Here is a 92,758-nt window from a genome sequence, read left to right as displayed (position 1 = left end):
CGACGGCCTCACGGGTGTCCCCTGATAGGCTCGGGCGCACCCGAATGCGAGTGGAGAACATGGAAAACCCGCGGTCTGAAGAGCCGGTCACGGCTCTGCCGGGAGTCTCCTACGTCATGCCCGTCCTGAACGACGTCACCCATGTCGGTGCCGCCGTCCAGAGCCTTCTGGATCAGGACTACGCCGGTGCCTTCGACGTGGTCATCGCCGTGGGCCCGTCCATCGACGGCACGAACGAGCTCGTCGAGGAGATGGGGCGAGCGGACCGTCGGATCACGGTCGTAGACAACGTCGCGGGCACGACGCCGTCGGGACTCAACATCGCGATCCGCGCCTCGCGCCACCCCATCGTCATCCGTGTCGATGCCCACTCGGTCCTGCCGACATCGTATGCGCGCCTCGCCGTCGAGACGCTCGAGCGCACCGGTGCGGACAACGTCGGGGGCATCATGGACGCGCGCGGCACCTCGGCATTCGAGAGGGCCGTCGCACGCGCGTACGGGTCGCGCATCGGCCTCGGGGGCACCCCGCACCACGTCGGTGGCGCAGAGGGTCCGGCCGACACGGTGTACCTCGGCGTCTTCCGTCGCTCCGCCCTCGAACGCGTCGGCCTCTTCGACGAGAGGATCAAGCGGGGGCAGGACTGGGAGCTGAACGAGCGCATCCGCTCCTCCGGCGGCATCGTCTGGTTCACTCCGGAGCTTCGTGTCACCTACCGACCGCGGTCGACGCTCTCGCGGCTCGGTCGCCAGTTCTTCTCCACCGGGCTGTGGCGCGGCGAGCTCTCGCGACTCATCGCCGGGTCACGCAACCTGCGTTATTTCGCCCCGCCCGTCCTCGTTCTCGGTGTGACCCTGGGCGTCCTCCTGGGTGTCATCGGCCTCGTGCTCTGGTCGGCGGGCAGCAGGATCGCCCCTCTCTTCCTCCTCGGTTGGATCCCGCCCGTCGCGTACGCCGCTCTCGTCGCCGTGTCGGCCGTGCTCGTCGCCCGACGGGACGGCGCCCACGCCGTCGCGTGGTTTCTCGTAGTGTTGCCCTGTATCCACTTCTGCTGGGGAATCGGATTCGTGCTCGGCTATCTGTCGCTCGCGAGTAACATCGCCGCACAGACGTACAGGAAAGGCTCGGGCTCGAGTGACAGACGAACGGGGTGAGCCCCTGGCGAAGCCGAGGAGCTTCGCCGAGCTGCGCGCCGTGACGCAACCGCCGGAGGTGCGTAGCCGACGGAACGCCGAGCACTGGACGGCGGCGCTCTACCTCCGTGACCTCTCGCCCTACCTCACGTGGATCCTCCTGCGGACGTCCATCAGCGCGAACGGCGTCACGGGTCTCATGATCCTCACGGGGTGGTCGGTCGCCGCCGCTCTCCTTATCCCGGGCATCGCCGGTCCGGCCCTCGCCCTCGTCCTCGGTCAGCTGCAGATGCTCGTCGACTGCTGCGACGGGGAGGTCGCGCGCTGGCGGAAGACATCCTCTCCCGCCGGGATGTTCCTCGACGCCGTCGGTCACTACTCCACCGAGGCCCTCATCCCGCTCGCCCTGGCGATCCGGGCGGCCGGTTATCCCGTCGACGCTCCGGAGGACTTCTTCTGGACGACGCTCGGCGCGCTGCTCGCCCTCGTCATCGTGCTCAACAAGGCGCTCAACGACATGGTGAGGGTGTCCCGGGCCGCTTTCGGGGCGCCGAAGCTCACCTACTCGGAGAGCGAGACGGCCCCGCGCGGCGGTGTCCTCGCGGTCGCACGTCGGATCGCGAAGTTCGTCCCGTTCCACCGACTGTTCCACTCGGTCGAGCTGTCGATGGTCATCTTCGCCGCCGCGATCGTCGGCCTGTTCGTCGGCGACGTCGTCGCGATGCGGTGGACGCTCATCGGGCTGCTCGCGCTCGGCGTCGTGACGCTGTTCGGCCACTTCGTCGCGATCATGGCGTCCAAGAGGGTCAGTGCCTGACGTGCCTGACGTGCCTGACGTGCCTGACGGGCCGGGGTCGGTGCCCCGGGTCGGAGTCGTGGTCCTCACGCAGGGCGATCGACCGGTGGAGCTCGCAGAGGGCATCGCGAGCGTGCTCGCGCAGGAGGACGTCGTCACCGACATCGTCGTCGTCGGCAACGGCTGGGAGCCGTCGGGGCTCCCCGACGGGGTGCGGGGGATCGGTCTCTCCACCAACGTCGGGATTCCGGCGGGTCGCAACCGCGGTGCGGCGGCCGTCTCGGGACCGTTCGTGTTCTTCCTGGACGACGACGCCCGTATCCCGAGCCCCCGCTTCCTCGCCGATGCCATCGGCGTCATCGAGAACGACCCGCGCATCGGGCTCATCCAGCCCCGGCTCGAGGGCCGTGGGGGAGCGGAGCCGCCAGAACGTTGGATCCCCCGGATGCGGAAGGGTGATCGTCACGATTCGAGCGTCGTGTTCTCATGCCTCGAGGCGGCCGTCCTGCTCCCGCGCGACGTCTTCGACCGTGCAGGGGGCTGGGGGGACGAGTTCTTCTACGCCCACGAGGGTATCGAGCTCGCGTGGCGCGTGTGGGATCAGGGCCGACGCGCCTGGTACGACGGCGGCCTCGTCGCCGAACATCCTGTCGTGCACCCCACGCGACACGCCGACTACTACCGGTTGAACGCGCGCAATCGCGTCTGGCTCGCCAGACGCAACCTGCCGTACCCGCTGGTCCCGCTCTACGTCGGGTCGTGGACGGCGGTGACGCTCCTGCGATGGTGGCGGAAGCCCGCCGCGCTGTCGGCCTGGCTCGGGGGCTGGATGGAGGGATGGAGGTCGTCGCCCGGGCGACGACGACCGATGTCGTGGCGCACCGTGCGGCGCATGGCGCGGTCGGGACGGCCACCCGTTATCTGATCCGTTATCTTGCGCGGTTAGGGTGGAGGTCATGCCTTCCCTTTCCGATGCCCGCAAGGCCATGCGGCTCCTGCGGAGGGCCGTCGCCACGCGGTCGGCGTCGCGAGAGCTGTCGAGGACCCTCGCGACGCGGCCGACCGTCGAGCCGGGCCGGTTCAAGATCGCCGTGTACTTCGCCGACGGAGCCGTCAACCTCTACCAGATGCGCCAGTGGTACAAGCCGCTCGCGCGGCTCTCCGAGCGGTGGCCCGTCCTCATCCTCAGTCGCGGGGCCACCGCCGCGGCTGCTCTCCTCGAGGAGTCGCCCGTCCCGGTCGCCTACGTGCGCACCGTCGTCGCTCTCGAGGAGACGCTGGCGGAGCAGGACATCCGCATCGTGTTCTACGTCAATCAGAACGCCCGCAACTTCCAGATGTTCCGCTACGGCCGCCGCTGGCACGTGTTCATCAATCATGGCGAGAGCGACAAGATGTACATGACGACGAACCAGTTCAAGGCGTACGACTACAGCCTCGTCGCCGGCGATGCCGCCCTCGCACGACTCGATCGTGCGCTCTGGGATTTCGATCTCGACAAGCGCGCGATCCCCATCGGTCGTCCTCAAGCAGATCACTTCTCTGGAACACTCCCGTACACCCCCGACGAGCGCACCGTCGTCCTCTACGCCCCCACGTGGGAGGGGGACAGGTCCTCGGCCGCATACGGGTCGATCGCGAGTCACGGAGTCGCCCTCGTCCGCGAGCTGCTCGTGACGGGGCGTCACCGGGTGATCTTCCGGCCGCACCCGCGGTCGGGAGTCGTCGACGCGGCCTACGGCGCCGCGAAGAAGAGCATCGTCGCGATGCTCGCGGACGCCAACCGGGCGGACCCGTCGGCGCATCACGTCTTCGACGACGGACCGGAACTCGGCTGGCAGCTGACGGCCGCAGATGTCGCCATCGTCGACATCTCGGCGATGGTCTACGACCGGCTGGCCACCGGTAAGCCACTCATGGTCACCCGTCCGGTCGACCCGGCGGCCGAGGTTGACTCCGAGGGCTACCTCACGGCGTGCGAATGGCTCACAGCCGACGGGGCGGCAGCGGTCGTGACGGAGGTGGACCGGCTCCTGCACGACGAGGAGACGGTTTCGCGCATCGATTACTGGTCGCGGCACTACTTCGGCGATCCCACACCGGGCGAGGCGACGCGACGTTTCCACGCCGCGGTCGATCACCTCATGGCCGAGTGGGAGCGCTCCGCCTCTCTCCACGCGGACGATGGGCACGCCGAGCTCTCCGGCCGACGGACCGATTCGGATGCATCCGACCACCAGGATCCGGACGAGGACGGCGACTGACGGATCGGTTCCCGGCCAACGGGCGTACCCGCCTGTGGCCGTGGTCGATCGTGCTCAGCGTGTCGAGGGCGCCTCGGTGTCGGACTCGCCGCCGCGCGTCGAGTCCTCCGATTCCGCGTCCATCGGCTGGTCCGTGTCGCTCCCCGTCGTCAGCTCCCGCTTGCGCGGGAAAGGAAGCCGGAGGGCCCGACCGCCGCGCTCGCGGGGGACGCGCTCGACGGGTTCCAGTTCGCGGGGAAGCACGAGCGGTGTCGGCCCGAACGCAGTGCGGGCGGCGCTCACGACCTGTCGACCGGCGATGTTGTTGCCGACACCACCGATCGCCGCTCCGATCCCGAACGGTGCCGCCTTGCCGATGAGCGAGGCGCCGTGGCTCACGGCGAACTTCCGGAGGAATCGCTTCTTGAGCTCGTCGGCGACCGGCCCCATCATGACCTGGGGAATGCTCGCGGAGACCATCTCACCCCAGAACGCCTTGCGCTCCGGAACGGGGTGGCCCATGGCCTGTCCGGTGAACTGCTTCACGAGGTCCGAGCCCGTGCGACCGAGCATGAGGGACATCACGAGGGCGCGAGCGCGCGTCGGGTCCTCGATGGACAGCCCGTGGACCTCCGCGACCGACTGCGCGAACAGGGCCGTGGTCTCGAGGAATCCGGCGGTCTCGACACCGGAGAGCGCGAGGGTGACCCCGGTGCCGACCGCCGGGACCATCGCGGTGGCACCCACGGCGGCTCCTCCAGCGGTGATCGCAGCGAGGTAACGGCGCTCGAGGACCTTCACGAGCTGCTCGGGGGTCGCGCCCGGATAGCGGCGGCGGATGCCTCGCACATACGCGACGACCGCTGGTCGCTGCACGGCGAGCACCCGATCGACGCCCTTCGCCCATGCGGGTTGGTCGGTCGAGGCCATCGTCTGGAAGTCCGCTTGCCGATTCACTCGAGAAGTCTATGCGGGCTGCCCAACCGATCGCTGAGCATTGCCGGAGCCGTCCCACTGTGCAGGGGAGCGGTTTCAGTCGCGGGGGGCCGGCCGGTTGTAGTCGTCGTTGTAGCGATCGAGCACGTCGCCGATCGGTGCGTCCAGTACGAGCGCACCCCGATCGAGATAGAGACCTCGCGTGCAGAAGCGCCGCAGATCCGACTCGTTGTGGGAGACGAAGAAGAGCGTGCGCCCGCCGGCGAGCATCTCGTCGATGCGCTTGTAGCACTTGGCCTTGAACGCGCGGTCACCGACGGCGAGTACCTCGTCGACGAGCAGGATCGGCTCGTCGAGCTGCGAGATCACGCTGAACGCGATGCGCACCTTCATGCCGCTCGAGAGGTGCTTGTACGGGGTGTCCACGAAATCCTCGATCTCGGCGAACCCGATGATCTCGTCGAAGCGCGCGTCGATCTGGGCGCGTGTCATCCCATGGAGTCCGGCGGTGAGGTAGACGTTGTCCCGCACCGAGAGGTCGTTGACGAATCCACCGGTGATCTCGATGAGCGGGGCCACTCCGCCACGGACCTGGACCGAGCCCTCGTCGGGGAGGACGACCCCCGCGACGAGCTTGAGCAGTGTCGACTTGCCCTGACCGTTGCGCCCCACCACACCGATGGACTCGCCGCGAGCGACCGAGAAGTCCACGTCGCGCAGTGCCCAGAACTCGTTCGGCCGGGCGCGACGCTCGCGACCGGCGAAGAGGTCCTTGAAGGTGCGGCGCCCCCGCTTGTTGCGACGGAAACGGATCCCCACTCCCGCGACCTCGATCGCCGTGCTCTGCTCCGCCATCACAGCTCCTTCAAGACGGCGCGCTCACACCGACGGAAGACGACGAGGCCGATCGCGAGGAACAGCAGGGACATGGCGGCCGATACGGCCACGGTGAAGAGATCGAGCTGATCGGGGAAGAACGCGGCGCGGTAGAGCGCGAAGATCCCGCTCAGGGGGTTGAACGCCGCCCAGAAGTGGAGCTGCTCGGGGAGGTCGGTCGTGCCGTACACGATGGGCGACGCGTAGAAGAGGAAACGGAGGGCCAGTTTGGTCGCGCGCTCCAGATCGCGGAAGAACACGACGAGCGGCGCCACGATCATGCCGACGCCGATCGTGAGGGCGGCCTGTAGCACCATCGCGAGAGGGAAGTACAACACCTCGACGTGCAGAGACGCTCCATTGATGATGGCGAAGACGGCGAGCACGGGTAGAGCCGCGACGAACTCGATCCCCTTCGACGCGACGATCCGGTTCACCCAGATCGTGCGGGGGATCGAGGTCGAGCGGACGAGCTTCGCATCCTTCAGGAACGCCCTCGTGCTATCCGAGACGGCCCCGTTGAACCACATCCAGGGCAGCAGGGCGACGAGGAGGAAGACGATGTACGGATGCTCGCCGATCCGTCCCTCGCGGTTGAAGACGACCGTGAACACGAACCAGTAGATACCGGCCATCACGAGCGGATCGAGGATCGACCACAGGTAGCCGAGCGCACTCGTGGAGTAGCGGACTCGCAGGTCGCGCACGGTGAGCAGGACGAGCGCGTGCCGGTACCGGGAGGACGGCGAACGCGTCGCCGGGCTCACCGAGTCGGGTTCACTCACAGCACCAACTTATCCGTAAAAAAGGACCGGCACGTTCGCGACGCGTGCCGGTCCTTCGGGGACGGAGGTTCTAGACGAACAGGTTCGCCCGGTCCAGGTCCTCGGCGAAGTCGACCTCGACTGCGTAGAGGTCCGAGATGTCGACCGGCTCGACGAGGATGCGGTTGTGCTCGATCGCGAGTTCGAGGCCACGCTCGAAGTAGTCCTGAGCGTCGACCTTCTGGAGGTGACGGACGAGGACGGCCTTGTCCGAGGTGGAGATGTAGTTGATCCCCACGGCTTCGCCGAGTCCGTTCTTGACGGTCTTCGAGAGCTCCTTGATGTAGCCCTCGGCGCTCGTCGTGTACTTGACCTCTTCGTCCGACACCTTGGAGGTGTTGACGGTGACGAAGGACTGGTCGCGTGCGATCATCTCGGCGGCGCGGTCGAGCACCTGGGGGTCGAAGACGACATCGCCGTTCATCCAGAGGACACCACCGGGCTGCGATGCCTGGAGTGCGCGAAGGAGGCTCTTCGAGGTGTTCGTCTGGTCGTACTGCTCGTTGTAGACGAAGGAGGCCTCAGGGAAGGCCTCGACGATGTGTTCGAGCTTGTAGCCGACGACGATCGTCACCTTGGCCTTCTTGCCGAACGCGTGGGCGATGTTGTCGAACTGCTGCTGCATGATGGTGCGGCCGTCGCTGAGCTCGGTGAGCGGCTTCGGCAGGGAGCGCCCGAGGCGGCTTCCCATACCGGCGGCCAGAATCACAACCTGTGTCGTCACGAATGACTCCTTTGTTGGATGTCGGAGAGCGTCGCGCGAAGCCCGTCGAGGGCGTTCACTCGTCGTTCACCCGAAAGTCGATGAAATGACACCCCGTTATGTCCTCTTACACGATAGCGGGCCATCCGCTCGCAGCACACGAGCGGCTCGTGGGTCGTTGTGTTTTCGTGACATGCCGCTCGGGTGGTTCCCAGGTTGTGATCGCGCATACATGACGAGCGCTTCGGCGGGTCGCCGCGGTGCTTGCTAGGTTTGACGAGTGACTTCCGAACCCTCTCAGAACGACGACGGCACGGCTCCGTCGGTCCCTTCCGAGCAGACCGCGGCAGCCGCGCCGCGGGAGGGCGAGGAGTCGGCGGCAGCCGTACAGGACCCGCCCCAGGGTGGGATGACATCCACGGGCGAGGTGGACGTACCCGCGACGGATGTTGCCGTGAATGCTGCACGGACCTCATCGTCCTCCTCGGCACCCGGCGCGTCCACCCCTTCCACCAATCGTTCACAGAGCGCGGCGGCGTCCGCCGATTCGACCGACTCGATCGCGGAGCCGGTGTCCTCCTCGGGGAGCCGATCGGCCGGCGCGACGCGTCCCCCTGCACCCCGGAAGCCCGCCGCGAAGAAGCCGGCTGCCAAGAAGTCGACGGCGGCCAGGCCGAAGCGCACCCCGGACCCCGTGAGGTCGGCCGCCGCGAAGGCCGCCGCCGCGCGACGGAAGGCCGCCAAGGAGGCAGCGGCAGCTGCGGCAGCCGAGGCCGTAGCGGCCGAGGCTGCAGCGGCGGACGAGGCAGCCCGGAACGAGGTGGCCGTCGAGCCGGAGATCGTCGGCCCCCCGGCGTCGGGCGCATCGTCTGTTCCTCCGCTGCCTCCTGTTCCTCCGCTGCCCCCACTTCCTCCGCTCTCCGCGGCCGAGGCCGCCGCCGCATTCGCACGCGCCCATGAGCAGAACGCTCCCGTCGAGCAGACCGATGTCGAGCAGAACGGTCCCGTCGAGAGGGTCGTGGCGTCCGAGCAGGTCTCGGTGCTCGATGGCGACCAGGCGGCCGATGAGGACCGCACGATCGAGATCGCAACTCCCCGCGAGACCGCGGCTGCAGCGACGGACGACCCTCCGGTCGAGGCGGACGCGGACGAGTCGCTCACGGTCGGAGCCCCGGAGCCGGAGAACGAGGTGGAACCCAAGGCTCAGTCGGAGACGGGTCGCCCGTCGTCGACCATCGGTTCCGCGACGCCACCGCGCACCGGCGGTTTCGTCGAACGGCTGCGCCGCGCCGTCGCCGCCCGATCCGAGCGGGACCAGGCAGTGGAGCCCGACGAATCCTCGACGACCGCATCCTCCGCTCTGCTCGAGCCCGATGCCGATGCCGATACTGAGCGTGTTCCCGAGGCGAAGCGCATCGTCGAGCCCGAGAGTGAGACCGCTGCGGGTCCGGCGAGCGATGACGCCATCTCGGCTGCGAACGACGGCGAGGAGGACGCCGACGCCGTCGAGCACGGCACCGTCCTGAGCGTGCGTGGGCTCACGAAGACCTTCGGCGACACGCGGGCGGTGGACGCGCTCGACCTCGAGGTGCGGGCGGGATCCTTCTACGGGATCGTCGGCCCGAACGGGGCGGGGAAGACCACGACTCTCTCGATGATCACGGGACTGCTCCGACCCGATGCCGGATCGGTCACCGTCAACGGCATCGACGTGTGGGCGGACCCGGCGGCGGCGAAGCGCACGATCGGTGTGCTTCCCGATCGCCTGCGTGTCTTCGACCGGCTCACGGGTGCGCAACTCCTCTACTACGCCGGCACCCTCCGCGGGCTGAGCGGCGACGTCGTCAGGGGACGGGTCGAGGACCTCGCGCGCGTCTTCGGCCTCGAGGACGCGATGGGGCGGCTCGTGTCCGACTACTCGGCCGGCATGGTCAAGAAGGTGTCGCTCGCGGCGGCGATGATCCACTCGCCCCGCGTCCTCGTCCTCGACGAACCGTTCGAGTCGGTCGACCCGGTCTCCGCGGCCAAGGTCGTCGAGATCCTGCGCGTCTACGTGGGCAACGGCGGCACCGTCGTGCTCTCGAGTCACAGCATGGACTTCATCCAGCGTGTCTGCGACCACGTCGCGATCATCGTCGAGGGCCAGGTCCTCGCCGCCGGACCCGTCGCCGACGTGCGCGGACCGGTGTCGCTCGAGGAACGCTTCCTCGAGCTCGCTGGCGGACGACGGGCTGCGGAGGGGATGGAATGGTTGCACAGCTTCTCCGGCTGAGGCTCCAGTCGATCCTCGGCGCCCTGAAGCGGACGCCGAGGCAGATGATCGGACTCCTGCTCGGCATCGGTCTCGGGATCGCCGTCGTGTGGATCCTCGGTCTCGGCCTGTTCGGCCTGCGTTTCGCCGAGGCCGGGAACGTGCGCGACCTGCTCGTCGTCGCCGGTTCGTTCGTCGTGCTCGGCTTCGCGACGGTGCCGCTCCTGTTCCGGTTGGAGGATCCGATGGATCCTCGCTCCTTCGCACTGTTCGGCCTCGAACCCGGTCGACTGGCCGTGGGGCTCGCCCTCTCGGCGCTCCTCAGCGTGCCGGCGATCGTCGTGGCCGTCCTGAGCCTCGCGACGGTCGTGACCTGGTCGCGCGGTGGGCTGCCGGTGTTCTTCGCGGTCGTCTGCGCATTCGTCGCCGTGGCGACGTGCGTCCTCGCGAGTCGCGTCGTCATCGCCGTGGGCTCGGTCTTCCTGTCCCACCGACGCACCCGTGAGTTCACGGGCATGCTGTGGCTGCTCGTCCTCGTCCTGGTGCTGCCAGCGATCGCGCTCCTCGCGAGCATGGACTGGGGCAACGCGGGACTCAGCGTCTTCGGTCGCGCGGCCTCGATCGTGAGCTGGACGCCGTTCGGCGCCGTCTGGTCGGCACCCGGTGATGCGGCGACTGGCGACGTGGGTGGGGCGGTGCTCAAGACCGCTATCGCGCTGATCACCGTCGCCCTGCTCTGGCTGGCGTGGCGTCGCCTCGTCGCGAAGCTCGTCGTCTCGCCCGTGCGAGAGGCTCCGACGAAGAGCTTCGGTGGCCTCGGATGGTTCGACGCGCTCCCGGCCGGACCGGTCGGAGTCATCGCCGCGCGCAGCCTTACCTACTGGTCGAGGGACTCGCGCTACCTCGCCCCACTGCTCATCATCCCCGTCGTCCCCTTCCTCATGATCGCGCCGCTGCTCGTCGCCGGTGTTCCGGCCCAGCCACTGGCCCTCCTCCCGTTGCCGGTCATGTGCCTCTTCCTCGGCTGGTCCCTGCACAACGACCTCGCCCTGGACTCGAGCGCGGTCTGGCTGCACGTCTCCTCGGGCGTGCGGGGATGGGCCGATCGGCTCGGACGCACCGTCCCGATCCTCCTCATCGGTTCCGTGCTCATCGTCGGAGGATCGGCGTTGACGGCCATGGTGTTTGGCGACTGGCGCGTGTTCCCTTCCGTGGTCGGGATCGGCTCGTGCCTCCTTCTCGTGGGGGTCGGGCTGTCGGCCATCGTCTCCGCGCGGCTGCCCTACGCCGCCGTGCTCCCGGGCGACAGTCCGTTCCAGCAGCCGCAGTCGAGCGGTGGCTCCGCCGTCGTCTCGCAGTCCGTGAGCCTCGTCGGCACGCTCGTGCTCTCGGCTCCGACCATCTGGTTCGCCGTGCGCGCGCTCGTCGAGTCGCCGATGTGGCACCTCACGGCCCTGCTGTGCGGTCTCGGCACCGGCATCGTCGTCCTCATCGCGGGCGTGCTCATCGGAGGGCGCGTGTTCGATCGGCGGGGCCCGGAGATCGTCGGGTTCGCCACGAGCGTCTGACCTCGCCCACTCCAGCGTCGTGCATCGTCCGCTCCGGGCCGATCGCCTCCGGTCGGTCGTAGAATGGGCGCATGCAGACGGTCATTTTCAGCACCATGGATCCCTCGGGCACGCCGGACGGCGGCTCCACGTCCGTCCTCGATCGCGAACTCGAGAAGCTCCTCTCCGACGAGGTCGTCGAGCCGGGCGATCACGAGCGCTTCTCGCACTACGTGCGCAAGGAGAAGATCATGGAGTCGGCGCTCTCGGGCAAGCCCGTGCGCGCGCTGTGCGGCAAGAAGTGGACTCCGGGTCGCGACCCGGAGAAGTTCCCCGTGTGCCCGCAGTGCAAAGATGTCTACGAGAAGCTCAAGAAGGACTGAGCTCGGACGACGCCATCGGTCGTCCGCACACGGTCCGCCGGCGGATCATCCGCCGGCGGTTCATTCGTAGATGGTGGGCAGCGCCGGTTCGCCGCGCGTGAGCCGGAACGCCTCCGCCGGCAGTTCCGCGACCGCCTTCTCGCGATGCGAACGGGCGGCCGTGACCCCGGCGGCACCCATGACGCCCTCGACGGGTTCGCCGCCGTCGAGGAGCGGGGTCAGGAGTTCGCGCTCGTCCGCTTGGACCGATCCGGCCGGCGACGTGCGGACGATCTCGGAGACGGCGAGCCCGTTCGGTCCGAAGCGACGGTAGGCGCGCTTGCGGCCGCCGAGGGAGACCTTGTCGACGGAGGCCTTCGCGACCGAGACCCACTCGCCGTCGTCGTTCCGATGAGCGACGAGCTTGTAGACCATTCCGGCCGCGGGTGAGCCCGACCCTGTCACGAGGGAGGTTCCGACGCCGTACGAGTCGACGGGGGAGCCGGACAATCCCGCGATGGAGTACTCGTCGAGATCGTTCGTCACGGTGATCCGGGTGTCGTGGGCACCGAGCCGGTCGAGCTGCTCCCGCACCTCGACCACGAGCGTCGGGAGGTCTCCCGAGTCGAGGCGGACGGCCCCGAGTCCCGGTCCCGCCACGCGCACCGCGGTGTCGATGGCGGTGGGGATGTCGTAGGTGTCGACGAGAAGGGTCGTGCCGGCACCGAGGGCGTCGACCTGGGCGCGGAAAGCGTCCTCCTCGGAGTCGTGCAGGAGCGTGAACGCGTGCGCGGCCGTTCCCATCGTGGGAATGCCCCATGTCCGTCCGGCCTCGAGATTGCTCGTGGCGCCGAAGCCCGCGATGAACGCGGCCCGGGCGGCAGCGACCGCGGCTCCCTCGTGGGCGCGGCGGGAGCCCATCTCGGCGAGGGGCCGGCCGCCGGCCGCCGTGACCATGCGGGTGGCGGCGTTCGCGACGGCCGAGTCGTAGTTGAGCACGCTGAGCGCGAGGGTCTCGAGCACGACACCCTCAGCGAAGCTCGATTCGACGACGAGCACGGGGGACCCGGGGAAGTAGACCTCTCCCTCCCGATACCCCCACACGGACCCCGAGAACCGGTAGTCGGCGAGCCAGTCGATGGTCGCGGGCCGGACGACTCCGGCCTCGGCGAGCCAGGTGAGCTCCTCATCGTGGAAGCGGAAGCGCATGATCGCCTCGACGAGTCGGCCCGTGCCGGCGACGACGCCGTAGCGGCGGGCGCCCGGGAGTCGGCGGGCGAAGGTCTCGAAGACCGCGTCCCGGTAGGCCGTTCCGTTCGCGATGGCCGCGTCGACCATCGTCAGTTCGTACCGGTCGGTGTGCAGGGCTGTGGAGTCGCTCACCCCGTCAGCCTACGACGCGAGGACCCCGGGACGCGGCTAGGCTTGTCGATCGTGACGGATGCACCGATCGGGATCTTCGACTCTGGGGTCGGTGGGCTCACCGTCGCGCGCGCGATCCACGATCAGCTGCCGCGCGAATCGATCCTCTACATCGGAGACACCGCCCGCTCGCCCTACGGGCCGAAGCCGATCGCCGACGTGCGTCGCTATGCGCTCGAGGTGCTCGACGATCTGGTCGCCCAGGGCGTGAAGATGCTCGTGATCGCCTGCAACACCGCCTCCGCCGCGATGCTGCGCGATGCGCGGGAGCGCTACGACGTGCCGGTCGTGGAGGTCATCCAGCCCGCCGTGCGGACGGCCGTCGCGGCGACCCGGAACCGGCGCGTGGGGGTCATCGGCACCGTCGGCACGATCAACTCGCGGGCCTACGAGGACGCGTTCGCGGCGGCTCCCCACCTCGAGCTGTTCACGCAGGCGTGCCCGCGGTTCGTCGAGTTCGTGGAGAACGGTGTGACGACCGGGTCCGAGGTCCTGGACGTCGCGGAGGAGTACCTCGCACCCCTCCGGCACGCGGGCGTCGACACCCTCGTGCTCGGCTGCACCCATTACCCGTTCCTGAAGGGCGCCATCTCCTACGTCATGGGCCCCGACGTCACCCTCGTGTCGAGCGACTCGGAGACCGCCAACAACGTCTACCGCGAGCTCGTCTCCCGCCGGCTTGAGCGCGAATCGCTCGAGCCTCCGACGCGACGCTACGAGGCGACCGGAAACAGCGCCGACGATTTCCGCGATCTCGCGAACCGCCTGCTCGGGCGTGAGATCGACCGCGTCGACCTCGTCCAGACGGGCGCGATCGACCTCTCCACCCTTCCATCAGCATCGAGGAGCACTCCGTGACCGACATCATCCGCGCCGACGGGCGCACGCCCGATCAGCTCCGCCCCGTGACGATCGAGCGAGGCTGGAGCGAGCAGGCCGAGGGGTCCGCCCTCATCTCGTTCGGGCGCACGAAGGTGCTCTGCACCGCCTCCTTCACGAACGGCGTGCCGCGGTGGCTGCAGGGCAAAGGCAAGGGCTGGGTGACCGCGGAGTACGCGATGCTGCCGCGCTCCACGAACAGCCGGATGGACCGCGAGTCCGTCAAGGGACGCGTCGGGGGGCGGACGCACGAGATCTCCCGCCTCATCGGCCGGAGCCTGCGGGCCGTCATCGACACGAAGGCGCTCGGCGAGAACACCGTCGTGATCGACTGCGACGTGCTCCAAGCCGACGGCGGCACCCGCACGGCCGCGATCACGGGGGCCTACGTCGCCCTCGCCGACGCCATCACCTGGGCCCGCGAGCAGAAGTTCATCGGGAAGAACGCCGTGCCCCTCACCGACAGTGTGGCCGCCGTGTCCGTCGGCATCATCGACCGGGTTCCCATGCTCGACCTGCCGTACGTCGAGGACGTGCGCGCGGAGACCGACATGAACGTCGTCGTCACGGGCCGCGGCCAGTTCGTCGAGGTGCAGGGAACCGCCGAGGCCGCCCCGTTCGATCGCGCCGAGCTCGACTCGCTCCTGGACCTGGCCCTCGCGGGGACCTCCGAGCTCGCGGCCATCCAGCGCTCGATCCTGCAGGCGCAGGCGTCCGCGTGACGGAGATCGTCCTCGCGACGCACAACGCGCACAAGGTCGCCGAATTCCAGCGCATCATCGAAGCGACCCTGCCCGGGGTGACGGTGATCGCCTACGACGGCCCCGAGCCCGTCGAGGACGGCCTGAGCTTCACGGAGAACGCACTCATCAAAGCCCGGACCGCCGCCCAGGTGACCGGTCGGGTGTCCCTCGCCGACGACAGCGGCATCTGTGTGGACGTGCTCGGCGGAGCCCCCGGGATCTTCTCGGCGCGGTGGGCCGGACCGGGCAGGGGAGACGTCGCGAACCGCGATCTCCTCCTCGCCCAGGTGCAGGATATCGCGGTGTCCGCGCGCGCGGCCCGCTTCGAGTGCCACATCGCGATCGTCGTCCCGGGCCCCGATGGCGCGCCGGAGCACGAGGCGGTGGCCGTCGGCGTCTGGCCCGGAGCGCTCGCGACCGAGCCGGGCGGCGAGGGGGGCTTCGGCTACGACCCCGTCTTCCTGCCGGAGGGCGAGACCCGCACGGCGGCCGAGCTCTCGGCGGACGAGAAGAACGCCGTCTCGCACCGGGCGCGGGCGTTCGCCGACGCGATCCCCGCCCTCAGCGCGATCCTCGACTCCCGCGCGTACTGAGCGGGGTCTCGCGCGGTCGACCACGGGCTGCCGATAATGGGAACGACGATCATTTCTTATAGCTGATCGGGCGTTCCTCCCTCCCGCGGAGCGTCTAGGCTGGTCGCATGGCGCATGATCATTCCCACCGGGCCGCGAGTCGCACGCGGCTGCTCATCGTCATCCCCATCGTCGCCGTCGTGCTCGTCGCGCAGCTCGTCGGGGGACTACTCACCGGCTCGCTCGCGCTCCTCGCGGACTCCGGCCATCTGTTCTCCGATCTGACGGGACTCGTGATCGCCGTCGTCGCGATCGGGATCGCCTCCCGGCCGGCCACGGACCGGCACACCTTCGGGTACCAGCGCACCGAGATCCTCGCGGCGCTCGCGAACGGACTCATCCTCACGGTCGTGGCCGTGAGCGTGGGGATCGAGGGTGTCCGCCGGCTCCTCGACCCGGGGACGACCGAGATCGCCGCCGTGCCCATGCTCATCGTCGCCGTCGTGGGTCTGATCGCGAACGTCGCGTCGCTGCTGATCCTCCGGGGGTCGGCGAAGGACTCGCTCAACATGCGCGGCGCCTACCTCGAGGTGCTCGGCGACACGTTCGGTTCGCTCGGTGTCATCGTCGCCGCCGTCGTCATCGCTCTCACCGGTTTCGTGCAGGCCGACGCGATCGCGTCGCTCCTCATCGCCGTGGCGATCCTGCCCCGCGCTGCTCTCCTCATCCGCGACGTGTGGCGCGTGCTCAACGAGTCCGTGCCGCTCGGGACCGACGTGGAGGTCATCCGCCGGCACATCCGCGAGACGGACGGGGTCGTCGACGTGCACGACGTGCACGTCTGGGCGATCACCTCCGGCGCCCACGTCTTCTCCGCCCACGTCGTGGTCGATGCGACGGTGTTCTCGAACGGTGCGACGGGGCGGCTGCTCGACGACCTGGGCGAGTGCCTCACAGAGCATTTCGACGTCGAGCACTCGACGTTCCAGCTCGAGCCCGCCGCTCACGCGGCTCACGAGGAGCGGCACCACCGCTGACGAGGATGCTCCTCGTCAGGCGCCGCGCGTGCGACAGGGGCGGTCGTTGCGCGGTTCCGGTCCACGCCGGTGGACCTGGCGGTCCGAGACGATATTCGGCCTGTCAGGCGCCGCGCGTGCGACCGCGGCGGTCCTTGCGTGGTTCGGGTCCATGCCGGTGGACCTCGCGGTCCGAGACGATATTCAGCCTGTCAGGCGCCGCGCGTGCGACCGGGCCGGTCGTTGTCCTTGTCCTGGTCGAAGAGCGTGCCATCGAGCACGAGCTCCTCGGCCTCGGTCGGGTCCGTCTCGACGTCTTCGCCGGCGGCCGCCTTGCGCTTGGCCTTCCGGCTCGACTGGACGTAGTGGTAGATCGTCGGCGCGAGGGTGAGGACGACGGCGGCGAGCAGGATGATGTCGATGTAGTTGCGGACGAAGTCGGCGACCGGCGGGATGTACCCGAGCAGGTAGCCGGCGAACGTGAGCCCGGCGCCCCAGACGACGGCACCGATGAGGTTGTAGAACGTGTACTTCCGGTAGTCCATGTGACCGACGCCGGCCGCGACGGGGGCGAAGGTGCGCACGATCGGGACGAAGCGGGCCACGATGACGGCGAGGCCACCGAAGCGAGTGAAGAACGCGTTCGTGCGCTCGACGTTCTCGATGCTGAAGAGGCCCGATTCCTTGCGTTCGAAGATCTTCGGGCCCGCCTTGTGGCCGATCAGATACCCGACCTCGCCTCCGAGGAACGCGGCGAGACCGATCGCGAGGGCTACGACCCACGGCGGGAAGCCGAGACCGGGGTGGAAGGCGAAGAGCCCCGTGATGATCAGCAGGGTGTCGCCGGGGAGCAGGAAACCCACGAGCAGGCCCGTCTCGGCGAACACGATGAGGCACACCACGAGCAGAGCCCAGGGACCGGCCTGCAAAATGATGTGCTCCGGGTCGAGCCAGGGGATGAGGGCGGAATGCACGGGGTGTCTCCAGTCGTCGGCTGCTTCCGAGCCAGTCGGCGCATGTCGTTACCTGAAACGCAGTCTAGCTCTGAGGCGCCGATGAGCTCAGGGCTCACGGCGAATATCCACCCCGAGGATGAGACCCCGTTCGGGGCGCGATGACGATGGTGCGGAAGGGGGGAATCGAACCCCCACGCCCGAAGGCACAGGAACCTAAATCCTGCGCGTCTGCCGATTTCGCCACTTCCGCAAGTGGTGCGCTGTCGATTCTAGGGCGCGGGCGGTGGGGCCTGTGGAGAGGGCGAACGGATGCCGCCGAATGTGAGCGATCATGCTGGTTATGGGGCAGTCGGGGGACAGCATCGCGGAGCGCGTGCGCACGCGGGTGCGACGGGAGGGCGTGGATCTCCACGGGGATCACGTTGCGGCGGAGCGGTTGGTGCGCGACGAATTGCGCGCGCACGCCGAGCGGGCCGTGCGGCACGGGCAGCCGCAGGTGGCGGACGAGGACCAGACAGCGCGGGAGGCGGTCGCGGCGCTCACGGGCTTCGGTGCGATCCAGCCGTACCTCGACGACCCGGACGTCGAGGAGATCTGGCTCAACGGGCCGTCCCGTGTCTTCATCGCCAAGAACGGCGTGAGCGAGCTCACGAACACCGTGCTCACGGAGGACGGTGTCCGCGACCTCATCGAGCGTCTGCTCGGAAGCACCGGGCGTCGTGTCGATCACAGTTCGCCGTTCGTCGATGCGTCCCTGCCCGACGGTTCCCGCCTGCACGTTGCGATCCCCGACGTGACGCGGCGGCACCCGGCCATCAACATCCGTAAGTTCTCCCGGCGGATCCGCACCCTCGCGCACCTCGTGACGACGGGGTCGCTGACCCCGCAGGCCGCCGACTTCCTCCGCACCGCAGTGCGCTCGGGCAGCAGCGTCGTGGTCTCCGGCGGCACCCAGTCGGGAAAGACGACGATGCTGTCGGCACTCCTCGGAGCCGCTCGACCCGACGAGCGCATCGTGACGGTGGAGGAGACGTTCGAACTCGACCTCCCCGGGCAGGACGTCGTCGGTCTCCAGGGCCGGCAACCGAGCCTCGAGGGCACGGGCGAGATCACGTTGCGGCGCCTCGTGAAGGAGGCCCTGCGGATGAGGCCGGATCGCCTGGTGGTCGGAGAGGTCAGGGAGGCCGAGGCACTCGACCTCCTCATCGCCATGAACTCAGGACTCCCCGGGGCATCGTCCGTGCACGCGAACTCCGCGCGGGACGCCCTCGTGAAGCTCAGCACGCTCCCACTGCTCGCCGGCCGCAACATCGACTCCGCCTTCGTTCGGCCGGCGGTGGCCTCGAGTATCGACCTCGTCGTGCCCTGCGTGCTCGACCCGGACGGGCGGCGTCGCGTGCAGGAGATCCTCGCCCCCACGGGGAGCGGGATCGACGGCGGGATCGAGGCGAGTTGTGTCTTCGAGACGCGGGACGGCGCTCTCGTGCCCACGGGGTGGCACCCGGTGAGGGGCGGGGGGACGATCCGATGATGTGGGTGCTCGGGGCGGGCCTCGGAGGAGGTCTCCTCCTCCTGGTGTCACCGCGACTATGGCCCGCCGGTGAGCGGAAGCGGGACCGTCGCGACCGGTGGGCACCCGTCCGTGCGCGACTCGGTCTCGCCGGCCTCGGTCGCGTGCCCGTTCCGGTCTTCCTCCTCGTGAGCGTCATCGTGGGACTCGTTCTCGCCGGGGTCGCCCTCCTCGTCACGTCCGTCCCTCTCGTGGGGCTCCTCACGGCGGTGGCTGGGACGGCCCTTCCCTGGATCCTCGTCAGCCTGCGTGCCGGGGGTCGCCGCCGGGAGCGCTCGGCGCTCTGGCCCGATGTGGTCGACCACCTGGTCGCGGCAGCCCGTTCGGGTCTCGCCGTCCCCGACGCGGTCGGGAGCCTCGGACGTCAGGGACCGGAGGACCTGCGGCCCGAGTTCCGTGCCTTCGCTCGCGACTACGCGGCATCCGCTTCGTGGGGAGGGGCCCTCGACCGGCTCAAGGCGACACTCGACGATCCCGTCGCCGATCGTGTCCTCGAGACTCTGCGCATGGCCCGCGAGGTGGGGGGCTCCGATCTCACCGCGATCCTGCGCCAACTCTCGGCGTCGCTGCGGGACGAGGCGGCGACCCGGGCAGAGCTCGACGCCCGGCAGTCGTGGGTCCGTAACGCCGCGAAACTCGGTGTCGCCGCGCCGTGGCTCATCCTCGTACTCCTGTCGACCCGGCCCGAGGCGGCGGCCGCGTACGCCGCGCCCGAGGGGACGGCCCTCATCCTGGTCGGAGCGGTGGTCTCGGTCCTCGCCTACCGGCTCATGCTCGTCGTCGGGCGACTGCCGTCCGAGCGGAGGTGGTTCCGGTGATCGCCTCGGCACCGTGGGCGGTGATCCTCGGCGCCGCTCTCGGCCTCGGGTTGTGGACGCTCGTCAGTATCACGCCGCGTATCGGCGCTCCCCGCCTGTCCGATCGGGTCGCGCCGTACGTCGTCGACGTGTCGGAGGAGGCACGCGTGCTCGTCGACCGACCGAGCGGCGACCCGCTCCTCGTCATCTGGCGACTGCTCAACCCGATCGTCGGACGCTTCGTCGGTGCCTTCTCCCTGGTCCTCTCCACGAACGAGACCGTCGCCCTGCGTCTCGCGCAGCGAGGGTCGTCCCTCGATGTCTCCTCCTTCCGCCGTCGGGAGTTGCTGTGCGCGCTCGCGGGGTTCGCTGTCGGGGGACTGCCAGCGGTCGCCACCCTCCTCGCCGGTGCATTCCCTCCCGTCGTCCTCGGCGCCCTCCCTCTGATCGGGGCGCTCGCCGGAGCGTTCGGGTGCGAGTGGGAGCTCTCCCGGGCCGCCAAGGCACGGGTGGCGCGCCTCGAGCAAGAGCTCCCGACGGTGCTCGGCTTCCTCAGCCTGAGCCTGTCGGCCGGGGAAGGCATCCTCGACTCGATGCGCCGTGTCGCCGCCGTGAGCTCGGGAGAGTTCTCCGTCGAGTTCCGGCGGGTCGTCTCGGACGTGGGCTCGGGCACTCCGCTGTCGCGCGCGCTGATCGAACTGTCCGAACGGATCCGCGTCCCTGCGCTCACCCGCACGGTCGAGCAGCTCACGGGAGCGCTCGAGCGGGGGAGCCCCCTCGCCGAGACGCTCCGCGCGCAAGCCTCCGACGCCCGCGTCGAGGGAAAGCGGCGGCTGTTGGAATCCGCCGGGAAGAAGGAGGTGGCGATGCTCGTTCCGCTCGTCTTCCTGATCCTCCCGCTCTCGGTCGCCTTCGCCGTGCTGCCGGGGCTGCTCGTGCTCCGCACCGGCTTCTGACGTCTGTCGGCCGCACACGCCGAGCCTCTTGTTCAACCCACCGAAAGGAATCCTCCATGACCACCACACTCTCCGTCCTCGGCTGTCTGTCCCGCCGCGCTCGCGATGAGCGAGGCGACGTGCCCGGTTGGGTGCTCGTCACGCTCATGACGGCGGGTCTCGTCATCCTGATCTGGGGGCTCGCCGGACCCGCCCTCGCCGGGCTCTTCGAGCAGGCCATGTCACGCGTCTCCGGTCTGTGATCGGGCGACGGTTCCGCCGCCACTCTGCGCTTCCGGCGGCTGTCTCCACCGAACGGGGGTCGGCCGTCGTCGAGAACCTCCTCGTGACGATCCTCCTGACCACTCTTGCGCTCGCCGTGGTGCAGTTGGCCCTCGCGCTCCACGTGCGGACCACCGTGTCCGACGCGGCCTCGGAGGGTGCGCGGTTCGGGGCCCTCGCCGGTCGAGGTCCCGACGACGCCGTGTCGCGGACGCGGGCCCTCATCGACGCGGCTATCGGTGACGGTTATGCGACGAGCATCGAGGCGGAGTACACCGACTACCGCGGCCACGCCGCGATGACCGTCACGGTAGACGGTGTGCTGCCCGTGATCGGACTGCTCGGGGTGGGGGAGGGACTGCATGCCGACGGGCGCGCCGCGGTCGAGACCGTCGACGACTGACGCGACGAAAGATGCGATGACGGACGAGGGGAGCGCGTCGCTCGAGTTCATCATCGCCGGTCTCGTGCTCCTCGTGCCCATCGTCTATCTCGTCGTCGTGCTCTTCCAGATCCAGGCGGCGGTGCTCGCCGCGGAAGGGGGAGCCCGTCAAGCGGCCCGGTTGTTCGTCGAGGCCCCCGACGCCCGGACCGGGACGGAACGGGTGTCCACAGCCGTGGAGTTCGCACTCGCCGATCAGGGCATCGACGACTCCCGCGTCGACGTGACCATCACGTGCGCCGACGGAGGCCCGGCGGACTGCCTCGACCCCGGGGACCTCGTGACGATCATCGTGCGGCTCGACGCCGCACTGCCGCTCGCCCCGCCCGTGCTCGGCCTCGACGAACGCACCGCCGTTCCGATCGAAGCCAGCGCCGTGAACGCCGTCTCCGAGTTCCACGTGGGGGAGCCGTGATGCGGCCCCAGCGGTCCGACGATGCGGGGTCGACGCTCGTCCTCACGATCGGATTCGCCGCCTTCGCCCTGGTCGTGACGCTCGTGGTCGCGGCGGCGACCTCCCTCTACATCGAGCGCAAGCGCCTCCTGAGCCTCGCGGACTCCGCGGCGCTCGTCGGCGCGGAGGCGTTCGACCTCGAGGACGTCCGGGTCGTCGAGGATGCCTCGGGCGTCACGGTGGAGCTCGAGTCTGCATCCGTCGAGGCGGCGGTCATCGAGCACGTCGACCGCGTCCGATCGACGCGATTCGAGGATCTCCGCATCGAGGAGGCGGCCTCGCGCGACGGACGCAGCGCGGTCGTGTCGCTCTCCTCCTCGTGGAAGCCGCCCGTGCTCACCCTGTTCCTGCCGGATGGCCTACGGCTCGACGCGACGTCGTCCGCGCGGTCGGTCTTGCGGTGACGAGGAGGGGAGATCGGACAGTCGGCGGTCAGTCGGCGTGCTCGGGCGGCCAGACCACACTGAAGCGTTCGAAGACGATCTCCTGGTGCTCGGTCCACTCGCGGCCCTGAGCCTCGGAGACGCGCGTCCAGTAGCGCCGGTGTTCGCGCTGCCAACTCTCGAGGGTGAGGTCGTCCTCGCCCTCGTCATGGGCGAAGGCGGCGTCGGCGCTCCTAAACGGGCCGAGGCGCAGCTCGGTGGTGCGGATGACGATGCGGGGCACGCCGCGGCCGTCGCACGCGATCCAGTGCGAACCGATGCGCGGGACCTGGTCGCCGCGGGTGAGGAAGTCGGCGACGAGCTCTGCCGTGGCGCGCTTGCGTCCCGTGAGGACGTGGGCGAGGAGCTCGTCGGCCAGGCGCTCCGAGTCACCGAAGTGCTCGATCGTGTACTCGGGAGAGGCCGCGACGGCCTCGGGGTGCGCGGCGGTGTAGTCCTGCCACATGCGGATCCCCGCGGCCGTGTCGACGGGAGGGAGGGCACGGGGGGAGTCCGGTTCTGAGCTGCTCACCGGTCCATCGTGTCAGAGGCGAAGGGGCGACGAATGTCGCGTTCAGTCGGCCTCGAGCCGCTCCCGCTGAGCGTCGAGGACGGTTTCGAGTGCGGCCTCGAGCTCCCCGAGATCGGCCTCGGTGGTGCCCCTGAGGTTCGTCGACTGAACGAATGCCCAGCGGTCCTCGACCGCCGTCCACCACGTCCATGTCGCGAAGTCGCCGTCACCTGAAGCGCTCGGCCCGTGCACTCCGTCCCACTCGCCGTAAGTGAGTCGGGACTGGCCGCCCCCGTCGATGCACGCCTCGACCTCGTCGTCGATCGTGGCGACGATGGATCGCGCGTCGGCCGCCTCGAGGACAGCGACTCCGACGGAGCCGATACCGTCCGGTCCGCCCTCCTCGCCTCCGCCCAGGTCGAATGTGACGATCGCGGGCTGGGTGTCCTGCCACGCCGTCCACCACGCGTTCTGTCGCGCCTCGTCGCACTCCTCCGACCGCGACTCCCACTCCGGAGGGTCCATGACGAGTGTGAAGGCGGATTCCGACCACGAACGGCCGTCGAGCGCGCACAGCGCGGCCGCTGTCAGCGCCTCGGCCTCGGGGTCACCACCAGCCTCGGGTTCAGTACCGGCCGATGCGCAGGTCTCCGCGGTCGGTGACAGCGACGGGGTCGTGACCGGTTCGTTCGTGCAGCCCGACAGTGCGAGGGTGACGGCCGTGGACACGAGCGTCGTCGAGAGCAGGAGCGAGTGGACGGGCGGACGCTGAGTCATGCCAGAACGATGGCAGGTGGTCCGACTCGCAACAAGGGGAACATCTACCCGTCAGTGCACGACATCGGTCCGACGTCGCGGGAAAGACGGGCGGGGTGTCGGTGGTCTTCGTGCGCCCATGGTGCCAGGCGGAGCGCCTCGATCAGCGTCCCGATGCCGGGGCGTGCGGCTCCAGCGATTGGCCCGCAGGCGCTCTCTCCCCTACCCTTGGTCGGTGACAACGAGCCCGAGCACCACCTCCAAACCCTCCGTCCACCGCCGCGTCTTCTGGCCGGCCGCCGTCATCGTGCTCGTCTTCGTGGCGTTCGCGATGATCCTGCCCGACGTGGCCGAGGCGCTCTTCGCCTCCGTCCAGGGTGCGATCGTGAACGCCTTCAGCTGGTACTACGTGCTCATCGCCGCCCTCTTCGTGGCCTTCTGCCTGTGGGTCGGCTTCAGCCGATACGGCGACATCAAGCTCGGCAAGGACGACGACGAACCCGAGTTCTCCGTCGGCTCCTGGCTGTCCCTGCTCTTCGCCGCGGGCATGGGCATCGGCCTCGTGTTCTACGGCGTGAGTGAACCGCTCAGCCACTACGCGTCTCCGAAACCCGGCGTCGAGGGCACCCCGTCACAGCTCGCCCAGCAGGCCATGTCGCAGACCTACCTCCACTGGGGTGTGCACGCCTGGTCGATCTACGTCGTCATCGGCCTCGCCCTCGCCTACGCGATCCACCGCCGGGGCCGGCCCGTGTCGATCCGGTGGACTCTCGAGCCGCTCCTCGGTCGACGCGTGCGTGGAATCTGGGGCGACGCGATCGACGTCGTCGCCCTCGTGGGCACGCTGTTCGGAGTCGCCACCTCCCTCGGTCTCGGTGTGCTCCAGATCGGCGCGGGGCTCTCGAGCGCCGGCCTCGTCGAGCCGTCCGACCTGCTCAGCGTCATCCTCATCATCGCCATCACCGGTTGCGTCCTGTTCTCCGTGCTCTCCGGAGTGACGAAGGGCATGAAGTGGCTCTCGAACATCAACCTGGTGCTCGCCGCGCTTCTCGTGGTGTTCATCCTCATCGTCGGACCGACGCAGTTCCTGCTCCGCGAATTCGTGCAGTCGATCGGCACTTACCTCCAGTCCTTCGTCGGTCTCTCCTTCTCGGTGAGCGCGTACGCCGGCGCCGAGGGCGAGGCGTGGCAGGGATCGTGGAGCACGTTCTACTGGGGCTGGTGGATCTCGTGGGCACCGTTCGTCGGCATCTTCATCGCCCGCATCTCCAAGGGACGCACCGTGCGCCAGTTCATCGTCGGCGTCATCCTCGTGCCGACGCTCATCACCTTCCTGTGGTTCAGCGTGCTCGGCGGCACCGCGCTCTACATCGAGGTCTTCGGGGGAGGGGGCCTCATCGGGGCCGACGGCAGCGTCGACCTCGAGGGTTCGCTCTTCGCGATGCTCGCTCAGCTGCCCGCTGGCGGTGTCCTCACGGCCGGGGTCATCCTCCTCATCGCCGTGTTCTTCATCACCTCGGCCGACTCCGGTTCGCTCGTGATGGGCATGATCGCCTCCGGCGGGGATGTGGAACCGAAGCGCTGGGTGCGCGTGTTCTTCGCGGTGACCACGTCGCTCCTCGCGATCGCCCTGCTCCTGAGCGGTGGGCTCGAGGCGCTCAAGACGGCCGCGATCATCATCGCGCTCCCGTTCAGCGTCGTGATGCTCGCGATGGCCTGGTCGACCGCCAAGGCCTTCGGCCGGGAGCATCGGGCCTACGAGCGGGCGAGACGCGCCGCCTTCGTCGACCGCATCGGCGAGTACTACGGCCTCGAGGTGGACGAACCGGCGGAGACGCGCTCGACCGCTGTCGCCGGACGATCGCCCGTGCGCAGTCTCATGGACCGGTTCCGGGGGCGGCACCCGCAGGTCGGCGCACCAGACCACGACGAGACGTCGACAGAGTGTTAGCCGAGGTCTCCGCACGTCCGAGAAGCCGTTCGGCCCGAGATCAGCTCGGGTCCGGACGGCTTCTCGGTACGTAGCGCGGCAGGTAGCGCGCGAAGAGCAACGAGCCGACCAGGCCGAGCGCGCCGAGGGACAGGCTCGCCACGGCGAGGGAGGCGGCCACCGTGATCCCCGAGATGAGCAGGGGAGCGGCGGCCTCGCCCGCGTGTGTCGTGAAGCGCCACGCCGCGAGGAACCGGGCGGGGTCGTCTCGCGGCGAGAGATCGGCCCCCACGGTCATGAGGATGCCGCTGCCGATCCCGTTGGCGAGGGCCATCGTGACGGCGACCGCGATGAAGAGACCCTCCGTGCTCGTGAAGGCCAGGACGATGTGGCTGAGGCCCAGGCCGGTGAGGGCGGGGATCGCCGACCAGAGCCGACCGAACCGGTCCATGATCTGTCCCGACGTGTAGAAGAGGGCGAAGTCGACGGCGCCCGCGATGCCGATGACCACCGCCGTCTGGGCGTCGGCCATGCCGATCGACACGGCCCAAAGAGGGAGGATGACGGTCCGCGACGACCGCACGGCCGACATGATGGCCGCCGCCGCACCCATTCGCGAGAGCACCGTCCGATTGTCGCGGATCGTCGTGAACACGTTGACCGGAGCCCGCTGCGCCTTTTCGATCGCCGCCCGCTCGATCGCCCCACGACCGACGCGGCCGGCGGCGACGGCGGTGGGATCGGGCACGACGAACAGGATGCCGATCACGAGGACGCAGGCGACGACGTGCACCCAGAAGACGACGCTCGCCTCGCCCGTCGCGTGGATGAGGGCCGCGGCGATGAACGGGCCGATCGCCCACCCTCCCCGGAACGTCCCCCCGAGGGTCGAGAGGGCACGGGCGCGGTAGGGAAGGGGCACGTAGGTGGTCATGAAAGCGTGGCGGGCGAGCGCGAAGACCGACGTCGACAGGCCGCTCAACACGAGCCCGATAGCGAGGCCGAGAGTCGTCGGCACCAGGAGGCAGACGGCGAGTCCGACGAGGCAGAGCACGGCGGCACCGATCATCGCACGGCGTTCGCCGAATCGGGCCACGAGCGACCCGGCCGGGACGTCGCCGAGGAGTTCTCCCATCATGAAGAGGCCGCCGAGGAAGCCCGCGAAGGCGAGCCCAGCCCCGAGGCTCGACGCGATGACCGGGATCATCGGGATGATCGCACCCTGACCGATCGAGAAGACGAACGTCGGCAGGAGAGCCGAGAGGGCGACGGAGCGGAAGGAGAACGCGGGACCGGGAGCCGTCATCAGGGAGTCAACGATACGCGTCGCCCCGCGGCCTCCCGTGCGCCACGGTAGGATTGCACGGTTATGTTTCCTTTGGATCTGAGCCCCGACATCCACGCGCTGCGCGCGACCTTCGCCGACATCAAGACGGTGGTCGACGTCGACCGCATCACGTCCGACATCGAGGCGCTCAGCGAGCAGGCCGGTGCGCCCGACCTCTGGGACGACACCGACAACGCACAGAAGGTCACGAGCGCACTGAGCCACCGCCAGTCGGAGCTCGCCCGCATCACGGGCATCGAGCGCCGCCTCGACGAGATCGAGATGCTCGTGGAACTCGCGAACGCCGAAGAGGACGAGGACACCGCGAACGAGGCTCGATCGGAGCTCGAATCGGTGCGCAAGAGCATCGGCGAGCTCGAGGTGCAGACCCTCCTGAGCGGCGAGTACGACCCGAAGCCCGCCGTCGTCACGATCCGTGCCGGTGCGGGCGGCGTCGACGCCGCCGACTTCGCCGAGATGCTCCTGCGCATGTACCTGCGGTGGGCGGAGCAGCACAACTACTCGGCCAAGGTCATGGACACGAGCTACGCGGAGGAGGCCGGCATCAAGTCGGCGACCTTCGAGATCGATGCGCCCTACGCCTTCGGAACGCTGAGCGTGGAGGCCGGCACGCACCGTCTCGTGCGCATGAGTCCCTTCAACTCGGCCGGCAAGCGTCAGACGAGCTTCGCGGCCGTCGAGGTGATCCCGCTCCTGGAGGAGGCTGTGATCGTCGACATCCCCGAGAACGACATCCGCGTGGACGTCTTCCGCTCCTCGGGACCCGGCGGACAGTCGGTCAACACGACCGACTCCGCCGTGCGCCTCACGCACATCCCGACGGGCATCGTCGTGTCGATGCAGAACGAGAAGAGCCAGATCCAGAATCGCGCGGCCGCCATGCGCGTGCTGCAGTCGCGGCTCCTCATCGTCCAGCGCGAGCAGGAGGCGGCGACGAAGAAGGAGCTCGCGGGCACGATCACCGCGAGTTGGGGAGACCAGATGCGCAGCTACGTGCTCGCGCCGTACCAGATGGTCAAGGATCTGCGGACGAACTTCGAGTCGGGCAACCCGCAGAACGTCTTCGACGGAGACCTCGACGGATTCATTGCAGCGGGTATCCGCTGGCGTTCCATGAAGGACATCGACGCGGACTAGGTCTTCTCCGGGTCGACGGAGCTCGGCGGTTCGGGGCGCAGCGGGTATCCGCTGGCGTTCCATGAAGGACATCGACGCGGACTAGGTCCGGGCGACTGGACTCGTTCGGCGACTTCGCTCATAGAAGCTGGGCGCGGTCGCGGCTGCGGCGAGTCCTGCGCCCATCCCCGGCGCGTGTGCTTAGGCTCGAACCGCCATGATTCGCTTCGACAACGTCACCAAGAAATACGCGGGCACGACGAAGCCCGCCCTCAACGCCGTCGACTTCGAGGTGAAGCGCGGAGAGTTCATCTTCCTCGTCGGTGCCTCGGGCTCCGGCAAGTCGAGCTGCCTCCGACTCGTGCTGAAGGAGGAGAAGCCCTCCGAGGGCACTGTGCACGTGCTCGGGCACAACGTCTCCTCCATCTCGAACCGGAAGATCCCGTACTTCCGACGCAACCTCGGGGTGGTCTTCCAGGACTTCCGACTCCTGCCGAACAAGACGGTGTTCGAGAACGTCGCCTTCACGCTCCAGGTGATCGGGAAGTCGCGCGGATTCGTCCAGGAGGCCGTACCCGATGTGCTGAAGATGGTCGGCCTCGACAACAAGGCGCAGCGCATGCCCCACGAACTGTCCGGTGGAGAGCAGCAGCGCGTCGCGATCGCGCGCGCCATCGTCAACAAGCCCCAGGTGCTCCTCGCCGACGAGCCGACGGGTAACCTCGACCCCGCGACGAGCGCCGGCATCATGCAGCTCCTCGAGCGGATCAACGCCAACGGGACGACCGTCGTGATGGCGACGCACGAGGCCGCCATCGTCGACAAGATGCAGCGCCGTGTGATCGAACTCGTCGAGGGGACGATCGTCCGCGACGAGACGCACGGAGGATACGGCACCACCGCGGTCATCCCCGAGCTCGGTCCGCGCAAGGAGCGTGGCGTCGACGCCGAGAAGGCCAAGCGCGCGGCGCGGGAGGCCGCGCGGGAGGCTCCGACCACCCAATCCGTCGTCACGCCCCGGAGATCCGCTGTGGTCGCTCCCGTCGAGACGGACGCGGCCGAGGATCCCGCGGCGATGGCGGACGAGACCTCGACTGCTCCGGCCGAAGCGCTCTCCGCGCCGTCCTCGCGGTCGGGAGAGGCCCCCGACACCGACAGCACGCCACCGTGGGTCGTCCGAGCGGCCGACGACGACGCAGGTGACGACCCGGCGAACGAGACGGACAGGCGTGCGGCGACGGACGCTGCTGCGCAGGCAGGGGAGCCGGAGCGCGCCGTCGACGAGCGACCCGCGCAACCGCTGACGCAGAGCCAGCCGATCATCGGTCTGCCGCTCGCCTCCGGACCGCTTCCCGAGGACACCCAGGAGCATCTGTCGCTCGCCGAACGACTCGGCCTGCGAGCGGGCAAACCCCGTGACGAGGACAAGGAACAGAACGTGGGGCCCACGCAGTGAGATTCGCACTCGTCTGGTCGGAGGCCTTCAACGGGCTCCGGCGGAACGTCTCGATGGTCATCTCCGTCGTGCTCGTCACCTTCATCTCCCTCACCTTCGTGGGCACAGCGGTGCTCATGCAGATGCAGGTCGGTCAGATGAAGAACTACTGGTACGATCGCGCGCAGGTCGCCGTGTACCTGTGCACGGACGACTCCGTCGCCGAGTCGTGCGCCGCAGGAGCCGCGACCGAGGAGCAGGTCACCGCGATCGGGGAGCAGCTCGAGTCCGACACCCTCGCTCCGTACATCCAGAACTCGTACTTCGAGGACAGCGAGCAGGCGTACGAGAACTTCCAGCAGCAGTTCGAGGGCAACGATCTCGCCGACCTCGTCACCCCGGACCAGCTTCCTCAGGCGTACTGGGTGAACCTCGTCGACCCGTCGCAATCCGCGGTCATCAGCGAGGCGTTCTCGGGTGTCGCGGGTGTCGAGACGGTGACGGATCAGCGCCAGTACCTGGATCAGATCTTCTCGGTGCTCAACATCGCGAGCTACGCGGCGATCGGCATCGCCGGGCTCATGCTCATCGCCGCCGTCCTCCTGATCGCCACGACCATCCGTCTCTCCGCCTACTCACGGCGGAAGGAGCTCGGGATCATGCGGCTCGTCGGGGCGTCCAACCGCTTCATCCAGACGCCGTTCGTCCTCGAGGGTGTGTTCGCAGCGCTCATCGGATCGCTTCTCGCGGGCGGCGCGATCCTCGCGCTCGTGCACTTCGTCGTGGGCGGGTACCTCGCGCCGAGGATCCTCTTCATCAGCTTCGTCGACGTCGGTGACGCCCTCGTCGTGGTACCGATCCTCCTGGCCCTCGGAATGATCCTCGCTGCCCTGTCCGCGAACTTCGCCATCAAGAGATACCTGCGCATCTGATCGCAGGGCAGGGCAGGGTCGAGGTCGAGGTCGAGGTCGTCGTGCGCCCGGGCCGGCCTCTTTCCGGGTAAGCTGAGAGGCTGTCCTCGCCGGAGGACGAGCGGACGAGGAGCGCACGATGCCGAGAGAACAGGGCGAGAAGGTGGTCGCCACCAACCGTCGTGCCCGGCACGACTACCTCATCGAGGACACCTACGAGGCGGGACTCGTGCTCACGGGCACCGAGGTGAAGTCGCTGCGTCATGGACGGGCATCGCTCGTCGACGGATACGCCTTCATCGACGGGGCCGAGGCGTGGCTCGACGCCGTGCACATCCCGGAGTACGGCCAGGGCACGTGGAACAACCACCCGGTGCGGCGCAAGCGCAAGCTGCTGCTCCACAAGCAGGAGATCCTCAAGATCAGCCACAAGATCGCCCCGGGCGGCTACACGCTCGTGCCGCTGCGCCTCTACTTCAGCGACGGCCGCGCCAAGGTCGAGATCGCCGTGGCAAAGGGCAAGCGCGAGTTCGACAAGCGACAGGCCCTGCGCGAGAAGCAGGACAAGCGTGAGGCCGATCGGGCCATGCGCACGAAGAACATGGTCGGCGACTGATCGGGAATAGCCCCGACGCCCAGCCGTTGTAGACTGTGACAGCGCCTCGTGCGCACGTTGACCGGTTCGCCGGTCGTGACAACTCGACAGTGTGATGACGACCCGTTCCGTCGGAGGAGACTCCGCGCGGATCGAGCAGGGGGATGATCGGTTTCGACATCGCCTGCAAAACCGAGAGAAGCGGGCCGAGGATGCAGGGTTATCTCGTAAACGATCTCTGCAAAACACAAGTGCCAATTCCAAGCGCACTGACTTCGCTCTCGCTGCTTAAGCGAGTTTGAGAGTCCGTCAGACCGGATGCGTTCCCGTTCCGGATCCTGGCGTCATTTAGGGGACTTGCTGCGCACCGGCGTTCGGACGGTGTGTGGGACTTTTCCCGGACTGGGCCCGTCGACCTAGATGCCTGTGGCAAAGGTCGGGGCCGAGTAGAACGTCTGCACAGGATACGCCCGTAGAAGGCTCGGAATTACAGCGATGGACGGGGGTTCAATTCCCCCCATCTCCACCATCGGTCGTCATCGCACCGTCGTGTCAACGAGGAAGGGCCGTCCCCAGGGGGCGGCCCTTCCTCGTTTCGCGAGTGCACGGTATCTAGAAGACCTGGCGCAGGTTCGTCTTCGCGAGGTCGATGAGTTCGTCGCCGCGTCCGGACATCACGGTGCGCAGCGCGTAGAGGGTGAAGCCCTTCACCTGCTCGGCCGTGATGCTCGGAGGCATCGAGAGCTCCTGGCGGGCCGTCACGACGTCGAGCACGGCCGGTCCGTCGTGCGCGAGGAACTCGGCGACGACGGATTCGAGCTCCGAACTCTTCTCCACGCGGAATCCGCGGATGCCCAGCGCATTCGCGACGGCGGCGAAGTCCGGATTCGTGAGGTCGGTGCCGAAGTTGACGAAGCCGGCCGCCTTCATCTCGACCTCGACGAACGCGAGGGACGAGTTGTCGTAGACGACGACCTTCACGGGCAACCGGTTCTGGATGAGGGTGATGAGTTCGCCCATCAGCATGGCGAGTCCGCCGTCGCCAGAGAGAGCGATCACCTGGCGGCCCGGGTGCGCCGCCTGGACGCCGATGGCGTGGGGGAGGGCATTCGCCATCGTGCCGTGCGAGAAGGAGCCGATGAGCCGGCGGCGTCCGTTCATCGTCAGGTAGCGCGAGGCCCAGATGACGGGGGATCCGACGTCGGGGATGAAGACGGCGTCGTCGGACGCGTGGCGATCGAGGAGGCGGGTGAGGTACTGCGGGTGGACGGGCGCATTGTCCGAACCGGCCTCGGCCAGGTCGTCGAGCTTGGCGCGCGTCTTCCCGTAGTGCTCGATCGCGTCGTCGAGGTGGCCGCGCTTCGTGGTGTGCGCGAGGAGGGGGAGGAGTGCGTCGATCGTCGGACGGACGGCTCCCACGAGACCGAGGTCGATGGTCGTGCGCCGACCCAGGTTCTCGCCCCGGATGTCGACCTGGATGATCGTGGCCTTCTCGGGAAAGAACTGCGGGTAGGGGAAATCGGTGCCGAGCATCAGCAGCGTGTCGCACGTCTCCATTGCGCGGTAGCCGGACGCGAAGCCCAGCAGTCCTGTCATGCCGACGTCGAAGGGGTTGTCGTATTCGATGAACTCCTTGCCGCGCAGGGCGTGAACGATCGGCGCCCCGAGCCGGTCCGCGAGGGCGACGAGCTCGTCGTGAGCCCCCTCGACGCCGGCTCCGGCGAGGATTGTCACCTTGTGGCTCCGATCGAGGAGCCGGGCGGCCTCCTCGAGCTCGTGGGCGGCCGGCACGATGACGGGGGCCGCCGCGCGGACGACGGGGACGCTCGTGTCGGCGGCCGAGGCGAGGAGGACGTCACCCGGGACCACGACGACGGCGACGCCGCGTTTCTCGACGGCGGCACGCATGGCGATCGCGAGGACGCGCGGAAGCTGTTCGGGGACGGCGACGTATTCCACGTAGACGCTGCACTCGCGAAACAACTCCTGAGGGTGCGTCTCCTGGAAGTACGTCGTTCCGATCTCGGAGCTCGGGATGTGGGCGGCGATCGCCACGACCGGAACGCGCGATCGATTCGCGTCGTAGAGGCCATTGATGAGGTGCAGGTTGCCCGGGCCGCAACTCCCCGCGCAGACCGCGAGCCGTCCGGTGGTGTGGGCCTCCGCCGCCGCGGCGAGGGCGGCGGCCTCCTCGTGCCGCACGTGCACCCAGTCGATCGAGCCGTTCGTGCGCAACGCGTCAGTGAAGCCATTGAGGGAGTCACCCGGGAGGCCGTAGACGCGCTCGACGCCGCTCGCCTCGAGGATCGACACCATGTTCTCGGCGACAGTCGTCATCACGTCCCTCTTCCCGCGAACCTCGTCGTGGATCGGTCCGCTCCCTCGACCCTACGCTCGTCGGATGGCCCTTTGCCGCGTCCGGGTGACCTCAGGGAATGTCGCGCGGGGACTCAGCGACCAAGAGCCGTGATGACGTCGTCGTGCAACAGACCGTTCGTCGCGACGGCGCTGCGGGACGCGATCGAATCGGAACCGTCGACGGCGGTGAACCGGCCTCCAGCCTCCTCCACGATGACGGCGAATGGCGCGATGTCCCACTCCTTCACGTCGAACTCGGCGACGATGTCGACGAGTCCCTCCGCGAGCAGCCCGTACGACCACGCGTCCCCGTACGCCCGATCGCGCCAGACGGTGCGGGTGAGGTCGACGAGGCGGTCGAGGTAGCCGGCCTGATCCCACTGCTGAATGCTCTGGAAGCTGAGCGAGGCGTCCGAGAGCGACCCCACCCCCGACACGCGCAGCCGGCGGGGTTCGTCGTCGCCGTCGTGCAGCCACGCGCCGAAGCCCCGCGACGCCCACCAGCGCTTCCGGAATGCCGGGGCGCTCGCGACGCCCACGACCGGGCGCCCGTCGACGGCGAGCGCGATGAGCGTCGCCCAGTTGGGTACGCCGCGCAGGAAGTTGGCCGTGCCGTCGATCGGGTCGATGATCCACTGACGTTCGGTGGACCCGCCCGTGCCGAATTCCTCCCCGAGGATGCCGTCCTCCGGCCGCTCGGCTGCGAGCACGTCACGGATCGCCGTCTCGACGGCGAGATCCGCGTCCGTCACCGGGGTGCGGTCCGGCTTCGACTCGATCGAGAGGTCCGCCGACCGGAACCGATCGAGGGAGATCGCGTCCGCGATGTCGGCGAGGCGGAGGGCGAGGTCGAGATCGGCGGCGAGAACGCGGCGATCGAGCGGATCGTTTCCGGGGGCTGAGGTCACGCCTCCACGATAGGGCGTCACCGGCCCCGGGCGACGGGTCGTACGCCTCCGGATCGACGGCGCAAACGCCTCCAGACCGCCGTGGGCGTCTCGATTGGCGCCGACCGCTCATCGGATGCTAGTGTTGACCCTCGGTTCGGGTCATCCGAATCATGCACCTCTAGCTCAATCGGCAGAGCAACTGACTCTTAATCAGTGGGTTCTCGGTTCAAGTCCGAGGGGGTGCACGAAAAGCCCTGCAGCTCTGGGGCTTTTTGCTGTTTTGTGTGCGTTGTTCACTCGGAATCGTGGGATGCGGTTTCACGTCCGAGGGGGTGCACGAAAAGCCTTGCAGCTCTCGCCAGCTGTGGGGCTTTTTGCTTTAGTCACTCGGAATCGTGGGATGCGGTTTCACGTCCGAGGGGGTGCACGAAAAGCCCTGCAGCTCTCGCCAGCTGTGGGGCATTTTGCTGTCTGTGTTGCGCCGAGTGCTCTAGCTCTAGCCCAGCGCCACACGTGTTTCAGTAGCGGTCGACGAAAAGCGGTAGCGCTCTGAGGGACATGATGTGACATGCGCCAGGGACTGGCCCGGGGGAGTCGGAAACAGGCGTCGAAGCCGCCGTCACTCGGGAGGCTCAGGGAAGAAGAGCTCCTCGATAGGGCGCTCGAAGACCGTCGCGATCCCGAACGCGAGGGGGAGCGAGGGGTCGAACTTCCCTCGTTCGATGGAGATGACCGTCTGGCGTGACACCCCGAGCTCGTCGGCGAGCTTCTGCTGCGACCATTCCAACGCCTTCCGGTGTTCCGCGACGACGTTCCGCACGTCACGCCGTCCGGCGAAGCACCTGGTAGCGGATCGAGAAGCTCACGAACGAGGCTCCGATCACTCCAAGCAGGACGATTCGGGGATCGGCTCCGGAGCCGCCCGGCAGGAGCGTCAGGGCGAGCGCGGCGATACCTGCAAGGAGGATGACGTCGGTCTGAGCGCCCGCAGCCGCCTTCGTGTACCAGCGTGACTCGATCGATTCCTCGGGCAGCTCGGCTGCGCCCTCCAGGCTCGAGCGGTCCAGAACGAGGACCCACACGGACATCGTGGCGGGCACCGCGAGGCAGAGCGCGAACGCTGCGGCTCCGACGATGGGATCGGGGCCGGCGATCCCGGCCCAGACCGCGACGAGGCTCAGGAGGAAGCCGATGACGACGCCGAAGGGGATGGCGATCGCCATTGCCGGTACCCGGCCGCTGCCGATCTTCGAGCGCCCCCACTTCGTGCGGTGGTCGTCTCCGGTCATGGTGGACCCCTTTCGTTGTTGTAAAGTGTGCTTGACAGTAAAGCACACTTTACAACGAAGGCGAGCCTCCGACGGCTCAGTCGAACGAGACCGTGCCCTCGTCCGTGACGTGCCATCCCGGGTTGTGGGCGATCTCCCACAACACGCCGTTCGGGTCGCGCACGATCGCGTGGAAGATCCCTCCGAAGGCGCCCGGCTCAGGGGGCACGACGATGGAGCCGCCTGCCGTGATCGCACGATCGGCCATCTCTGTGACCTCGTCCGCGCTGCCGACGTTGTGGGCGAGCGTGACGCCGCTCGCGGGAACCGGAACGTCCGCCCCGGTGTCCTCGGCGAACTTCGCCGCGTCGAACAGTCCGAGGACGAGGCCAGGGGCGATCTGGAAGAACAGGATCTCGTCCGGAACGTCGATGAGTGGCGTCCATTGGAGGCCGTCGACGTAGAACCCACGAGCGGCGTCGAGGTCGGGGGTGGAGAGGGTCACGAAATGGACGTCCTGGCGCATAGGCGCTGATGATAGGGGCTTCGACGCGAAGATGCGAGGCTCCGGCCGAAACGGGTCTCACGCAGGTCGGATCGGTAACGTCGCGAACGCACGCAGAAACAACGCCTAAGGAGATTCAGCATGCCCCAGGTCATCGAAACCATCGACGTCGACGTTCCCGTCTCCGTCGCCTACAACCAGTGGACCCTCTTCGAGGAGTTCCCGAAGTTCCTCGACGAGGTCGAGTCCATCCAGCAGGTCACCGACACCCTGACCGTCTGGAAGGTGAAGGTCGGAGGCTTCGAGCGCGAGTTCGAGGCGAACATCACCGAGCAGCACCCCGACGAGCGCGTCGCGTGGAACAGCACGGGAGGCGACACCGATCACGCGGGAGTGGTCACGTTCCACAAGCTCGGGGACGCACAGACCCGCGTCACCGTGCAGATCGACTGGGAGCCCACTGGCCTCCTCGAGAAGCTTGGCTCGACGCTCGGTGCCGACAATCACGCCGTGAAGAAGGACCTGAAGAACTTCAAGGAGTTCATCGAGTCCCGCGGTGTGGAAGAGGGCGGCTGGCGCGGAGACGTCCAGGCCTGATTTCACGGCATCATCCATGGTCCTTCGGACGGTGTCGAGCATTCGACACCGTCCGAGGGATTTTTGTATCCAGGCGTGCGCCGGGTAGCGAAGCCGCCGCTGGGGCCGCCGCGGGTAGGCTTGATCGGTGATCTCCCGCCGCGACGCCGCCATCCGACTCGACATCCCGCTCGAGATGGCCGGCAAGCACGGGATCCCGAAGCTCGTCTCGCCGGAGGAACTCGCCGCCCTCGAGGCCGAGCCGCCGGCCTGGCTCGTTCAATCGCGGGCCAACCGGACGGGCAAGCCCGTCTGGGCCGAACTCCGCTGCGTCGTCTGTCGCTTCTCCGAGATGGAGCGACCGAAGAAATGGTGGCCGGAGTGGACGTTCCTCGCGTGCGACGACCACGACGCCGACGAGCTGCCCGCTCGATCCGACGGGACCGAGCGCGTGGCGACCTACGGTGTCGGCTCACGATTCGTCGCCTACGTCGACGCGTAGATCGAGGACGCCGCCGGCCGCGTGAACGGGCACGGGTGGTCAGGTCCGCATGATGCGTGCCAGCTCAACGGACGAGACCGCACCCGCGTCGAGGGTCACGCGCATGAACGTGGCGTACGGCTGACGACGCCGGTCCGTGGGCGAGCCGGGGTTGAGGAGCCGCAACCCGGCCGGAGTCGTCGTGTCCCACGGGATATGGCTGTGCCCGAAGACGAGCAGATCGGTGTGCGGGAAAGCCGCGTCCATCCGCTTCTCCCGTCCGATCGAAGCCCCCGTCTCGTGGATCACCGCCACACGCACGCCCTCGATCTCGGCGCTCGCCACCTCCGGCAGCCGTTCGCGCAATTCCCCGTGGTCGTTATTGCCGTACACGCCGATGAATCGTGACGATCGGGCCTCGAGGAGGTCGAGCGTCGCCGCATCCACCCAGTCACCCGCGTGAACGACGACGTCGGCGGTGTCGATCGCGGCGAGGACTGGGTGCGGGAGCGTCTTCGCCCGCTTCGGCAGATGCGTGTCGGCGAGCAGGAGGATTGACGTGCTCACGGTGTGGTGGACGTGATCACGGTCGTCGCGCTCACGCCCCGGCGACGGCTCGAAGCGGGATCGTGTCGGCGCGGATGCCGGTCGCACGGTCGGGCGCGACGATCGACGGGTCGACCGTGTCGGGGTCGTGGCGCATCGGATCGGCCCAGACGGCCACGGCCGTGTGCTCGGCCTGGGGGGACAGGACGGTGCGCTCGTGTGCTCCCGGCAGGTGCGAGGCGGCTGGGACGACACCGGCGCCGACGATGGCCTGGGTGATGGCGAGCGAGAGCGACCGGCTCGCCAGCTGCGAGAAGATCGCGTCCGTGTCCGCGGCGCTCCTCAGGACGAGCGAGTAACGCCCGTCGGGGCCGAGGGCCTCGGCCACCCGCCGATTGACGAGGTCGTAGACGTCGTCGGGGGTGAGTGATGCGCGCTCCGGTGTCGAACCGGTCGGCGTGGGCTTCGATGCGGCCGCGCGGTCGGTGACGACTTTCGCGCGGCGACGGCGACCGAACATGGATCGTCCCCCGTTCAGAGCTGACTTGCGGTCATCTTCTCGCGGGGGACGATCGTTCGGGCGTCGACACGCCGGACGGGCTACTTCCGGCCGTCGCTGAGCTTCTTGGCCTTCTTCTCCGCGGGGGAGTCGTTGGCCTCGTCGGCGACCGAACCGATCGCGAGGGCGAGCGTGGCGATCCACGAGATCCAGATGAAGACGAGACGCCAGTCGTGCGGACCCTTCCGTGTCGCCTGCAGCGTCTGGTACCCACCGAAGACCGCGCCGATGATGGCCGAGTTCATGATGTATTTACGCATGGGGCGTCCTTTCGTTCGAGGGAAACGCTAGCGGATCGGGGTGTCGGGAGGCAGGGTTTGCGCCGTACCGATGGCTCGACTAGGGCCGCGCCGATGGATCGGCGAGGAGGGCCTTGGCGGGTCCCGCGCGTGGTGTCCACCCCCGGTCGGGGCCAGGCCCCGCTGATAACCTGAACACCGTCCGGCGCGGAAGGGATCCATCATCGCCACCCAGCACGAAACCGACGACCATGACCACTCCGTGAACCTCGAAGAGGAGAGGTACGACTTCATCGTCGTCGCCAACCGGCTCGCGGTCGACAGCGTCACCGAACCCGATGGGACCCAGGGCTGGAAGCTCTCTCCCGGTGGTCTCGTGACGGCGCTCGAGCCTGTCATGCGGTCGGCGGACGGTGCCTGGATCGGATGGCCGGGCTCCGTGGACACGCACGTCGAGCCGTTCGAGCACGGCGGAATCACGATGGTGCCCGTCTCGCTCGACCAGACGGAGGTGGAGCGCTACTACGAAGGCTTCTCCAACGACACGCTCTGGCCGCTCTACCACGACGTCATCGCCCAGCCGAGCTACCACCGCGAGTGGTGGGACTCCTACGTCTCGGTGAATCGACGTTTCGCCGAGCGTGCCGCCGCCCTCGCGTCCGAGGGTGCGACGGTCTGGGTCCATGACTATCAGCTGCAGCTCGTCCCCGGTCTGCTGCGCGAGCAGCGTCCGGACCTCACGATCGGCTTCTTCAACCACATCCCGTTCCCCGCGTACGGCCTCTACTCCCAGTTGCCCTGGCGTCGCCAGATCCTGACCGGTCTCCTCGGTGCCGACGTGATCGGCTTCCAGCGCACCGCCGACGCAGGGAATTTCGCCCGCGCCGTCCGACGACTCTTCGGCTACGAGACACGTGGTTCGTCGATCCGCGTTCCACTCGAGAACACCGACGAGCGCCGCCCCGAACGATCGCGCACCGTCGTGGCCCGGGCCTTCCCGATCTCCATCGACTCCGCGTCCTTCGCCGAGCTCGCCGCACGACCCGACGTCGTCGAACGGGCTCGGCAGATCCGGGAGGACCTCGGCAACCCGAAGACCGTCCTCTTCGGCGTGGACCGTCTCGACTACACGAAGGGGATCCGGCACCGGCTGAAGGCCTACGCCGAGCTCCTCGAGGACGGTCGACTCGACGCGGCGGACACGACGCTCATCCAGGTAGCGAGTCCGTCCCGTGAGCGGGTCGCGGCGTACATGGAGCTGCGTGACGAGATCGAGATGACCGTGGGGCGCATCAACGGCGACTTCGGCGCTATCGGATCCGCTCCCGTGCACTACCTCCACCACGGCTACCCCCGCGAGGAGATGGTGGCGCTCTACCTCGCCGCCGACGTCATGCTCGTGACGGCTCTCCGCGACGGCATGAACCTCGTCGCAAAGGAGTATGTGGCCTCGCGCATCGACGGCGACGGCGTGCTGATCCTGAGCGAGTTCGCTGGTGCGTCCGACGACCTCCGCCAGTCGCTGCTCATCAATCCGCACGATATCCAGGGCGTGAAGGAGGCCATCGTCACCGCCGTGGAGATGGATCCGCGCGAACGGAAGCGGCGGATGCGGGCGCTCCGACGCAAGGTGCTCGAGAACGACGTCGCGAAGTGGTCGGCGACCTTCCTCGAGGAACTCGCGCGCGCCTCCCACGCGACCGCCAGCTCATCGGCCCCGACCCGGGACGGCGTCGAGCTCGAAGAGGCCGGTTCGTGAGCGCGATCGAACGGCCCCTCGACGCGGCCCTGCAGAGGCTCGCGGAGACCGACGTGCTGCTCGTCGCCCTCGACTTCGACGGCAACATCTCCGTGCACGTCGACGACCCCCAGGCGGCCGGCCCGCTGCCCGAGGCCGCCGAGGCGATCGAGGCGCTGTCCGCGCTCAACCGCACGTCGGTCGCGCTCGTCTCGGGACGCGCGATCGATTCCCTCATCGCGGTCTCCGGAGCGGGCGACCACATCCTCCTCGCCGGCTCCCACGGGGCCGAGTACCGCATGGAGGTGGGCGCTCCGCCGCTCTCGCTGACCGCCGACGAGCTCGCCGACGTCGAGCGGCTCGGCGCGATCCTCCGCGAGGTCGCCTCCCGACACCCGGGGACCGCCGTCGAGACGAAGCCGGCCGGACATGCCCTGCATCTCCGGAACGCCGACGACGACGTCGCGCTCGACGCGCAGCACGACGTGCGCCGACGCGTCCTCGCCTCGTTGCCCGGCGTCACCGCTCGCCCCGGCAAGGACGTCGAAGAGTTCTCCGTGATGGCCGCGACCAAGGGCGATGCGATCGAACGCATCCGGGCCTACGTGGACGCCTCCGCGACCTTCTACTCGGGCGACGACGTGACCGACGAGGACGCCTTCCGGGCGCTTCACGACGGCGACGTCGGCGTGAAGGTCGGCCCGGGGGACACCCTCGCGCCGTTCCGCGTGCCCGCGCCGACCGACATGGCGCTCGTGCTGACCCGGCTGGCCGAGTTGCGCGCCGCGTTCGTGCGCTCGCGCTGACGCGGCCACCCACGAACCGCGTGGTGGATGGCCGAGAGGGCACCCCGCGCGTTCTACACTCGTAACATGCCAGACATCGATGTGAAACCGCGGTCGCGCGCGGTCACCGACGGAATCGAAGCCACCACGAGCCGGGGCATGCTCCGCGCGGTCGGCATGGGAGACGAGGACTGGGACAAGCCCCAGATCGGCATCGCGAGCTCGTGGAACGAGATCACGCCGTGCAACCTCTCCCTCGACCGTCTCGCCCAGGGCGCCAAGGAAGGCGTCCACTCCGGCGGCGGATACCCCCTCCAATTCGGCACCATCTCCGTCTCCGACGGCATCTCGATGGGCCACGAGGGCATGCACTTCTCCCTCGTCTCGCGCGAGGTCATCGCCGACTCGGTCGAGACCGTCGTCATGGCCGAGCGTCTCGACGGCACGGTGCTGCTCGCGGGCTGCGACAAGTCGCTTCCCGGCATGCTCATGGCTGCGGCCCGCCTCGACCTCGCCTCCGTCTTCCTCTACGCCGGCTCCGTCGCCCCCGGTTGGGTGAAGCTCACGGACGGCACCGAGAAGGAGGTCACGATCATCGACTCCTTCGAGGCCGTCGGCGCGTGCAAGGCCGGCAACATGAGCGAGGAAGACCTCAAGCGCATCGAGTGCGCGATCGTGCCGGGCGAGGGCGCGTGCGGTGGCATGTACACCGCGAACACGATGGCCTCGGTGGCCGAGGCCCTCGGCATGAGCCTGCCCGGCTCCGCCTCCCCGCCCTCCGCCGACCGTCGCCGCGACTACTTCGCGCACCGCTCGGGCGAGGCTGTCGTCAACATGCTGAAGAAGGGCATCACGGCCCGACAGATCCTCACGCGCGAGGCCTTCGAGAACGCGATCGCCGTGGCCATGGCCTTCGGCGGATCGACGAACGTCGTCCTCCACCTGCTCGCGATCGCGCGCGAGGCCGAGGTCGAGCTGACCCTCGACGACTTCAACCGCATCGGCGACAAGGTGCCGCACATCGGTGACCTCAAGCCGTTCGGTCAGTACGTCATGAACGACGTCGACCGCCACGGGGGAGTCCCCGTCGTCATGAAGGCGCTGCTCGACGCCGGTCTCCTGCACGGAGACTGCCTCACCGTCACGGGCAAGACCGTCGCCGAGAACCTCGCGGACATCAAGCCCGAGCCGCTCGACGGCAAGGTGCTGCGGACGCTCGACAACCCGATCCACGCAACCGGCGGACTCACGATCCTGAAGGGTTCGTTCGCCCCCGAGGGTGCGGTCGTCAAGACGGCCGGCTTCGACGCGCAGGTGTTCGAGGGCCCCGCGCGCGTCTTCGAACGGGAGCGCGCCGCGATGGACGCCCTCACCGAGGGCAAGATCGCGGCCGGCGACGTCGTCATCATCCGCTACGAGGGACCGAAGGGCGGGCCGGGGATGCGCGAGATGCTCGCGATCACGGCCGCCATCAAGGGCGCTGGCCTCGGGAAAGATGTATTACTATTGACGGACGGACGATTCTCAGGCGGCACAACCGGCCTGTGCATCGGCCACATAGCACCCGAAGCGGTGGACGCAGGTCCCATCGCCTTCGTGCGCGATGGTGATCTGATACGGGTCGATATCGCTGCTCGCTCTCTCGACCTACTTGTCGACGACGCTGAGCTGGCTGCCCGCCGAGAAGGCTGGGCCCCTCTTCCTCCCCGCTACACCCGTGGCGTCCTCGCGAAATACTCCAAGCTCGTGCACTCCGCCGCGGAGGGTGCGATCACCGGGTAGTCCGCGTGGGCTCCGCCGGACCATCGATCACTATCGTCAAGGAAACGTGCATGTCTGCCGATCCCATCCCCACTCCGCCGCCGCGGAAACCCGCGGCCTCCGGCTCCGAGCCGGAGACGATCACGGGCGCTGCCGCGGTCGTCCGCACCCTCGAGCTCCTCGGCATCGACGACATCTTCGGTCTGCCCGGGGGAGCGATCCTCCCGGTCTACGACCCGCTCATGGACTCGACCGAGCTCCGCCACATCCTCGTCCGGCACGAACAGGGCGCCGGCCATGCCGCCGAGGGGTACGCCTCCTCGAGCAACCGCCTCGGTGTCTGCATCGCGACGTCGGGACCGGGAGCGACGAACCTCGTCACGGCGATCGCCGACGCCTACATGGACTCGGTGCCGCTTCTCGCGATCACCGGCCAGGTGTTCTCCACCCTGATGGGCACGGACGCCTTCCAGGAGGCCGACATCGTGGGTATCACGATGCCGATCACGAAGCACTCGTTCCTCGTCAAGGATCCGAAGGACATCCCGGCGACCATCGCCGCCGCCGCCCACATCGCGTCGACCGGGCGGCCCGGTCCGGTCCTCGTGGACATCACGAAGGATGCCCAGCAGGCGACCGCCCCCTTCATCTGGCCCCCGAAGATCGATCTCCCGGGTTACCGGCCCGTCACGAAGGCGCACGGCAAGCAGGTGCAGGCCGCCGCTCAGTTGTTCGTGGAGGCGAAGAAGCCCGTGCTCTACGTGGGCGGCGGCGTGATTCGCGCCCAGGCCTCCGCGGAACTGCTCGAGCTCGCCGAGCTCACCGGGGCCCCGGTCGTCACGACGCTCATGGCCCGTGGCGCCTTCCCCGATTCCCACGAACAGCAGCTCGGCATGCCGGGGATGCACGGAACGGTCCCGGCGGTCCTCGCCCTGCAGGAATCGGATCTCCTCATCGCCCTCGGCGCCCGGTTCGACGACCGGGTCACGGGCAAGGCCGAGCTCTTCGCGCCGAACGCCAAGGTCGTGCACGTGGACGTCGACCCTGCCGAGATCTCGAAGATCCGCATCGCCGACGTGCCCATCGTGGGCGACGCGAAGGACGTCATCGTCGACCTCGTCGCCGCTTACAAGGCAGCGGCGGCCGAGACCGCTCCCGACATCGCCGACTGGTGGACCTACCTGAACGGACTCCGCGAGGAGTTCCCGCTCGGTTACGCCCCCACGACGGACGGGCTCCTCGCCCCGCAGTACGTCATCCAGCGCATCGGCGAGATCACCGGTCCGGAGGGCGTCTTCGCCTCCGGTGTCGGCCAGCACCAGATGTGGGCGGCCCAGTTCATCAAGTACGAGCGCCCCAACTCGTGGCTCAACTCGGGCGGCGCCGGCACGATGGGATACTCCGTGCCCGCAGCCATGGGTGCCAAGGTGGCTCAACCGGACCGCGACGTGTGGGCGATCGACGGCGACGGCTGCTTCCAGATGACCAATCAGGAGCTCGCGACCTGTGCGATCAACAACATCCCGATCAAGGTGGCGATCATCAACAACTCGTCGCTCGGGATGGTTCGGCAGTGGCAGACGCTCTTCTACGACGGCCGCTACTCCAACACGGATCTGAACACCGGGCACGACACCATCCGGGTTCCGGACTTCGTGAAGCTCGCCGAGGCATACGGCTGCCTCGGCATCCGCGTCACGAGCGAGGACGAGGTCGACGCGGCCATCAAGCTCGCGCTCGAGACCAACGACCGTCCCGTCGTGATCGACTTCGTCGTGAGCGCCGACGCCATGGTGTGGCCGATGGTGCCGCAGGGCGTCAGCAACAGCTACGTGCAGTACGCGCGTGAACACGCCCCGTCATGGGATGAGGAGGACTGAGATGACCGCCCACGTTCTGAGCCTCCTCGTCGAGGACAAGCCGGGTCTGCTGACGCGCGTCGCCGGACTCTTCGCCCGTCGCGGCTTCAACATCCAATCGCTCGCGGTCGGCGTGAGCGAGATCGACGGACTCTCGCGCATCACCGTCGTGGTGGATGTCGACACTCTCCCGCTCGAGCAGGTGACGAAGCAGCTCAACAAGCTCGTCAACGTCATCAAGATCGTCGAGCTCGACCCGAATCAGTCGGTCCAGCGCGAGCACCTGCTCATCAAGGTCAGGGTCGACAACACGACCCGCTCGCAGGTGCTCGAGGCCGTGAACCTGTTCCGCGCACGCGTCGTCGACGTGTCGACGGACGCCCTCGTGATCGAGGTCACGGGCGACTCGGGCAAGACGACGGCGTTCCTGCGTGTGCTGGAGCCCTACGGGATCAAGGAGATCGCCCAGTCGGGCCTCCTCGCCATCGGACGCGGATCGAAGTCGATCTCCGAACGCGTCTTCAAGAACTGACTCACGAACCTCAACAACAAGGAGAAACACGACAGTGACTGACATCGCTTACGACCAGGACGCCGACCTCTCGCTCATCCAGGGCAAGAAGGTCGCCGTCATCGGCTACGGATCGCAGGGTCACGCCCACGCTCTGAACCTCCGCGACTCGGGCGTCGAGGTCGTCGTCGGGCTCAAGGACGGCTCCGGCTCGATCCAGAAGGCCACCGAGGCCGGCTTCGAGGTCAAGAACGTCGCAGACGCGTCCGCCTGGGCCGACGTCATCGTCATCCTCGCGCCCGACCAGCACCAGCGCACGATCTTCTCCGAGTCCATCAAGGACCAGCTGACCGAGGGCAAGGCCATCGTCTTCGGCCACGGCTTCAACATCCGCTTCGGCTACATCGAGGCCCCCGAGGGTGTCGACGTGTTCATGGTCGCGCCCAAGGGCCCCGGTCACACCGTGCGTCGCGAGTTCGAGGCCGGCCGCGGCGTGCCCGTCATCGTGGCCGTCGAGAAGGACGCGTCCGGGTCGGCCTGGGACCTCGCCTGGTCCTACGCCAAGGCGATCGGCGGCCTGCGTGCCGGCGGGATCAAGACCACGTTCACCGAGGAGACCGAGACGGACCTCTTCGGCGAGCAGGCCGTGCTCTGCGGCGGCACCTCGCAGCTCGTCCAGTACGGCTTCGAGACGCTCATCGAGGCGGGCTACCAGCCGCAGATCGCGTACTTCGAGGTGCTCCACGAGCTCAAGCTCATCGTCGACCTCATGTGGGAGGGCGGCATCGCGAAGCAGCGCTGGAGCGTCTCCGACACCGCCGAGTACGGCGACTACGTCTCGGGCCCGCGCGTCATCGACCCGTCGGTCAAGGAGAACATGAAGGCCGTTCTCGCGGACATCCAGTCGGGTGCCTTCGCGAAGCGCTTCATCGACGACCAGGATGCCGGAGCGCCGGAGTTCCAGGAGCTGCGTGCAAAGGGCGAGGCTCACCCCATCGAGGCGACGGGCAAGGAGCTCCGCGCCCTCTTCGCATGGAAGCAGCAGGACGACGACTACACCGACGGCAGCGCCGCGCGCTGATCGACGTCGTCGGTCGGAAGACCGAGGGGAGGGCCGTCCGGGCGACCGGGCGGCCCTTCGTCGTGACGGATCCACACAGGATCGCGCCGGTAGCCTGGAGTGATGAGCGCGGACGATGACGATGCCCTGAGTTGGGCCGGTGACGAGTCGCCCGAACCCCGAACCGTTCGCGACGCCGGTGTCGACCGCCAGGGGCGCACGCCGCGCCGTCGTGCTCAGGACGAAGCGAGCGGGGCCGCGGCGCGTTCGGATGGACCTGTGTCGGACGATCACGTGGACCCCCGTGCGGCCGATGCGGGCCAGCTCGGATCCGTCGCTCTCGTGCTCCTCGGCCTGCTCGGCGGTGTGCATCTGCTCTACGCTGTCGGGTGGGCGACGGTCCTCGCGCCGCTCCAGGCCGTGTTCGGCCCGACCGACGTGCTCGGCGCCGCGATGTTCTCCCTCGGTCTCGTCTTCGCCGCCGCCGCGCCGATCGTGTGGTTCCTCGCGAGCTTGTGGTTCACGCGCTCCCGCCCCGTCTGGCAGCGCATCGCCGCCCTCATCGCCGGTGCGGTCCTCCTCGTGCCGTGGCCGCTCGTCGTGGGGGTGCAGTGATGGTGCGGCGGGATGAGGAGCGCGCCCCGCGCGTGGCTCCGCGGTGGACGCGGGTGGCCCTCGCCGTCGTGTTCGGCCTGTTGCTCGCCGCCGACGTCTGGGAAGCGATCGGCAATCTGCTCGGCGTCACGGGCACGGCCGCCGCGCTCGGGACGAGCATGTCGGCCGTCGGCTGGGCCGTGCTCGTCTTCGCGATCGTTCTGCCCGTCGCGGCCTTCCTCGGTGTGTTGTGGTTCGGACGTCGTGCCGGACTCGTGAGTCTCGTGATCGCGTACGCGACCGCGACGGTCGTCGTCGCGGCGCTCTCCCTCGACCTACTCGCGATCTACGGCATCGGAACGCTCCTCGCCTGACCTCTCTGGATCGGGGTCAGAAACGTACGGCGGCGAAGACGCAGAGGCCGATGAGGACGAGCTGGCCGATCAGGCGGGGCCAGAACGGGATAGCCAACCGCCCGAAGCGCTCGGGGTGTCGAGCGGCGAAGGCGTTGGCCGGGAAGACCGCCACGAGGAAGACGGCGAGCAGGATCCCCGCCGCCGTCTGGAGCGGGGGGAGGAGCAGCCCCACGCCGCCCGCGATCTCGCACAGACCCGTGAAGGCGACGAATCGTCGAGGCGTGCGCGGGTCGGAACCCCGCAGCGCCGGCGGGATGATCGCAGCCATGCCCTTCGCCGCCGACGGGACGAAATGCAGGACCCCCATGGCCACGAAGGCGACGGACAGGAGGACGCGGACGACCAGGGACACGACCTCGATGCTCATGGCGGTCCACCCTACGTCACACGGCGGGGGCGCGCGGCGGGGCTGCACTAGGCTGGTCGCGGCTGCGCCCCAACGGTCTGTGGCGCGTCGAGTCGACTCCGTGCATCCATGTCCGCACACCGCGCCGTCAGAAGGAAATCTCCGTGTCACAACCGATCGTCCTGATCGCAGAAGAACTCTCCCCGGCTACCGTCGACGCCCTCGGGCCCGACTTCGACGTCCGATCCGTCGACGGCACCGACCGTGCTGCGCTGCTCGCCGCACTGGCCGACGCGAGCGCCGTGCTCGTCCGTTCCGCGACGAAGGTCGACGCCGAGGCGATCGCCGCCGCTCCGCAGCTCAAGGTGATCGCGCGCGCCGGTGTCGGTCTCGACAACGTCGACATCAAGGCCGCGACGGCCGCCGGCGTCATGGTCGTCAACGCGCCCACGTCGAACATCATCTCCGCCGCCGAGCTCACGGTCGGCCACATCCTGTCGCTCGCTCGCCACATCCCCGCCGCGCACAGCGCTCTCGCGCAGGGGCAGTGGAAGCGCTCCGCCTACACCGGCGTCGAGCTCTACGAGAAGACCGTCGGCATCATCGGTCTCGGTCGCATCGGAGCCCTCATCACCGCGCGGCTCCAGGCCTTCGGCGTCGACGTCGTGGCATACGACCCCTACGTCACGAGCGCACGAGCGCAGCAGCTGGGTGTCCGCCTCCTCTCGCTCGAGGAGCTTCTCGCCCAGTCGGACTTCATCACGATCCACATGCCGAAGACGCCCGAGACCACCGGCATGATCTCCACCGATCAGCTCGCGCTCATGAAGCCGACGGCGTTCATCGTCAACGTCGCCCGCGGCGGACTGATCGACGAGGACGCGCTCCACGACGCGCTCGTCGCGAAGACGATCGCCGGTGCCGGCCTCGACGTGTTCGTGTCCGAGCCGCCGACGGGTTCCTCGCTCCTCGGGCTCGAGAACGTCATCGTCACGCCGCACCTCGGTGCGTCGACGGACGAGGCGCAGGAGAAGGCGGGCGTCTCGGTCGCCAAGTCGGTTCGCCTCGCGCTCGGGGGTGAGCTCGTCCCCGACGCCGTGAACGTCGCCGGCGGTGTCATCGATCCGTACGTGCGCCCGGGCATCCCGCTCGTCGAGAAGCTCGGACAGGTGTTCTCCGGTCTCACCCACTCCCCGCTCACGAGCGTGGACATCGAGGTGCACGGTGACCTCAGCGAGTACGATGTGAGCGTCTTCCGCCTCGCCGCGCTCAAGGGAATCTTCACGAACGTCGTGAGCGAGAGCGTGTCCTACGTCAACGCCCCGCTCCTCGCCGAGCAGCGCGGCCTCGAGGTCCGCCTCATCGTGGACGGCGCGAGCGACGAGTACCGCAACGTCATCACCCTCCGCGGCGCACTGAGCGACGGATCGCAGATCTCCGTCTCGGGCACGCTCACGGGGACGAAGCAGATCGAGAAGATCGTCGAGATCAACGGCTACGACGTCGAGGTCCCGATCTCAGACCACCACATCGTCATGCTCTACCGCGACCGCCCCGGCATCGTCGCGGTCTACGGACGCCGCTTCGGCGAGGCCGAGATCAACATCGCCGGAATGCAGATCGCCCGCCGCGAGGCCGGGGGAGAGGCGTTGAGCGTCCTCACCGTGGACTCGCGCGTCCCCGACGAGCTGCTCGTCGAGGTGTCACGGGAGATCGAGGCGAGCGTCATCCGCTCGATCGACATCACGGCCTAGACCCGACCGGCAGCGACGGCCCGCCATCCCTGAAAGACGGGAGGGCGGGCCGTCCTGGTCTGCGGCGGTATCAGCTGCTGCGGTCGTCGGCCGGCGTGAGCCGTCCGAGCACGGCGATCAGCTCGTCCATCGCGCCCTCGCGCGTATCGCGCGTCTCGAAGGCGCCGAGCATCGTCGAGTTGTAGTAGAGCCCGTCGCTCACGAGCATGACCGCGCGCGCGACGGCGGGGTCGCCCACGGCGGCCGCGATCGCGGTCTCCCAGCGTGCGCGGAACGAGGCGAGTGCGGTCCGCGCCTTCTCGTGTGAACCCTGCGCCAGGCGGGACATCGCGATGAGCGCCCGGTCGAAGGGGGAGCCGCTCTCGACCGACGTGCGGATGATGTAGTCGACGGCGCCTTCCTCGGCAGTGCGCATGCGCTCGTCGTCGGCTTCGACGAAGGCGTCGAGGCGCTCGATCAGGCCGTCGACGAGCGCCTCCTTGGAGGCGAAATGGTAGAGCAGGCCGCCCTTCGAGACCCCGGCGGCCGCGGCGACGGCGTCGAGGGTCGCTGCCCGTTCCCCGCTCGCGACGAGTACCTCCTCGAACGCGTCGAGGATGCGGTCGCGCGCCGAATCGGGTCTGGCCATACGGCCCATCGTAGTGAGGGAGGAGCGCCGGGGATGCCAACTGTACCGACCAGACGGTATAGTGATGACGATCCCGAAAGGCACGACCATGAGCACCCCCTTGTCCACCGACGCCCTCACGACCACGAACGGCCCCCGCGCCGGTCTCCGAGAGTGGGGCGCCCTCGTGGTCCTCATGCTCCCGGTGCTCCTCGTGTCGGTCGACAACACCGTGCTGAACTTCGCCCTTCCGGCCATCTCGGAGGCATTGCGTCCCACCGGCGTGCAGTTGCTCTGGATGATCGATGTCTACCCGCTCGTGCTCGCCGGCCTGCTCGTGCCGATGGGCAGCCTCGGCGACCGCTTCGGTCGCCGGCGACTCCTGCTGATCGGTGCGACCGGCTTCGGTATCGTGTCCGCCCTCGCGGCCTTCGCTCCGGACGTCTCCGCCCTCATCGCCGCGCGCGCCCTCCTCGGTGTCTTCGGCGCGATGCTCATGCCATCGACCCTGTCGCTCCTGCGGAGCGTCTTCGTCGATCGGGAGCAGCGGCGTCTCGCGATCGCCGTCTGGGCGTCGGGTTTCGCCGGGGGGAGCGCCCTCGGACCGATCGTGGGCGGGATCCTGCTCGAGCACTTCTGGTGGGGATCCGTGTTCCTCCTCGCGGTCCCCGTCCTCGTCCCGCTCGTCATCCTGGTACCCCTGCTCGTCCCCGAGTCGCGGGATCCCGCGCCCGGCCCCATCGACCCGATCAGCATCGTGCTGTCGCTCACGACGATGCTCCCGATCGTCTACGCGATCAAGAGCGTCGCGAGCCACGGCTTCGCCGTCGACTCGGTTGTGGGCGTGGTGATCGGCCTTGCGAGCGGCTTCGCGTTCGTGCGGAGGCAGCTGCGCGCATCGACGCCCATGCTCGACATGAGCCTCTTCCGTCGCGGCTCGTTCAGCGGTGCCGTGGGCGTCAACCTCCTGAGCGTCACGGCGTTCGTCGGCGGCCTGTTCTTCGTGTCGCAGCACCTGCAACTCGTGCTCGGGATGTCGCCCCTCGACGCCGGCCTCGTCCTCGTCCCAGGGCTCGTCGTCATGATCGCATCGGGGCTCCTCGTGGTGCCGATCGCGAAGCGCGTGCGCCCGTCGATCGTCATCCCCGTGGGCCTCAGCATCTCGGCGGTGGCGTACGCGCTCGTGGCGGTCTCCGGCGGCCAGCTGACGGCCGTGGCGCTCGCGCTCATCTTCATGGGACTCGGGCTCGGGATCGGCGCGGCCGAGACGGTGTCCAACGAGCTCATCATCGCGACGGCTCCGGCCGAGAAGGCGGGTGCGGCGTCGGCGGTGTCCGAGACGGCTTACGAACTCGGTGCCGTGCTGGGAACGGCCGTGCTCGGAACCATCCTCACGGCGTCGTACCGCGCCAACGTCGCGCTCCCCGCGTCCCTCACCGATGCGCAGAGCGCCGCGGCGGGGGAGACCCTCGGCGGAGCGGTCTCCGTCGCGGAGCAGGTACCCGCGGAGGTCGGGGAGGCGCTGCTCGCCTCGGCGCGGGACGCGTTCGACAGCGGGGTCGGTGTGGCGGCGTGGATCGGATCGGCGCTCATCGTCGCGGCGATGGTCGTCGCCCGCACCACCCTCCGGAAGGCGCGCTGACGCCATCGCGTCCGTGCGTTCGGCGCTGGGCGCGCGGGTAGGCTGGAGCCAATCCAGACCCCAGTAGGAGCCTCATGCCGCGCACCGTCTCACTCGCCGTCATCCCCGGAGATGGAATCGGACCGGAGGTCGTCGCGGAAGCGCTCAAGGTGCTCCATGCGGTCACGGCCGGCCACGACGTCGAGTTCGACGAGACCACCTTCTCGCTCGGCGCCGCCCGCTACCTCGAGACGGGCGACGTCCTGACCGACGACGACCTCGCATCGATCGCCTCACACGACGCGATCCTCCTCGGGGCTGTCGGCGGCGTGCCCGGGGACCCGCGCCTCGTCGGCGCGAACATCGAGCGTGGTCTCCTCCTGCGGCTGCGGTTCACCCTCGACCACTACGTCAACCTTCGTCCGACGCGGATCTATCCAGGGGTCCCGAGCCCTCTCGCGGACGCCGGCGAGGTGGATTTCGTCGTCGTACGCGAGGGCACGGAGGGTCCGTACGTGGGCAACGGCGGCAGTATCCGCACCGGGACGCCGCACGAGATCGCGAACGAGGTCTCCGTGAACACCGCGTTCGGCGTCGAGCGCGTCGTCCGCTACGCGTTCCGCACGGCGCAGTCGCGTCGCCGGAAGCTCACTCTCGTGCACAAGACCAATGTGCTCACGTTCGCCGGGTCGCTGTGGAAGCGCGTCGTGGACGCGGTCGGCACGGAGTTCCGAGACGTCGAGGTCGACTACCTCCACGTCGACGCGGCGACGATCTTCCTCGTCACGAATCCTGCTAGATTCGACGTCCTGGTCACCGACAACCTCTTCGGTGACATCCTGACCGATCTGGCCGGCGCGATCAGCGGCGGCATCGGCCTGGCGGCCTCCGGCAACATCAACCCGGACGGCACGTCTCCGAGCATGTTCGAGCCGGTACACGGCTCGGCTCCCGACATCGCGGGCACCCAGAAGGCCGACCCGACGGCGGCGATCCTCTCCGTGGCGCTCCTGCTCGACCACCTCGGACTCGCGGAGGCCTCGGCCGCCGTGACGAAGGCGGTCACCGCGGACATCGCGGATCGCGCCGGACGGACCCGCACGACCCGTGAGATCGGCGACGCGATCGCCCTCGCCGTCTCCCACCGCACCACCGACGCACCCAAGGACCCCTCATGAGCAGCACCCCCACCGCGGAACGGCTCGCCTTCGACCGCACCGCGTCCACGTCCCCCCGCTCCGACGCCGAGCGCGCGGAGATCCTCGCCGAACCGGGCTTCGGCAAGCACTTCACGGACCACATGGTCGCCATCGACTGGACGATCGAGGGAGGCTGGCACGACGCGCGCGTTCAGCCGTACGGCCCGCTCCTGCTCGACCCCGCCGCCTCCGTGCTGCACTACGCCCAGGAGATCTTCGAGGGACTCAAGGCCTACCGTCACGCGGACGGCTCCGTCTGGACGTTCCGTCCGGAGAAGAACGCGGAGCGGCTGCAGCGGTCGGCGCGTCGGCTCGCGCTTCCCGAACTCCCGACCGAGACGTTCATCGACTCGGTGAAGGAGATGGTCCGCACGGATCTCGCCTGGGTACCGTCCGGTGACGACCAGAGCCTGTACCTCCGGCCCTTCATGATCGCGAACGAATCGTTCCTCGGCGTGCGTTCGGCGCAGCGCGTGGGCTACTACGTGATCGCGAGCCCGGCCGGCGCCTACTTCACCGGGGGAGTGAAGCCCGTGTCGATCTGGCTGTCCACCGAGTACTCGCGGGCGGGTCGTGGCGGGACGGGCGCCGCGAAGTGCGGCGGAAACTACGCCGCATCGCTCCTCCCTCAGAACGAGGCGGCGGCCAACGGCTGCGCCCAGGTCCTGTTCCTCGATGCGGAGACCGGCACGCGCGTCGACGAGCTCGGCGGGATGAACGTCTTCCTCGTCTACCGCGACGGCCGCGTCGTGACCCCGGCGCTCTCCGGCGCGATCCTCGAGGGCGTCACGCGGGAGAGCATCATCCAGCTCGTGCGCGACCGCGGCATCGAGGTGGAGGAGCGCGAGGTCCTCATCGACGAGTGGCGGGACGGGGTCGCCTCCGGCGAGATCGCCGAGGTCTTCGCGTGCGGGACGGCCGCCGTCATCACTCCCATCGGCGAGCTCAAGGGGGAGGGGTTCTCCGTCGGAGACCCGACCGCCCCGGCCGGCGAGCTCACCATGTCGATCCGCTCGGAGCTCACCGACATCCAGTACGGCCGCATCGCGGACCGCCACGGGTGGCTCACGCGGCTCGACGCCTAGGCTGGTCGCATGAAGATCGCGCGATTCAGCACGTCCGGATCCATCCGCTTCGGCATCCTCGACGGAGATGACCTCGTCGTCCTCGGGGGCGACCCCATGTTCCAGGGCCTCGACACCACGGGCGAGCGCGTCCCGCTCGCCCAGGCGACGCTGCTCGCCCCGTCGATCCCGCGCTCGAAGGTCGTGGGCGTGGGGCGGAACTACGTCGACCACGTCCAGGAGATGGGTGGGGACACCCCGCCGTCGGAGCCGCTGCTGTTCCTCAAGCCCAACACGTCGGTCGTCGGGCCGGGCGACACGATCGTGCTACCCCGCCAGTCGTCGCAGGTCGACTTCGAGGGCGAGCTCGCGATCGTGATCGGGAGCATCGCCAAGAACGTCACGGCCGATCGCGCCCATGAGGTGATCTTCGGGTACACGGTCGCCAACGACGTGACCGCTCGGGATCTGCAGCGCTCGGACGATCAGTGGACCCGGGCGAAGGGCTTCGACACGTTCTGCCCCATCGGACCGTTCGTCGAGACGGACTTCGACGTCGCGTCGGGCACGATCACCACGACCGTCAACGGCGAGGTCAAGCAGTCCGGTCCGCTCACGGACATGGTGCACGGGGTCGAAGACATCGTCGCCTATGCCTCGAGCGTCTTCACGCTGCTCCCGGGCGACCTCATCCTCACCGGGACCCCCGCCGGCGTCGGCCCGATCCGTGCCGGTGACGTCGTGGAGGTGACGATCTCCGGGATCGGCAGCCTCTCGAACCCGGTCGCCGCTCCCCGCTCGTGACCGCGGGGGACGTCGCCCGCGACCGGGTACGTCCCCGGATCGTCGGCGTGCTCGTCGCCGGGCAGATCCTCGGCGGTGTCTCGGCGGGTGCGACCATCTCGCTCGGCGCCCTCCTCGCCTCGGATGTCACGGGCTCCGAGGCGCTCTCGGGTCTCGCGTCGACGTTCCTGACGCTGGGGGCGGCGATCGCCGCCGTGCCGCTCGCACGACTCGCCGTCCGCACAGGGCGCCGCACGGCGCTCGCGAGCGGAGTTCTCCTGAGCGCGCTTGGAGCCGCCTCGACGATCGGTGCGGTCGCGTCCTCGTCGGCGGTGTGGCTCTTCGCGTCGTTCCTGTTGGTCGGTGTGGGGTCGGCGGTGGGGCTGCAGGCTCGTTTCGCCGCGACGGATCTCTCGGACTCGACGACGCGAGCCCGCGATCTGTCAGTCGTGGTCTGGGCGACGACGATCGGAGCCGTCCTCGGCCCCAACCTCGTCGGCCCCGGAGCCGTGCTCGGTGCGGCGCTCGGACTCCCCGATCGGACCGGACCGTTCCTGTTCAGCATCGTGAGCGGCCTCCTCGCCGCGACCGTCTACCTCGTCGGGCTGCGGCCCGACCCGTTGCTCGAGAGTCGCCGTCGCGCACGGGAGGGCGGCTCCGGTCGCGGACCGGTCGGTCCAGGGGTCGCGCCGTCGGCGTCGTTCCGCCGATTCGCCATCCTCGCGGTGAGCCTGAGTCACGCGGTGATGGTGGCGGTCATGGCGATGACTCCGCTCCAGCTGCACCACCACGGGGATGCGGACGCCGTCGTCGGTTTCACGATCAGCCTCCACATCGCGGGGATGTACGCGCTCTCGCCGGTGTTCGGGTGGCTCGCGGATCGGTTCGGTCGCATCCGGCTCGTCTTCCTGGGTCAGCTCCTCCTCGCGGTGGCCCTCGTCGTGGCGGCCGTCGGAGCGCACGACAGTGTTCTCGTGGGAACGGGACTCGTGATCCTCGGGGTGGGATGGAGCGCGTCGACGATCGCGGGCTCGGCCCTCGTGACCGAGTCGACGCCCGTGGCCGATCGCCCGCGCGTCCAGGGGCGCACCGACCTCACGATGAACCTCGGCGGGGCCGCCGCCGGCGCGCTCGCGGGAGTCGTGCTCGCGCAGATCGGCTACGGCGGGCTCGCGCTCGCGTCCCTCGCCATCGTCGCCGTCGTGGTCGCCGCGGGCTTCCTCGTCGTGTCGCGGTCGAGGCGGGAGGGTCTCGTCGATGCCAGCGAGCCCACCCCCGACGAGCCCACCCCGGACGAGGCATCCCGGCGCGGATAGAATGTGAGCGATGTCTGCCCTCACCGCTCCTCCGTTCTCCTCCGCCACCGGTTCCGACGTCCGCGTCCGGTTCTGCCCGTCTCCGACGGGTACTCCGCACGTCGGCCTCGTCCGCACAGCCCTGTTCAACTGGGCCTACGCCCGCCACACCGGCGGGACGTTCGTCTTCCGCATCGAGGACACGGACGCCGCCCGTGACAGCGAGGAGAGCTACGAGCAGATCCTCGAGGCCCTCCGGTGGCTCGGCCTGGACTGGGACGAGGGCATCGACGTGGGAGGACCGCACGGCCCCTACCGCCAGTCGCAGCGAGCCGATGTGTACACCGACGTGATCGGCAAGCTCGTCGCCGCTGGACATGTGTACGAGAGCTACTCCAACGCGGAGGAGATCGACGCGCGCAACGAGGCGGCCGGCCGGGCGAAGCAGCTCGGCTACGACAACGCCGATCGCGATCTCACCGAGGAGCAGCGGGCCGCCTTCCGTGCGGAGGGTCGTCAGCCGGCGCTGCGGCTCCGAGTGCCCGACGTCGACCTGTCGTTCGACGATCTCGTGCGGGGGGAGATCACCTTCCCCGCCGGCTCCTTCACCGACTTCGTCGTCGTCCGTCCGAACGGTCAGCCGCTCTACACGCTCGTGAATCCGGTCGACGACGCGATCATGGGCATCACCCACGTCCTGCGCGGCGAGGACCTCCTCTCGTCGACTCCGCGGCAGATCGCGCTCTACCACGCTCTCGTCGACATCGGTCTCACGGAGGCCGTTCCCCGCTTCGGGCACCTTCCGTACGTGATGGGCGACGGCAATAAGAAGCTGTCGAAGCGCGATCCCGAGTCGAACCTCTTCCACCACCGTGACCGGGGCTTCATCCCCGAGGGTCTCGTGAACTACCTCGCGCTGCTCGGCTGGGGATTCTCGGCCGATCGAGACGTGTTCAGCCTCGACGAGATGGTCGGGGCGTTCGACGTGGAGAACGTGAACCCCAACCCCGCGCGATTCGATCTCAAGAAGGCCGAGTCCATCAACGGCGACCACATCCGCCTGCTCGACACCGCGGACTTCGCCGAGCGCACCATCCCGTATCTCCGTAATGCCGGTGTCTTCGCCGGCGAGCCGACGGCGGAGCAGCGCGCCCTCCTCGTGGAGGCGGCTCCTCTCGTGCAGGAGCGTGTCGGCCTCCTCGGCGAGACGCCGGGGATGCTCGGCTTCCTCTTCGTCACGGCCGACGAACTCGAGCACGCGGACGACGCGATCGCCGGCCTTCCCGTGAACGCCGGCGACGTGCTCGCCGCGGCGACGGAGGCCCTCATGGCCATCCCCGAGTCGGACTGGCGCACGGAGGCCATCCAGACGGCTCTCGCGAGTGGTCTCGTCGAGGGACTCGGGTTGAAGCCGCGCGTCGCCTACGGGCCGGTCCGCGTCGCCATCTCCGGTCGACGCGTCTCTCCGCCGCTCTTCGAATCCATGGAGCTCCTCGGTCGGGACGACTCGCTCGCGCGCATCGAGCGCCTGAGGACGCGGATCTCGGCATGAGCGACTGGGACGTCGTCGTCGTCGGCGGGGGACCGGCCGGTCTCTCCGCCGCGCTCAACCTCGTGCGAGCGCGGCTGCGCGTCCTCGTCCTCGACAGCAATCGTCCGCGCCATTCCGCGACCCTCGTGTCGCACGGCTTCCTCACGCGGGACGGTATCGCGCCGCACGAGCTGCGTGCTCTCGGCCGTGCGGAGGTCGACGGATACGACGAGGCGCAGGTCGCGTTCGCGCTCGTCACCTCGATCGAGCGCGACGACGACGGGTTCCGCGTCCGCGCCACGGGGGTCCGTGGTGCTCCGGACCAGGACGTGACGGCCACGCATGTGCTCGTGACCTCGGGGCTCGCGGAGACGCTTCCCGACGTCACGAACATGCGCGCCTACTACGGCACGAGCCTGCACAGCTGTCTCACGTGTGACGGCTACGAGAAGGCCGGCGAGGCCCTCGCCGTCATCGGTGAGACGGACGACCTGGCCGACGTCGCCTGGCGCACCCTGCAGTGGACGGACGACGTCGTCGTGTTCACGAACGGCGCCGGCGTGGACGCCGTGTCGGAGACGGATCGTGAGGACCTCGAGGCTGCGGGGGTGCGCGTCGAGCACGCGCCGATCGTTTCCCTCGACGGCGACCGCTCGGGTCTCACCGGCGTCACGCTCGACACGGGGGAGACGGTTCCGCGTTCCGGCGGGTTCGTCCGCCCCCGCTGGGAGGCGACGCTCGCGTACCTGGAACCGATCGGCACGGAGCTCGCTCGCGACGACCTCGGTCTCGTCCGAACGGACGCCGTCGGTCGGACGAGTGTTCCCGGCCTCTACGCCGCCGGTGACGTCACCCCGCCCGGCCCGCAGCAGCTCGTCGTCGCGGCGGGTCACGCAGCCGCCGTCGCCGGGGGGATCCTCACCGACGTCACCGCCGCGCGCCGCCGTGCTTCCATGCCCGAGAACGCCGGGCTCGTCTGACCGTCGCAGAGTGCGTCAGCCCAGTCGGATGCGCGTCGTCCTGAGAGCCGGTCCGCCGGTTTGGAGGGAGCTCACTTCGTGAGCTATTGTTGGATGTCGGTCGGGGCAACGTCCCGAACCGGTGGGGTATGGTGTAATTGGCAACACGACTGATTCTGGTTCAGTTGTTCTTGGTTCGAGTCCAGGTACCCCAGCAAGTGTCTTCGCGCTCAGTGTCCTCCGCCGTCACAGGTCGGGGGATTTTCTGCGTCTAGGGCGTCATCGGTCGTGGGTCTTCTTCACGGGACCACGCGTCCTCGATCGGAATCGCGCGCCCGAGCACGTTCTCTGCGGCGCGGTGTCCCGAGTGCAGGGCCGCCGTCACCGTCGCGGGGTCGTCGGTCCAGGTGGCCTCTCCCGCGATGTGGAGCACGCCGCCGATGGGTGTTGCGAGGTCGTCGTGGTCGGCCGTGGTCGACCCCACCGTCATGTAGGCGTAGGAGCCGCGAGCGAAGGGGTCGTCCTGCCACGCGCTGATCCGCACGCTCGTGGGCTCCTCGACGCGGTCGCCATACAAGCGGCGTAACTGCACGAGCACGGAGTCGACGACGCGCTGCTCGTCCCAGGTGCGGATCTCGCGCGCCGCGGGACCCGCGGCGAACGTCAGGAGCGTCGGGTCGCCGTGGAGCCGTGTGAGGTCGTACCAGGAGTGCCACATCTCACCCTCCGGCCCCAGCTGCCGGATCGCGTACACGTCGTCGTCCCAGAACGCGGTCGGGAAGCGCAGGACCACCTTCTCGAACGCGTTCATCGCGAGGCGGCCGAGCGCTCCCGCGTTCGGCTCCGGGAACGGGGGATCGATGACCAGGTCCTGCGACTGCAGGACACCGACAGGAACCGTGACGACCGCGTTCGCGGCGGTGAACGTTCCGTGGTCGGTCGAGACGGTCACCCCGCTATCCCCCCAATCGATGCGGGAGACGACGTGCTCCAGCCGTACATCGAGGTCTTCTGCGAGGTGCTGGGGGAGACGGTCGTAGCCGTCGGGGAAGACCACCTCGTCTCCGTCCGTCACGTCGTCGTCGAGGCCGTGGGCGGCGAGGTCATCGATCCAGACGCCGTACTGCTCCTCCGTGCGGTGCTGGAGGTACTCCCTCACGCGTCCCGTGCGTTCCGGGTCCCACTCCTGCTGGGCGAGCGCGGCCTCCGTCACGTCACGATAGGAGTCGTCGGCGGCCGAGGCGGCGATGACGTCGAGGAGCGTGGCGTCGAGCGCGTGGACGTCGGAGGCGAAGAGGCGAGCCTCCTCGTCGCTCAGCCGCGCGCCGTCGGGGTCGAAGTACGCGATCGGGCGTCCGTCCACCTGGTACCCGCCGACGGTGAACTCGACGGTGTCGATTCCGAAGGCCACGGCGGCCTCGGACACGGAGCTTCCGGTGACACCGTGGATCCAGGAGGCACCCATGTCCGTGACGAGGCCATCGCTCCGGTCGGTCGAGACGCGCCCCCCGAGGCGGTCGCGGGCCTCGAGCACGACCACGCGGCGACCGGACTGCATGAGGAGGCGAGCAGCCGTCAGGCCCGATACCCCGGCCCCGATCACGATCGTGTCGACGTGCTCCATGCGTTCCTCCTCCGATGTGCCGCAGTGCGCTCTCCGACGCTACCGCGACGTGCGGCTGCGGCGGCATAATCGTCTCAACCGGACGGAATGGTCGACGGTGATCCGTCCGGCGAGCGAGAGGCCGATGATGACGCACTACCTGATCTCCTTCCCCAGCGAGGCGATGGTGCTCTCCGAGGAGGACTTCGCGATCGTCGTGGACACCTCGCACGACGTGGTCCGCGAAATGCGAGACGCTGGCGTGCTCGTCTTCGCCGGCGGGATCGACGAGGGTACGCCGCCCGTGCGGGTGGGTGCGGACAACGCCGTGTCGACCGGGACCTATCCGCAGACGGTCGGTTTGACCGGCGGATTCACGGTCATCGACGTGGCCACGCGGGAGGAGGCGGTGCAGTGGGCCGCCCGCGTCGCCGCGGGGTGCCGCTGCACGCAGGAGCTCCGCGCGTTCCATCCCGACGACCTCAGTCGACCGTAACGGGTCGGGACGAACCCGACCGGGTTCGACTCGTCAGACGGCGACGACGCCTTCGCGCAGACCCCAGAGGACCGCCTGCAGTCGATCGCGCGATGAGGTCTTCTGGAGCAGGCTCGCGAGGTGGTACTTGACCGTGGTCGGTTCGACGAAGAGCCTGTCGGCGATCTCCGCGTTCGACAGTCCCTCCGCGAGGAGGCGCAGGACGTCGAGCTCGCGGGCGGTCAACACGCCCGCAGCGGCGGGAGAATCAGCGGACACCCGGGAGGGTGAGCGCCGCTCGGTGAACTCGCGGAGGATCCGGCGGGTGAGGCGCTGATCGAGGGTGCCGTCACCCGCTGCGACGGAACGGATCGCCTCGAGGAGCGTCCGCTCGTCCGACCCCTTGAGGAGGAAGCCGGCGGCGCCGGCTCCGAGGGCGGCGAACACGTCCTCGTCGACGTCGAAGGTGGTGAGGATGAGGACCCCGGCGGTGTTGTCCGGATCCGCCATGATGCGCCGTGTTGCCTCGATCCCGTCCGTGCCGGGCATGCGGATGTCCATGCACACGACATCGGGCCGGAGTTCGCGGGCGCGTCGGGCGGCGTCGGCGCCGTCGATCGCCTCGCCGACGACGTCGATGTCATCCTCGGCGCCGAGCACGACGGACAGGCCTGCCCGCACGACCGCCTGATCGTCCGCGATGAGCAGTCGGATCATGTCGTTCCTCCTCGTTCGGGTGCCGGTACGAGCAGGCTGTTGCTCCAGCCGCCGTCCGCGGTGGGCCCGGTGGTCAGCGTGCCGCCGACGAGCCCGGCTCGTTCCTCCATCCCGGCGAGACCGTACCGTTCCCGTTCACCGGGGTCGGCGGTCGTGGCGGTCGCCCTCCCTGCCGCCGCTGCGTCCGCCGGGGGTCCGTTCGTCACCGTCAGCCGGACGGCATCGGAACTGTATTCGATGCGGACGTCGATGGTCGCGCCCGGAGCATGCCGGACGGCGTTCGCGAGGGACTCCTGGACCATGCGGTAGGCGGCCGTCTCCGTGAGGGGACCGAGAGGACGCGGACGACCGATCAGGACGTCGTGGACCGTGACGCCGCGCGAGCGGGCGTCATCGAGGAGCGCGGCGACCCGCGCGATCGAGGGCGCCGCGACCGGAGCAGCGGCGGTTCCGTCGGAGGACGGGTCGTCGTGCCGGAGGAGGCCCACGGTACGGCGCAGATCGGCGAGCGCGGTGCGGGCGTCGTCCTGGAGCGCGAGGAGCGTCTCGCGGGCACGGTCCGGATCGCTCCGGGTGAGGGCTGAGGCCGCCTGTGCGCTCACGATGATGCCGGACAGGTGGTGGCCCGCGATGTCGTGGAGTTCGCGAGCGAGAGCCGTGCGGCCCGCCTGCACCTCGCGCTGATCGCGTTCGATCCGTTCCCGCTCCACGGACTCGGCCTGGGTGCGGAGGGCGTCGGCCAGGCGTTCGCGTCCCAGGAAATACTCGCCGATCGCCGCGGGGACGGCGTACTGGACGATCACTCGAACGAGAGCGACGAACACGCCGTCGAGTGGTGTCAACTCGGGAGAGACGGAGCCGGCGGCGATGCTCACGATCGCGGTCGCAGCGGCCCCGATCGCGATGGTCGCGTACCCGCGGCGCCGGGGGACCCGCCGAGAGAGGACGTAGACGGCGACCATCACGGCGAATGCTCCCGTGCCGAGCTCGCCGGCGCTCGTGACGAGGATGACGAGATCGAGCAGGACGACGACGGCGAACACGGCGGCGGGGCGACGGTATCGCGCGAGCAGAGCGAGGGCCTGCACTGCAACGAGACCGCCGCGCACGAGCGGGGGGATCGTACCGGCGACCGGCTCGGCGAAGCCGTCGGTCAGGTCGAGACCGACGTATCCGATCGCGAGGGCGAGGGTGAGGACGGGTGGGAGCAGCTCGACGATGCGGGACCGCGGCGAGGACGTCCTGTCCTCGGTCCGGTGAGCGCTCGCCATGCGACGAGTCAACCATGCGGGGTGCCGAAGCGCTCGCGCTCCGGCACCCCGCGTGCGCATCGAGACGGTCAGTCGTCGCACAGCGTCTCGATCATTTCTCGCACAGCGTCTCGATCACTTCTCGCACAGCGTCTCATCCAGGGCGTCGATGACGATGCGGTACTGCTCGGTGAGCTTCTCGTCGTCGGCGGGATCGACGACCGCCCACGGTAGCGAGGTGACGGCGATCGTCACGGCCGTCCCGTCCGGACCGACCGCGTTGCGCGTCTGCGTGCCCGGGATGTCGCCGCCGTGTCCCCAGGCGATCCCGCCGCAGCTGAGCGGGTGGCTCTCCAACCCGAGGCCGTACGCGGTGCCCTCGGCGAGCTCGTTACCCGCCGGGACGGCGTCCTGCATAGCCGCGAGACTCTCCGCGCTCACGAGGTCGCTGCCGAGGATGGCCTGCATGACGGTGTTCAGCTCGCTGGGCGTGGAGACGATCGCCCCGGCCGCCCAGGCGAAGGACGTGTCCATGTCCGTGATCGGTCGCAGTTCCCCGGGGACGTCCGCGTGGTATCCCTGCGGGTGCTCCCCGCGGAGCTCCGTCTCACCGGGCTGAGGGAAGTAGGTGTGCTCGAGCCCCAGAGGCTCGACGATCCGCTCGTCGACCTGGTGCGGCAGAGCCCGCTCGGTGACGCGCTCGATCAGCAGCCCGAGGGCGAGGTAGTTGGTGTTGCTGTACTCCCAGGTCGAGCCGGAGGCGAAGACGGCAGGCCGGTCGAGCGCGACGTCGAGCATGTCGCGCGGCGAGATGTAGGTCTCCTGGGCACCGAAGGCGTCGGCAGCGATCTGGTCCGCGTACTCGGGCAGACCGGAGGTGTGCTGCAGCAGCTGACGCACGGTGATGACCGTGCCGTCGATACCGTCACCCGTGATGAGTCCCGGCAGGTAGGTGTCGACCGGCTCGTCGAGGGAGACCGTGCCCTCCTCGACGAGCTGCATGACGATCGTCGCCGTGAACATCTTGGTGTTGCTCGCGATACGGATCTCTCCGTCCATCGGGGGCGAATCGCCCGTGGTGATGTCGCCCTCGCCGAGGGTGACATCGGTCCGTGTGCCGTCCGGGGCCGTGACCGAGGCGAGCACCCCGGGGTAGCCGGCGTCGACGAGGGTCTGGAGCCTGTTCTCGAGCGCCGATGGTGCGGGGTCGGCGTCGGCCGTGCGGGACCAGGCGCCGATCGCCACGGCGCCGGCGGCGAGACCGAGGACGGCCACCGCGGCGATCGTGCGGCGCCCGCGACGCCGGCCGGCGGTGGGGGGAGTGGATGCAGGTGAGGGGGTCTGATCGGTCATTGTTCTTCTCCTGAACGTGTCGAGGGATCGATGATGTGTGATCGGTGGGGTTCGGCGGGGGAATGGTGAGCCCGCGCTCAGACGTCGCGGCGTCGCAGGTCGACGGCGGCCGCTCCGAGGGCGATGACGGAGAGGACGACGAGACCGATCGACGCGACGGCGGGGGACACTGGCGCCGGACCGGCACCGATCGCGGCCTGGGCGAGAGCGACGGGGAGGAACTGGGTCCAGACGGGTGCTGTGCCGGAGACGAGTGCGGCCGTCCCCTGAACGATCGGCTCGAGGACCAGGACCGCGAGCGCGACGAGGACGCCGGCGAGTTGGTTGCGTGCGACGACGCCGATCGCGAGGCCGAGGAGAGCGAGCAGGAGCACGACGAGGACCCCACGCCCGACGACGCCGATGGCCCCGACGGGGTCGATCGCCAGCGGCAGACCTCGGGCGGCGAGACCGACGATCAGCGTGAGCGTGCTCACGCCGACGAGGACGATCCCGAGGACGGCGCCGACGGTCGCGACGGCACCGGCTTTGGCGGCGAGGATGCGACCACGTCGTGGTGAAGCGAGAGCGGCGCCGACGATGCCGCCGAAGCGGAAGTCGCTCGTTCCGGCGAGCACACCGAGCAGGACGACCGCGATGACGACCGCCCCGAGAGAGCCCGTACCGCTGGTGCTGCCGAGCGGGCTCAGCGCACCGAGTTGATCGGCGCTCGAACCGAGATCGAACGATGGGAGGTCTCCGCCGAGCTCCTCGGCGCCCGGACCGATGTCGCCCCGGGCGAGGGCAGGGAGCAGCGTGACGACGGCGAGCTGGGTGACGACGAGTCCGACGATCGCGATGATCGCGGCGACACGGGTCGCGAGGACGGACCGGATTCCGATGAGTTCGGCGCGGTACATCAGCGCACTCCCGTTCCGGTGCCCGTGAGCCCCAGGTAGTAGTCCTCGAGCCGGCCCCCGGAGTCCGTGAGCGCGTCGGCGAGGGTCGTGTCGGCGACGACCCGTCCACCTGTGAGGACGACGATGTCGTCAGCGATCTCCTGCACGTCGGAAAGGAGATGTGAGGACAGCAGCACGGCCCCGCCCGCGTCCGCGAAGGCGCGGAGCAGGTGACGGAGCCACTGCATTCCCGCCGGATCGAGGCCGTTGGCTGGTTCGTCGAGGACGAGGCTCCGGGGTTCGCCGATCAGAGCCGCGGCTACGGCGATCCGCTGCCGCATGCCGAGGGAGTATCCGGAGATGCGACGATCAGCGTCCCGTGTCATGCCGACCTCGGCGAGGACCGCATCGACACGGGCCACGGGTACACGCGAGCGTGCAGCGGCGATCCGGAGGTGCTCGCGTCCTGACCGACCGGGATGCAGACCACCGGCGTCGAGCACCGCGCCGACGGCGTGCGCGGGGGCATCGAGGTCGCGGAAGCGCTCTCCCCGCACGAGCGCATCGCCGGAATCGGGCTGAGCGAGGCCGAGGAGGAGCCGGATCGTCGTGGTCTTGCCCGCTCCGTTCGGGCCGAGGAGTCCGACGATACGGCCGGGACGGACGGTGAAACTGACGTCGTCGACGCGGAGGACCCCGCGGAAGAGCTTCCGCAGTCCTCTCGCCTCGAGGGCATCTGGTTGATTCGTGTTCATGTATCCAGACTCGTGACCGCGGCCTCCGCGCACCCCGGCCGTGAGAACGGTCCACCCCGTCCGAATGGCCAGGACGTGTCGGCCGTCATCCGTGGCTCCCGGGATCTCCGAATGGATTCTGAGAAATATCGCGGATCGGTGTCTAGGACGACTCGGCCGTGGGTACAGGGGGAATGACGGGGACAGGCCGCGTCACGGAATTCCAGGAGACCTGTATGGGAACGCTCAAGTACGGCACCGGCGACTACGAGTTCGACGACCGGATCCTCGCCCATCTGCGGGTCGTCATCGCGCAGAAGCTGCGCCGCCGAGAGAGCTTCCTGCTCTCGTGGGATCACCACGCGCACAACGGTGGCGGGCGCAGTTCGCTCTGGATCACCGATGGGGTCAACCTCGGCTTCACGTTCTTCGGGAGCCGCGCGGCCAACCTCGATCGGGAGTGGCTCGACCGCATGATGTCTGCGAGTCACTCGGTCATGGGCCTCAACCTCGAGGACGTCCCCGAGGTGCCGGCCGGAGACGACCCCGTCGCCGGCGGAAGCCGTCGGGTCGCGCCCAAGAGTGGCCGCAGCCCGGCGCGTGCGGCATCATGAGGGACATGAGTGAACCAGGCGCGGAGTACTTCGCACGACTCGCATTCGATCTGCAGGCGGAGCCCGACACCGAGGCGACCGTCGAGGTCGTCGTCGAGTACGCGCGCGACGCCGTGCGGTGCGACGACGTGGGCATCCACTTGCTCGAGGGTCGGAAGATCCGCACGGCGGCCGCCACCGGCGACCGGGTGTGGGAGGCCGACGAGCTCCAGAACGAGTTGGGGGAAGGGCCCTGCATCTCCTCCATCGAGACGCTGGGCAGCTATGTCGTGCCCGATACGGCGAACGATCCGCGGTGGCCGACCTACGGGCCTCGACTCGCCCGTCTGGGTTACCGGTCCATGGTGAGCGTCCCTCTCGTCACCAAGGACAGGGTGATCGGCTCGCTCAACCTGTTCTCGGTCGCGCCGCACTCGCTCGACGACACCGACGAGGCCGTCGCCCGCATCTTCGGTCGACACGCGTCCATCGCACTCGCGAACGTGCGCTCAGAGGACAACCTCGAGAAGGCCCTCGACGGCCGGAAGGTCATCGGGCAGGCCCAGGGAATCCTCATGGAGCGCTTCTCCGTCGACGAGGGCCGGGCGTTCTCGCTCTTGCGCCGCTATTCGCAGCACCACAACTCGAAGCTCGTCTCCGTCGCGCAGGACGTCGTCAGCGGGGACCTGTTCGCGGCCCTCGAGGACGTGGAGGAGGCCCCGTCAGCTCCTGTCGAAGAGCTCGGAGCGACGCGTCGAGCGAGCGGGAGACGGCCTTCTGCGTCGAGCCCGTCCGACGAGCGATCTCGGCTTGCGTGAGGTCCTCGAAGTAGCGCAGGTACACCACGAGGCGCGCATCCTCCGACAGTGAGCGGAGGGCGCCGAAGAGCGGGACCCGCGTCTCGCTCGCGTCGAGTCGACGGTCGAAGTCTCCGATCGTCGCGGACAGCGGCACCGCCTCCCCGTCCACCGACACGGCGGCGTCGAGCGACAGGGGAGCGGGGACGCCCCCCGGGCCAGCGGCAGCGACGACCGCGCGGGGGACGCGCATGACCCGGGAGTCGTCGCGCAGGTAGTGCATGAGCTCCCCGCGGATGTGCGACGCCGCGAACGACGCGAACATCCCGCGCTGCTGATCGAACCGTCGCGCCGCCTGGACGAGGCCGACGTACGCGACCTGTCTGAGGTCGAGTCGATCACTCTTGCGGGACGACCACCTCTCGGCGAGTGCCTCGGCGAGAGCGAGGTGCCCGTGGACGAGATCGTCGGAACTCGGGGCGGCGGGGGGTGTCGCTGAGGAGCGAGCCCGCGTGCACGACGCGGCGCCGCTCGGACGCCGGATCGTGATCGCGCGAACCGTGGTGGCACGGAACCGTTGAGAATCGGTCGGCTGGTGCGCAGACGGCTGGTGAGCGAACACAGCGTCCGGGGTGAGAACTGACACGGGTGGCCTCGTCGAAGATGAAGAGAAGGCGATGGCACGCTGTTTGACCACCGGTGTGTAACCAGTCTAACACCCCCCTTGACAGACGCCGCATCGTCTTGTCAACGCATTGGCGGGATCACTCTCCCGTCCCACAATCGTCGACCGAGGGACCGACCACCCACGCGTGGTGCGTCGAGTGGGTGGTCGGTCCTGACTCCGTGTCAGGCCGACCGCAGCCGCTCGCCGGAAGTGGGGGATCGCCGCGGACGTTCCTCGTGTGCCACGCGGCCACGCTCGTCGTACCAGACGACCCGACGATCGTTGTCCGCGGCGCCCACGCACTCCTCGACGATGCGCCCATCGGACGTGATGTCGTGGTTGCTCCAGCGTGCCCTGTCGCTCGTGACCCTATCGCTCGCGGCCGTGTCCCTCATACCGGTCGACCTCCTCGTCGAGGGATCAACGCTAGGCGGCGCCCCGGAGCCCGGACAGACCTTGACGAACGGGCGGCCGTGAGGCAGGTGCACGACCGCGGCCACCAGGGGCCCCGATGGTCGCGGCCGCGTGTCTCGCTGTGGTGCGCCGGTTCGGCGCGGTCCCGTCAGATGGAGAGGACGTCCCCGGGCTCGAGGGCGTGGAAGGTGCCGCCTCCCTGCTCGGTGGCCCACTGGAGCCGCGCGTTCGACATGTCCTTGCCCGCGCGGGACAGGACCATCTCGTGGGTGGGGAAGGCGTGCCTCGGCTTGACGGCGAGCACGTAGTCGATCGTCTCGGAGACCTTCATCCAGGGGGCGCCGGCGGGTGCGGCCAACACATTCACGTCGACCCCGTCCGGGACGGTGAAGGAGTCGCCCGCGTAGTACAGCGCCTCGTTCACGAGGACGCCGACGTTGTCGACCACGGGGATGGACTCGTGGATCACGGCGTGCTTCCGCCCGAAGAAGCGGAGACGGAACGACCCGACAGTGACCTCGTCGCCGTGCGCGACGACCGTGATGGGGAGGTCCCCGGCCGCCGCGGCGACACCGGCAGGGGCGTAGACCGTGACCCCAGGACTCGCAGCGATGATGCGGTCGAGCTGCTCGCGCGTCCAGTGATCCGGGTGTTCGTGGGTGATCACGATCGCGTCCGCGCGGGTGCCGTCGGTGATGGCCGTCGTGAAGGCACCGGGATCGATGAAGAGTCGCCGACCGGCCTCGTCGAGGATCAGGGCGGCGTGTTCGAGCTTGGTGAGTTGCATACCCCCAGCCAAGCGGTGAGAGGCGCGCGCGGCAAGGGGTATCGGGGTCGATGCGATAATTCGACCGTGTCGACGAGAATCCGAACGATCGCGGTCGCCGTGAACCCCGCCGCGGCCGGTGGTGCGAGCGTGCACGTCGCGCCCGTGGTCGTCGATTCCCTCCGTGCCGCCGGATTCGAGGTGACGGTCGCCGCCGCGACCTCTGAGCGGGCGCTCCGGGAACGGCTCGTCGCGCTCGTCGGTGACGGGGGAGTGGAGGCGCTCGTCGTCGTCGGGGGAGACGGTCTCGTCAACCTCGCCGTCGACGTGCTCGCCGGCTCGGCGGTCGCTCTCGGTATCGTGCCGGCCGGCACGGGCAACGATGCCGCGCGCGAGCTGGGCATCCCCCTCGGCTCCGTGGCCGCCGCGTGCGATCATCTCATCGCCGCGCTCGAGCGTGAACCGCGGCGGACCGACGTCGGAGTCATCACACCGGAGTCCGGCGCCGATATGCCGCCGGGCGCGTCCGAGGCGGAGGACGGCACGTCACCCCCTCCGCCGCGCCGATTCCTCTGCGCGGTCTCGGCGGGGTTCGACGCCCTCGTGAACGAACGGGCCAACTCCCTGCGGTTCCCGCGCGGCCCCCACCGCTACACCGTCGCTCTCCTCCTCGAACTCGCGCGATTGCGCCCGCGTCGCTATCGACTCACGGTCGACGGGGTCGCACACGACGTGGAGTCCGTGCTGCTCGCCGTGGCCAACCTGGGATCGATCGGGGGCGGGATGCGGATCGTCCCGTTCGCGTCGCCGATGGATGGGACGCTCGACGCGCTCGTCGTCGCACCCCTCGGACGGATCCGGTTCCTGCGCCTCTTCCCCCGGGTGTTCGCCGGTCGTCACGTCGGTCTCGACGTGGTGTCGTTCCACTCCGGGTCCGTCATCCGCATCGAGTGCGACGAGCCCATCGTGGCCTACGCGGACGGGGAGCGGATCGGCCCGCTGCCCGTCCTGATCTCGGTCGAGAAGGGGGCTCTCGGGGTGCTCACGTGAGCCGATTTGGTGCACCCCCGAATGGTGTGTCATACTCAATCTCGTTGTTTTACGGCCCCATCGTTTAGCGGCCTAGGACACCGCCCTCTCACGGCGGCAGCACGGGTTCAAATCCCGTTGGGGTCACGAGCCCATGACGAAGAAGACCCTTTCGGGTGGATATTCGTCCGGCAATCGGACAGAAACAGCAACACGAAACCCTCTCGGCGCCTGCGCCGGGAGGGTTCTGTGTTTACCAGGGTCAACGGCGTTTACTAGGGTCAACGGCGTTTGCCAGAGTCGACGGCGTTTACCAGAGTCAGGCGTTTACCCGAGAGTCAACGGCGTTTACCAGAGTCAGGCGTTTACCAGAGCCAACGGCCCCGCGGGTCACGCTGTGCGGGTCGGTCTCTCGCAGGTCTCTTGACCGGGCTTCCAAGCCTTCCCAGCTCCGGGGCGCTGTCGCTACCCGAGGGCGGACGGACGCCGTCGCGTGTATTTCGATCGGATTAATTACCGTGAGAGCGCTCCCTCAGGCGGCGGCTGAGAGAACGATGTGTGTTAGACCTGGTACATCACAGCGGCGTGCGCCGCGATCGTTCGCGCGCCCACGCCATCCCCCACCAGGAAGGAATGACGGATCGATGACATCCGCATCCAGGCGTCGAGCGCGCCTCCTCACCATCACAGCAGGCGCCACCGGTGCCGCCCTCATCCTCGCCGGCTGCGCCGGCGGTTCGGATGACGGCGGTTCCACGGACTCCGGCACCATCACCGTCGGCACCACCGACAAGGTCACCGTCCTCGACCCGGCCGGTTCGTACGACAACGGCTCGTTCGCCGTCATGAACCAGGTGTTCCCGTTCCTCATGAACACCCCGTACGGCAGCCCCGAGGTCGAGCCCGACATCGCCGAGTCGGCCGAGTTCACCTCGCCGACCCAGTACACGGTCACGCTCAAGGAAGGCCTGACGTTCGCGAACGGCAACGAGCTCACGTCCTCCGACGTGAAGTTCACCTTCGACCGCCAGCTCGCGATCGCGGACCAGAACGGTCCGTCGTCGCTGCTCTACAACCTCGACAGCGTCGAGACCCCTGACGACCTCACGGCGGTCTTCAACCTGAAGAGCGAGAACGATCAGGTGTTCCCGCAGATCCTGTCGAGCCCCGCCGGCCCGATCGTGGACGAGGACGTCTTCGCGGCCGACGCGCTCACGAGCGACGACGAGATCGTGGACGGCGGCGCCTTCGCCGGCCAGTACACGATCGAGAGCTACGACTTCAACAACCTCATCTCCTTCGCGGCCAACCCCGACTACATGGGCGCCCTCGGCGCGGCCGAGAACGAGCAGGTCGTGCTCCAGTACTTCGCCGACTCCTCGAACCTCAAGCTCGCCATCCAGGAGGGCGAGATCGACGTCGCGCACCGCAGCCTGTCCGCGACCGACATCGCCGACCTCGAGGGCAACGACGACGTGAGTGTCGAGACGGGACCCGGCGGGGAGATCCGCTACATCGTCTTCAACTTCGACACCCAGCCGTTCGGTGCCGCTACCCCCGAGGCCGACGAGGCCAAGGCCCTCGCCGTGCGTCAGGCCGTCGCGGACCTGATCGACCGCGATGCGCTGTCCGAGGACACGTACAAGGGCACCTACACCCCGCTCTACTCCTTCGTCCCCGAAGGACTGACCGGCGCGACCGAGCCCCTCAAGGAGCTCTACGGCGACGGCGACGGTGGGCCCTCGGTCGAGGCGGCCGAGGCACGCCTCGCCGACGCAGGCATCGACGAGCCCGTCGAACTCAGCCTGCAGTACTCGAACGACCACTACGGTCCCTCGTCGGGAGACGAGTACGCCGCGATCAAGGCCCAGCTCGAGGAGTCCGGCCTGTTCACCGTGAACCTGCAGACCACGGAGTGGGTGCAGTACTCGGAGGACCGCACCACCGACGTCTACCCGCTCTACCAGCTCGGATGGTTCCCGGACTACTCGGACGCGGACAACTACCTGACGCCGTTCTTCCTCACGGACAACTTCCTCGGCAACCACTACGAGGACCCCGAGGTCAACGACCTGATCCTCGAGCAGGCGTCGATCGTCGACCCGGCCGAGCGCACGGCCGCGATCGAGGAGATCCAGCAGAAGGTCGCCGAGCAGCTGTCCACGATCCCCTACCTCCAGGGTGCCCAGGTCGCGGTCGTCGGTTCCGACATCAGCGGGACGACACTCGACGCGTCGTTCAAGTTCCGCTTCGCCCCGATCACCAAGGGCTGATCCACCGGTAGCCCGGTCGATCTGAACTACAGTGCCGGGGTGGCCGTCAGCGGCCACCCCGGCTTTTCACCGCTCCCACTCCGGAGGTCCTCTTCTGAACGCCCCAGCCCGCACCGATGATCCGGCGACGTCGCCGGCCTCGGCGGCAACACCACGCAAAGCACGACAGGCGGGATCGAGCCTCACCCGCTACATCCTCGTCCGATTCCTGCTGATCCTCCCCACCATCTTCATCCTCGTCACCCTCGTGTTCCTCCTCATGAGGACGACGGGCGACCCCATCACGGCGGCCCTCGGCGGCCGTTTGACGGCAGACCAGCTCGCCGAGCGCGTCACCGCCGCCGGGTACGACAGGCCCCTGTTCGTCCAGTACGTCGAATACCTCGGTCAGATCTTCACCGGTGACTTCGGCACGACTCTCTCCGACAACCGACCCGTCCTCGAGGTTCTCTTCGTCTACGGAGCGGCCACGGTCGAGCTCGCGTTCTACGCGCTCATCGTCGCGTTCATCGTCGGCATCCCGCTCGGTATGGTCGCCGCGTACTTCCGCGACCGCACTCCCGACGCGATCCTGCGCGTCCTCGCGATCCTGTTCTACGCGACGCCGGTGTTCTTCGCCGGTCTCCTGCTGAAGCTCCTCTTCGCCGTCACGCTCAAGTGGCTTCCCGTCTCCGGTCGCGCCTCCACGAGTTCCGAGCTCCAGTTCGCGCTCCTCGACGAGCGGTCGGGGTTCTACCTCGTCGACGCGTTCCGCACGGGCGACGCGGAGGTCGTGGGGGACGTGCTCCAGCACGCCGTGCTCCCGGGGCTCGCCCTCGGGTTGCTCACGGCCGGAGTCTTCCTCCGACTCGTGCGCACGAACATGATCGGGACCCTCGGCACCGACTACGTCGACGCGGCCCGATCGCGCGGTGTCGGCGAACTCCGATTGGTCCGCACGCACGCGTACCGGCCGGCCCTCATCCCGATAATCACGGTGATCGGGCTGCAGGTCGCGATGCTCCTCGGCGGCGCCGTGCTCACCGAGACGACGTTCGAGTGGAAGGGGCTCGGGTTCCAACTGTCCGAGTACCTGCAGGCTCGCGACTTCGTCGCCGTGCAGGGCATCGTGGTGCTCCTCGCCGTGATCGTCGCGGTCACGAACTTCCTCGTCGACATCATCGCGGCGCTCATCGATCCGAGGGTGAGGTACTGACATGACAAGCACCACGCAGCGGGCGCCGAGACGGCGCCTCGTCGACCGGCTCCCGGTCGTCAAACAGCTCAGGCAGAGCGTCGGGATCCAGCGGTTCATGCTCGTCGCCGGCCTCGTTCTCACGGCCGTCTTCGTCCTCTCCGCCTTCCTCGCGCCCCTCATCGCGCCCTACGGCTTCAGCCAGATCAGCGACGAGGACGGAACGTTCGGTACGCAGCAGCCGCCGAGCGCCGCGCACCTCCTCGGCACCACCGTGAGCGGGTTCGACGTGTTCTCCCGCGTGGTCTGGGGCGCCCAGACCGCCCTCGGCGTCGTCGTGATCGCCGTGGCGCTCTCGATCGTCGCGGGAGTCATCCTCGGCCTCGTGTCGGGATACTTCGGCGGCTGGCTCGACCGCGTCCTCGTGGTCGTGTGCGATGCGATCTACGCGTTCCCCTCGCTGCTGCTCGCGATCGTCATGTCGATCGTGATCTCCGGTGGACAGTCGAGCCTGTGGGGCGGGATCTTCGCGGCGGCCATCTCGATCACGGTCGTGTTCATCCCGCAGTACTTCCGCGTCATCCGCGCGGAGACGGTCCGCATCAAGTCCGAGGCGTTCGTCGAGTCGGCGCGTGTGATCGGCGCGAGCCACACCCGCATCATGACCCGTCACGTCCTGCGGAACGCGACGCGGACCCTGCCGCTCATCTTCACCCTCAATGCCTCCGAGGCGATCCTGACCCTGGCGGGTCTCGGCTTCCTCGGGTTCGGCATCGAACCCACCGCAGCCGCGGAGTGGGGCTTCGACCTCAACCGCGCGATCGCTGACGTGTCGAGCGGCATCTGGTGGACGGCGGTGCCCCCGGGGATCGCGATCGTGCTCACCGTGCTCGGCGTGACCCTGGTCGGAGAGAGTCTCAACGACCTCTCCGATCCCCGTCTCCGCGGGCGGCGGTCCGTGAAGGCGGACGACGGCGCGGTCGCGGAGACCTCGGTGGTGCCCGGAGGCAGCATCGACCCCTCGATCATCGACGGAACGGATGGACGACCATGACCGATGTGCTCACGATCTCCGACCTCGACGTCTCCTTCTCGACCGACGCCGGTGCGGTCAAGGCCGTCGACGGCGTCAGCCTCACAGTGGGGGAGCGCGAAGTGCTCGCCATCGTGGGGGAGTCGGGCTCCGGCAAGACGGTGACCGCGAAGTCGATCCTCGGCCTGCTCCCCGACACCGCAACGGCATCGGGGGCCATCGTCCTCCGCAGCCGCGACGGGGCGAGCGAGAACGACGTCATCTCGGTCTCGGGTCAGACGCTCCGTCAGTTGCGCGGGTCCGACGTCTCCATGGTCTTCCAGGAGCCGTCCACCGCCCTCAACCCCGTCTTCACGGTCGGCTGGCAGATCGCCGAGGGACTGAAGGCCCACGACCCGAAGCTCGGCCGCAAGGCCGCTCGCGCGAAGGCGATCGACATTCTGCGTCGCGTGGGGATCCCCGAGCCCGAGTCGCGCGTCGACTACTTCCCCCACCAGTTCTCGGGAGGGCAGAAGCAGCGTGTCGTCATCGCGATGGCGCTCGTCCTCGACCCCGGGCTCATCGTGGCGGACGAACCCACGACGGCGCTCGACGTCACGGTGCAGGCGGAGATCCTCGACCTCCTGCGCCGCTGTCGCGACGAGTTCGGCGCCTCGATCGTGCTCATCACGCACAACATGGGTGTCGTGGCCGATCTCGCCGACCGCGTGGCGGTCATGTACCAGGGCGAGCTCGTCGAGGAGGCAGACGTCCAGACGCTCTTCTCCGCGCCGACGGACCCGTACACGAAGCGACTGCTCGCCGCGGTCCCGCGCATCGGGCAGAAGCTCGAGGCTGCGGAACGGAGAGCCCCCGTGGATCCGGAGGCCGAGCCGATCGTCGTAGCCCGCGATCTCCGGATCCAGTACCCCGGCCGTTTCGGTCGTCCCGGATTCGTCGCCGTCGACGGTGTCGATCTCACGATCGGCGCCGGCGAGGTCGTCGGTCTCGTGGGCGAGTCGGGTTCGGGCAAGACGACGATCGGGCGCGCGATCGCCGGACTCACACAGGTGACCTCCGGATCGCTCACCGTGCTCGGTGTGGAGATGAACCGCGTGCGTGAGCGCCGGTTCGCCCCGATCAGGAAAGACATCGGCTTCGTCTTCCAGGATCCGGCGTCGAGCTTCAACCCCCTGTTGACGATCGCGGAGGCCGTCGCGGAGCCGCTCTCGGTGCACCGGCCGGACCTCGACGCCACGACGTCGCGGAAGCGCGTCGACGAGCTGCTCGAGGCCGTGCAGCTGCCGAAGGCGTTCGGAGATCGCTTCCCCCATGAGCTCTCCGGCGGGCAGCGCCAGCGGGCGAGTCTCGCACGGGCGCTCTCCCTCGAGCCGAAGCTCCTCGTCGCCGACGAACCGACGAGCGCTCTCGACGTGTCCGTCCAGGCTCGCGTCCTCGAGCTCTTCGCCGAGCTCCAGGCCGAGTTCGGATTCGCCGCGCTCTTCATCAGCCACGACCTCGCGGTGGTGGACATCCTCTCCGACCGGATCGCGGTGCTCTACCGCGGTCGACTCGTCGAGGAGGGGACCGGCGAGGAGGTCCTCGGGGCCCCCTCCGATCCGTACACGCGGCGGCTGCTCGCGTCGCTCCCGGTGCCGGATCCGGTCGCACAGCGCGAGCGGCGCGAGGAACTCGCCCGCATCGTGGCCGCCGAGCGCGCCGCCGAGGGCTGACCCGAACGCCCGACCGTCACACGATCGTGATGGTCGGGCGTCGGCCCCGGCCATAGAGTCGAAACCGTGATCCTCACCCCCCGCTCCGCGCCTCCGCGCGGTCGCATCGCCCTCGTCCTCCTCTCCCTCCTCGCTCTCGCGTCGTGCGCGGCGGAGCCGTCCGAGACGGGCGCGTCCTCGTCCGAGACCCCTTCGACATCCGCGTCGGCGACACCGGCGCCGAGTGGCGTCGGAACCCCCGAGCCGACCTCCTCCTTCGCGCTGCCGACGACGTGCGACGCCATGACCGACGGAATCTTCGACCCGGTCACCTCGGAGTACCCCATCGATGCCGTCAACACCGCCGGCCCCGAGCCCGAGGCGACCGATGATCGGGAGCGGTACCCGGAGCTCCTCGACCTCCTCGTCGACGCCGGGGGAGCCAGTTGCACCTACATCTTCCAGGACCGCGAGGCCGGACAGGGAGGTCTGGACGGTTCCGGACAGGAGTACACGGTCGCGGCCGTCTCGGCGGAACAGACCACGGCGGTCGTCGCCCAGCTCGAGGCCGACGGCTTCACGCTCTCGGACGCTGACGGACGCGACGTCTACGCGATCGTGGGAACCCAGGAGGGCGAGTACGACCTGACGGCCGTCCACGTCCTGAGCGACGGCGTGTGGATCAGCGGGATGCAGAACCTCGGCCCGCCGCTCGAGGAGATGCTCGAGAGCATCGACGGCATAGCCGGGAACGTCGGCGCCTGGTAGGAGCGCCACGAGAGGCCCCGCATTCTGCCCCCTTCCGACCGGAAACGGGAGCCGGAGGCTGGGCCTCTTGGCGGCTGTACACTGGACCGCTGCCGTGAGTGATCGTCTTCCTCCGGTTCGCGCATCCTCCCTCGTCCTGAAAGGCACCCGTGCACCCCGAGCTTCCCCTGGTGTTCGAGATCGGCTCGTACATCGCCCTCGGCCTCATCCTGCTGTTCGACCTGCTCTACGTGGTCAAGCGACCCCACATCCCGTCCTTCAAGGAGGCGACGCTGTGGGTGGTGTTCTACGTGAGCCTCGCACTCGTGTTCGCCGGCCTCATGTGGGCGTTCGCCGGGGGCGAGTTCGCTGGGCAGTTCGTCGCCGGATGGCTCACGGAGTACAGCCTGTCCGTCGACAACCTCTTCGTCTTCGTCATCATCATGGCCCGCTTCTCCGTGCCCCGGAAGTTCCAGCAGGAAGTGCTCATGGTGGGGATCGTGATCGCCCTCGTGCTCCGCGGGATCTTCATCCTCCTGGGTGCGCAGATCATCGCGAACTTCTCGTTCGTCTTCTACATCTTCGGCATCTTCCTGCTCATCACCGCCTACCGGCAGGCCTTCGCCGACAACGACGACGCGGACGACGGCGAGACGAGGTTCACCCTCTTCCTGCGCCGCAAGCTCGGCGTGCACGACGAGTTCGACGGTTCGAAGCTCCGCACGACGATCGACGGCAAGCGTTACTTCACGCCGATGATCGTCGTCTTCATCGCGATCGGAACGACCGACTTCATCTTCGCCATCGACTCGATCCCCGCCATCTTCGGTATCACTCAGAGCCCGTTCATCGTCTTCACCGCGAACGTCTTCGCTCTCATGGGACTCCGCCAGCTGTACTTCCTGCTCGGCGGGCTGCTCGACCGTCTGCGCTACCTGCATTACGGGATCGCCTTCATCCTCGCCTTCATCGGCGTGAAGCTGTTCCTCCACGCGATGCACGAGAACGAGCTGCCGTTCATCAACGGCGGGGAGCACATCGAATGGGCGCCCGAGATCAGCACGTGGGTGTCGCTCGTCGTGATCATCGCGTCGATGACGGTCGCGACGCTCGCGAGCCTGGCGCACGGCGCACGTGACAAGCGCGCGGAAGCGGACGACGATGGCGCGCAGAAGGACCGCGTGGAATCCGCCGTCGACGCTTCGGAGTCGGATCAGACGCCCCGCGCCCCACGGTCGGACGACGAGGGATCCGCGCGCTGACGGGTGCTATTCTGTGACGATGCTGCTCGATCGGTCCCTCCTCCTTCGTCGCCGCGACGAGGCCTGACGCTCTGGCCTCCCTCGTCGCGGAGGTTGCTGTGGCCGGATCCGATCGAAGAAGGACCGAAACCATGAGTACATCCACAACGCCCGTCTCCGCGACACCCGAGACGGATGCGGCTCGACCGACTCTCGCCGAGAAGACCACCCTCACGCTGGCCGAGAAGATCTGGCGCGACCATCTCGTGAAGAAGGGCGAGGACGGCACCCCCGACCTCCTCTACATCGACCTGCACCTTGTGCACGAGGTCACGAGCCCGCAGGCCTTCGACGGCCTGCGCCTCGCGGATCGGCCCGTTCGGCGACTCGACCTCACGATCGCAACGGAGGACCACAACACCCCCACGCTCGCGATCGACAAGCCCATCGCGGACCTCACGAGCCGGACGCAGATCGAGACGCTCCGGCGCAACGCCGAGGAGTTCGGTGTGCGGCTGCACTCCCTCGGCGACGTCGAGCAGGGGATCGTGCACGTCGTGGGCCCGCAGCTCGGACTCACGATGCCCGGCATCACCGTCGTCTGCGGCGACTCGCACACGTCGACCCACGGCGCCTTCGGGGCGATGGCTTTCGGCATCGGCACGAGCGAGGTCGAGCACGTCCTCGCGACGCAGACCCTGCCGCTCAAGCCGTTCAAGACGATGGCGATCAACGTCGAGGGCACGTTGAAGCCGGGCGTCACCGCGAAGGACGTCATCCTCGCCGTCATCGCGAAGATCGGCACGGGCGGCGGTCAGGGCTACGTGCTCGAGTACCGCGGATCCGCTATTCGTCAGCTCTCCATGGAGGGTCGCATGACGATCTGCAACATGTCGATCGAGGCGGGCGCGCGAGCCGGCATGGTCGCTCCCGACGACACGACGTTCGAGTACCTCAAGGGCCGCCCGCACGCGCCGAGCGGCGCCGACTGGGACGAGGCCGTCGAGTACTGGCGCACCCTGCCGACGGACGAGGGCGCCGCCTTCGACGCCGAGGTCTTCCTCGACGCCGACGAGCTCGAACCGTTCGTCACGTGGGGGACCAACCCGGGCCAGGGCGTCTCGCTCAGCCAGTCGGTCCCCGACCCGGAAGCCATCACCGATGCCAACGAGCGAGCGGCGGCCGAGCGCGCGCTCGAGTACATGGACCTCGAAGCCGGCACGCCGATGAAGGAGATCCCCGTCGACGCCGTCTTCATGGGGTCGTGCACCAACAGCCGCATCGAGGACCTCCGCGCCTTCGCGTCCGTCATCGAGGGGCGCACGAAAGCCGAGCACGTCCGCGTCATGGTCGTCCCGGGGTCGGCTCGTGTGCGGCTCGAGGCCGAAGCCGAGGGTCTCGACAAGGTCTTCCTCGACTTCGGTGCCGAGTGGCGGTTCGCTGGGTGCTCGATGTGCCTCGGCATGAACCCCGACCAGCTCGCGCCGGGAGAGCGTTGCGCCTCGACGAGCAACAGGAACTTCGAGGGCCGCCAGGGCAAGGGCGGTCGGACCCATCTCGTCTCTCCGCTCGTCGCCGCCGCCACCGCCGTGCGCGGAACACTGTCGAGCCCGTCGGATCTGGAGGCATAAGGCCATGGAGAAGTTCGAGACGGTCACCGGGGTCGCCATGCCCCTCAAGCGATCCAACGTCGACACCGACCAGATCATCCCGGCGGTGTACCTCAAGCGCGTCACGAAGACCGGCTTCGAGGACGCCCTCTTCGCCGGGTGGCGTCAGGACCCGGAGTTCGTGCTCAACCAGCCGCAGTTCGCCGGAGCGCAGATCCTCGTGGCCGGTCCCGACTTCGGAACGGGATCGAGCCGCGAGCACGCGGTCTGGGCCCTCCGCGACTGGGGCTTCCGCGTCGTCGTGAGCGCACGTTTCGCCGACATCTTCCGAGGAAACAGTGGCAAGCAGGGGCTCCTTGCCGCCGAGGTGGAGGAGTCCGAGGTAGAGCGTCTCTGGGCCCTCATGGATGCTCAGCCCGGCCTGGAGGTCACGGTCGACCTCGTCGCGCGCACGATCGTCGCCGGCACGGAGACGTTCGCGTTCCAGGTCGACGACTACACCCGCTGGCGGCTCATCGAGGGACTCGACGACATCGGCCTCACGCTGCGCGACGAGGAGGCCATCACACGCTTCGAGCAGACGCGGGCCGCGTGGCGCCCGAAGACCATCCCCGCGCGCAGCCTCTGAACGCCGAGACGCCGAGCGGTGGGGATCGACGGATCCGTCGCCGACGGCCCCGTCGCGGGTCCGTCGGCGAGGGGTCGAGCCATAATGGGCAGGTGTCAGTGAGTTCATCGGGTCGGCCAGGCCGCCGGTCCACCCCCGAGAAGTCCCGACCGTCCTTCTTCTGGCTCCTCGCCGGCATAGCTCTCCCGCTCACTCGCTCGATGATGGTGTTGAAGATCGAGAACGGCGACAAGCTCCCGGGCTCCGGGCCCGTGATCATCGCCCCGAACCACTATTCGGAGATCGACCCCGTCGTCGTGGGGCTCGCCATCTGGAAGCTGGGTCGCGCGCCGAGATTCCTCGCCAAGGCGTCCCTGTTCCGCGTGAAGATCCTCGGATGGATGCTGCGCTCCTCCGGCCAGGTGCCGGTCGAACGCGCCGGGGCGACGCGCGGGAGCGACCCCATGGCGGCGGCCGTCCAGGTGGCCGATCGCGAACAGGTCCTCGTGGTCTGCCCCGAGGGAACCCTCACGCGAGACCCGGCGATGTGGCCGATGCGGGGCAAGACCGGGGCGGTGCGGCTGGCGCTGCAGCACGGGATCCCGATCCACCCGGTCGCGCACTGGGGGACGCAGAAGGTCATGGCGCGGTACTCCAAGAAGATCCACTTCTTTCCCCCGAAGACCGTGCGCGTGCGCTTCGGAGACGCCGTGGACCTCTCGGCGTTCGCCGGTCGGCCCCTCGACGGCGCCACCCTCTCAGCGGCCACCGATGTCGTCATGCAGGCCATCACGCGCGAGCTCGAGGAGCTCCGCGACGAGAAGGCCCCCGCGACGCGGTGGGACCCGACCGAACGAGGACAGACGGAGACGGGGCGCTTTTGAGCCGGAGACAACAGGCCAGGGTCGCCGTGCTGGGCACGGGCAGCTGGGGCACGACGTTCGGGAAGATCCTCGCCGACGGCGGGGCATCGGTCACCATGTGGGCGCGACGCCCGGAGATCGCCGCTGAGATCTCCCGCACGCACCGCAACAGCGATTACCTCCCGGGCATCACGCTGCCGGACGGCCTCTCCGCCACCTCCGACCTGAAGGTGGCACTCGCGGGGGCGAGCCACGTGTTCGTCGCCGTGCCGAGCCAGACGCTACGGGACAACCTCACGGCCATCCGGCCGCTGCTCGCACCCGGGGCGACGGTCGTGTCGCTCATGAAGGGCGTCGAGAAGAGCACGGGACTGCGGATGAGCGAGGTCATCATCGAGAGCCTCGGCATCGATCCAGGCAGGGTCGCGGTCGCCTCGGGTCCGAACCTCGCCCTCGAGATCGCCCGCGAGCAGCCGACCGCCGCCGTCATCTCCTCGAGCAGGCTCGAGACCGCCCAGAGCGTCGCGATGCTCGCACGGAACGGGTACTTCCGGTCGTTCGTGAACACCGACGTGATCGGCACCGAGTTCGGTGGAGTGCTCAAGAACCTCATCGCCGTCGCGATCGGCATCGTCGACGGAGTGGGGTACGGCGAGAACACGAAGGCGTCGATCATCACGCGCGGGCTCGTGGAGATGACCGACTTCGCGGTCGCTCGCGGCGCGAAGGCGGAGACGCTCGCCGGGCTCGCCGGCCTCGGCGACCTCATCGCGACGTGCCAGTCGCCCCTGTCACGGAACAACACCGCGGGACGGCTGCTCGGACAGGGATACAGTTTCCAGGCCGTGGTGAAACAGATGCAGCAGACGGCCGAGGGGCTGGCGTCGGTGGCGCCGGTGCTCGAGCTCGCGCGGGAGATCGGCGTCGAGATGCCGATCGTCGAGCAGGTCAAACAAGTGCTCGACGGCACGCTCGACCCGCGCGACATCGCGCCCCATTTGACGACAGACAGTGACGAGCCCCAGGGCGAGAGGACGAGCGATGACAGTGAAGAGACGAGTGGCGGTCCTCTTCGGCGGACGTTCAAGCGAGCATTCGATCAGCTGCGCAACGGCCGGAGGGGTGCTCTCGGCGATCGACCGTGAGCTGTTCGACATCGTGCCGATCGGGATCACCCGTGCCGGTGCGTTCGTGCTGGAGGAGGACGACCCGTCGAAGTTCGCGCTCGATCCCGAGCGCCTTCCCGAGGTGATCGACAACGGTTCCCGCGTGCTGTGGCCAGAGGACGCCTCCTCCCGGGAGCTCCGTGTGACCTCGGCTGACGGCGTCGTCACCTCGCTCGGCACGATCGATGTCGTGTTCCCGATCCTTCACGGTCGCTACGGCGAGGACGGCACGGTCCAGGGGCTGTTCGAGCTCGTGGGACTGCCCTACGTGGGGTCCGGTGTGCTCGCCTCGTCGGTCTCGATGGACAAGCACTTCGCCAAGACCGTGCTCCAGCACGCCGGGATCGCCGTGGCGCCGTGGGCGACCGTGTCGGCGACGGGGTTCCGCGCCGATCCCGAGGCAGCGCACCGGAGCGCCGACGGTCTCGGCTACCCGGTGTTCGTGAAGCCGGCCCGCGCCGGATCGAGCGTGGGGGTCGCGAAGGTGGAGGAGCCGGCCGGGCTCGACGCCGCGATCCGTGAGGCACTGACGCACGACGACCGCGTCCTCATCGAGTCCACCGTGGTCGGCCGCGAGGTCGAGATCGCCGTGCTCGAGGGCAGGGACGGCGCACCGCCGCGGACCTCCGTCGCGGGAGAGATCGTCGTCTCAGGACGGGGCTTCTACGACTTCGAGTCCAAGTACCTCGATGCCCCGGGGATCGACCTCGTCTGCCCGGCCGACCTCACGGACGACGAGTTCGGCGAGATGGGTCGGATCGCGGCGGCGGTGTTCGATGCGGTGGGGGCCGAGGGGCTCGCTCGTGTCGACTTCTTCCTCACCGACGACGGTTTCGTCGTGAACGAGCTCAACACGCTGCCGGGCTTCACCCCGATCTCGATGTTCCCGAAGTGCTGGCTCGCGAGCGGACTCGCGTACCCCGACCTCATCACCGAGCTCCTCGAGCTCGCGGCGGCGCGCGGAGCCCGGTGAGCGATCGAGGCCGAGCACCGGGCGCACCGGGACCGACGGTCGCGGACGAGAGCGAGGCGGCGATCCTCGCGCGCATCCTCCCGCTGCTCCCGGCGGCTCCCGCCGCGACGATCGGGCCGGGGGACGACGCCGCGGTCGTCGCCGCCGTCGACGGTCGCTTCGTCGTCACCACCGATCTCATGGTGCACGGGCCCGACTTCCGGCTCGCCTGGTCGACGCCGTGGGAGCTCGGGTGGAAGGCCGTCGCGACGAACTTGTCCGACGTGGCCGCGATGGGTGCTCGTCCGACGGCGCTCGTCCTCGCGCTCGCGGTGACACCCGACATGCCCGTGGCCTCGCTCGAGGAGTTCGCCGGCGGGGTCTCCGAGGCCGTCGCCGCCTTGAGCCCCGGCTGCGGCGTCGTGGGGGGCGACCTGTCGGTGTCGGAGACCTTCACGATCGCCGTGACGGCCTTCGGGGATCTCGAGGGGCGGGCGCCGGTCCTCCGCTCCGGAGCCCGTGTGGGCGACGTGGTCGCGGTGTCCGGGGTGCTCGGTGAGGCCGCGGCGGCCCTCCAGCTCCTCTTCCGTGACGGGGTCGACGAGGACGGCGTGCCCGATCGTGCGCTCACCGCCGCGCTGCGCAAGCGGCACGGGGAGATGCTGGCTGCGCAGTTCGCGCCGCGACCGCCCGTGGGGGACGGCGTGCTCGCGGCGCGCGCAGGTGCCACCTCGATGCTCGACCTCTCCGACGGCCTCGCGCGGGACGCGGCTCGGATCGCGGCGGCGAGCGGCGTCGGCATCGCGTTCGACGGAGCGACGCTCGGCCGCGACGTGGCTCTTGCCCTCCGCGGCGGCGAGGATCACTCCTTGCTCGCGACCTTCCCGGCGACGGCCGAGCTGCCCGGGGGCTTCCGTGCCGTCGGACGCGTCGTCGACCCGGCGACCGGCGCGCTCACGTGCGACGGTGTCGTCGTGGACCCCGTCGGATGGGATCCCTACGTCGGATGGGACGGCGGCCGGGGTTAGTCGGAGTCGGGGCCGGTATCGGACCAGGAGCCCGTGTTGGCCTCTGTGGCCGTCTCGCCCTCGGCCGCCGTCTCCGCCTCGGCGAACCAGAGGGTCGTCTCGCCGTAAGCACGGCTCCGGATCGCGGCGATGCCCGACGGCCAGACGGGCTCGGGGGAGCGGGTGCTGCGTTCGACGACGACGACCCCGCGGGGGGCGAGGACCCGCGCGATGCCGGCGAGGTCCTCGGCGATGTCGGCGTCGCCGACGTCGTACGGCGGGTCCACGAGCACGAGATCGGCGGGAGCGGCCGAGACCGTGAGATGGGACCGGACCGACCGGGCGGAGACGTCGATGGGCACCGAATCGGGGCCGAGCGACCGCACCACAGCCGCGGCGTTCGCTCGGCAGAGGGCCGCGGCCTTCGCATTGCGCTCGACGAGCACGACCGACGCGGCACCCCGCGACGCCGCCTCGAGTCCGAGCGCGCCGGAACCGGCGTAGAGGTCGAGTACGCGGGCCCCCGAGATCGCGTCCCACGACTCGAGGGTCGAGAAGAGCGCCTCGCGCACGCGTTCGCTCGTCGGCCGGGTGCCGGCGGACGGCACGGAGAGACGGACCGATCGGGCACGGCCGGCGATGATCCTCGTCACCCCTCGAGCGTACCGGCCGCCGGGAGGGTCGCCGATCGGCGGTGTCGGGGGTCCGCCGTAGAATCTCCCGTATGACCGCACTCGGACTCGACGACCGCCTCGACGGGGTCCTCGGGGCCAAGACGGCCGGGGTGTTCGAGCGTGCTTTCGGGTTCCGCTCCGTCGGCGACCTCCTGTCGCACTACCCCCGCCGGTACGCCCGACGCGGTGATCTGACGGTCCTCTCCGAGCTTCCGATGGACGAGAACGTCACGATCGTCGCGCAGGTCGTGGAGGTCAACGAACGGCCGATGCGCGCCCGTCGAGGATCCATCCTCGAGGTGCTCATCTCCGACGGCAACGGCGCGCTCACGCTCACCTTCTTCAACCAGTCGTGGCGGGCCAACGACCTCAAGCCGGGACGCGCCGGCGTGTTCGCCGGAAAGATCGGCTCGTACAAGGGCCTCAACCAGCTCGCCCACCCCACGTACGAGCTGTTCGAGCCCGATGCGCCGAGCGGCATCTCGCCCAAGGTCTGGGCGGAGACGCCGATCCCGATCTATCCGGCGACCGCGGCGGTCACGAGCTGGGTCATCCAGAAGTCGATCGCACTCGTGCTCGACGGCCTCGGCCCGATCGACGACCCCGTACCCGGAGACGTCGCGGTCGCGGAGAGGATCCTCGGTCTGCGCGATGCGCTCGAGCGGGTCCACCGCCCGCAGGACGACCCCGACTGGAAGAGGGCGCGCGAGACCCTGCGCTTCCATGAAGCCTTCGTGCTCCAGGCCGGTCTCCTCCAGAGGCGGCTGTCCGAGCGGGCCGAGCGGGCCACGGAACGTGCGGCCCTTCCCGGCGGCGCCCTCGAACGGTTCGACGCGGCCCTTCCCTTCGATCTCACCGACGACCAGCGCGTGGTCGGTGCGGAGATCGCGGCGGAACTCGCGTCGGGAACTCCGATGAACCGACTCGTCCAGGGCGAGGTCGGCTCGGGCAAGACGCTCGTCGCGCTCCGGGCCATGCTCGCCGTCGCCGAGTCGGGTGGCCAGTCGGCCCTCCTCGCGCCCACGGAGGTCCTCGCGGCCCAGCACCTGCGCTCGATCGTGGCGTCCCTCGGCCCCGACCTCGCGGCCCGACTGGCGCCGGTCCTCCTCACGGGCCAGATGTCCACGGCGGAGCGGCGCAAGGCTCTCCTGCGGATCGTGAGCGGTCAGGCGCAGATCGTGGTCGGCACGCACGCCCTCCTGTCGAGCGGGGTCGAGTTCTACGATCTGGGGCTCGTGGTGGTCGACGAACAGCACCGGTTCGGCGTCGAGCAGCGGGAGGCGCTGCGGCGGAAGGGCTCGATCCCACCCCACGTCCTCGTCCTCACGGCCACGCCCATTCCCCGAACGGTCGCGATGACCGTCTTCGGCGACCTCGACGTCAGCTCCCTCCGGCAGCTGCCGGCCGGTCGTCAGCCGATCGAGTCCTTCGTGGTGCCTCTCGCCGAGAAGCCGCTCTGGATCCGCCGGGCGTGGGAGCGACTGTCGGAGGAGCTCGCCGCTGGACGACAGGCGTTCGTCGTGTGCCCGGCCATCGAACCGGGGGAGAAGATCGCCGCGGAGGACGGCGCCGAGTCCCCGGCGGACGATGGCGACGGTCCGGGGGAGGACGCCCGCCCGCCGCTGTCGACGGTGAGCGTCGTGCTCGAGGAGTTGAGGGCGCACCCATCCCTCGCCGGTCGGGTCATCGAGCCCCTGCACGGTCGGATGACCTCCGACGAGAAGGACCGTGTGATGCGCGGGTTCGCGGACGCCCACATCGATGTGCTCGTCGCGACGACCGTGATCGAGGTGGGGGTCGACGTACCCGGGGCCTCGATGATGGTCGTGCTCGACGCGGATCGTTTCGGTGTCTCCCAGCTCCACCAGCTCCGTGGCCGGGTGGGCCGGGGCGGTCTGCCCGGACTGTGCCTCCTCGTGACGAACGCCCCGGAGGAGACGATCGCCCGCGACCGGGTCGAGGCGGTCGCAGCCACCCTCGACGGTTTCGAACTCGCCCAGGTCGATCTCGAACTGCGCCGGGAGGGAGACGTGCTCGGCAGTGCGCAGTCGGGCGGTCGCTCGTCGCTCAAGCTCCTTCGGGTCGTCTCCGACTCCGACGTCATCGAGCGGGCGCGCCGATTCGCCCTCGACCTGCTCACGGACGACCCGGCGCTCGAGTCGCACCGGGCGCTCCGCGACGCCCTCGAACGGCGGCTCGACGAGCAGACGCGCGCCGCTCTCGCGAAGAACTGAGAATGTCCGGGGGAGCCTAGCGTGTTCCTGTGGGGCGGATAAGCTGGCCGAATGGTTCACCGGATCGCCGTGATTCCCGGCTCGTTCGACCCCGTGACTCTCGGTCATCTCGATGTCATCGAGCGTGCCGCGGGACTGTGGGACGAAGTCCACGTCGTCGTCGTGCACAATCCTGCGAAAGAGGCGATGCTCCCCATCAACGAGCGGGTCTCTCTCCTCGAACGATCGATCGCCGACGCCGGGTATCCGGGCACGATCATCGTCGCGTCCTGGAGCATGGGTCTCCTCGTGGACTACTGCACCGACGTCGGCGCACACGTGCTGGTGAAGGGCATCCGCTCGCAGGTCGACGTCGCCTACGAGACGCCGATGGCCATCGTCAATCGCAAGCTCGCGGGGGTCGAGACGGTCTTCCTCCTGCCCGACCCGGCGCACGGGCACGTGTCGAGCTCGCTCGTGCGCCAGGTGGCCGCCCTCGGCGGCGACGTGTCGCCCTACGTGCCCCCCGCGGTCGCGGAACGGATCCAACGCGCATGACCGACACGACGACACCGACGCCGCAGCGTGGAGCGGACTCCGGGGGGCTCTCCTTCGATGAAGCGCACGAGCTGACGCAGCGGATCGTCGCGAACGTCGAGAGCGTCATCTCCGGCAAGACGGACGCGGTGCGCATGGCACTCACGGTGGTGCTCGCCGGAGGCCACCTGCTGCTCGAGGACGTGCCCGGTGTGGGCAAGACGATGCTGGCGCGCACTCTGGGGACCTCGGTCGGGTCGAAGGTGAACCGGATCCAGTTCACCCCGGACCTCCTCCCGTCGGATGTCACGGGTGTCTCGGTCTACAACCAGGTGGAGCGCCGCTTCGAGTTCTCGCCCGGGCCGATCTTCGCGAACATCGTCATCGGAGACGAGATCAACAGGGCGTCGCCGAAGACGCAGTCGGCGCTCCTCGAGAGCATGGAGGAGCGCCAGGTCACGGTCGACGGCACGACCTACCCGCTCGCTCGACCGTTCACGGTCGTCGCGACGCAGAACCCGATCGAGATGGAGGGCACCTATGCCCTGCCGGAGGCGCAGCGTGATCGCTTCATGGCGCGCATCTCAATGGGCTACCCGTCCGCGGCGGCGGAGGTCGCGATCCTGACCCGCCGGGAGACCGCCAACCCGCTCGATTCGATCGGTCCCGTCGTGTCCAACGACGAGCTCGTCCGGATCATCGAGACCGTGGAGTCGACCTACGTCTCGCCGGCCGTCACGCACTACGCCGTGGCCATCGCTCGCGCGACCCGTGCCCACGCCGATCTGCGTCTCGGCGCGAGCCCGCGATCGACGCTGCAACTCGTGAGGGCCGCGCGCGCTCTCGCCGTGATCGAAGGGTACGAGTTCGTCCTGCCCGACCACGTCGACCGGCTCGTCATCCCCGTGCTCGGTCACCGGTTGGTCGCCACGAACAAGGCCCTCGGACACACCGGCGACAGCGACGCCTTCCTGTCGTCCCTGCTCGACGAGCTCGTGGCGTCGACCCCCGTCCCCTCCGTGGTCCCGCGGCACTGACGTGGCCCGCCGCCTCCCGCCGCGACGACGCCTGTCCTTTCGCCCGACACGGAGAGGGTGGGCCGTCGCCGCGAGCGCCACGGTCCTACTCGTGGCCTCTGCGGTGTTCGACCGCCGGGAAGGGTTCGTCGTCGCGGTCTTCCTCGTCAGCCTGCTCGCCGTCGCGACCGTGTTCGTCACGGTGCGTCGCGCGAGCCTCGATGTCGCGCGACGTCTGCCGTCCGACATCCTCGCGGCGGGGGAGGAGTCCGTCGTCGTGCTCGACGTGCGGACAGAGTCGTGGGACGCTTCGATCCAGCGGTGGCGGGACGTCGTACCGGGGTCGTTCGGGCCGGCACCCGCGGGCGACGCCGATGCCCTCACCGCGGCGAGCGTCGGCGGTTCGGTGCGAGCGAGCTACCTGGTGCGTCCGGAGAGGCGCGGCGAGTTCGTGCTCGGCCCTCTCGTCGTCACGAGGGAGGACCCGTTCGGGCTCGTCCAGGCCGAGCGCTCATCGACGGGCGGGAGCGACGTCGTCGTCACCCCGCGGGTCGTCCCCCTCCTGCACTCGGAACTGATCCAGGCGAGCGGCGAAGGCGCGAGGCACGAGCACCGCATGTCCAGCCACCCGCGCGTCGACGAGCTCATCGCCCGGGAGTACCGAGCGGGAGACCCCATGCGTCGGATCCACTGGCGCGCGACGGCGCGGCGTGGCGAACTCATGGTGCGGCAGGAGGAGCAGGAGGTCGATCCGGCGATCGTCCTCGTCCTCGATACCGCGGCCGGTGAACCGGGTGCCCGGCCCGACCCCGGGGCGTTCGAGCTCATGGTCGAGTTGACCGCTTCGATCGCGGTCCACGCGCTCGGTGCGGGGTTCCGCCTGACGCTCGTGGAGTCCGTCCCGCGCGACACGGACGCCGCCCGCCGTTTCGAGCCGTCGCAATCGGCGGACGTCCTGACGCGGCTCGCGGTCGTCGAACCGATCCGGCGGGACGAGGACACGCCCGACATCGCCGCCGTCACACGGGACGTCCTCGATCGGGCGGGCGCACCTGTTCCGGTGATCGCGGTGCTCGCTGACGGCAGCGTCCCATCGGTGCGACGACTCGTGCCGATCGCTCGGCTCGCGGATCCCGCGGTCGCGTTCGTGCCCCCTGACGACGCAGGCCGCGCCGAGCTCGGTTCCGGCGGGTGGATCACCGGCGTCCTCGGTGCCGGTCGCACGGTCTCGGATATCTGGAACGAGACCGTCCTGCTCGATCCGCTCGTGCGCGAGAGGGAACGATGACGAACGAGACCGCACCGTCGGACCGGCGCGGTGACGCGCCAGCCGCGAACTGGGCGGGCGTGCTCTCCATAGCCGTCCTTCTCATCGTCTCCCTCATCCCCCTCGGTGCCGTCATCCAGGGGACCGACTGGTGGCTGACGGCGATCACGGCGATCGCCGCGGTGTTCGTCCCCGCGGCGATCGTCCGTTCTCTCGGAGGTGCCCCCTGGGTGGGTACCCTCGTCGGAACCGGCGTCTGGCTGATCGGGCTCGTAGTGGTCTTCGCGCCGGGCTCCGCCCTGCTCGGAGTCCTCCCCACGCTCGACACCGTCTCGGCCGTCCAACAGCTCGCGGTCGACGCCGGCCGTTCCTTGTACGTGCAGGCCGTGCCCGTCGAGCCGATCACCCCGTTGCTCTTCCTCCTGGCGGTGGGACTCGGGGCCCTCGCCGTCCTCGCCGACGTCGTCGGCATCTCGCTGCGCTCGCCCGCGCTCACCGGTGTGCTCGCCGTCGGGATGCTCGTTCCGCCGTCCATCTTCACCGGAAGCATCGACATCGTCGCCTATGTGCTCGTCGCGATCGCCTTCCTCGTCGTGCTGCGCGTGGACGGACGACGCGGACGGGTCACCGCGCTGACGGCGTCGTCGAGGGCCTCTGCGCTCGGGATCGGAGCGGCCGCCGTCGTGACGACGGTCCTCGCGGCGACCCTCGTCCCGGCCTTCTCGTCGCGGAGTCTCGTGGAGCCCGACGGGGAATCCGCGCTCGGCTCGGGCATCAGCGAACTCGCCGACCTCGGGCGCGACCTCCAGCGGCCGGGCAACACGCCTCACTTCACTTACCAGACGACATCGACGACCGCGCAGTACCTGCGCATCCTCACCCTCGATCGATTCGAGGGAGCGCAGTGGAGCTCGAGCGGGGAGAGCGAGATGGTCGGACAATCGGAGGGCGAGAGACTCATCGTTCCCGGGCTCACTGCGGAGGTCCCCGTGGAGGAGGAGACGGTGAACATCTCGATCACCGGCCTCGTCGGGGACCTTCTGCCCGTTCCGTTCCCCTCGGTCGCGATCACCGGCCTCGACGGATCATGGGAGTGGGACACCGAGGGGCTGACGGTGTCGAGCCCGTCGGACTCCGTCGAGGACCAGGAATACTCGGTGACGTCGTTGCTGATCCAGCCGAGTGCCGATCAACTCCGCGGAGCTGAGCCGGACTACCCCGCAGGAGTCACCCCGTTCCTCGATCTGCCGGACGAGGTCCCCGGAACGCTCCGATCCGTCTTCGACGACGTCACGGCGGGGACGACGAACCAGTACGACGCGGCGTTCGCGATCCAGGAGTACCTCCGCACGGACTTCGCCTACTCCGTGACGACGCCGGTGCAGGACGGCTACGACGGCGACGGTTTCCAGGCGATCGCCGATTTCCTCGAGCAGAAGAGCGGCTACTGCGTGCACTTCGCGTCGGCTATGGCGATCCTCTCGCGCATGGCGGGCATCCCCTCTCGCGTGTCCCTCGGATACCTCCCGGGTGACCGTGTGGGATCCGACGACGACGGGTTCGTGGCCTACCGGGTCGGGAGCGACGACCTCCACGCCTGGCCGGAGTTGTACTTCGCGGGTGTCGGGTGGGTCCCGTTCGAGCCGACGCCGGGTCGCGGGATCGTCCCGTCGTATGCCGTCGAGGCCGCGGATGCCGCCGCCCCCGATGACGTACCGACGGGGGCGGCGTCGCAGGACCCGTCGTCGACCCCCACCCCGACGGCATCGACGGATCCCGACGAGGCGGAGGCGGGCGCTGGAGGGAGTGGTCGTTCGACGCAGACGACGGCCGTCGGGAGCGTCCTGCTCGTGCTCGTGCTTCTGGTCATTGTCGTGCCGGCCATCGTGAGGACCGTCCGGCGCAGGAGGCGCTGGGACCTCGCCCGCGCCGAGTCGACGGTCGCGCCGCTGTGGGACGATCTCGTGGACGCGGTGCTGGATCTCGGGTATCCCGTCGGCGACGCCGATTCCGAACGGGACCTCGCGGCCCGGCTCCGACGTGTCGTCGCGGAGGATCGGCGTGCGACGGCATCGCTCGACCGACTCCTCGCCGCGGTCGAGTTCGAGAGGTACGCGAAGGCGAGCTCTCCGGTGGTCGCCGACCTCCGTGACGACGCCGAGATCGTGCGCGGTGCCCTGGCCGCTGCCACCACGCGGGCGCATCGCGTCCGCGCGGCGGTGGTGCCGGCCTCGGTCGTCGCTCGGCGGCGGGGAGCCATCGCGACGCCGGTTCGCGCGGGTCGGGACCCCCGGCGCCCCACAGAGGGTAGAATTCCCCGGTGACTGGACTGAAGAGGACGCCGTACACGGTCGGAGTGAGAGACCTCGAGGGGCGACCGGGGGAGATGCGCGAGCACTCCTACGATTTCCCCGCTCCCGACCAGCTGGGTGAGGGACTCGTCGCCGTCAAGGCGGGCACGGACCTCCACGCCGATATCCGACTCGAATCCGTGCACGAGGGCATCCTCGTGACGGCGGAGATCGAGACGACGGCGGACGGGGAGTGCGGACGGTGCCTGCGGGAGATGTCCCAGCCTGTCGAAGTCGAGTTTCAGGAACTTTTCGCGTACTCTGGATCGGAAGCGTCTGAGTACGAGGTTCTCTACGACCATGTCGATCTAGAATCTCTCGTCAGAGATGCAGTGGTTTTGTCACTGCCGTTTCAACCGGTGTGCACTCCCGACTGCCCCGGTCTCGACCCCGAGACCGGCGAGCGGATGGAGAGTCGCCCGGAACCGGAATCCCGTGAAGCCTCCGATCCTCGGTGGGCTGCGCTCGCGGAGTTCGCCCCCAGACCAGGCGCCGCAGGATCGGGCGCTGAAGACAAAGAAGAAGGTTGAATCATGGCTGTTCCGAAGCGGAAACAATCCCGAGCCAACACGCACGCTCGTCGTTCGCAGTGGAAGGCTGAGGCCCCCAAGCTCGTCAAGACCGTCGAGAACGGCAAGGTCACCTACAGCCTGCCGCACCGCGCCAAGGTCGTCGAGGATTCCGCGGGCACCCCGCTCTTCCTCGAGTACAAGGGCCGCAAGGTCGCCGACGTCTGATTCCCTTCTCGGGTCCTCTCCGACCCGCGATCGGTCCGTCTTCCCATGAGCCACGATGAGCACACCTCGCTCATCGTGGCTCTTGGCGTGCCCGTGAGTCCCGACCTGCTCGAGCTCGCGCTCACCCACCGGTCCTTCGCGTACGAGAACGGCGGCATCCCACACAACGAGCGCCTCGAGTTCCTCGGCGACTCCGTCCTGGGGCTCGCCGTCACCGAGACGCTCTACCGGGACAATCCCGACCTCCCGGAGGGA

At 68.9% G+C, this 92,758-nt stretch carries 93 protein-coding genes, 4 tRNA genes, 1 other RNA gene and 1 pseudogene (1 of these 99 only partly in view); 69 read left to right on the top strand and 30 right to left on the bottom strand.

Annotated features, from left to right (window positions below; translation table 11 throughout):
• Positions 1 to 59 precede the first annotated feature (59 nt).
• The 4 genes from ELQ94_RS16125 to ELQ94_RS16110 are packed head-to-tail and all read left to right on the top strand — an operon-like array spanning position 60 to position 4,193.
• Positions 60 to 1,154, top strand: coding sequence for a glycosyltransferase family 2 protein (locus ELQ94_RS16125; protein ID WP_127051379.1), 1,095 nt, complete (start codon positions 60 to 62; stop codon positions 1,152 to 1,154).
• Positions 1,135 to 1,950 (top strand): CDP-alcohol phosphatidyltransferase family protein, encoded by an 816-nt coding sequence (locus ELQ94_RS16120; RefSeq protein WP_127051378.1) that lies wholly within the window; start codon positions 1,135 to 1,137, stop codon positions 1,948 to 1,950. Before ELQ94_RS16125 ends, ELQ94_RS16120 begins: the two co-directional genes overlap by 20 nt.
• A gap of 10 nt (positions 1,951 to 1,960) precedes the next feature.
• Positions 1,961 to 2,854, top strand: coding sequence for a glycosyltransferase (locus ELQ94_RS16115; RefSeq protein WP_243697074.1), 894 nt, complete (start codon positions 1,961 to 1,963; stop codon positions 2,852 to 2,854).
• 31 nt (positions 2,855 to 2,885) lie between these two features.
• Positions 2,886 to 4,193: a CDP-glycerol glycerophosphotransferase family protein gene (locus ELQ94_RS16110; protein WP_127051377.1), complete on the top strand. Its 1,308-nt coding sequence runs from the start codon at positions 2,886 to 2,888 to the stop codon at positions 4,191 to 4,193.
• Between the two features lie 54 nt (positions 4,194 to 4,247).
• On the opposite strand, the gene ELQ94_RS16105 is transcribed toward ELQ94_RS16110, so the two are convergent.
• From ELQ94_RS16105 to ELQ94_RS16090, 4 genes are all read right to left on the bottom strand, one after another.
• Positions 4,248 to 5,129 (bottom strand): hypothetical protein, encoded by an 882-nt coding sequence (locus ELQ94_RS16105; RefSeq protein ID WP_341807744.1) that lies wholly within the window; start codon positions 5,127 to 5,129, stop codon positions 4,248 to 4,250.
• Positions 5,130 to 5,204: 75 nt separating this feature from the next.
• Entirely contained in the window at positions 5,205 to 5,963 is a 759-nt protein-coding gene (locus tag ELQ94_RS16100) for an ABC transporter ATP-binding protein (protein WP_127051376.1), read from the bottom strand.
• A complete protein-coding gene (locus ELQ94_RS16095; RefSeq protein WP_127051403.1) occupies positions 5,963 to 6,751 on the bottom strand; it encodes an ABC transporter permease in 789 nt (262 codons plus the stop codon). The genes ELQ94_RS16100 and ELQ94_RS16095 overlap by 1 nt, the downstream gene beginning before the upstream one ends.
• Positions 6,752 to 6,839: 88 nt before the next feature.
• Positions 6,840 to 7,532 (bottom strand): phosphocholine cytidylyltransferase family protein, encoded by a 693-nt coding sequence (locus tag ELQ94_RS16090; protein WP_127051375.1) that lies wholly within the window; start codon positions 7,530 to 7,532, stop codon positions 6,840 to 6,842.
• A gap of 259 nt (positions 7,533 to 7,791) precedes the next feature.
• Between ELQ94_RS16090 and ELQ94_RS17730 the strand changes: the two genes are divergently transcribed.
• The 3 genes from ELQ94_RS17730 (at position 7,792) to ELQ94_RS16075 (ending at position 11,692) form a co-directional block, all read left to right on the top strand.
• Positions 7,792 to 9,783, top strand: coding sequence for an ABC transporter ATP-binding protein (locus ELQ94_RS17730; RefSeq protein ID WP_341807743.1), 1,992 nt, complete (start codon positions 7,792 to 7,794; stop codon positions 9,781 to 9,783).
• Entirely contained in the window at positions 9,759 to 11,330 is a 1,572-nt protein-coding gene (locus ELQ94_RS16080; protein WP_127051374.1) for a hypothetical protein, read from the top strand. Before ELQ94_RS17730 ends, ELQ94_RS16080 begins: the two co-directional genes overlap by 25 nt.
• Before the next feature lie 71 nt (positions 11,331 to 11,401).
• Positions 11,402 to 11,692, top strand: coding sequence for a DUF3039 domain-containing protein (locus ELQ94_RS16075; RefSeq protein WP_424977506.1), 291 nt, complete (start codon positions 11,402 to 11,404; stop codon positions 11,690 to 11,692).
• Positions 11,693 to 11,752: 60 nt separating this feature from the next.
• Here ELQ94_RS16075 and ELQ94_RS16070 read toward each other — a convergent pair whose 3' ends face one another.
• On the bottom strand, positions 11,753 to 13,054 hold the full coding sequence (locus ELQ94_RS16070) for a nicotinate phosphoribosyltransferase (RefSeq protein WP_127051373.1): 1,302 nt from the start codon (positions 13,052 to 13,054) through the stop codon (positions 11,753 to 11,755).
• 51 nt (positions 13,055 to 13,105) lie between these two features.
• Here ELQ94_RS16070 and murI point away from each other — a divergent pair, with 51 nt between their 5' ends.
• From murI to ELQ94_RS16050, 4 genes are all read left to right on the top strand, one after another.
• Entirely contained in the window at positions 13,106 to 13,951 is an 846-nt protein-coding gene (gene murI, locus ELQ94_RS16065; RefSeq protein WP_127051372.1) for a glutamate racemase, read from the top strand.
• Positions 13,948 to 14,694, top strand: a complete 747-nt coding sequence (rph, locus tag ELQ94_RS16060; protein WP_424977503.1) for a ribonuclease PH — start codon at positions 13,948 to 13,950, stop codon at positions 14,692 to 14,694. Before murI ends, rph begins: the two co-directional genes overlap by 4 nt.
• Positions 14,691 to 15,308 (top strand): RdgB/HAM1 family non-canonical purine NTP pyrophosphatase, encoded by a 618-nt coding sequence (rdgB, locus tag ELQ94_RS16055; RefSeq protein WP_127051370.1) that lies wholly within the window; start codon positions 14,691 to 14,693, stop codon positions 15,306 to 15,308. The genes rph and rdgB overlap by 4 nt, the downstream gene beginning before the upstream one ends.
• A gap of 107 nt (positions 15,309 to 15,415) precedes the next feature.
• The gene (locus tag ELQ94_RS16050; RefSeq protein WP_127051369.1) at positions 15,416 to 16,324 is read left to right on the top strand and encodes a cation diffusion facilitator family transporter; all 909 of its coding nucleotides are present in this window, start codon (positions 15,416 to 15,418) and stop codon (positions 16,322 to 16,324) included.
• A gap of 191 nt (positions 16,325 to 16,515) precedes the next feature.
• On the opposite strand, the gene ELQ94_RS16045 is transcribed toward ELQ94_RS16050, so the two are convergent.
• Together ELQ94_RS16045 and ELQ94_RS16040 are read right to left on the bottom strand one after the other, a co-directional pair.
• Positions 16,516 to 17,277 (bottom strand): DedA family protein, encoded by a 762-nt coding sequence (locus ELQ94_RS16045; protein ID WP_127051368.1) that lies wholly within the window; start codon positions 17,275 to 17,277, stop codon positions 16,516 to 16,518.
• A 147-nt stretch (positions 17,278 to 17,424) separates the two neighbouring features.
• A tRNA-Leu gene (locus ELQ94_RS16040) sits at positions 17,425 to 17,509 on the bottom strand.
• Between the two features lie 81 nt (positions 17,510 to 17,590).
• On the opposite strand from ELQ94_RS16040, the gene ELQ94_RS16035 reads away from it, so the two are divergent.
• From ELQ94_RS16035 to ELQ94_RS16005, 7 genes are read left to right on the top strand one after another with little or no spacing between them, the layout of a single operon-like run.
• Positions 17,591 to 18,790: a TadA family conjugal transfer-associated ATPase gene (locus tag ELQ94_RS16035; protein WP_127051367.1), complete on the top strand. Its 1,200-nt coding sequence runs from the start codon at positions 17,591 to 17,593 to the stop codon at positions 18,788 to 18,790.
• Complete coding sequence (locus ELQ94_RS16030) at positions 18,787 to 19,647, top strand: type II secretion system F family protein (RefSeq protein ID WP_127051366.1); 861 nt, start codon at positions 18,787 to 18,789, stop codon at positions 19,645 to 19,647. Before ELQ94_RS16035 ends, ELQ94_RS16030 begins: the two co-directional genes overlap by 4 nt.
• The gene (locus ELQ94_RS16025) at positions 19,644 to 20,582 is read left to right on the top strand and encodes a type II secretion system F family protein (RefSeq protein WP_127051365.1); all 939 of its coding nucleotides are present in this window, start codon (positions 19,644 to 19,646) and stop codon (positions 20,580 to 20,582) included. The genes ELQ94_RS16030 and ELQ94_RS16025 overlap by 4 nt, the downstream gene beginning before the upstream one ends.
• Positions 20,583 to 20,638: 56 nt before the next feature.
• Complete coding sequence (locus tag ELQ94_RS16020; protein ID WP_127051364.1) at positions 20,639 to 20,824, top strand: hypothetical protein; 186 nt, start codon at positions 20,639 to 20,641, stop codon at positions 20,822 to 20,824.
• Positions 20,821 to 21,246: a TadE/TadG family type IV pilus assembly protein gene (locus ELQ94_RS16015; protein ID WP_279432500.1), complete on the top strand. Its 426-nt coding sequence runs from the start codon at positions 20,821 to 20,823 to the stop codon at positions 21,244 to 21,246. Before ELQ94_RS16020 ends, ELQ94_RS16015 begins: the two co-directional genes overlap by 4 nt.
• A 16-nt stretch (positions 21,247 to 21,262) precedes the next feature.
• Entirely contained in the window at positions 21,263 to 21,700 is a 438-nt protein-coding gene (locus ELQ94_RS16010) for a hypothetical protein (protein WP_127051363.1), read from the top strand.
• The gene (locus ELQ94_RS16005) at positions 21,700 to 22,143 is read left to right on the top strand and encodes a pilus assembly protein TadG-related protein (RefSeq protein ID WP_127051399.1); all 444 of its coding nucleotides are present in this window, start codon (positions 21,700 to 21,702) and stop codon (positions 22,141 to 22,143) included. Before ELQ94_RS16010 ends, ELQ94_RS16005 begins: the two co-directional genes overlap by 1 nt.
• Before the next feature lie 28 nt (positions 22,144 to 22,171).
• On the opposite strand, the gene ELQ94_RS16000 is transcribed toward ELQ94_RS16005, so the two are convergent.
• Together ELQ94_RS16000 and ELQ94_RS15995 are read right to left on the bottom strand one after the other, a co-directional pair.
• On the bottom strand, positions 22,172 to 22,627 hold the full coding sequence (locus ELQ94_RS16000; RefSeq protein WP_127051398.1) for an ASCH domain-containing protein: 456 nt from the start codon (positions 22,625 to 22,627) through the stop codon (positions 22,172 to 22,174).
• 108 nt (positions 22,628 to 22,735) lie between these two features.
• Positions 22,736 to 23,449, bottom strand: coding sequence for a hypothetical protein (locus tag ELQ94_RS15995; RefSeq protein ID WP_127051362.1), 714 nt, complete (start codon positions 23,447 to 23,449; stop codon positions 22,736 to 22,738).
• Positions 23,450 to 23,759: 310 nt separating this feature from the next.
• Here ELQ94_RS15995 and ELQ94_RS15990 point away from each other — a divergent pair, with 310 nt between their 5' ends.
• The gene (locus tag ELQ94_RS15990) at positions 23,760 to 25,379 is read left to right on the top strand and encodes a BCCT family transporter (protein ID WP_243697076.1); all 1,620 of its coding nucleotides are present in this window, start codon (positions 23,760 to 23,762) and stop codon (positions 25,377 to 25,379) included.
• Between the two features lie 40 nt (positions 25,380 to 25,419).
• Here the strand turns inward: ELQ94_RS15990 and ELQ94_RS15985 are convergent, their stop codons facing one another.
• Positions 25,420 to 26,664, bottom strand: a complete 1,245-nt coding sequence (locus ELQ94_RS15985; protein WP_127051360.1) for an MFS transporter — start codon at positions 26,662 to 26,664, stop codon at positions 25,420 to 25,422.
• A gap of 63 nt (positions 26,665 to 26,727) precedes the next feature.
• Between ELQ94_RS15985 and prfB the strand changes: the two genes are divergently transcribed.
• The 5 genes from prfB (at position 26,728) to ssrA (ending at position 31,292) form a co-directional block, all read left to right on the top strand.
• Positions 26,728 to 27,843, top strand: coding sequence for a peptide chain release factor 2 (prfB, locus tag ELQ94_RS15980; protein ID WP_127051359.1), 1,116 nt, complete (start codon positions 26,728 to 26,730; stop codon positions 27,841 to 27,843).
• A gap of 196 nt (positions 27,844 to 28,039) precedes the next feature.
• A complete protein-coding gene (gene ftsE, locus ELQ94_RS15975; protein ID WP_127051358.1) occupies positions 28,040 to 29,278 on the top strand; it encodes a cell division ATP-binding protein FtsE in 1,239 nt (412 codons plus the stop codon).
• Positions 29,275 to 30,189 (top strand): permease-like cell division protein FtsX, encoded by a 915-nt coding sequence (gene ftsX / locus ELQ94_RS15970; protein WP_127051357.1) that lies wholly within the window; start codon positions 29,275 to 29,277, stop codon positions 30,187 to 30,189. Before ftsE ends, ftsX begins: the two co-directional genes overlap by 4 nt.
• A gap of 118 nt (positions 30,190 to 30,307) precedes the next feature.
• A complete protein-coding gene (gene smpB / locus ELQ94_RS15965; protein ID WP_127051356.1) occupies positions 30,308 to 30,784 on the top strand; it encodes an SsrA-binding protein SmpB in 477 nt (158 codons plus the stop codon).
• A 139-nt stretch (positions 30,785 to 30,923) separates the two neighbouring features.
• Positions 30,924 to 31,292: a transfer-messenger RNA gene (gene ssrA / locus ELQ94_RS15960) on the top strand.
• Between the two features lie 83 nt (positions 31,293 to 31,375).
• Here the strand turns inward: ssrA and poxB are convergent.
• Positions 31,376 to 33,100 (bottom strand): ubiquinone-dependent pyruvate dehydrogenase, encoded by a 1,725-nt coding sequence (gene poxB / locus ELQ94_RS15955; protein ID WP_127051355.1) that lies wholly within the window; start codon positions 33,098 to 33,100, stop codon positions 31,376 to 31,378.
• 113 nt (positions 33,101 to 33,213) lie between these two features.
• Complete coding sequence (locus tag ELQ94_RS15950; protein WP_127051354.1) at positions 33,214 to 34,029, bottom strand: inositol monophosphatase family protein; 816 nt, start codon at positions 34,027 to 34,029, stop codon at positions 33,214 to 33,216.
• Positions 34,030 to 34,183: 154 nt separating this feature from the next.
• Here ELQ94_RS15950 and ELQ94_RS15945 point away from each other — a divergent pair.
• Positions 34,184 to 34,256, top strand: a tRNA-Lys gene (locus ELQ94_RS15945).
• A 374-nt stretch (positions 34,257 to 34,630) separates the two neighbouring features.
• Here ELQ94_RS15945 and ELQ94_RS15940 read toward each other — a convergent pair.
• The 3 genes from ELQ94_RS15940 to ELQ94_RS15930 all read right to left on the bottom strand — a co-directional run bounded on the left by ELQ94_RS15940 (position 34,631) and on the right by ELQ94_RS15930 (position 35,805).
• Positions 34,631 to 34,831 (bottom strand): helix-turn-helix transcriptional regulator, encoded by a 201-nt coding sequence (locus tag ELQ94_RS15940; RefSeq protein WP_127051353.1) that lies wholly within the window; start codon positions 34,829 to 34,831, stop codon positions 34,631 to 34,633.
• A 1-nt stretch (position 34,832) separates the two neighbouring features.
• Positions 34,833 to 35,300: a hypothetical protein gene (locus tag ELQ94_RS15935; RefSeq protein WP_127051352.1), complete on the bottom strand. Its 468-nt coding sequence runs from the start codon at positions 35,298 to 35,300 to the stop codon at positions 34,833 to 34,835.
• Positions 35,301 to 35,376: 76 nt separating this feature from the next.
• A complete protein-coding gene (locus ELQ94_RS15930; RefSeq protein ID WP_127051351.1) occupies positions 35,377 to 35,805 on the bottom strand; it encodes a VOC family protein in 429 nt (142 codons plus the stop codon).
• A 120-nt stretch (positions 35,806 to 35,925) separates the two neighbouring features.
• Between ELQ94_RS15930 and ELQ94_RS15925 the strand changes: the two genes are divergently transcribed.
• Both ELQ94_RS15925 and ELQ94_RS15920 read left to right on the top strand, forming a co-directional pair.
• Positions 35,926 to 36,381 carry an SRPBCC family protein gene (locus ELQ94_RS15925; RefSeq protein ID WP_127051350.1) on the top strand — a complete coding sequence of 152 codons (456 nt, stop codon included), beginning with the start codon at positions 35,926 to 35,928 and terminating at the stop codon, positions 36,379 to 36,381.
• A 127-nt stretch (positions 36,382 to 36,508) separates the two neighbouring features.
• Entirely contained in the window at positions 36,509 to 36,862 is a 354-nt protein-coding gene (locus tag ELQ94_RS15920) for a hypothetical protein (protein WP_127051349.1), read from the top strand.
• A gap of 39 nt (positions 36,863 to 36,901) precedes the next feature.
• On the opposite strand, the gene ELQ94_RS15915 is transcribed toward ELQ94_RS15920, so the two are convergent.
• The 3 genes from ELQ94_RS15915 to ELQ94_RS15905 all read right to left on the bottom strand — a co-directional run bounded on the left by ELQ94_RS15915 (position 36,902) and on the right by ELQ94_RS15905 (position 38,206).
• Positions 36,902 to 37,408: a metallophosphoesterase family protein gene (locus ELQ94_RS15915; RefSeq protein ID WP_127051348.1), complete on the bottom strand. Its 507-nt coding sequence runs from the start codon at positions 37,406 to 37,408 to the stop codon at positions 36,902 to 36,904.
• A gap of 31 nt (positions 37,409 to 37,439) precedes the next feature.
• Complete coding sequence (locus tag ELQ94_RS15910; RefSeq protein WP_127051347.1) at positions 37,440 to 37,907, bottom strand: hypothetical protein; 468 nt, start codon at positions 37,905 to 37,907, stop codon at positions 37,440 to 37,442.
• 80 nt (positions 37,908 to 37,987) lie between these two features.
• Positions 37,988 to 38,206, bottom strand: coding sequence for a hypothetical protein (locus ELQ94_RS15905; protein WP_127051346.1), 219 nt, complete (start codon positions 38,204 to 38,206; stop codon positions 37,988 to 37,990).
• Between the two features lie 241 nt (positions 38,207 to 38,447).
• On the opposite strand from ELQ94_RS15905, the gene ELQ94_RS15900 reads away from it, so the two are divergent.
• The 8 genes from ELQ94_RS15900 (at position 38,448) to ELQ94_RS15865 (ending at position 46,867) form a co-directional block, all read left to right on the top strand.
• Entirely contained in the window at positions 38,448 to 39,944 is a 1,497-nt protein-coding gene (locus ELQ94_RS15900; protein ID WP_243697072.1) for an alpha,alpha-trehalose-phosphate synthase (UDP-forming), read from the top strand.
• On the top strand, positions 39,941 to 40,729 hold the full coding sequence (otsB, locus tag ELQ94_RS15895; RefSeq protein ID WP_208007760.1) for a trehalose-phosphatase: 789 nt from the start codon (positions 39,941 to 39,943) through the stop codon (positions 40,727 to 40,729). The genes ELQ94_RS15900 and otsB overlap by 4 nt, the downstream gene beginning before the upstream one ends.
• 66 nt (positions 40,730 to 40,795) lie before the next feature.
• Positions 40,796 to 42,490 carry a dihydroxy-acid dehydratase gene (ilvD, locus tag ELQ94_RS15890; RefSeq protein WP_127051345.1) on the top strand — a complete coding sequence of 565 codons (1,695 nt, stop codon included), beginning with the start codon at positions 40,796 to 40,798 and terminating at the stop codon, positions 42,488 to 42,490.
• Between the two features lie 50 nt (positions 42,491 to 42,540).
• A complete protein-coding gene (locus tag ELQ94_RS15885) occupies positions 42,541 to 44,349 on the top strand; it encodes an acetolactate synthase large subunit (protein ID WP_127051344.1) in 1,809 nt (602 codons plus the stop codon).
• Position 44,350: 1 nt separating this feature from the next.
• A complete protein-coding gene (gene ilvN / locus ELQ94_RS15880) occupies positions 44,351 to 44,860 on the top strand; it encodes an acetolactate synthase small subunit (RefSeq protein WP_127051343.1) in 510 nt (169 codons plus the stop codon).
• A gap of 34 nt (positions 44,861 to 44,894) precedes the next feature.
• Entirely contained in the window at positions 44,895 to 45,920 is a 1,026-nt protein-coding gene (gene ilvC / locus ELQ94_RS15875) for a ketol-acid reductoisomerase (protein WP_127051342.1), read from the top strand.
• 102 nt (positions 45,921 to 46,022) lie between these two features.
• Positions 46,023 to 46,514, top strand: a complete 492-nt coding sequence (locus tag ELQ94_RS15870) for a hypothetical protein (protein WP_127051341.1) — start codon at positions 46,023 to 46,025, stop codon at positions 46,512 to 46,514.
• Positions 46,514 to 46,867 carry a hypothetical protein gene (locus tag ELQ94_RS15865; RefSeq protein ID WP_127051340.1) on the top strand — a complete coding sequence of 118 codons (354 nt, stop codon included), beginning with the start codon at positions 46,514 to 46,516 and terminating at the stop codon, positions 46,865 to 46,867. The genes ELQ94_RS15870 and ELQ94_RS15865 overlap by 1 nt, the downstream gene beginning before the upstream one ends.
• 16 nt (positions 46,868 to 46,883) lie before the next feature.
• Here ELQ94_RS15865 and ELQ94_RS15860 read toward each other — a convergent pair whose 3' ends face one another.
• Positions 46,884 to 47,276, bottom strand: coding sequence for a DoxX family protein (locus ELQ94_RS15860; protein WP_127051339.1), 393 nt, complete (start codon positions 47,274 to 47,276; stop codon positions 46,884 to 46,886).
• A gap of 143 nt (positions 47,277 to 47,419) precedes the next feature.
• On the opposite strand from ELQ94_RS15860, the gene serA reads away from it, so the two are divergent.
• Positions 47,420 to 49,009, top strand: a complete 1,590-nt coding sequence (gene serA / locus ELQ94_RS15855) for a phosphoglycerate dehydrogenase (RefSeq protein WP_127051338.1) — start codon at positions 47,420 to 47,422, stop codon at positions 49,007 to 49,009.
• Positions 49,010 to 49,079: 70 nt separating this feature from the next.
• On the opposite strand, the gene ELQ94_RS15850 is transcribed toward serA, so the two are convergent.
• On the bottom strand, positions 49,080 to 49,637 hold the full coding sequence (locus ELQ94_RS15850) for a TetR/AcrR family transcriptional regulator (protein ID WP_127051337.1): 558 nt from the start codon (positions 49,635 to 49,637) through the stop codon (positions 49,080 to 49,082).
• 88 nt (positions 49,638 to 49,725) lie between these two features.
• On the opposite strand from ELQ94_RS15850, the gene ELQ94_RS15845 reads away from it, so the two are divergent.
• The 8 genes from ELQ94_RS15845 (at position 49,726) to ELQ94_RS15810 (ending at position 58,283) form a co-directional block, all read left to right on the top strand.
• Positions 49,726 to 51,258: an MFS transporter gene (locus ELQ94_RS15845; RefSeq protein WP_127051336.1), complete on the top strand. Its 1,533-nt coding sequence runs from the start codon at positions 49,726 to 49,728 to the stop codon at positions 51,256 to 51,258.
• A 74-nt stretch (positions 51,259 to 51,332) separates the two neighbouring features.
• Entirely contained in the window at positions 51,333 to 52,415 is a 1,083-nt protein-coding gene (locus ELQ94_RS15840) for a 3-isopropylmalate dehydrogenase (RefSeq protein ID WP_127051335.1), read from the top strand.
• On the top strand, positions 52,412 to 53,521 hold the full coding sequence (locus ELQ94_RS15835) for a branched-chain amino acid aminotransferase (RefSeq protein WP_127051334.1): 1,110 nt from the start codon (positions 52,412 to 52,414) through the stop codon (positions 53,519 to 53,521). The genes ELQ94_RS15840 and ELQ94_RS15835 overlap by 4 nt, the downstream gene beginning before the upstream one ends.
• A gap of 9 nt (positions 53,522 to 53,530) precedes the next feature.
• Positions 53,531 to 54,304, top strand: a complete 774-nt coding sequence (locus tag ELQ94_RS15830) for a fumarylacetoacetate hydrolase family protein (RefSeq protein ID WP_127051333.1) — start codon at positions 53,531 to 53,533, stop codon at positions 54,302 to 54,304.
• Positions 54,301 to 55,599 (top strand): MFS transporter, encoded by a 1,299-nt coding sequence (locus tag ELQ94_RS15825; RefSeq protein WP_127051332.1) that lies wholly within the window; start codon positions 54,301 to 54,303, stop codon positions 55,597 to 55,599. The genes ELQ94_RS15830 and ELQ94_RS15825 overlap by 4 nt, the downstream gene beginning before the upstream one ends.
• A gap of 10 nt (positions 55,600 to 55,609) precedes the next feature.
• Positions 55,610 to 57,130 (top strand): glutamate--tRNA ligase, encoded by a 1,521-nt coding sequence (gene gltX, locus ELQ94_RS15820; RefSeq protein WP_127051331.1) that lies wholly within the window; start codon positions 55,610 to 55,612, stop codon positions 57,128 to 57,130.
• Positions 57,127 to 58,089: an NAD(P)/FAD-dependent oxidoreductase gene (locus ELQ94_RS15815; protein WP_127051330.1), complete on the top strand. Its 963-nt coding sequence runs from the start codon at positions 57,127 to 57,129 to the stop codon at positions 58,087 to 58,089. Before gltX ends, ELQ94_RS15815 begins: the two co-directional genes overlap by 4 nt.
• 122 nt (positions 58,090 to 58,211) lie before the next feature.
• Positions 58,212 to 58,283 (top strand) — tRNA-Gln (locus ELQ94_RS15810).
• Between the two features lie 56 nt (positions 58,284 to 58,339).
• Here the strand turns inward: ELQ94_RS15810 and ELQ94_RS15805 are convergent.
• Positions 58,340 to 59,692, bottom strand: coding sequence for a flavin monoamine oxidase family protein (locus ELQ94_RS15805; protein WP_127051329.1), 1,353 nt, complete (start codon positions 59,690 to 59,692; stop codon positions 58,340 to 58,342).
• Between ELQ94_RS15805 and ELQ94_RS15800 the strand changes: the two genes are divergently transcribed.
• A complete protein-coding gene (locus tag ELQ94_RS15800; RefSeq protein ID WP_341807742.1) occupies positions 59,691 to 60,167 on the top strand; it encodes a YciI family protein in 477 nt (158 codons plus the stop codon). The genes ELQ94_RS15805 and ELQ94_RS15800 overlap by 2 nt on opposite strands.
• Positions 60,168 to 60,200: 33 nt before the next feature.
• Here ELQ94_RS15800 and ELQ94_RS15795 read toward each other — a convergent pair whose 3' ends face one another.
• The 5 genes from ELQ94_RS15795 to ELQ94_RS15775 form a co-directional block, all read right to left on the bottom strand.
• Positions 60,201 to 60,863: a response regulator transcription factor gene (locus tag ELQ94_RS15795; RefSeq protein WP_127051328.1), complete on the bottom strand. Its 663-nt coding sequence runs from the start codon at positions 60,861 to 60,863 to the stop codon at positions 60,201 to 60,203.
• Complete coding sequence (locus ELQ94_RS15790; protein WP_166404873.1) at positions 60,860 to 62,134, bottom strand: sensor histidine kinase; 1,275 nt, start codon at positions 62,132 to 62,134, stop codon at positions 60,860 to 60,862. Before ELQ94_RS15790 ends, ELQ94_RS15795 begins: the two co-directional genes overlap by 4 nt.
• Before the next feature lie 114 nt (positions 62,135 to 62,248).
• A complete protein-coding gene (locus ELQ94_RS15785) occupies positions 62,249 to 63,466 on the bottom strand; it encodes a serine hydrolase domain-containing protein (protein WP_127051326.1) in 1,218 nt (405 codons plus the stop codon).
• 77 nt (positions 63,467 to 63,543) lie between these two features.
• On the bottom strand, positions 63,544 to 64,365 hold the full coding sequence (locus ELQ94_RS15780) for a hypothetical protein (RefSeq protein ID WP_127051325.1): 822 nt from the start codon (positions 64,363 to 64,365) through the stop codon (positions 63,544 to 63,546).
• On the bottom strand, positions 64,365 to 65,099 hold the full coding sequence (locus tag ELQ94_RS15775; RefSeq protein ID WP_127051324.1) for an ABC transporter ATP-binding protein: 735 nt from the start codon (positions 65,097 to 65,099) through the stop codon (positions 64,365 to 64,367). Before ELQ94_RS15775 ends, ELQ94_RS15780 begins: the two co-directional genes overlap by 1 nt.
• A gap of 215 nt (positions 65,100 to 65,314) precedes the next feature.
• On the opposite strand from ELQ94_RS15775, the gene ELQ94_RS15770 reads away from it, so the two are divergent.
• Positions 65,315 to 65,692 carry a DUF7882 family protein gene (locus ELQ94_RS15770; RefSeq protein WP_208007758.1) on the top strand — a complete coding sequence of 126 codons (378 nt, stop codon included), beginning with the start codon at positions 65,315 to 65,317 and terminating at the stop codon, positions 65,690 to 65,692.
• A pseudogene (locus ELQ94_RS15765) lies at positions 65,689 to 66,336 on the top strand (ANTAR domain-containing protein); the annotation flags it as partial. The gene ELQ94_RS15770 and the pseudogene ELQ94_RS15765, both read left to right, overlap by 4 nt.
• Positions 66,337 to 66,346: 10 nt before the next feature.
• On the opposite strand, the gene ELQ94_RS17645 reads toward ELQ94_RS15765, so the two are convergent.
• From ELQ94_RS17645 to ELQ94_RS15750, 3 genes are all read right to left on the bottom strand, one after another.
• Complete coding sequence (locus ELQ94_RS17645) at positions 66,347 to 67,114, bottom strand: sigma-70 family RNA polymerase sigma factor (RefSeq protein ID WP_243697071.1); 768 nt, start codon at positions 67,112 to 67,114, stop codon at positions 66,347 to 66,349.
• 203 nt (positions 67,115 to 67,317) lie between these two features.
• Positions 67,318 to 67,530 carry a hypothetical protein gene (locus ELQ94_RS15755; RefSeq protein ID WP_127051321.1) on the bottom strand — a complete coding sequence of 71 codons (213 nt, stop codon included), beginning with the start codon at positions 67,528 to 67,530 and terminating at the stop codon, positions 67,318 to 67,320.
• Between the two features lie 167 nt (positions 67,531 to 67,697).
• Positions 67,698 to 68,336, bottom strand: a complete 639-nt coding sequence (locus ELQ94_RS15750; protein WP_127051320.1) for an MBL fold metallo-hydrolase — start codon at positions 68,334 to 68,336, stop codon at positions 67,698 to 67,700.
• A gap of 66 nt (positions 68,337 to 68,402) precedes the next feature.
• Between ELQ94_RS15750 and ELQ94_RS15745 the strand changes: the two genes are divergently transcribed.
• The 14 genes from ELQ94_RS15745 (at position 68,403) to thiL (ending at position 83,729) form a co-directional block, all read left to right on the top strand.
• Positions 68,403 to 69,365, top strand: coding sequence for a diacylglycerol/lipid kinase family protein (locus tag ELQ94_RS15745; protein ID WP_127051319.1), 963 nt, complete (start codon positions 68,403 to 68,405; stop codon positions 69,363 to 69,365).
• A 53-nt stretch (positions 69,366 to 69,418) separates the two neighbouring features.
• Positions 69,419 to 69,491 (top strand) — tRNA-Glu (locus ELQ94_RS15740).
• Positions 69,492 to 69,988: 497 nt separating this feature from the next.
• A complete protein-coding gene (locus ELQ94_RS15735; protein WP_127051318.1) occupies positions 69,989 to 71,617 on the top strand; it encodes an ABC transporter substrate-binding protein in 1,629 nt (542 codons plus the stop codon).
• Between the two features lie 94 nt (positions 71,618 to 71,711).
• Positions 71,712 to 72,812, top strand: a complete 1,101-nt coding sequence (locus ELQ94_RS15730; RefSeq protein ID WP_127051394.1) for an ABC transporter permease — start codon at positions 71,712 to 71,714, stop codon at positions 72,810 to 72,812.
• Position 72,813: 1 nt separating this feature from the next.
• The gene (locus ELQ94_RS15725; RefSeq protein ID WP_127051317.1) at positions 72,814 to 73,845 is read left to right on the top strand and encodes an ABC transporter permease; all 1,032 of its coding nucleotides are present in this window, start codon (positions 72,814 to 72,816) and stop codon (positions 73,843 to 73,845) included.
• A complete protein-coding gene (locus ELQ94_RS15720) occupies positions 73,842 to 75,536 on the top strand; it encodes an ABC transporter ATP-binding protein (protein WP_127051316.1) in 1,695 nt (564 codons plus the stop codon). The genes ELQ94_RS15725 and ELQ94_RS15720 overlap by 4 nt, the downstream gene beginning before the upstream one ends.
• A gap of 66 nt (positions 75,537 to 75,602) precedes the next feature.
• Positions 75,603 to 76,283: a hypothetical protein gene (locus tag ELQ94_RS15715; RefSeq protein ID WP_127051315.1), complete on the top strand. Its 681-nt coding sequence runs from the start codon at positions 75,603 to 75,605 to the stop codon at positions 76,281 to 76,283.
• 149 nt (positions 76,284 to 76,432) lie between these two features.
• Positions 76,433 to 77,524, top strand: coding sequence for a TerC/Alx family metal homeostasis membrane protein (locus ELQ94_RS15710; RefSeq protein WP_127051314.1), 1,092 nt, complete (start codon positions 76,433 to 76,435; stop codon positions 77,522 to 77,524).
• Between the two features lie 131 nt (positions 77,525 to 77,655).
• A complete protein-coding gene (gene leuC / locus ELQ94_RS15705; RefSeq protein ID WP_127051313.1) occupies positions 77,656 to 79,134 on the top strand; it encodes a 3-isopropylmalate dehydratase large subunit in 1,479 nt (492 codons plus the stop codon).
• Positions 79,135 to 79,138: 4 nt separating this feature from the next.
• Entirely contained in the window at positions 79,139 to 79,741 is a 603-nt protein-coding gene (gene leuD, locus ELQ94_RS15700) for a 3-isopropylmalate dehydratase small subunit (protein WP_127051312.1), read from the top strand.
• Positions 79,742 to 79,833: 92 nt separating this feature from the next.
• Positions 79,834 to 80,604 (top strand): lysophospholipid acyltransferase family protein, encoded by a 771-nt coding sequence (locus ELQ94_RS17640; protein ID WP_243697070.1) that lies wholly within the window; start codon positions 79,834 to 79,836, stop codon positions 80,602 to 80,604.
• Positions 80,601 to 81,728 carry an NAD(P)H-dependent glycerol-3-phosphate dehydrogenase gene (locus ELQ94_RS15695; protein WP_243697069.1) on the top strand — a complete coding sequence of 376 codons (1,128 nt, stop codon included), beginning with the start codon at positions 80,601 to 80,603 and terminating at the stop codon, positions 81,726 to 81,728. The genes ELQ94_RS17640 and ELQ94_RS15695 overlap by 4 nt, the downstream gene beginning before the upstream one ends.
• The gene (locus tag ELQ94_RS15690) at positions 81,625 to 82,722 is read left to right on the top strand and encodes a D-alanine--D-alanine ligase family protein (RefSeq protein WP_127051310.1); all 1,098 of its coding nucleotides are present in this window, start codon (positions 81,625 to 81,627) and stop codon (positions 82,720 to 82,722) included. Before ELQ94_RS15695 ends, ELQ94_RS15690 begins: the two co-directional genes overlap by 104 nt.
• Complete coding sequence (gene thiL, locus ELQ94_RS15685; protein WP_127051309.1) at positions 82,719 to 83,729, top strand: thiamine-phosphate kinase; 1,011 nt, start codon at positions 82,719 to 82,721, stop codon at positions 83,727 to 83,729. The genes ELQ94_RS15690 and thiL overlap by 4 nt, the downstream gene beginning before the upstream one ends.
• Here the strand turns inward: thiL and rsmD are convergent.
• Positions 83,726 to 84,361, bottom strand: a complete 636-nt coding sequence (gene rsmD, locus ELQ94_RS15680; protein WP_127051308.1) for a 16S rRNA (guanine(966)-N(2))-methyltransferase RsmD — start codon at positions 84,359 to 84,361, stop codon at positions 83,726 to 83,728. The genes thiL and rsmD overlap by 4 nt on opposite strands.
• Positions 84,362 to 84,432: 71 nt before the next feature.
• On the opposite strand from rsmD, the gene ELQ94_RS15675 reads away from it, so the two are divergent.
• From ELQ94_RS15675 to rnc, 8 genes are all read left to right on the top strand, one after another.
• Positions 84,433 to 86,616 (top strand): ATP-dependent DNA helicase RecG, encoded by a 2,184-nt coding sequence (locus ELQ94_RS15675; RefSeq protein ID WP_127051307.1) that lies wholly within the window; start codon positions 84,433 to 84,435, stop codon positions 86,614 to 86,616.
• Positions 86,617 to 86,667: 51 nt separating this feature from the next.
• Complete coding sequence (gene coaD / locus ELQ94_RS15670; protein ID WP_127051306.1) at positions 86,668 to 87,153, top strand: pantetheine-phosphate adenylyltransferase; 486 nt, start codon at positions 86,668 to 86,670, stop codon at positions 87,151 to 87,153.
• A complete protein-coding gene (locus ELQ94_RS15665) occupies positions 87,150 to 88,169 on the top strand; it encodes an AAA family ATPase (protein WP_127051305.1) in 1,020 nt (339 codons plus the stop codon). The genes coaD and ELQ94_RS15665 overlap by 4 nt, the downstream gene beginning before the upstream one ends.
• Positions 88,170 to 88,260: 91 nt before the next feature.
• Positions 88,261 to 89,436 carry a DUF58 domain-containing protein gene (locus tag ELQ94_RS15660; protein ID WP_127051304.1) on the top strand — a complete coding sequence of 392 codons (1,176 nt, stop codon included), beginning with the start codon at positions 88,261 to 88,263 and terminating at the stop codon, positions 89,434 to 89,436.
• Positions 89,433 to 91,739 carry a transglutaminase TgpA family protein gene (locus ELQ94_RS15655; protein ID WP_127051303.1) on the top strand — a complete coding sequence of 769 codons (2,307 nt, stop codon included), beginning with the start codon at positions 89,433 to 89,435 and terminating at the stop codon, positions 91,737 to 91,739. The genes ELQ94_RS15660 and ELQ94_RS15655 overlap by 4 nt, the downstream gene beginning before the upstream one ends.
• A complete protein-coding gene (locus ELQ94_RS15650; protein ID WP_424977485.1) occupies positions 91,736 to 92,296 on the top strand; it encodes a YceD family protein in 561 nt (186 codons plus the stop codon). Before ELQ94_RS15655 ends, ELQ94_RS15650 begins: the two co-directional genes overlap by 4 nt.
• Before the next feature lie 3 nt (positions 92,297 to 92,299).
• Entirely contained in the window at positions 92,300 to 92,503 is a 204-nt protein-coding gene (gene rpmF / locus ELQ94_RS15645) for a 50S ribosomal protein L32 (RefSeq protein WP_127051302.1), read from the top strand.
• 45 nt (positions 92,504 to 92,548) lie between these two features.
• On the top strand, positions 92,549 to 92,758 hold the 5' end (the start) of the coding sequence (gene rnc, locus ELQ94_RS15640) for a ribonuclease III (protein ID WP_127051301.1). 483 nt of this gene lie beyond the right edge of the window; the window shows 210 of its 693 coding nt (coding positions 1–210); it begins with the start codon at positions 92,549 to 92,551; its stop codon lies off the right edge, out of view.

The sequence above is a fragment of the Labedella endophytica genome, from assembly GCF_003990045.1.
Classification (GTDB): Bacteria; Actinomycetota; Actinomycetes; order Actinomycetales; family Microbacteriaceae; genus Labedella; species Labedella endophytica.
This window is presented reverse-complemented; position numbering and strand designations above follow the sequence as displayed.

Bases quoted from the DNA above. Each gene is read 5' to 3' on its own strand.
- ELQ94_RS16050 (WP_127051369.1), top strand. From the start codon at position 15,416: ATGGCGCATGATCATTCCCACCGGGCCGCGAGTCGCACGCGGCTGCTC.
- ELQ94_RS15870 (WP_127051341.1), top strand. From the start codon at position 46,023: ATGAGCGCGGACGATGACGATGCCCTGAGTTGGGCCGGTGACGAGTCG.
- ELQ94_RS15995 (WP_127051362.1), bottom strand. From the start codon at position 23,449: ATGACTCAGCGTCCGCCCGTCCACTCGCTCCTGCTCTCGACGACGCTC.
- ELQ94_RS16110 (WP_127051377.1), top strand. From the start codon at position 2,886: ATGCCTTCCCTTTCCGATGCCCGCAAGGCCATGCGGCTCCTGCGGAGG.
- ELQ94_RS16035 (WP_127051367.1), top strand. From the start codon at position 17,591: ATGCTGGTTATGGGGCAGTCGGGGGACAGCATCGCGGAGCGCGTGCGC.
- ELQ94_RS15720 (WP_127051316.1), top strand. From the start codon at position 73,842: ATGACCGATGTGCTCACGATCTCCGACCTCGACGTCTCCTTCTCGACC.
- ELQ94_RS15780 (WP_127051325.1), bottom strand. From the start codon at position 64,365: ATGTACCGCGCCGAACTCATCGGAATCCGGTCCGTCCTCGCGACCCGT.
- rpmF (WP_127051302.1), top strand. From the start codon at position 92,300: ATGGCTGTTCCGAAGCGGAAACAATCCCGAGCCAACACGCACGCTCGT.
- coaD (WP_127051306.1), top strand. From the start codon at position 86,668: ATGGTTCACCGGATCGCCGTGATTCCCGGCTCGTTCGACCCCGTGACT.
- leuD (WP_127051312.1), top strand. From the start codon at position 79,139: ATGGAGAAGTTCGAGACGGTCACCGGGGTCGCCATGCCCCTCAAGCGA.
- ELQ94_RS15775 (WP_127051324.1), bottom strand. From the start codon at position 65,099: ATGAACACGAATCAACCAGATGCCCTCGAGGCGAGAGGACTGCGGAAG.
- ELQ94_RS15865 (WP_127051340.1), top strand. From the start codon at position 46,514: ATGGTGCGGCGGGATGAGGAGCGCGCCCCGCGCGTGGCTCCGCGGTGG.
- ELQ94_RS15735 (WP_127051318.1), top strand. From the start codon at position 69,989: ATGACATCCGCATCCAGGCGTCGAGCGCGCCTCCTCACCATCACAGCA.
- ELQ94_RS15655 (WP_127051303.1), top strand. From the start codon at position 89,433: ATGACGAACGAGACCGCACCGTCGGACCGGCGCGGTGACGCGCCAGCC.
- gltX (WP_127051331.1), top strand. From the start codon at position 55,610: ATGTCTGCCCTCACCGCTCCTCCGTTCTCCTCCGCCACCGGTTCCGAC.
- ELQ94_RS15770 (WP_208007758.1), top strand. From the start codon at position 65,315: ATGGGAACGCTCAAGTACGGCACCGGCGACTACGAGTTCGACGACCGG.
- ELQ94_RS15840 (WP_127051335.1), top strand. From the start codon at position 51,333: ATGCCGCGCACCGTCTCACTCGCCGTCATCCCCGGAGATGGAATCGGA.
- ELQ94_RS15750 (WP_127051320.1), bottom strand. From the start codon at position 68,336: ATGCAACTCACCAAGCTCGAACACGCCGCCCTGATCCTCGACGAGGCC.
- ELQ94_RS15985 (WP_127051360.1), bottom strand. From the start codon at position 26,664: ATGACGGCTCCCGGTCCCGCGTTCTCCTTCCGCTCCGTCGCCCTCTCG.
- ELQ94_RS15885 (WP_127051344.1), top strand. From the start codon at position 42,541: ATGTCTGCCGATCCCATCCCCACTCCGCCGCCGCGGAAACCCGCGGCC.
- leuC (WP_127051313.1), top strand. From the start codon at position 77,656: ATGAGTACATCCACAACGCCCGTCTCCGCGACACCCGAGACGGATGCG.
- ELQ94_RS16010 (WP_127051363.1), top strand. From the start codon at position 21,263: ATGACGGACGAGGGGAGCGCGTCGCTCGAGTTCATCATCGCCGGTCTC.
- ELQ94_RS15805 (WP_127051329.1), bottom strand. From the start codon at position 59,692: ATGGAGCACGTCGACACGATCGTGATCGGGGCCGGGGTATCGGGCCTG.
- poxB (WP_127051355.1), bottom strand. From the start codon at position 33,100: ATGACGACTGTCGCCGAGAACATGGTGTCGATCCTCGAGGCGAGCGGC.
- ELQ94_RS16125 (WP_127051379.1), top strand. From the start codon at position 60: ATGGAAAACCCGCGGTCTGAAGAGCCGGTCACGGCTCTGCCGGGAGTC.
- prfB (WP_127051359.1), top strand. From the start codon at position 26,728: ATGTTTCCTTTGGATCTGAGCCCCGACATCCACGCGCTGCGCGCGACC.
- ELQ94_RS15850 (WP_127051337.1), bottom strand. From the start codon at position 49,637: ATGGCCAGACCCGATTCGGCGCGCGACCGCATCCTCGACGCGTTCGAG.
- ELQ94_RS16075 (WP_424977506.1), top strand. From the start codon at position 11,402: ATGCAGACGGTCATTTTCAGCACCATGGATCCCTCGGGCACGCCGGAC.
- ELQ94_RS15790 (WP_166404873.1), bottom strand. From the start codon at position 62,134: ATGGCGAGCGCTCACCGGACCGAGGACAGGACGTCCTCGCCGCGGTCC.
- ELQ94_RS15830 (WP_127051333.1), top strand. From the start codon at position 53,531: ATGAAGATCGCGCGATTCAGCACGTCCGGATCCATCCGCTTCGGCATC.
- ELQ94_RS16100 (WP_127051376.1), bottom strand. From the start codon at position 5,963: ATGGCGGAGCAGAGCACGGCGATCGAGGTCGCGGGAGTGGGGATCCGT.
- ELQ94_RS15990 (WP_243697076.1), top strand. From the start codon at position 23,760: ATGATCCTGCCCGACGTGGCCGAGGCGCTCTTCGCCTCCGTCCAGGGT.
- ELQ94_RS16000 (WP_127051398.1), bottom strand. From the start codon at position 22,627: ATGTGGCAGGACTACACCGCCGCGCACCCCGAGGCCGTCGCGGCCTCT.
- ELQ94_RS15785 (WP_127051326.1), bottom strand. From the start codon at position 63,466: ATGACCGATCAGACCCCCTCACCTGCATCCACTCCCCCCACCGCCGGC.
- ilvN (WP_127051343.1), top strand. From the start codon at position 44,351: ATGACCGCCCACGTTCTGAGCCTCCTCGTCGAGGACAAGCCGGGTCTG.
- ELQ94_RS16030 (WP_127051366.1), top strand. From the start codon at position 18,787: ATGATGTGGGTGCTCGGGGCGGGCCTCGGAGGAGGTCTCCTCCTCCTG.
- ELQ94_RS15665 (WP_127051305.1), top strand. From the start codon at position 87,150: ATGACCGACACGACGACACCGACGCCGCAGCGTGGAGCGGACTCCGGG.
- ELQ94_RS15930 (WP_127051351.1), bottom strand. From the start codon at position 35,805: ATGCGCCAGGACGTCCATTTCGTGACCCTCTCCACCCCCGACCTCGAC.
- ELQ94_RS15800 (WP_341807742.1), top strand. From the start codon at position 59,691: ATGCGTTCCTCCTCCGATGTGCCGCAGTGCGCTCTCCGACGCTACCGC.
- ELQ94_RS16020 (WP_127051364.1), top strand. From the start codon at position 20,639: ATGACCACCACACTCTCCGTCCTCGGCTGTCTGTCCCGCCGCGCTCGC.
- ilvD (WP_127051345.1), top strand. From the start codon at position 40,796: ATGCCAGACATCGATGTGAAACCGCGGTCGCGCGCGGTCACCGACGGA.
- ELQ94_RS15925 (WP_127051350.1), top strand. From the start codon at position 35,926: ATGCCCCAGGTCATCGAAACCATCGACGTCGACGTTCCCGTCTCCGTC.
- ELQ94_RS15845 (WP_127051336.1), top strand. From the start codon at position 49,726: ATGAGCACCCCCTTGTCCACCGACGCCCTCACGACCACGAACGGCCCC.
- ELQ94_RS15935 (WP_127051352.1), bottom strand. From the start codon at position 35,300: ATGACCGGAGACGACCACCGCACGAAGTGGGGGCGCTCGAAGATCGGC.
- ELQ94_RS15815 (WP_127051330.1), top strand. From the start codon at position 57,127: ATGAGCGACTGGGACGTCGTCGTCGTCGGCGGGGGACCGGCCGGTCTC.
- smpB (WP_127051356.1), top strand. From the start codon at position 30,308: ATGCCGAGAGAACAGGGCGAGAAGGTGGTCGCCACCAACCGTCGTGCC.
- ELQ94_RS15690 (WP_127051310.1), top strand. From the start codon at position 81,625: ATGACAGTGAAGAGACGAGTGGCGGTCCTCTTCGGCGGACGTTCAAGC.
- ELQ94_RS15755 (WP_127051321.1), bottom strand. From the start codon at position 67,530: ATGAGGGACACGGCCGCGAGCGATAGGGTCACGAGCGACAGGGCACGC.
- ELQ94_RS15860 (WP_127051339.1), bottom strand. From the start codon at position 47,276: ATGAGCATCGAGGTCGTGTCCCTGGTCGTCCGCGTCCTCCTGTCCGTC.
- ELQ94_RS15675 (WP_127051307.1), top strand. From the start codon at position 84,433: ATGACCGCACTCGGACTCGACGACCGCCTCGACGGGGTCCTCGGGGCC.
- ELQ94_RS15795 (WP_127051328.1), bottom strand. From the start codon at position 60,863: ATGATCCGACTGCTCATCGCGGACGATCAGGCGGTCGTGCGGGCAGGC.
- ELQ94_RS16080 (WP_127051374.1), top strand. From the start codon at position 9,759: ATGGTTGCACAGCTTCTCCGGCTGAGGCTCCAGTCGATCCTCGGCGCC.
- ELQ94_RS16005 (WP_127051399.1), top strand. From the start codon at position 21,700: ATGCGGCCCCAGCGGTCCGACGATGCGGGGTCGACGCTCGTCCTCACG.
- ELQ94_RS15835 (WP_127051334.1), top strand. From the start codon at position 52,412: ATGAGCAGCACCCCCACCGCGGAACGGCTCGCCTTCGACCGCACCGCG.
- ELQ94_RS15910 (WP_127051347.1), bottom strand. From the start codon at position 37,907: ATGTTCGGTCGCCGTCGCCGCGCGAAAGTCGTCACCGACCGCGCGGCC.
- ELQ94_RS15725 (WP_127051317.1), top strand. From the start codon at position 72,814: ATGACAAGCACCACGCAGCGGGCGCCGAGACGGCGCCTCGTCGACCGG.
- ftsE (WP_127051358.1), top strand. From the start codon at position 28,040: ATGATTCGCTTCGACAACGTCACCAAGAAATACGCGGGCACGACGAAG.
- ELQ94_RS15905 (WP_127051346.1), bottom strand. From the start codon at position 38,206: ATGCGTAAATACATCATGAACTCGGCCATCATCGGCGCGGTCTTCGGT.